Source organism: Massilia brevitalea, from assembly GCF_030711405.1.
GTDB lineage: Bacteria > Pseudomonadota > Gammaproteobacteria > Burkholderiales > Burkholderiaceae_D > Telluria > Telluria brevitalea.
This window is the reverse complement of the sequence record NZ_JAULSI010000002.1, coordinates 111,771-224,371: the sequence shown is the minus strand read 5'-3', so window position 1 is coordinate 224,371 and position 112,601 is coordinate 111,771. Positions and strand designations below refer to the sequence as shown.

The window sequence follows — 112,601 nt, the reverse complement described above, 5'->3', positions numbered from 1 at the left end:
GTGGCCCAGCCGATCACCGAGCGCGACCGCCAGATCGCCGAAGCCCTGGGCCCGGTGCTGGCCGAGCGTGGCCTGTTGCTGGTAGGATTAGATGTGATCGGAGATTTCCTGACTGAAGTAAATGTCACCAGCCCCACCTGCTTCCAGGAGATCACCGACCAGACTGGTTTCGACGTGGCCGCGATGTTCATCGACGCGGTCGAACAGCAGGTGACTGAAAGATAATCATGGTAGGGATTTTGCTCCTGACCCACGCACCATTGGGACAGGCATTCATCGCGGCGGTCGCGCATGTATTTCGCGGACCGACCGAGCGCTTCGAGGCCATCGACGTGGCGGCCGACGAAGACACGCGCGCCGTCAATTGCAAGGCGAAAGAGGCGATCGCACGCCTGGACGACGGCGACGGCGTCCTGGTGATCACCGACATCAAGGGAGGCACGCCGTCGAACTGCTGCAATTCGCTGCACGACGCGGGCCATGTGGAAATTATCGCCGGCATCAGCCTGCCGATGCTGCTGCGGGCGATCACCTACCGCCGCGACACGCTGGATGTGGTGGTGGAAATGGCGTTGGCGGGCGCCCAGAACGGCGCGGTGCGGGTGGATACCCGGATTCGTGTCGGTTCCTGATTGGCATAGAAGTAAACGAGGGCGCCAGGCGTCCTTCTGGCGTAACGCAGTTTGAGAACAAAAGATAAAACATGATTCAGCAAGAACTCGAAATCATCAACAAACTGGGCCTGCACGCCCGCGCATCCGCCAAATTCACCCAGCTGGCCGCGAAATACAAAAGCGACGTCTGGCTCACCCGCAACGGCCGCCGCATCAACGCCAAGTCCATCATGGGCGTGATGATGCTGGCCGCCGGCAAGGGCGCGAAAGTGACCCTCGAGGCCGATGGCCCGGACGAAGCCGATGCGGTCACGGCCCTGACTGGCCTGATCAACGACCGCTTCGGCGAAGGCGAATAAATGCCCGACGTCGGCCGCTACCGTTCGGGACCTTCGATGGCTTCGTTCACGCTCCATGGCATTCCGGTTTCGCGCGGCATTTCGATCGGCCGCGCGCACCTGCTCACGCCTGCCGCGCTCGACGTCAAGCATTACCTGGTTCCGCAAGAGCAGGTCGAAGCGGAAGTCAAACGCCTGCAGGATGCGATCGCCGCCGTGCACCGCAATTTGCAGGAGCTGTGGACCGATTTGCCGAAGGATGCGCCGACCGAACTGGGCGCCTTCATCGACGTGCATGCGCTGATCCTGTCCGACCCGCTGATCTCGGAAGCGCCGCTCGACATCATCCGCATGCGCCACTACAACGCCGAGTGGGCGCTGGTGACGCAGATCGACGAGCTCTCTGCCCAGTTCGACGAGATCGAGGACGAATACCTGCGCGAGCGCAAGCAGGACATCCAGCAGGTCGCCGAGCGCGTGCTGAAGGTCCTGATGGGCACGGCCCTGAGCGTGCCGCCGATTTTGGGCGGCGACGACGACTACCATCCGCAGATGATCGTGGTCGCCCACGACATCTCGCCGGCCGACATGCTGGCTTTCCGCGATCGCTCCTTCATCGGTTTTGTTACCGACGTCGGCGGCCAGAACTCGCACACGGCGATTGTCGCGCGTTCGCTCGACATTCCTGCAGCCGTCGGCATGAGCCAGGCCTCGCGCCTGGTCGAGCAGGACGACTGGATCATCGTCGACGGCGATGCCGGCGTGGTGATCTGCAATCCAAGCCAGCTGGTGCTGGAGCAGTACCGCGCGCGCCAGGCCGCGCTGGGCAAGGCCCGCAAGCGCCTGCTCAAGCTCAAGAAAACCCCGGCCGTGACCAAGGACGGCACCGCGATCCGCCTGCTGGCGAACATCGAGCTGCCCGACGACTGCCCGCACGCGCTGGAAGCGGGCGCGAACGGCGTCGGCCTGTTCCGCTCCGAATTCCTGTTCATGGCGCGCGGCGCCGACGGCCTGAAGATTCCGAGCGAGGACGAGCAGTTCGAGCAGTACCGGCGCGCCGTGGTGGCCATGAAGGGCCGTCCGGTGACGATCCGCACGCTGGATGTGGGCGCCGACAAGCCGCTCGACCCGACCGAGCACACGGCGCTGAACCCGGCCCTGGGCCTGCGCGCGATCCGCTACTGCCTGGCCGAGCCGCAGCTGTTCCTGACCCAGCTGCGCGCGATCCTGCGTGCCTCGGCTTTTGGGAAGGTGCGCATCCTGATCCCGATGCTGGCGCATGCTTTCGAAATCGACCAGACCCTGAACATGATCGAGCAGGCCAAGGCCCAGCTGCGCGAACAGAACATCAAGTACGACCCGGAAGTGGAAGTCGGCGCCATGATCGAGATCCCGGCCGCCGCACTGGCGCTGCCGATGTTCGTCAAGCGCATGGACTTCCTGTCGATCGGTACCAACGATTTGATCCAGTACACGCTGGCGATCGACCGCGTCGACTACGAAGTGGCCCACCTGTACAACCCGCTGCACCCGGCGGTGCTGCAGCTGATCGGCATGACCATCGCGGCCGGGCAAAAGGCCGGCATCGATGTCGCCGTGTGCGGCGAAATGGCGGGCGACATCAAGCTGACGCGCCTGCTGCTCGGCATGGGGCTGCGCGAATTCTCGATGCACCCGGCCCAGCTGCTGGCTGTGAAGCAGGAAATCCTCGGCGCCGACCTGGCCCGGATCGTCCCGCGAATGCGACGCATCATGCGCTCGATGGAACCGAACGAGATCGCCGAGGCGGTCGAACAGCTCCAACTCATTTAAGCCCTACCGGGCGGCCGCCAGCGCCGCCGAATACCAAACCAAGAAAGTCTCATGGGATCCTTAGGAACCGTCTCCCCCCAGGCGATGCATTTCGCCGAGCCGCTGCGCCTGCAAAGCGGCGCGCACCTCGGCGACTACACGCTGATGTATGAAACCTACGGCACGCTGAACGCCGAGCGTTCGAACGCCGTGCTGATCTGCCACGCGCTGAACGCCTCGCACCACGTGGCCGGCACCTATGCGGGCGAACCGAAAAGCGCCGGCTGGTGGGACAACATGGTGGGGCCGGGTAAACCTGTCGACACCGACCGCTTCTTCGTCATCGGCGTGAACAACCTCGGCTCCTGCTTCGGCTCGACCGGGCCGATGCACGCCAATCCGGCCACCGGCAAGCCCTACGGCGCAGCCTTTCCGCTGCTGACGGTGGAAGACTGGGTCGCGGCCCAGGCGCGCCTGGCCGACCGCCTCGGCATCGAGCAGTTCGCCGCCGTGATGGGAGGTTCGCTCGGCGGCATGCAGGCCCTCTCGTGGAGCATCCTGTTCCCCGCGCGCCTGCGCCACTGCATCGTGATCGCCTCCACGCCGAAGCTGTCGGCCCAGAACATCGCCTTCAACGACGTCGCGCGCCAGGCCATCCTCACCGACCCGGACTACCACGGCGGCGATTTTTATGAGCACGGCGTGGTGCCGAAGAATGGCCTGAAGGTGGCGCGCATGGTCGGCCACATCACGTATTTGTCGAACGACGACATGGCGGAAAAATTCGGCCGCAAACTGCGCAACGCCGCCGAGACCCCTGGCGCGGGCCGCAACGATTACCAGTTCGACTTCGGCATCGACTTCGAGATCGAATCCTATCTGCGCTACCAGGGCGACAAGTTCTCGGAATACTTCGACGCGAATACCTACCTCCTGATCACCAAGGCGCTCGACTATTTCGACCCGGCGCGCGAGCATGGCGGCGATTTGACGCGCGCGCTGGCGGCCACGAAGGCGCAGTTCCTGATCGCTTCCTTCACCACCGACTGGCGCTTCTCGCCCGAGCGCAGCCGCGAGATCGTCGAGGCGCTGATCTCGAACCGCCGCAAGGTGACCTACGCCGAAATCGACGCGCCGCACGGGCACGACGCCTTCCTGCTGGAAGACGCGCGCTACATGGGCGTGGTGCGGGCCTACTACGACCGCATCTGGGAAGAAGCCACGAAGGAGGGCGCATGAAATTCGAAGACCTGACGACCCTGCGTCCCGACCTGGCCTTCATCGCCGACTGGGTAGGCGAGGGTTCGCACGTGCTCGACGTGGGCTGCGGCGACGGCGCCATGTTGCGCTACCTGGAGACCGGCAAGCGCTGTACCGGCTACGGCATCGAGATCGCCGACGACAAGGTACTGGAAAGCACGCGGCGCGGCATCAGCGTCATCCAGCACGACATGGAGGAGGGACTGGACCTGTTCGGCGACAACGCCTTCGACACTGTGCTCTGCCTGTCTTCGCTGCAGATGATGCTGCACGTCGAAGCACGCCTGCGCGACATCGTGCGCGTCGGCGCCGAGGCGATCGTGTCGTTCCCGAACTTCGCCTACTGGCCGCACCGGGTGGCGCTGCTGAAGGGCCGCATGCCGGTATCGCGCACGCTGCCTTACCAGTGGTTCGACACGCCGAACGTACGCTACGCCACCATTGACGACTTCAAGGAACTGGCTGAGGAGTGCGGGCTGGAGGTGCTGGAGTACGTGGCGCTGGCCGAGGGCAAGCCGGTGAGCTTCCTGCCGAATTTGCGTGGGAGTTTGGCGGTGTTCCGGCTGAAGAAAAAGGCGAAGCGGGCATAAGGCGGGCTGCGGTTGCCGCCCGGCCTGCGGCCATGGTTGGATCTCAGCCGTCGCCTGGCCTGGGGCCTGCGTCTGGCCTGCGGCAATGACCGTACGGTGGGCACTCCGTGCCCACGCGAAAGCCAGCGTCACGTTGGCCCCGTTAGGGCCGCAAAATGATCTCTTCGTTAGCGCGTGCAATGATCGGCCAATCATGTCAAAACGGAGCCAACATGACGCATCGTTCCGCGTGGGCACGGGGTGCCCACCGTACGGTCGAGGCCGCCATCTTCGGCTACGCCGCGACATCCCAGCGATCGCATCAGCCATGATTTGCCGTTATCGTGCGTACCCCATCCGCGCATTTCTGCGACGATGCTGTTGACAAAAACAGCACGCCATTTAATTGCCATGAAAAAACTCAAACATATCGCCCTCTGCGCCGCCATGCTGGCCACGCTCGGCACGGCCCAGGCCCAGGAAAAAGTCGTCCAGGACGGCATCGCCGTCAAGCCGCTCTCGCGCGTGCGCGTGCTGGTTCCCGAAGAACAGATGAACGAGGCCGCCTCGCAGCAATACCGCGAGATGCTGTCCCAGGCCCAGCAGAAGGGCGCCCTGGTCGCGTCCAGCGACCCGCAGGTGAAACGCCTGCGCGCCGTGGCCCAGCGCATCATCCCGCACACGCCGCGCTGGAATCAGTCGGCCAAGAACTGGCAGTGGGAAGTCAACCTGTTCAACTCCTCGCAAGTGAACGCCTTCTGCATGCCGGGCGGGCGCATCGGCTTCTTCACAGGCATCATCGACCAGCTGAAACTGACCGACGACGAAATGGCCGCCATCATGGGCCACGAAATCGCCCACGCCCTGCGCGAGCACGGTCGCGAGCGCACGGCGAAATCCGGCATCACCTCGCTGGTGGCGCGCGGCGCCGGCGCGCTCGGCTCGGCCATCTTCGGCATCGACCCCAGCATCACGAATACCGTCACCGGCCTGGTGGGGCAGGGCGTGGTCTTGAAATTCTCGCGCGACGAAGAGCGCGAGGCGGATCTGGTCGGGCTCGACATCGCGGCCCGTGCCGGCTACGACCCGCGCGCCGGCATCGTCCTGTGGCGCAAGATGGCCATGCTGAACAAGGGCGCGCCGCCGGAATTCCTGTCGACCCACCCGGGCGGCGATACCCGCATCCACGACATGGAAAAGCACATGAACGTGCTGCTGCCGCTGTACGCGCGCGCCAAGGGCACGACGGTAAACAAGCTCCCGTCTTACCGGGCCAACGTCGCGCTGAAGTAATCCATGGGTCGCCAGGCAGAAGCCAATTCGTATGTCCCGCTGCCGGTCCGCAGCGGCGTCGCACCGAGCTACTTGTGGCTGACCGAAACGCGCACCGGCGGCATGCTGCGCTTCTTGGCCGAGCGCTTTCCGGACGTGTCGCTCCACTCCTGGGCGGCGCGGCTGGGGCGCGGCGAGGTCGTCGATGCGCAGGGCCAGCCGCTACAGGCGGACAGCCATGTCCGCCAGGGCATGCGCATCTGGTACTACCGCGAGCTGGACGAACCCGAGACGCCGATCCCGTTCAAGGAGCGCATCCTGTTCCAGGACGCGCATCTGCTGGTGGTCGACAAGCCGCACTTCCTGCCGATGATCCCGAGCGGGCGCTTCCTGCACGAGACCTTGCTGGTGCGCCTGAAGGCGCAGCTCGAACTGCCGCACCTGACTCCGATCCACCGCCTCGACCGCGAGACGGCCGGCGTGGTGATCTTCTCGCACAACCCGGACACGCGCGGCAAGTACCAGTCGATGTTCCAGAAGCGGGTAGTGAACAAGGTGTACGAGGCGCTGGCCGGCCCGATCGAAGGAAGGGAATTCCCCTTCACCTACCGCAGCCGCATGCAGGATGCCGAGCAGTTCTTTGTCAGCGAAGAAGTGCCGGGCGAGCCGAATTCGGAAACGCTGATAGAGGTAATTGAACGCCGCGGCGACGTGGTGCGCTACCGCCTGCATCCGCATACCGGGCGCAAGCACCAGCTGCGGCTGCACTTGTCTTCATTGGGCGCGCCGATCCTGAACGATGCCTTCTATCCGGTGGCGCTGCCCTGCAAGGGCGACGATTTCAGCGCGCCGCTGCAACTGCTGGCGCGCGCGATCAGCTTCGAGGACCCGCTGACGGGAACCCAGCGAACGTTCAATAGCGAACGCTCGCTGGACTGGCCAGCGTAATTCTTTTGGCCGATACGTTTGCAATGTAGGGTGGGCGCCCCGTGCCCACGCGTTAAGCATGCGTCATGCGAACGTCACGCGTGGGCACAGGGCGCCCACCCTACGTTATTGAAGCTAACTTACAACTTGTAGTCGATGATCAGCGGCGCGTGGTCCGAGAAGCGCTCGTCCTTGTACACCGACACCGCATGCGCCGTGGCTGCAATCCCCGGCGTCGCCACGTGGTAGTCGATACGCCAGCCCACGTTGTTGGCCCAGGCCTGGCCGCGGTTGCTCCACCACGTATAGTCGGCCGCTTCCGGCGCCACCACGCGGTGCACGTCCACCAGGCCCAGCTCGTCGAAGATGCGCGTCATCCAGGCGCGTTCTTCCGGCAGGAAGCCCGAGTTCTTCTGGTTGCTCTTCCAATTCTTGAGGTCGAGTTCCTTGTGCGCGATGTTCCAGTCGCCGCAGATGACCACCTCGCGCCCCTCGGCCTTCAATTCCTGCAGGTGTGGCAGGAAGGCTTCCATGAAGCGGAACTTGGCCAGCTGGCGTTCGGGCGAGGACGAGCCCGACGGCGCATACAGCGAAATCACGGTGAGATTGCCGAAGTCGCAGCGGGTGTAGCGGCCTTCGGCGTCGAATTCCGCGCAGCCGAAGCCGATGCGTTTATTATCCGGCGCGGTGCGGCTGTACACGCCGGTGCCCGAATACCCCTTCTTCTCGGCGTAGTGGAAATGGCCATGGTAGCCGTGCGGCTTGAACAGCTCCTCGGTCATGTCGGCTTCCTGGCATTTCAGTTCCTGTACGCAGATGAAATCGGCGTCCTGGGTGGCCAGCCAGTTGAAAAAACCCTTCTTGTGGGCGGAGCGGATACCGTTCAGGTTGGCGGAAATAATTCGTGGCATTGGTAGAGAAATAAGGAAAAGCGGGGAAGTGTGACCTGGCCGCAACGTGGGCGGGTCAATAGTGTAACCCGTTTTTCAAGGTCCGGAAATGCACAGCGGCAATCTGTTAAACTCGTATGTATGCGAAGTAATTTCCCTGCTTCACCGCTTTTCTCTCCCTTGCCAGTATCCCTGGAGTCCAATGTGTTGACCAGCCTCGACGACGCGCCGCAGGATGCCGCCGGTGAACCTGCGCCTGCCATTCACTTCTACGCCAGCGATGCCGCCCTGCTCGACGAGGCCGCCGATTTCATCGACGCGGCCTTGCGCGCCGGGGGCACCGGCATCCTGATCGCCACGCCCGAGCATGTGGCCGGGCTGCGCCGGCGCCTGGCCGGCTTTGGCAACGCGGACGGCGGCGCCAGCTGGTATCCGGGGCAACTGGTCGTGCTCGACGCCGAAGCGACGCTGGCCGCCTTCATGCTGGACGGCCAGCCGGATGCGGCGCGCTTCCGCGCGGCCGTCGGCACGGCGCTGGCGGCGGCAGGGGCGAACGGCGGCCCGGTGCACGCGTTTGCCGAAATGGTGGCGCTGCTGTCCGCGCGCGGCGAGTACGCCGCCGCCGTGCGCCTCGAGCGGCTCTGGAACGCGCTCGCCGGCGACCACCATTTTTCCCTGTTCCGCGGCAGCCCGTCGGCGCCGCTGGCAGCGGGCAGCGCATTCACCCACAAGCCCATGCGCCAGGAAGGCGCCGCCTGCGCGCAGCTGCAGAACCAGCAGCTCGAAGCCGAGATCGCGCGCCGCAAAGCCGCCGAGCAAACCCTGCGCCGGCGCGAAAAGGAATTCGCCGACTTCGTCGAGAACGCCGCCGAAGGCCTGCACCGCGTGGCCGGCGACGGCACCATCTTGTGGGCCAACCGCGCCGAACTGCAAATGCTCGGCTACAGCTGGGAAGAATATGTCGGCCACCACATCGCCGACTTCCACGTCGACGCCCCCGTGATCGAGCACATCCTGACGACCCTGGCCTCGGGCGGCACCCTGTACGACCAGCCGGCGCGCCTGCGCTGCAAGGACGGCTCGGTCAAGCACGTGGTGATCCACTCGAACGGCTACTTCGAGGACGGCCAGCTGCGCTACACGCGCTGCTTCACGCGCGACGCCACCGAACGCCACCAGCGCGATGCCGCCCTGGCCCAGCGCGACCGCATGCTGCTCAACGCGCCGGTCGCCACCGCCCTGCTCACCGGGCCGGACCTGCGCCTGCGCCTGGCCAACCGCCGCTTTCAAGAACTGGTCGGCCGCAGCGGCCTGGAAGGGCAGGCCTTCGGCGCCGCCTTCCCGCACTGGCAGGGCAGCGCGATCGCCGGCCTGCTCGAACAGGCGTATGCCAGTGCGCAGCCGGCTGCGGTCGAGGAACTGCGCGTCGAGCTGGCGCGCGCCGATGGCGGCTTCGAGGAGCGCTACCTGCAGCTCAGCCTCGAACCCCTGAACGACCGTCCCGATCATAGCGCCGGCGAAGAGCAGGGCGTGATCCTGGTCGCGGCCGACGTTACCGAGCAGGTGCGCAGCCGCATCAGCCTGGAGCGCGCCCATGCCGAGCGCGAGGGGCTGCTGGACGAACTCACGGCGGCCAACCGCACCAAGGACGAGTTCCTGGCCATGCTCGGCCACGAACTGCGCAACCCGCTGTCGCCGATCGTCACCGCGCTGCAGTTGATGCGCATGCGCGGCGAATCGGCGGCGCTGCGCGAGCGCGAGATCATCGAGCGCCAGGTCGAGCACCTGGTACGCCTGGTCGACGACTTGCTCGACGTGGCGCGCGCCACGCGCGGCCAGATCGAGCTGAAGATCGAGCAGGTGGACGTCGCCCTGCCGGTGACCAAGGCGGTCGAGATGGCCAGCCCGCTGCTGGCCCAGCGCGGCCATCGCCTCGCGGTCGAGATCGAGCCCGGCATGCTGTGGGAAGGCGACGCCATGCGCCTGGCCCAGGTGGTGTCGAACCTGCTGACGAATGCCGCGCGCTACACCGAGCCGGGCGGCGAAGTGAAGCTGCAGGCACGCCGCGGCAACCCAGGCTGGCTGCGCATCGGCGTGTCCGACAACGGCATCGGCCTGGCGCCGGAGATGCTGGAACAGGTGTTCGGCCTGTTCTTCCAGGGCAAACGCAGCGTCGACCGCATCGAGGGCGGCCTGGGCATCGGGCTGGCGCTGGTACGCAACATCGTCGAACTGCATGGCGGTTCGGTCGAGGCGCATAGCGGCGGGCTGGGGCAGGGCAGCGAGTTCGTCGTCTGCCTGCCGCTGGTGAGCAGCGGCGCTACTCTGGAAAATGCCGATACGTTTGAAACGCCGGCGCAGGCCGGCAAGCGCCAGCGCATCCTGGTCGTCGACGACAACGTCGATGCGGCCGACATGCTGGGCCAGCTGTTGACGGCGCACGGCCACCAGGTCGCGGTGTTCAACGATCCCTTCCTTGCGCTGGAAGCGGCAGGGCGCCTCAAGCCCGACCTCGCCGTGCTCGACATCGGCCTGCCCGGCCTGGATGGCTACGAACTGGCCACGCGCTTGCGCGCCGTGCTGGGGAACCACCCCTGCCGCCTGGTCGCCCTGTCTGGTTACGGCCAGGACGGAGACCGCCTGCGCAGCGAGGAAGCGGGCTTCGCGCAGCACCTGGTCAAGCCGATCGGGCCCGAGCAGGTGGCGCAACTGGCCGCGGCGCCGTAACAGGAGGGGCTGCGCAGATTACAATACCGCTTTTCGCATACAGGAGAATAGCGTGAGCAATCTGCGCCAGGAGTTTATTGCGTTTTCGGTCGAGACCGAAGTCCTTCGATTCGGTGAATTCACGACCAAGGCCGGGCGCCTCTCGCCTTATTTCTTCAACGCCGGCCTGTTCCACGACGGCGCCACCCTGGGCCGCCTGGCCCGCTTCTACGCCCAGACCCTGCTGGCGTCCGGCGTCGAATTCGACATGCTGTTCGGCCCGGCCTACAAGGGCATCACCCTGGCATCGGCCACCGCCGTGGCGCTCGCCGCCGAAGGCCGCAACACTTCGTTCGCCTACAACCGCAAGGAAGCCAAGGACCATGGCGAAGGCGGCACCATCGTCGGCGCCGGTCTGAAGGGCAAGGTCGTGATCGTCGACGACGTGATCTCGGCCGGCACCTCGGTGCGCGAATCGGTGCAGATGATCCGCGCCGCGGGCGCCGAACCGGCCGCCGTGCTGATCGCCCTCGACCGCATGGAACGCTCGGGCAAGGATGGCGCGCTGTCGGAACACTCGGCGGTGCAGCAGGTGGCGCAGGAGTTCGGCATTCCGGTGATCTCGATCGCCAACCTGGACGATCTGTTCAGCTACCTGTCGAACGAAGCGGCGGGAGCCGACCTGGGTGCGCACAAGGACGCCGTAGCGGCCTACCGCACCCGCTACGGGGTCTGAGGCGACGCGCGGCCCGATGCTGGCCGGCGATGCAGCCACGGCCGCGGCCTATGATGAGCGAGGCGAAAAAACCGCTCAATTGAAGGAGTTTTTACGGCGCAAAAACCGGGAATCGGACATCCGGTCGAAATGAAGGCCATGCCGTCCAGTGAATGCCGGTATGCATATGTTCATTGGCGGCGCGGATTTTATTCTATCGACAAATTATTATTCGAACCGCTGAAACAAAGTGTTGCTCCAAGAATATAATTGATTGTTGTCCTGTTATTAACCGCGACCACATCATGAACCGCCCGGCTACCGGGCTCCTATTCGAAAGATCAACATGCTTTCAGCAATGAAACGCCTTATCCCTCTGATTGCCATCGTCGGCGCCATGGTTCTCACCAGTGGCTGCGCCGTCAACCGCGCCAGTGCCAGCCTGTCGCCGGGCGCAGACCTGTCCGCAGTCAAGACCGCGTATGTGGTCAAGCACGACAAGGACAAGAACAACGTAAACGAACTCATCAAGACCAGGCTGGAGAAGCAGGGTTATGTCGTCACTACCGGACCGGAATTGCCGACACCGTATGCCACGGATATGTCGGTGACCTACGTCGATAAATGGATGTGGGATATCACGATGTACATGATCGAGCTGACGGTTAACTTCCGCGACCCGAAAACGAATTTCCCTATCGCCACCGGTAATTCGCTGCATACCTCGCTGACCCGTAAATCGCCGCCGGAAATGGTCGACGAAGTCCTGACGAATATCCAGTCGTCGCCAAAGAAATAAACCACCACCACCCCAGAGGACGAATATGAACAAGAATATGTTTGCCGCCGTACGCCGTGTTGTGTTGCTGCCGGCTGTGCTGGCAGTGGCTACCCTGACCGGTTGCGCCTCCCAGATGACGACCCAGGAACTGACGCCGCCGCCGGTCGCGGCCGCGAAGCAGCACACCGGCTCGGTCACCGTAACGGCCCTGCCGGCCGCGAACGCCGACCCGGCTGCTGCTGCGGCCGACGTCGCCGCGCTGCGCGCTGCGGTCAGCGACGCCATCACCGCGTCCAAAGCATTTGCCGAGGTCAAGGGCAGTGGCGGCGACTACCAGCTGACGGTGCAGGTCTTCAGCGTCAATTCGCCGTCGTTCGGCATCTCGATGACTTCGAAGATCGAGATGGGTTGGACCCTGAAGCGCGCCGATACCGGCGCCGTGGTGTGGCAGCAGTCGGTCCAGTCCGAGCACACCACCGGCGGCGGCGAAGCCTTTGTCGGCGCCGAACGCGCGAAGATGTCGATTGCCGGCGCCATCAGGAAGAATATCGCGATCGGTGTCGAGCGGATGGGCGCGGCGGCGTTCTGATCGGTTGGCAGGTTCACGCAAGACAAGCCAAGCAAAAAAAACCGGAGAAAGCTCCGGTTTTTTTTCGCCCTCTAATGTCCGGTCTGCGCGACGAGTCGATCGCCGGCAAAGAGATCAGGGCGCGAATGTCACGGTGTTTCCCCAGACGCGTCCTGTGCCGGCGTGGTGTCGAAACGGTGCGCCCGGAGCTGCTCCTTGGGGACGACCAGCAATGCCAGCCCGAGGCCGTCGAGGACTGCGAGGGCCTTGTCCAGGCGCACGCTGCCTTGTCCATTTTCCAGGCGCGACATGAGATCGACCGATACGCCGGGGAGGGCCGCCGCGTCATCGATGCGCAACTGCTGTGCGCGGCGGCGCTGGCGGACCACCGGGCCCAGGGCGCCGGGAGTGTCAGAAGGTCGGCTCAATATAGCGCTGTCATCGCTAAAATTTCTTAAATTCCGAAATTTACGCAATATGCATGAGTTTTTGCGTGTTTTTTCTGGTATTCCGAAACATTAGCGAAAAAGCATAGATTGCGTGCGTAATTTCTGAAACTCCGAAGCAGGCTTGTTGCTGGCGAAAAAAAACCGGAGCATGCCCCGGTTCTTTGTGCTTGCTACACTAACAAAATCAACCCGCCAGCTTCTGCTTCAAGAGCTCTGTCACCTGTGCCGGATTCGCCTTGCCCTTCGACGCCTTCATGGTCTGGCCGATCAGCGCGTTGATTGCCGCTTCCTTGCCGGCGCGGTACTGCTCGACCGACTTGGCGTTCGCCGCCAGCACTTCGTCGACGATGGCTTCCAGCGCGCCCGTGTCCGAGATCTGCTTCAGGCCTTTCTGCTCGATCACGGTGTCGGCCAGGTTCTCGTCGGTCGACTTGGCTTCCCACATCGCCGCGAACACTTCCTTGGCCGCCTTGTTCGAGATCGTGCCGTCGGCGATGCGCTTGACCAGCTGGGCCAGTTGCGAGGCTTCCACCGGCGAGGCGGTGATCTCGACGCCCTCGCGGTTCAGCGTGGAGGAGACGTCGCCCATCATCCAGTTGGCGATGACCTTGGCATTTTCTTTGCCGGCTTTCGCCACCACGGCTTCGTAGTAGCTGGCCATGCCCTGCGACGAGGTCAGGATCAGCGCGTCGTATTCCGGCAGGCCGTAGTCGCCGGTGAAGCGGGCGCGCATCGCGGCCGGCAGTTCCGGCATGCTGGCCTTGACGCGCTCGATCCACTCCTGCGAGATCGTCAGCGGCGGCAGGTCCGGGTCGGGGAAGTAGCGGTAATCCTGCGCGTCTTCCTTCGAACGCATGGCGCGGGTTTCCTTGCGGTCCGGGTCCCACAGGCGGGTGGCTTGCTGGACCTTGCCGCCGTCTTCGATCAGCTCGATCTGGCGCCGCACCTCGTAGTGGATCGCCTCTTCCATGAAGCGGAAGGAGTTCAGGTTCTTGATCTCGCAGCGGGTGCCGAATTCCTGCTGGCCCATCGGGCGCACCGAGACGTTGACGTCGCAGCGGAAGGAACCTTCCTGCATGTTGCCGTCGCAAACGCCGAGCCACATCACCAGGCCGTGCATGGCCTTGGCGTAGGCGACCGCTTCGGCGGCGCTGCGCATTTCCGGCTCCGACACGATTTCGAGCAGCGGCGTGCCGGCGCGGTTCAGGTCGATGCCGGTCATGCCGGCGTAGTCTTCGTGCAGCGATTTGCCGGCGTCTTCTTCCAGGTGGGCCCGGGTCAGGTTGACGGTCTTCGTCTCCAGCTTGCCGTCTTTTTCGAAGGCGAAGGTAAGGGTGCCGCCCTGGACCACCGGTTCCTCGAACTGGCTGATCTGGTAGCCCTTCGGCAGGTCGGGGTAGAAGTAGTTCTTGCGCGCGAAGACCGAGTGCGGCGCGATCTTTGCGCCCACTGCCAGGCCGAAGCGGATGGCGCGTTCGACGGCGCCCTTGTTCATCACGGGCAGCACGCCCGGCAGGGCCAGGTCCACCGGGCTCGCTTGCGTGTTCGGCTCGGCGCCGAACTGGATCGAGCTGCCGCTGAAGATTTTCGAGTTGGTCGTGAGCTGGACGTGGTTCTCAAGACCGATGACGACTTCCCATTGCATGGTGTTCTCTCTTTTCTGTTCGGTTCGCATTAAGGGCGCGGGCTGTTCGTTTGTGCCGCCGCAGGCCGTTCATGCGTCACGCGTGGGCACGGAGTGCCCACCCTACGGTGTTCGCCAATAATGCCGTTAGATGTTCTCTGGGGCGCGTTGGTGCCAGTCGGTCGCCAATTGGTATTGGTGGGCGACGTTCAGCAGCTTCGCTTCGCTGAAATAATTGCCGATGATTTGCAGGCCGACCGGGCGCTTGGCGTTTCGCATGTCTCCATCCTTGCCCTGGCCGAAGCCGCAGGGGATCGACATGCCGGGCAGGCCGGCCAGGCTGGTCGACAGGGTGTAGATGTCGGCCAGGTAGTTGGCGACCGGGTCGTTGGCCTTGTCGCCCAGGTCCCAGGCCACCGTTGGCGCCACCGGGCCCATGATCACGTCGCACTTGTCGGCGAACGCGGCCTGGAAGTCGTCGGCGATCAGGCGGCGGATCTTTTGCGCCTGCACGTAGTAGGCGTCGTAGTAGCCATGGCACAGCACGTAGGTGCCGACCATGATGCGGCGCTGGACTTCGCGGCCAAAGCCTTCGGCGCGCGTTTTCTTGTACATGTCCTGCAGATCCTTGTACTCGCTGGCGCGGTGGCCGTAGCGCACGCCGTCGAAGCGCGACAGGTTCGACGAGGCCTCGGCCGGGGCGATGATGTAGTAGGTCGGGATCGACAGCGCGGTCTTCGGCAGCGAGATGTCGACCAGGGTCGCGCCCAGCTTGACGAACTGCTCCAGGGCCGCGCGGACAGCTTGCTCCACATCCGCCGCCAGGCCTTCGCCGAAGTACTCGCTCGGCACGCCGATGCGCAGGCCGGTGAGCGGCTGGTTCAGTTCGCGCGTGAAGTCTTCCTGCAGGTTACCTTGCTCGGGCGTGAGGCTGGTCGAATCGCGCACGTCGTGGCCGACCATGTCGTTCAGCAGCAGGGCGCAGTCTTCGGCGGTCTGGGCGATCGGGCCGCCCTGGTCCAGCGACGAAGCGAAGGCGATCATGCCGAAGCGCGACACGCGGCCGTAGGTCGGCTTGATGCCGGTGACGCCGCAGAAAGCGGCCGGCTGGCGGATCGAGCCGCCGGTGTCGGTGGCGGTGGCGGCCGGGGCCAGGCGCGCGGCGATCGCGGCGGCCGAACCGCCCGAGGAGCCGCCCGGGACCGCTTTCGCATCCCAGGGATTGTGCACCGGGGCGAAGGCCGAGTTCTCGTTCGACGAGCCCATCGCGAATTCGTCGAGGTTCACCTTGCCGAGCGTGACCATGCCGGCGCTGTTGAAGCGCTCGACCACGGTGGCGTCGAAGGGGCTGACGTAGTTGGCCAGCATCTTCGAGCCGGCAGTCGTGCGCCAGCCGCGCGTGACGAAGATATCCTTGTGGGCGATCGGCACGCCGGTGAGGGGGCCCGCGGTGCCGTCGGCGAAGCGCGCGTCGGCGGCCGCGGCCTGGGCCAGCGACAGTTCCTGGTCGACGTGCAGGAAGGCGTTGTGCCCGCTGGCTTCGATGCGGCCCAGGTAGTGGCGGGTCAGCTCGGTGCTTGAGATCTGCTTCGCGTGCAGCAGCGCCGACAGCTCTTTGATAGTCTTGTTATGCATATGCGTAGTATGTTCGTAGAAGCGCTGTTCGTGGAAGCGTCAGGATTACTCGATCACCTTCGGCACCAGGTACAAGCCGTCCTGGGCCTTCGGGGCGGGCGCCTGGTAGGCGTCGCGGCGGTTGTCTTCCGTGACCACGTCGTCGCGCAGGCGCAGCGGCAGGGCCAGGATGGTGGCCAGCGGATGCGCCAGTGGCGCGACGCCGGTGGTATCGACCGCCTGCATCTGTTCGGCCAGGGCGAAAATGCCGTTCAGCTCGGACAGCGCGGTCTCGGCGTGGGCATCGTCCATATCGAGCTGGGCCAGGTTGGCGATCCGTTTTACGTCTGAAAGAGTCAGGGACATGGCAAAGGGCGCGGCCGGGGCCGCGTTCAAAGTGTGGTTGGGCGAATAACGAACTAGCGGCGCAGCTGTTGAACAGCGTGCATCGGTCGATAAAACCTTGCTAATACCGTCGATCTCGCTTCAGGAACTAGGGGGTAAAACCACCTGTTTTCAGCGTTTAATCGGTAAATTATAAGGTAGAATGGCGGGCTAATGCGTGGTCGGCGCCGAATGAGCGCGGCCAATCAGCTATACGAAGACCGCCGGGCGCAGGCAGGGCCGACGCGGCAAGAACACTCCCGATTAATTGTTAGGCGCGGCTAACGCGCATCAGGACATACATGTTTGGTTCTTTACGCAGCTACTTCTCGAACGACCTGGCCATCGACCTGGGTACCGCCAACACGCTGATCTATGTACGCGGCCAGGGCATCGTGCTGGACGAACCGTCGGTCGTGGCGATCCGCCAGCAGGGCGGCCCGAACGGCAAGAAAACGATCCAGGCAGTCGGCACCAAGGCCAAGCAGATGCTGGGCAAGGTGCCGGGCAACATCGAGGCGATCCGCCCGATGAAGGACGGCGTGATCGCCGACTTCACCGTCACCGAAGAAATGCTCAAGCAGTTCATCCGCATGGTGCACGACTCGAAGTTCTTCCGCCCGTCGCCGCGCATTATCATCTGCGTGCCTTGCGGTTCGACCCAGGTCGAGCGCCGCGCGATCCGCGAATCGGCGCTCGGCGCCGGCGCCTCGCAGGTGTTCCTGATCGAAGAGCCGATGGCTGCCGCGCTCGGCGCCGGCCTGCCGGTTTCGGACGCCACCGGCTCGATGGTGGTCGACATCGGCGGCGGCACCACCGAAGTCGGCATCATCTCGCTGGGCGGCATGGTCTATAAAGGCTCGGTGCGCGTGGGCGGCGACAAGTTCGACGAAGCCATCGTCAACTACATCCGCCGCAACTACGGCATGCTGATCGGCGAACAGACCGCGGAAGCGATCAAGAAGGCCATCGGTTCGGCCTTCCCGGGTTCGGAAGTCAAGGAAATGGAAGTCAAGGGCCGCAACCTGTCCGAAGGCATCCCGCGTGCCTTCACGATTTCGTCCAACGAGATCCTGGAAGCGCTGACCGACCCGCTGAACAACATCGTCTCGGCCGTCAAGAACGCGCTGGAACAGACCCCGCCGGAACTGGGCGCCGACATCGCCGAAAAGGGCATGATGCTGACCGGCGGCGGCGCACTGCTGCGCGACCTCGATCGCCTGCTGATGGAAGAGACCGGCCTGCCGGTGCTGGTGGCCGAAGACCCGCTGACCTGCGTGGTGCGCGGCTCGGGCATGGCGCTCGATCACAACGACAAGCTGGGCTCGATCTTCTCGTACGAGTAAAGCGCGGCGGTGGCCGGATCGGCCAGTGGGAAGAAGAATACGCGTGGGCAGGGGAGCGGCTTTGCCGTGCCCCTGCCCATTCGCCTATTCAATTAACGGGTCTGCCCGGTCTTAATCGAAAGTCATGGAATACAGTCCTCCGCCGCTTTTCAAACAGGGCGCCTCCGCGCGGGTGAAGGTGACGGTGTTCGCGCTGGTGTCGATCGTGCTGCTGGTGGTCGATGCGCGCATGCACCTGCTCGGCGCCGCGCGCCAGGTGGCCGCCACCGTGCTCTATCCGCTACAGATGGCCGCGCTGATGCCGCGCGACGCCGTGTACGGCATGGGCGATTATTTTTCCTCGATCGCCAGCCTGCAGAAGGAAGTGGTTGCGCTCAAGAACCAGCAGGTGACCCAGGCCCAGGCCATGCAGCAGGCCCAGCTCCAGATGGCCGAGAACGCCCACCTGCGGCGCCTGCTCGACGCCAGGGAACACCTGCCGGTGCAGTCCATGATGGGCGAGATCCTGTACGACACGCGCGACCCGTCGACGCGCCGCATCGTGCTCGACCGCGGCACGCGCAACGGCGTGCAGCTCGGTCTGCCCGTGATCGATAACCTCGGGGTGGTCGGCCAGATCACCCGCGTTTTCCCGTTCACCTCCGAAGTCACGCTCCTGACCGACAAGGACCAGGCCATTCCGGTGCAGGTGCTGCGCTCGGGCCTGCGCAGCGTGGCCTATGGCCGCGGGCACTCGGGCGTGCTCGACTTGCGCTTCGTGGCGCCGAACGCCGACATCCAGGTCGGCGACGTGTTGATCACCTCGGGCCTGGACGGCATCTATCCGGCCGGCCTGGCCGTGGCCAGGGTGGTACAGGTGGAAAGCGTAGCGGCCGGCGCCTTTGGCCGCGTGGTCTGCCAGCCGCTGGCCGGCATCGACCGCAACCGCCAGCTCCTGATCGTGATGTCGCAGGCGGCGCGCGAGCCGCGTCCAGCCGACGTGCCGCACGTGCCGGCCCAGTCCGGGGCGCGCCGCAACCTGCCGAAGATGGACCCGGTGCCGCTGCCGCCGCTGCCCGCCACGCCGCTGCCGGCCCAGGCGCCGGCGGCGAATCCGAACGGTACCGCGGGCGTGCCGGCAGTGCCGGGCGTGGCTACGCCGGGCGTCGCCGGCCAGCGTCCGCCTGCTGCTGCGCCCGCTACTGCCCCCGCTACTGCTCCAATTACCGCCCCTGTCACCGCGCCGGCCCAGCCGGCCACCCGCTAGGAGGGCACGACCATGCCCGCGAACCGTCCCCACTACATCCTGCTGCCGGTCAGCCCGCTGTTCATCGCGTTCAGCCTGACCTGCGCCTTCATGCTCAACCTGCTGCCCTGGGGCCGCTGGATCGGCGCGCCCGACTTCGTGGCGCTGGTGCTGGTCTTCTGGGGCATCCACCAGCCGCGCAAGGTCGGCATCGGCGTCGCCTTCTGCATGGGCCTCCTGATGGACGTGCACGACGCCACCCTGCTGGGCGAGAACGCGCTGGCCTATACGCTGCTGTCGTACGCGTCGATCATGATCCACCGACGCGTTCTGTGGTTCCCGGTGCTGACCCAGGCGCTGCACGTGTTCCCGCTGCTGCTGCTGGCCCAGGCGATCCAGTCGCTGGTGCACGTGTTCGCCACCGGGCGCTTCACCGGCTGGCTGCACTTCGTCGAAAGCGCCGTGGCCGTGGCCCTGTGGCCGGTGATTTCCTGGCTGCTGCTGGCGCCGCAGCGCCGCGCCGTCGACCGGGACCATACCCGTCCGATCTGAGTTCGTTTGAATGACTGAAATCAAAGACAGCGACCGCGAGATTCACCAGTTCCGCCTGCGCATGACCGCGCTGGCGGTGCTGGTGTTCGTCTGCTTCGGCATCCTCACGGCACGCCTGGTCTGGCTGCAGGTGATCCACCACGACCAGTACATGGCGCAGGCCGAAGACAACCGCATCGCGCTGGTGCCGATCGTGCCGAACCGCGGCCTGATCGTCGACCGCAACGGCGTGGTGCTGGCCCAGAACTATTCGGCCTACACGCTCGAGATCACGCCGTCGAAGCTGCAGGCCAACCTGGAATCGGTGATCGACGAGCTGGCCAAGATCGTCAGCATCGAGCCCAAGGACCGCAAGCGCTTCAAGCGCCTGATGGAAGAGTCGCGCAGCTTCGCCAGCGTGCCGCTGCGCACCCGCCTCACCGACGACGAGGTGGCGCGCTTCACCGCCCAGCGCTTCCGCTTCCCGGGCGTCGAGGTGCAGGCGCGCCTGTTCCGCCAGTATCCGCTGGGCGAAGTGGCCTCGCACGTGGTCGGCTACATCGGCCGCATCAACGCCAAGGAAGCGGCCGCGCTGGAAGAAAGCGACGACGCCGCCAACTACAACGGCACCGACCACATCGGCAAGGAAGGCCTGGAAAAGAAGTACGAGCGCTACCTGCACGGCACCACCGGCTACGAGGAAGTCGAGCGTTCGGCAGGCGGCCGCGCGATCCGCACGCTGTCGCGCCGCGCGCCGGTGCCGGGCTCGAACCTGATCCTGTCGATCGACATCGAGCTGCAGAAAGTGGTCGAGGAAGCCTTCGGCGACCAGCGCGGCGCATTCGTCGCCATCGAGCCCGAAACCGGCGACGTGCTGGCCTACGTGTCGCGCCCGGGCTTCGACCCCAACCTGTTCGTCGACGGCATCGACAGCCAGAGCTGGAACGAACTGAATACCTCGCTCGACCGGCCGCTGATGAACCGTCCGCTGTCGGGCACTTATCCGCCCGGCTCGACCTTCAAGCCCTTCATGTCGCTGGCCGCGCTGGAACTCGGCTTCCGCCGTCCCGAGCAGGGCATCCGCGACCCGGGCTTCTTCATGCTCGGCGGGCACCGCTTCAACGACGACAAGCCGGGCGGCCACGGTTACGTGGACATGTACCGCTCGATCGCCGAGTCCTGCGACACCTATTACTACCAGCTCGGCAACGAGATGGGCATCGATAACATCTCGCGCTTCCTGGCGCCGTTCGGCTTCGGCTCGCCCACCGGCATCGACCTCGAACACGAGAAGTCCGGCGTGCTGCCGTCGAAGGAGTGGAAGGCGAACCGCTTCAAGCGCAACCGCGCGGCCCAGAAGTGGGTCGGCGGCGACACCATCTCGATCTCGATCGGCCAGGGCTTCAACAACTACACCATGATCCAGCTGGCGCACGCGGTGGCCAACCTGGCGAATAACGGCGTGGTGATGAAGCCGCACCTGGTGAAGCTGATCGAGGACGGCGCCACGCGCGAGCGCACGCTGACCACGCCGAAGGAAAGCCGGCGCATCCCGCTGAAGCAGGAGAACATCGACTTCATCAAGCGCGCCATGGTCGGCGTGACCCAGGAAGCCTACGGCACCGGCCGGCGCGCCTTTGCGAATGCCGGCTACATCTCGGGCGGCAAGACCGGCACCGCGCAGGTGATCGGCCTGAAGGGCCAGAAGTACAACGCCCACGCCATCGACGAACGGCACCGCGACAACGCGCTGTACACGGCGTTCGCGCCGGCCGACAAGCCGAAGATCGCCATCGCCCTCGTGGTCGAGAACGCCGGCTTCGGCGCGGCCACGGCGGCGCCGATCGCGCGCAAGGCGCTCGACTATTACCTGCTCGGCAAGCGCCCGGCGCCGCCGGCCGCACCAACCGTGACAGCCGGCGCCAAGCCGGCGCCGGTGCGCGCCGCTGCCGCTGTGGCTGCGCCCGCCCCGGCCCCGTCCGCCGCCGCAGCCACGCCTCCCGGCGTGACCGCCACGGCGCCGGCCGCCACCACCAAGGAATAACGATGGCCTATTATCCCGAGCGGCGCTCGCTGAGCCGCCGCCTGAAACCGTATTTCACCGTGTTCGACTGGCCGCTGGCGATGGTGCTGTTCATGCTGCTGACCACCAGCGTGATCACGATGTCCTCGGCCGGCCACGAATTCCCGGGCCGGGTCGAGGCGCAGATGCGCAACTTCCTGCTGGCCTTCGTGGTCATGTGGATGGCCGCCCTGGTGCCGCCGCAGACACTGATGCGGCTGGCGGTGCCGGTGTACACCGTCGGGATCACGCTGCTGATTGCGGTGGCGGTGTTCGGCATCATCAAGAAGGGCTCGCGCCGCTGGCTGCACCTGGGCGTCGACATCCAGCCCTCGGAGATCATGAAGATCGCCACGCCGCTGATGATCGCCTGGTACTTCCAGCACAAGGCGCGGCTGGACGACTGGAAGTCCTTCGTGGTGGCGGCGGTCCTGCTGGTCATTCCGTTCACGCTGATTGCGCGCCAGCCCGACCTGGGCACGGCGCTGCTGGTGGGCGCCTCGGGGTTCTATGTGATCTTCCTGGCCGGCCTGTCCTGGAAAATGCTGATTGGCCTGGCCGTGGCCGGCGCGGCCAGCTTGCCGGTGGCCTGGTCGATGCTGCACGATTACCAGCGCGAACGGGTGATGACCCTGATCGACCCGACCTCGGACCCGCTCGGCAAGGGCTTCCACATCATCCAGTCGGTGATCGCCATCGGCTCGGGCGGCATGACCGGCAAGGGCTATCACCAGGGCACCCAAGGCCAGCTGGAATTCGTGCCGGAACAGACCACCGATTTCCTGTTTTCGGTCTATTCCGAAGAATTTGGACTTGTCGGCAACCTATTTCTTTTGGTAATTTACCTGCTGCTGATCGGCCGCGGCATGATGATTGCGGCCAACGCCCCGAATCTGTTCTCCCGGCTGCTGGCCGGCGCGATCACGATGATCTTCTTTACGTATGCCTTTGTGAACATGGGCATGGTGAGCGGGATCTTGCCCGTGGTCGGGGTTCCGCTGCCTTTCATGAGCTATGGCGGGACGGCGTTCATTACCCTGGGGCTCGGCGCTGGTATATTGATGAGCATACAAAGGCACCGCAAGCTGGTGCAGACCTGAGGAGCAAGAATGGCGCGCATGACCGCTAAGAGAACGCTCCCGGTGGTCATCGCGTTGGCGGCGTTGATGACCGGCTGCGGCACCACGGGCGACAACAAGAGCCTGGGTTCGCTGCCGTGGAAGCACAAGGCCGGCAAGCCGGGGGCGATCAATCCCAAGCTGCCGCCCGCCAATTCCGGCCGCGGCGGCTACTACAAGGACGACGGCCCCGGCACCGACATTCCGGAAGGACTGGAATTCACGCCCGACGCCGTGGTCCGGGCCGAGCCCTATGCCAAGTGGGCGAACCGGCCGTATTCCGTCTTCGGCCAGAGCTATACCCCGATCCTGCACGAAGAGCCTTTCGTCCAGAAGGGCGTGGCCAGCTGGTACGGCGTGAAGTTCCACGGCCAGAAGACCTCATCCGGCGAACCCTACGACATGTACAAGATGACGGCCGCGCATCCGACGCTGCCGATTCCTTCGTACGCGCGCATCACCCACGTGGCCACCGGGCGCTCGGTGGTGGTGCGCATCAACGACCGTGGCCCCTTCCACGCCAGCCGCGTGGTCGACGTGTCGTACACCGCCGCGCTGAAGCTCGGCCTGCTGGGCAAGGGCAGCCACGAAGTCGAGCTGGAGCGCCTGTTCCCGGGCGACGAAGTGCGCCTGGCTGCCGAGCGCCGCGCCGCCACCTCGGCGGCGCAGGCGGCGGCGCCGGTGCGGGCAGCGAAGGTACTCGATGCGCCGCCCGAGATCGCGGCCCTGATGCTGGAAGACCGCATGCAGTCCGACAGCGCCGCCGTGACCCAGGCGCTGCCCGCCGTGGCCGCGGCAACGGCTGCGGGCAAGGCGTCAGGCCAGTTCTACCTGCAGCTCGGGTCCTACAGCCGCGCCGACAAGGCGCAGGAGATGGGGCGTTTGCTGGCCGATGCCGGATTGTCGCTGGGCGAGATCGAGGTGGTGCCGAGCGGAGCGGTGAACCGTTTGTATGGCGGGCCGTTCGAGAGCCGCGCCGCGGCGCAGGAAGCGGCGCGCGGGTTACCGGCGGGGTTGGGGATCAAGCCGATTGTGGTGAAGCGGTAAGCGTTTTGGGGCGATATGCCGGTGCGTGTGGCGTACCGGTTGCCGTGGTGTTGTGCATAGGTACGACCGCGTGGGCACAAGTGCCCACCCTACGAAATCCGGGTTCTGTAGCGTGGGCACTTGTGCCCACGCTGTATGGGACTGATGCAAACCTACGACCCTACATCACTTGCAAATGTGCAAAATCGTCGCTTCCATCCCGCGCCCCGCCTCGAGGATGCGCGCCCGGGTCGGCCCATCGATATCGCGGAAGCGGTAGGCAAACCGGTTCGACTGCGGCCCGCGCGGCAGCACGCGCACGCCCTGTACGCCTTTTTTCGCCAGCTCGGCCGCCAGCGTGCGCGCCGAAGCTTCGGTCTTGAAGGCGCCCAGCGATACCGCCCAGCGCATCGGCGAATCGCCCTGCATGATGAAGTAATCGCTGATGCCGCGCTCGCGCAGCTCGGCCACGCGGCGCTCGGCGCCTTCCTTGCCGCCGTTCGGCGGCAGGTACACCAGGTGGCTGGTCACTTCCTGGAAGGGCACGGCCAGGCGCATCTGGCGCGCGCCGAGTTCCAGGCGCGCCAGGCGGTTCTCGAAGCGGCGCGCATCGGGCGGGGCAAAGGCTTCGGTCTCAAGGCAGGCGTAGGCCGGGGTCTCTGGTGCGGGCGGCGCCGGCGCCGGCGCTTCCTCCACCTCGGTTTCGGCTTCGGCTGCGCCGTCCTCGGCCTTGGCAGCCGCCGCCAGCGCCTGCGCCTGTTCGCCCGACAGCAGCACCAGCTTGTCGGCCGCCAGCTGTTTCGTCAGCCGCGCCGGTTCGCGCAGTTCGCCGTCGGCGCTGCCCAGCAGGCCGCGCCCGTAGGCGAACAGCAGCGCGTTCGCGGCCAGCAAAGCCCAGAATACGAATTTCACCACGCTTCAGCTCCCATCCATCGCTCCTCCATGCGTCGCCTGTGCACGCGCCACCGCGTGCAGGCCGACCAGCACGATATTATCGACCAGCTTGTGCGCCACCTCCAGCGCGGGCGCGATATACGGCGCCGCGCCGCCCGACAGGATGCACAGGGCGCCGCCGTGGCCCGCCACCGCACGCGCGATGGCGCCGGCCTGGGCCGACAGGCAGCCCGAGACGATGGCGTCGTTGGTATTGTCGGCAAACAGCGGCGGCGGCGCCATGCCCGGCGCGGCTTGCGGCAGCTGTGCCGTGTTGCGCGCCAGCGCGCCGGCCATCAGCGCCAGGCCGGGCAGGATCATCCCGCCCAGGAAGCGGCCGTCGCTTGTTACCGCATCGACCGTGGTCGCGGTGCCGCAGGTGGCCACCACCAGCGCCTGGCCCGGCGCCAGTGCACGCGCGCCGATGGCGGCGGCAAAGCGGTCGCAGCCCAGGCGTGCCGGTTCGCAGTAGCCGTTGACCAGGCCGGCGCGTTCGGCGCTTGAGGCAAACCACTCGACCTCGATGGCGCCGAGCAGGGCGGCCAACCTGTCGCGCAGCGCCTGGCCGGCGACGTTCGAGACAATGGTGCGCGTCACCTGCCGGGTGCGCCATTCGGCGCCCAGGGCATCCAAGCCGTCGTGCAGCGCTGCGCCGTGGGCGATCCACTCGCCCGGCTGCGCGTGTGCGCTGGCCAGCGCCCATTTCACGCGCGTATTCCCGGCGTCGATCAGCAGCAGCATGTCGTTCATCGTCAAGACGCACCCTTCACGCGCAGCGAGACGTCGCCGGCCAGCACCGTGATGCGGCCCTCGGCGGTATCGAGCAGCAGGCGGCCGGCATCGTCGACGCCGGCGGCGGCGCCTTCGTGCAGGATATTGCCGGCGTCGAGGATGACGACGGTTTCGCCCTGCCAGGCATGGCGCCGGTTCCAGCGTGCGGAGAATGCGCCGAAGCCGGCGCGGTCGAATTCGCGCAGCGCGCCGGCCAGGCCGTCGAGCAGGGCTGCCAGCAGTTCGTTGCGGTCCATGCGCGCCAGCCAGGGCAGGGAAGCGACGCTGCGGCCGATCTGCGCTTCGAGTTCGTCGGGCATCAGCAGGTTCAGGCCGATGCCGATCACGGTCCAGACCCCGCCGCCATTTGGAGCGTTCTGCGTTTCGATCAGGATGCCGGCCAGCTTGTCGCCGTCGCGCAGCACGTCGTTCGGCCACTTCAGGCCAACCTGCACACCGAGTGTATCGAGGGTCTCGGCCAGCGCCACGCCGATTGCCAGCGGCAGCCCGGCCAGGCGCTGCACGCCGCCGTCAAAGCGCCAGGCCAGCGAAAAGGTCAGCGAGCCTGCGCTGGAAGACAGCCAGCTGCGGCCGGCGCGGCCACGGCCGGCGGTCTGGTTGCGCGCCACCAGCAGCAGCGGCGCATCCAGCGACGCGGCGCGCGCCAGCAGGTCGGCATTCGTCGAGCCGGCCTCTTCGACCACTTCGACGGCCACGCCCGCCTGCGAGCGGGCGGCGATATCGGCGGCACGCATCAGTGCATTCGTCGGGACCGTCATGCCGCCCCCTTGCGGCGCTTTTGCGGCGCGCGCGAAAACATCGAATCGAACAGGGGATTCGGCAGCATGCGCATCAGTTTGGCGACAAAGCCCATCTGCCATGGCAGCACGCGGTAGCTGTCGCCGCGGGCGATGGCATCGACAGCTTTGGCGGCGAAGCGCGCGGCCGGCATCAGGAAAGGCATGGGAAACGGATTGTTGCGGGTCATGGGGGTATCGATATAGCCGGGCACGATGGTGACGACCCGGATGGCCGAGCGCTTCAGTTCCAGCCGCAGCGACTCGCAGTAGGCGTGCACGGCGGCTTTCGAGGCGCAATAGGCGCCGGCGCCGCGCATGCCGCGCACGCCGGCCACGCTGCCGACCGCCACCAGGCGGCAGGGCGTGCCCTGTACCTTCATCTGGAAAATGAAAGGGGCAAAGGTGGCGACGGTGGCGTTGACGTTGGTGACGAATACCGAGGCGAAGACCGGTAAATCTTCAGGCCGCTCGGTGAGCGTGCCGTGCGAGATGCCGGCGCTGGCGATGACGATGTCGGCGCCGCCGCAGGCCCCCATGAAGTCCTGGGCCGCCGCGTCCAGCGCGGCGTGGTCGAGCACGTCGAGCGCGTAGCTGCGGTGGCGTTCGGGGTGGGGCAGGGACGCAATCAGGTCCGCCAGCAGCTCGCCGCGGCGCGCCACCAGGCCCAGCGTGGCGCCGCGCGCGGCATACTCGCGCGCCAGTGCGGCGCCGATGCCGCTCGAGGCGCCGGTGATGAAGACGCGGGCTTCATGACCCGGCAGGGTCATTTCTTGTCCGCGCGGGCTTTCGCAACCAGTGCGTCCATCACCCCCAAGGCCACCTGCTGCTGCTCGGCTTCGGTCTGGGCATCGGAACCGCCCCCGTTCGCCATCGAGGGCGAGGTGACGAAGCGGCCGTCGATGGCAACGAAAGGCCAGTGGTCGACGCGGTAGGCTTCCATCATGGCGCTGGCGTGGCGCAGCTTGGCGCTCACGCCCATCGAGCGGTAGGTGTCGGCAAAGCGTGCGCGGTCGATGCCGGCCTTGGCCGCCCAGGCGATCACTTCGTCGTCGTCGGCAAAGCGCACGCGCTCCTGGTGGATCGCGGCAAACGCCTTCTGGTGGTACTGCTCCAGCAGGCCCATGGCTTCGAGCGTGTAGAACAGGCGCTGCTGCGGCACCACGCGCGGGCCGGCGGGCACGTGCACGCGCTTGAAGACGATGTTGTTGCCCTGCTTTTTCACCCACTCCGCCAGCTTCGGCTCGAAGGCGTCGCAGTGCGGGCAGTAGTAAGCGAAGAACTCGGTCACTTCGACCGCCTTGCCGGCCTGGGTGTCCTGTTTCTGCGGCAGCTCCTGGTATTGCACGCCCTCTTTCGGGGCGGCTTGCGGGCCCGGGGCGGCAAGCACGTTGCCGGCAAAGCCGAGGACGAGGGCGCTGCAGAGCAGGCGGCGAAGCATGTGCATCGGGTTCTCCTGGAACGGTTATTTCTGGTTGCGGACGATGGCGACGTCGATGCCGCTGTCGAGCAGCTTGGCGCGCGCCTTGTTGACGGTTTCTACCCCGTTGAACGGGCCCACGCGCACGCGGTGCAGCACGCCGCTGTCGCTGGTGCGGTCGCTGATTGCGGCCTCGAAGCCGAGCAGGGCCAGCTTGGCGCGGGTGTTCTCGGCGTCCGACATTTCGCGGAAGGCGCCGGCCTGCAGGAAGTATATGTAGCGGTCGTCGCCGCCCGCTGCGGCGGCTGCCGCATTCGGCGCGGCCGCGGCGGCGGCTGGCGCGGGAGCCGGCGCCGGTGCGGCCGCAGGCGTGGCCGGCTTGCGCTCGGCGGCCTGGCTCATGCCGGCGATGGCTTCGCCGAGCGGATCGGCTTCGGTCGCCGGGGCCGGGGCAGGCGCCGGGGCAGGCGCAGCGGCCTTGGCGGCCTCGCGCTCGGACAGCTGCTTGTTGGCCTGGCGCGCGGCGTCGCGGCTGCCGTACAGCGGCTTGTTCGGATCGTTGGCCTGGCTCGGGTCGAGATCGGCCGGGCGGCCCATCTTGTTCGAGCGGTCGGTGAAGGGCGAGGCGCCCTTGGTGATCATCAGCGCAACCGCCACCGCGATACCCAGGCCGATGATCAGGCCGATGATGATGCCGGTCAGGGTGCTGCCGCGCTGGCGGGAAGGGAAACGAAGGATGGCGGTCATGGTCGCTGTGCTTATGCTGGTTGGTCGGCTTGCGCGGCTGCGTCGTCGGCTGGCGCGCGTTCCATCTTGTTCGGCGCGGACACGCCGATCAGGGCCAGGCCGTTGCGCAGCACCTGGCGGGTGGCGGTGGCCAGGGCCAGGCGCGCCAGCTTGAGTGCTTCGTCGTCGTCGAGCAGCCACTTGTGGGCGAAGTAGTAGCTGTGCAGCTCGCCGGCCAGTTCGCGCAGGTAGAAGGCCACCTGGTGCGGGCCGAGTTCGGCCTGGGCGCGCTGCAGCATTTCCGGATAGGCGGCCAGCTTCGACAGCAGGCTCGCCTCGTGCGGCGTGGTCAGCAGCGACAGGTCGGCGTTCGCCAGCGACGCTTCGTCGCCGCCCCAGTTGGCGAGGGCCGAGCAGATGCGCGCGTGGGCGTACTGCACGTAATACACCGGGTTCTCGTCCGAGGTTTTCAGGGCGACGTCGACGTCGAACACGAATTCGGTATCGGCCTTGCGCGAGATGAGGAAGAAGCGCACGGCGTCGCGGCCGCGCGTGATGTCGCCGTTGCCCGACCATTCGATCAAATCGCGCACGGTCACGTAGGAACCGGCGCGCTTCGAGATCTTGACCTCTTCGCCGTTCTTCATGACGGTGACCATTTTGTGCAGCACATAGTCCGGGTAGCCCTGCGGGATGCCGATATTCACGGCCTGCAGGCCGGCGCGCACGCGGGCGATGGTGCCGTGGTGGTCGCTGCCCTGGATGTTGATGGCCTGGTCGAAGCCGCGGCGGAACTTTTGCATGTGGTAAGCGACATCGGGCACGAAGTAGGTGAAGCCGCCTTCGGACTTGCGCATCACGCGGTCCTTGTCGTCGCCATAGTCCGTGGTCTTCAGCCACAGGGCGCCGTCGAGTTCGTAGGTGACGCCGGCGTCCACGAGGGCCTGGACAGCTTCGTCCACTTTGCCGTCGGCGTACAGCGAGGACTCGAGGTAGTAATTGTCGAACTTGACGCCAAAGGCCTGCAGGTCGATGTCCTGCTCGTTGCGCAGGTAGGTCACGGCGAAGCGGCGGATCGATTCGATGTCCTCGACGTCGCCGCTGGCGGTGGCCGGCTCGCCGTCGCTGGCGGAGACCGTCTTCTTGTCCAGGAAGTCGTCGGCAATGTCCTGGATGTAGTCGCCGTTGTAGGCCGACTCGGGCCATTCGGCGTCGCCCGGCTTGAAGCCGCGTGCGCGCGCCTGGACCGAGGTGGCCAGGGTGGCGATCTGGACGCCGGCGTCGTTGTAGTAGAACTCGCGCGTCACCTGGTGGCCTTGCGCCTGGAACAGCGCCGACAGGGCGTCGCCCAGCGCGGCCTGGCGGCCGTGGCCCACGTGCAGCGGACCGGTCGGGTTGGCCGAGACGAATTCGATGATGGCGTGGTGGCCTTCACCGGCCGTGCCGCGGCCGAATGCCTGGCCCTGCTCGAGGATGCTGCGCACCACGGCCTGCTTGGCGCCGGCGGCCACGCGCAGGTTGATGAAGCCGGGGCCGGCGACTTCGGCCGCTTCGATCAGGCCGGCGGCCTGCGGGTCGGCCAGCAGGGCGGCGACCAGGCGCGTGGCCAGTTCGCGCGGGTTGGTTTTCAGTGGCTTGGCCAGCTGCATGGCGATGTTGCAGGCGACGTCGCCGTGCGAAGGATCGCGCGGGCGTTCCAGGACGACGTTCGGGGTAAGGTCGGTGCCGGCGACGATCGGCGCCAGGGCTGCCTGGAACAGGGCAACGATCGCTTGTTTTTGTTGGGCGAGCATAGTGTGGTGTGCGGTGAGTTCGAATGGAGCGGTGGCGCGCGGCCACGGCAATCAAGGTTCATTATACTGGTTTGCTGCAACGCCGAATACGCCCGGCGGCCGCGGCTGCAAGCCAGCTTTAAGCACAGCCAAAGGCTGTACCGTTACAATGACGCCTTTCTGTATTGACCCGTCACCATGACCGACAAGCGCCCTACGCTCAGCATCAAACCCAAGTCCGGCAGCGCCGCCAAGCCGGCGCCGCGCAAGCCGGCCAATCCCGCGGCCCAGTACGCCAAGCCCGCCGGCAAGCCGGCCGCGCAGGGCACGAAACCAGGTGCAGGGCAGGGCAGGGCGCCCGAGGTCAAGCGTGCCGCGCCGCCGCCGCGTCCGCCGCGCGAACAGCCGCAGGACAGGCTGAAACCCAGCTACGAAGTGAAGCAGCAGTTCCAGCCCGACTATGTGCCGGACCTGCCGCCGGATTCGCTGGCGCTGGCCCTGCTGGGCGCGTCGAACGCCATCGCCCAGGTGGGCGCCGGCACCGCGCTGCCGCAGGCCCTGGCCCACGTCTTCACGACGTTTGGCGTGACGCCCCAGGCGCGCGGCGCGATCCAGGACCTGGCCTACCGCAGCATGCGCCAGATGGGCCGCAGCGAGACAGTGCTCGACCTGATGACGACCAAGGCGCCGGACGCGCCGCAACTGGCCGGCCTGCTGTGCTGCGCCCTGGCCCTGCTCGACCCGGCGCAAGGCGAGGCGCCGTATGAAGCCTTTACCGTGGTCGACCAGGCCGTCACGGCCGCCGCCAGCCACCCGGACTTCGCCCATGCCAAGGCGATGGTGAACGCCGTGCTGCGCCGCTTCCTGCGCGAGCGCGAAGCCCTGGTGGAGCAGGCGCTGGCCGATCCGTTCGCGCAGTGGAACTACCCGCAGTGGTGGATCGACGCCACCCGCGCCGCCTATCCGCAGGACTGGGAAGCCATCCTCGCGGCCGGCAACACCCATCCGCCGCTGACCCTGCGCGTGAATACCCGCAAGACCTCGCTCGCCGACTACCTGCGCGGGCTCGAAGAAGCCGGCGTGGCGGCCGAACAAATCGGCCCGCAGGCGCTGCGCCTGGCGCAGGCCGTGAACGTGGCCCAGATTCCCGGCTTCCACGATGGCCTGGTGTCGGTGCAGGATGCCGGCGCCCAGCTGGCCGCGCCGCTGCTCGGCCTGCAGGACGGCATGCGCGTGCTCGATGCCTGCGCGGCGCCGGGCGGCAAGAGCGGCCACATCCTCGAGCTGGCGGACGTGGAGCTGACTTCGGTCGACGCCGACCCGCAGCGCTTGAGGCGGGTGGCCGACAACCTCGGCCGCCTGGGCCTGGAAGCCACGCTGGTAACCGCCCAAGCGCAGACCCGGGACTGGTGGGATGGCCGCCAGTACGACCGCATCCTGGCCGATGTGCCGTGCACCGCCTCGGGCATCGTGCGCCGCCACCCGGATATCCGCTGGCTGCGCCGCAAGACCGACACACGCCAACTTACAACACTTTCCGCGGAGATACTCGACAATCTTTGGCAGATGTTGCGGCCCGATGGTAAATTGCTGTTTGTGACATGTTCGCTCTGGCCCCAGGAATCGGAGGCGCAGGCGGCCGCGTTCGCGGCGCGCCACCACGACGCCACCCGCCTCGATGCGCCAGGCCAGCTGCTTCCCGTGAGCGGCGCCGGGCTCGATCATGACGGTCTGTTCTATGCGCTCTTCCACAAGAAGGGTAGTTAGGAACGCTCCCGCAGCAATGCTCGATTATCTGCTCGATTAATTTAGGTTCCGGCCACCTGTGACTTTACGATTTTTCCGCCTCCTCGCCTGCCAGCTGCTGCTGGTCTTCGCGTGCGCAACGGCGCAGGCGGCCGACGGGATCGACATCACGATGGCAAAAATCGAGGCCGGCGACGACGGCTACCGCCTGGCCGCCAACTATTCCTTCGACCTCAGCCGCGAGCTCGAAGACGCCCTGCAGCACGGCGTCAAGCTCTACTTCACGACCGAAATCGAACTGGTGCGCCCGCGCTGGTACTGGCGCGACGAGCGCGCCGTGTTCGCCAAGCGCACGGTCAGCATTTCCTACGACGTCCTGCTGCGCCAGTACTACGTAGCGGCAGTCGGCAGCGTCCAGCAAACCTTCCAGACCCTGGACGAAGCGATGTTCCAGATCCGCCGCCCGGGGCGCTGGTCGATCGCGCCCAAGGGCGCCCTGAAGCATGGCGAGACCTACGAGGTCAGCCTGCGCATGTTCATGGACCGCGACTACCTGCAAAAACCGCTGCAGGTGAGCGCCTTTTCGAATGCCGACTGGCGCCTCGCCTCGAACAGGAAGACCTTCAATTACCGTGCCGAGTAAAGGGAGGCAGGCGTGAACCAGGCCCTGCGCTATGCGCTGGTGGTCGGCGGGGCGATCGTTTCGATCCTGCTGTTCCTGCTCGCCTCGGCTTCCGACAACTCCGGTTTCTTCGACCGCTACTATTCCTGGCTGCTGGGGCTGAACGCCACCATCGCCTTCCTGCTGCTGATCCTGGTGGTGGTGGCCCTGGGGCGCCTGTATTCGCGCTATAAAGCCAAGCGCTTCGGCTCGCGCCTGATGGCGCGCCTGGTGCTGCTGTTCGCCGGCATCGGCATCCTGCCCGGCCTGGTGATCTTCATGGTGTCGGTACAGTTCGTCTCGCACTCGATCGAATCCTGGTTCGACGTCAAGATCGAGGCGGCGCTGTCCTCGGGCCTGAGCCTGGGCCGCGCCGCGCTCGACGAAGCCCAGGCCGACCTGGTGGCCAGCGCCCAGACCGTGTCGGCGACGCTGTCGGGGCAGAGCGACTTCGGCGCCCAGCTGGCGCTGTCGCAGGCGATCCACGGCATCGACGGCATGCAGAGCGCGATGCTGCTCGACGCCGACGGCAAACTGGTGGCCAGCGCCAGCGAAGACCGGCGCGCCGACCTTACCCCCGATGTGCCGAGCCCGCAGATGCTGCGCCAGGCCGCCATGCCGGGCGGTTATGCGCGGCCCGAGGGCGGCATCGAACTCGACTTCCGCGAAGCCGGCAACGACAGCCCGAATGCGCTCGACGCCGCCACCGGCCTGCGCCTGCGCGTGGTGCTGGCCGTGCCCGAGCCGCCCGGCATGGCGCCGCGCTACCTGCAGATGATGCAGGCGGTGCCGGTGAACCTGGCCACGAATGCCGAGGTGCTCAGGAGCGCGTTCAGCGAATACCGCCAGCGCTCGGTGGCGCGCGAAGGCCTGCAGCAGATGTACATCCGGACCCTGACCCTGACCCTGCTGCTGGCGATCTTCGGGGCCATCGGCAGCGCGGTGCTGATCGCCGGGAACCTGGCCCAGCCGCTGCTGGTCCTGGCCGAAGGCACGCAGGCGGTGGCCGAGGGCGACCTGTCGCCGCGCCCGATCGTCGAGACCAGCGACGAACTGGGCACGCTGACGCAATCCTTCAATGCCATGACCGGCCAGCTGTTCGAGGCGAGGAGCGCCGTCGAGCGCAACCGCTCGGCCCTGCAAAGCGCCAAGGCCCACCTGGAGTCGGTGCTGGCCAACATGTCGGCCGGCGTGCTGGTGCTCGACGCCGAAGGCACGGTGGTCAACTCGAACGACGCCGCCTGCCGCATCCTGCAGATGGAGCACTGCAACCTGGCCGGGCCGCTGCACAAGATCGGCGGCCTGGAAGTGTTCGCCAACTGCGTGACGCGCGCCTTCTCGGCGCAGAGCGCGCAGTCGGCCGCCGGCAACGCGCGCCAGCGCACCCACTGGCAGCAGCAGATCGAGATTCCGCGCCCCGGCGAAGACCACGACACCATCCTGCTGACGCGCGGCTCGCGCCTGCCGGTGGGGGCGGGCAGCGGCTTCATCGTGGTGTTCGACGATATCTCCGACATGATCTCGGCCCAGCGCTCGGTGGCCTGGGGCGAGGTGGCGCGCCGCCTGGCGCACGAGATCAAGAACCCGCTCACGCCGATCCAGCTGTCGGCCGAGCGCCTGCAGATGAAGCTGGAGGACAAGCTGGAGCCGAACGACGCCGCCCTGCTGGCGCGCGCCACGAGTACCATCGTGAACCAGGTCGACGCCATGAAGCGCATGGTCGACGACTTCCGCGACTATGCGCGCACGCCGCCGGCGGTGCTCGAGCCGCTCGATCTGAATGGCCTGATCGAGCAGATCCTGAATTTGTACCTGGCCGAGGACGCGTCCGACATCATCCACGCCACGCTGGCGCCGGACCTGCCGCAGGTGATGGGCGACGCCACCCAGTTGCGCCAGGTGATCCACAACCTGCTGCAGAATGCCCAGGATGCGCTGGTGGACCGCGATCCGGATGCGCCGGCGCCACGCATCGACGTCGCCACCGAGATCATCCACTACACCGGCGCCAACGGCACGGCCGGCACCGCGGTGCGCCTGGCGATCATGGACAACGGCCCCGGCTTCGCACCGAAAATCCTGGCGCGCGCCTTCGAACCGTATGTGACCTCGAAGGCGCGCGGCACCGGCCTGGGCCTGCCGATGGTGAAGAAGATAGTCGACGAACATGGCGGCCGCATCGATATCCAGAACCGTCCGGACGGAAGTGGCGCGTCGGTATTCATTTTGCTGTTAAAGTTAGCACAAGAGGCGAACTTGGCCGAAGTGTAAATCAGGCATAAAATCACGAACGTTAAAACGGGCGGAGACGGAAGGCAAAAGATGGCGAACATACTCGTAGTTGATGATGAAATGGGCATCCGCGAGCTGCTCTCGGAAATCCTGGGAGACGAAGGCCACGCAATCACGCTGGCGGAAAACGCGCAGCAGGCACGCGAAGCGCGCGCGGCCGGCGCACCCGACCTGGTCCTGCTCGATATCTGGATGCCCGATACCGACGGCGTCACCCTGCTCAAGGAGTGGCAGCGCGACGGCTTGCTGACCATGCCGGTCATCATGATGTCGGGCCACGCCACGATCGATACCGCGGTGGAGGCAACCCGCATCGGCGCCCTGAATTTCCTGGAAAAGCCGATTGCGCTGCAAAAGCTGCTGAAGGCCGTGCAGCAGGGCCTGACGCGCGCCCAGGAAGTGGCGCGCGTGCCGAGCCCGCCGCCGCGTCCGGTCATGCCGCCGCCGGTGATGGAAACGGCGATGCCGGTGGCCAGCAGCCCGATGTATGCACCGCCGCCGATGCCGGCGCCGATGAACGGCGCGCGCGTGGGCGTGGTCGGCCACGGCGAAACGCAAGGCTATACGCTGTCGTTCGACCTGCCGCTGCGCGAGGCGCGCGACGCCTTCGAGCGCATGTACTTCGAGCACCACCTGGGGCGCGAAGGCGGCAGCATGACGCGCGTGGCCGAAAAGACCGGCCTCGAGCGTACCCACCTGTACCGCAAGCTCAAGCAGCTCGGCGTCGAGCCGGGCAAGCTCGGCAAGCGCGGCGGGTGACGGCTGCCGGCGCCCGCGCCGGCGCTTCCGCAGGTGGCGCCATCCCCATCGCCACCACCATCGTCACCGGGCCCGGCGCGGGCCGGCGCGAGGCGGCGATTGCCGCTCTCATCGATCCGACCGAGGAGGGCGCAAGCGCCGTCATCCTCGAAGGCCTGCCCGACGGCACACTCCTCCTGGAACCATCCTCCACACTGCTGCTCGCACGCATCGCGCCCGGTTGCCTTTGCTGCGCGGGAAATCTGGTGATGCGTGTTACATTGAATCGTCTCTTGCGCCGGAAGCCGACACGCCTCTTCATCGGCCTGGCCAGCGGCGAACACCTGGGTCAGTTGCGATCATGGTTAAGCAGCGCACCATACGATCAATTGTTATCACTGACGCCGGACCGGCACACTTGAAATCGGTTCGCGCAGCCCCACCTCTTCACTGAAGTCGAAGCCAGCCGCCCGCCGCCGCGTGGCTGGTCCAACACGCTGATCGAGAGAAGGAGTCATCATGAACATGATCTACAACAGCGAACAGTACAGCGTGGTCGAATTTGGCGTCGATCGCGACCTCGAAGCCCTGCGCTTCGGTGGTTACGAAATCGTCGACAAAGCCGGCCGTCGCGAAGCGTTCATCGGCGGCAGACTGGCGCAGTCGTTCCGGCGCGACGTCAACAATTTGATCGCCAGCGAGCCCACCATGGAAGAAATCGACGATTTCCTCGGTTCCTACGATACCCTGATGAGCCAACCGGTCGTCCTGCACTGATAGCACCTCATAAGCTCGCGCCGGCTCGGCTTGCCGGCGCCGCTTCGCTCCCCATGCCATGGTAAGCTGCCTGCCATGTGCCAACTTCTTGCAATGAACTGCAATGTCCCAACCGACATTGTGTTCTCCTTCACCGGCTTCGCCCACCGTGGCGGCCGCACCGACACCCACCACGACGGCTGGGGCATCGCCTTTTTCGAAGGCGCCGGCGTACGCCATTTCGTCGACCACCAGGCCGCGATCGCCTCGCCGATTGCCGAACTCATCAAGCGTTACCCGATCAAGTCGACGAATGTCATCGCCCATATCCGCAAGGCCACGCAAGGCCAGGTGGCGCTGGAAAATTGCCATCCGTTCGTGCGCGAACTCTGGGGACGCTACTGGGTCTTCGCCCACAATGGCGACCTGAAGGAATTCGCACCAAGGCTCGACGGCGCTTTCCGCCCGGTCGGCAACACCGACAGCGAACTGGCCTTCTGCTATCTGCTGCAAGAGCTGCGGCGCCGCTTCGGCGACAGCCTGCCCGAGCGCGCCGCACTGCATGCGGCCCTGCAGGAACTCGTGCGCGAGATCGCCGCCTACGGCACCTTCAACATGATGCTGTCCGACGGCACGGCCCTGTTCGCACATTGCTCGACCAAGCTCTGCTACATCGTGCGTCAGTACCCGTTCACCGCCGCCTGCCTGTCCGACGAGGATTTATCCGTCGACTTTTCCCAGGTGACCACGCCGAAAGACCGGGTCGCCATCATCGTGACGGAACCGCTGACCAACAACGAAAGCTGGACCCACTTTGCTCCCGGCGAACTGAAACTCTTCGTCGACGGCGCCCCCCTGGACGTGTAAGTTTGGCATTACGGCATCTTTTTTTGCCGTATGGCGATGCCAAAAATCCACTAATTGCTGAGAATCGGGTAGAGTGGGCGGCTTGAACATCTCCCCGGGAACGCGATGACCGATACCGCCAGCCTCGACCAGGCATCCCAGCCTCTGCAACTACGCAATTTCTACCTGGCGCGCCAGCCGCTGCTCGACCGCAACCAGGCCTTGTTCGGCTATGAGCTGCTGTTCCGCAATCGTGCTGATGGCAATGCCGATATCGATTCGGGTCTCGCCGCCAGCGCCGGCGTGCTGGCCCATGCGGCCCAGCTCGGCCTACCGCGCGCGGTGGGCGATGCCTGCGCTTTCCTAAACGTCGACACCGACGTATTGATGAGCGATATCTTCGCCTTCCTGCCGCGCGAGCGCACCGTGCTCGAACTGACCGCGTCGGTGGACGCGACCGACGCCGTGCTGTGGCGCCTGGCCGAACTGGCCGGCCATGGGTTCCGCTTTGCCGCCGAGGTGTCCAGCCACGGCAAGCGCCTGGGCCGCCTGCTGCCCCTGCTCGACTTCGTGAAGGTCGACCTGCGCGCAACGCCGGTGGTGAACATGCTGGCCATCGTGCCGCGCCTGCGCGGGACCGGCAAACGCCTGATTGCGGAAAAGGTCGAGAGCCAGGCCGAATACCGGACCTGCCTCGATCTCGGTTTCGATTACTTCCAGGGCTATTACTTCGCCAAACCCTCGGTGCTGGCCGGGCGCAAGCTGTCGCCCTCGCAGCTGGCGCTGATGGAGCTGATGCACCTGGTGACCTCGGACGCCGACAACATCGAGATCGAACGCGCCATCAAGCGCGACGTCTCGCTGGCGGTGAACCTGCTGCGCATCGTGAACACCCCTGCGGCCGGCCTGCGCCAGCGCATCGATTCGCTGAGCCAGGCCCTGATCGTGCTGGGCCGGCGCCAGCTGCAGCGCTGGCTGCAGATCATGTTGTATGCCGAACCCGCCAACCGTGGCCATACGCAAACGCCGCTGCTGATGCTGGCCAGCACCCGCGCGCGCCTGATGGAGCTGCTGGCCCAGCGCCTGCGCCCGGGGCAGCGCCAGGTGGCCGATGTCGCTTTCACGGTCGGCATCATGTCGCTGATGGATGCGCTGTTCTCGGTGCCGATGGCCGACCTGGTCGAGCAGATCCCGGTGAGCGAGGAAGTGGCCGCCGCGCTGGTCAAGCGCAGCGGCTTCTTTGGCGAACTGCTGCGCCTGGCCGAGTCGCTCGAGCGCATGGAAGAGGGCGACGAGATGCTGCCGGTGCTGGGCGAACTGGCCGACAGCGGGGATGAACTGGTCGAACTCGAAATGGCCGCCTTCGAGTGGAGCGACAAGGTGGTGCGCTACGCGCTGTAGTGGCTGGTGTAGAGTTTGCGAGCGATACGTCACTGCTACTGACTGCGGAGACACACGTAACCGCGTGGGCACGGAGTGCCCACGCTACGGTTGAGGCCGCTTCAGAAGCCGCATCAGGAGCCGCATCAGGAGCCGCATCAGGAGCCGCATCAGGAGCCGCATCAGGAGCCGCATCAGGAGCCGCATCAGGAGCCGCATCAGGAGCCGCATCAGGAGCCGCATCAGGAGCCTAAGTACCGATCCACTGCTGGTGCAGGTCCGGATCGGTGCGCATTTCCCACAAGCCCAGCACGATGGTGGCCAGCCCGACGATGAGCATGCTGGCGCTCATGGTGCGGTCGGAAATGACATCCACTAGCCACGGCGACACCGCCACCCAGGCACCCACCACGATGTTGACGAGCACGGCCCAGACGTAGGTCTTGTAGAGATCGAAAGCGGCGAGGGCGACGATGATGGCGCCTGCGATAAAGGCGTTCACCGCCGGCAGCGAGTCGCTCGGGTAGCCCAGCACCCAGGGTGAAACGAACAGCCAGACGCCCAGCAGCAGGATTGCCTGATCCTGCCAGCGCCTGGTGGAAAGATGTATTGCCATGATGTTCTCCTTGCGGGACCAAGGTCCCTGGAGTTAGGCAATGCAGTAGCAAAAAAGTTCGCTGATGCTGGCGAGCGCAGGCTGTTACGACAGGTTCGGCGCCAGGTGGCGCTCCACTTCCAGCTTGTCCATGCCGCGGCGCTGCGCCATGTCCTCGACCTGGTCGTCATTGATCTTGCCGACCACGAAGTACTTCGATTCCGGGTGCGAGAAGTAGAAGCCCGACACCGCCGCGCCCGGATACATGGCGTAGGACTCGGTCAGCTGCATGCCGATCTCTTCGGCCTGCAGGGTCTCGAACAGCTCTTTCTTGACCGTGTGCTCCGGGCAAGCCGGGTAGCCTGGCGCCGGACGGATGCCGACATATTCCTCGGCGATGAGTTCCACGTTGTCCAGGTCTTCGCTGCTGGCATAGCCCCACAGATCGGTACGCACGCGCTCGTGCAGCCATTCGGCAAAGGCTTCGGCCAGGCGGTCGGCCAGGGCCTTCAGCATGATCGACGAGTAATCGTCGTGCGCATCCTCGAAACGCTGCTCGTGCTTCTCGATGCCGAGGCCGGCCGTCACCGCGAACATGCCGATGTAATCCGCCACGCCCGATTCCTTCGGCGCGATAAAGTCGGCCAGGCACTGGTTCGGGCGCTGCACGCCATCCACCACAGGCTTGACGCCCTGCTGGCGCAGGCCGTGCCAGGTGAAGGCCACCTGCGAGCGCGATTCGTCGCTGTAGATTTCGATGTCGTCGTCGCGCACCGTATTCGCCGGCAGCAGGGCAATCGCACCGTTCGCCGTCAGCCAGCGGCCTTCGATGATTTTCTTCAGCATGGCCTGGCCTTCGGCAAACACCCTGGTCGCCGCTTCGCCCACCACCTCGTCGGTGAGGATGGCAGGGTAGGGACCGGCCAGGTCCCAGGTCTGGAAGAACGGGCCCCAGTCGATGTAGCGCGCCAGCGTGCCGAGGTCGACATTCTTGAACAGGCGGCGCCCGATGAACTTCGGCTTGACCGGCGCGAATTCGAGCCTGGCCTTGTTGGCGCGCGCCTGCGCCAGCGTCACCGTCGGCAGCGCCTTCTTGCTGGCGTGCTGGACGCGGATGCGCTCGTAGTCGGCCTTGATCTCGGCCATGTACTGGGCACGCGTGTCTTCGGTCAGCAGCGACTGGCCGACCGACACCGAACGCGAGGCATCCGGCACGTACACCACCGGGCCATCGTAGTGCGGCGCAATCTTGACGGCCGTGTGGGCGCGGCTGGTGGTGGCGCCGCCGATCAGCAGCGGAATCTGACGCTCGCGGAACCAGGGGTCGCGCTGCATCTCGCGTGCTACGTGGGCCATTTCTTCCAGCGACGGCGTGATCAGGCCCGACAGGCCGACGATGTCGGCATTCTCTTCCTTGGCTTTGGCCAGGATGTCCGAGCAGGGCACCATCACGCCCATGTTCACGATTTCGAAGTTATTGCACTGCAGGACCACCGAAACGATGTTCTTGCCGATGTCGTGGACGTCGCCCTTCACGGTAGCGATCACGATCTTGCCCTTCGGCTTGGCGACGATGCCGGTGCGTGCTTCTTCGCGCGCTTTTTCTTCTTCGATGTACGGCACCAGGTGGGCCACGGCCTGTTTCATCACGCGTGCCGATTTCACCACCTGCGGCAGGAACATCTTGCCCTGGCCGAAGAGGTCGCCGACGATGTCCATGCCGGCCATCAACGGACCTTCGATGACATTGATCGGGCGGCCATTCGCGGCCAGCACGGCCTGGCGCGCTTCCTCGGTGTCTTCGACGATCCACTGCGTGATGCCATGCACCAGCGCATGCGCCAGGCGCTTTTCCACCGGTGCATTGCGCCATTCCAGGTTCTGCTCCTGCTTGCCGCCGCCGGCCTTCAGGGTGCCGGCGATGTCGATCATGCGCTCGGTCGCATCGTCGCGGCGGTTCAGCACCACGTCTTCCACGCGTTCGCGCAGTTCGGCCGGCAAGTCGTCGTAGACGCCGACCATGCCGGCGTTCACGATGCCCATGGTCATGCCGGCCTGGATGGCGTGGTACAGGAACACGGTGTGGATGGCTTCGCGCGCCGGGTCGTTGCCGCGGAACGAGAACGACACGTTCGACACGCCGCCCGACACCTTCGCGTGCGGCAGGTGGGTGCGAATCCAGCGCGTGGCGTTGATGAAGTCGTTGGCGTAATTGTTGTGCTCTTCGATGCCGGTGGCGATCGCAAAGATGTTCGGGTCGAAGATGATGTCTTCCGGCGGGAAGCCGACCTTCTGCGTCAACACCTCATAGGCGCGCTTGCAGATCTCGATCTTGCGTTCAAAAGTGTCGGCCTGGCCCATCTCGTCGAAGGCCATGACGATCACGGCGGCACCGTAGCGGCGGCACAGGACGGCCTGGCGCAGGAATTCTTCCTCGCCTTCTTTCATGGAAATCGAGTTGACGATGGCCTTGCCCTGCACGCACTTCAGGCCGGCCTCGATCACGCTCCACTTCGAGGAGTCGATCATGATCGGCACGCGCGAGATATCCGGTTCCGACGCGATCAAGTTCAGGAAGCGCGTCATGGCCGCCTGCGAATCGAGCATCGCCTCGTCCATGTTGATGTCGATGACCTGGGCGCCGTTTTCCACCTGCTGGCGCGCCACCGACAAGGCTTCGTCGAACTGCTCGTTCAGGATCATGCGCGCGAACGCCTTCGAGCCGGTAACGTTGGTGCGCTCGCCGACGTTCACGAACAGCGAGGACTCGTCCACGGTGAACGGCTCCAGGCCCGACAGGCGCATCGCCACCGGCACATCTGGAATCGCACGCGGCGCGGCGGTCGACAGCAGTTCGCCGATGGCCGCGATGTGTTCCGGCGTGGTGCCGCAGCAGCCGCCGGCGATGTTGATGAAACCGGCGTCGGCGAATTCGCGCAGCAGGGCCGAGGTATCGGCCGGCAGCTCGTCGAAGCCGGTATCGCTCATCGGATTGGGCAGGCCGGCGTTCGGGTAGATGCAGACAAAGGTGTCGGCGATGCGCGACAACTCCTCGGCATACGGACGCATCAGCGCTGCGCCGAGGGCGCAGTTCAGGCCCACCGTCAGCGGCCTGGCGTGGCGCACCGAATTCCAGAACGCTTCCACGGTCTGGCCCGACAGGATGCGGCCCGATGCATCGGTGACGGTGCCCGAGATCATGATCGGCTTGCGTGGCGTTTCAGGGTGCTCGTCGAAATACAAATCGATCGCGAACAGCGCGGCCTTGCAGTTCAGGGTGTCGAAGATGGTTTCGACCAGCAGCACGTCGACGCCGCCGTCGACCAGGCCGCGCACCTGCTCGTGGTAGCTCGTAACCAATTGATCGAAGGTGATGTTGCGCGCCGCCGGGTCGTTGACGTCGGGCGAGATCGAGGCCGTCTTCGGGGTCGGGCCAAGGGCGCCGGCGACGAAGCGTGGTTTGTCGGCACTGGTGTACTTGTCGCAGGCAGCACGTGCCAGCTTGGCGGCTTCGACGTTCATTTCATAGGCCAGGTGGCCCATGTGGTAGTCGTCCTGGGCCACTCTGGTGGCGCCGAACGTGTTCGTTTCCAGCAGATCGGCGCCGGCCGCGAGGTAGCGCTCGTGGATTTCCTGGATCACCTGCGGCTGGGTTAGCGTCAGCAATTCATTGTTGCCCTTGACGAAGAGCTCGCGGTTGCCCGCGCCTGCCGGTGCGGCGAAATCCGCGAAGCGGCCGCTTGGCCCGCCGCGGTAGGCGGCTTCGTCGAGCTTGTACTGCTGGATGATCGTGCCCATCGCGCCATCCAGGATCATGATGCGGCGCGACAGGATATCGCGCAGCTGGCGTTCGATCGGGGAGGGGGCGTATTTCGGGGCAGTCATGGTGGGCTTTCAATAGACGTGCGCAAGGGCGGCACGGTTCGGGCGGTCTGAAATTATACGTCATCGGCGACCCGGCTTCCCGCAGCCGGCCCTGGCGGCAGCAGATTGTATCGTTATGTGTTTATGCCGACGATTGTTACATGACGTTACAAAACCCGGGTGTTTAGCAATTTTACGGATACATACAGCGACGACAATAAATAAATTCCATAAGGAATGTGGCACGTTTTAAAGAGACGGGATGATTGCATGAACAAAGAGTACGAACCCGATTGGGATCAGCCAGTGGTGCAGAACCATGTTGCAGCACATGGATCAGCAAGCAAGCAGCCAGTGGGCGTGAAGCAGATCGTGACGATCCGCCTTGACGTCGACATGCTGGAATGGTTCAAGGCGGCTGGTCCAGGTTACCAGACCCGCATCAATCAAGTTTTGCGCGAGCACATGGATGCGCAGCGCGCTGCGCAGGCAGGCAATTAATTGTCATCGAACGCGCCCATGGGCGCGTTTTTCATTTGGTGGTAAGGATTTTCGGAAGGCGATCTGACGCAAGGTCAGTCGTTACCGGTACAGGTGACCGTACGGTGGGCACTCCGTGCCCACGCGGAAGGTGGCACTGTGTAAGCGGTGTTAAGACCCGTCAAGCCGCGTGGTGTTGGCAGCGTCCCGGGCATGTCGCGAACGCGTCTTCAGGAACGCAAACGTTTCCGCCGCGCTCATCGGCAAACACGACGCAAGGTTCCGCGTGGGCACAGCGTGCCCACCGTACGTCGATACGTCACCGCCGCGTGCGGATCAAGCGAACATCTGCCCTTCAAGCGAAAAGCTCTTCAGGAACTCCGCCGCCGGCAAGCGCTTGCCGCCCGGTTTTTGTAACTCCAGCAAGCGCAGCGCACCTTCGCCGCACGCCACCACAATGCCATCCTGCGCATTCGCCGCCAGCACCTTGCCCGCCGGTCCGGAACCTTCCGCCAGCTGCGCATTCCAGATCTTGACCACCGTCCCGTTCACCGTACCCTGGGCCGCAGGGAAGGGATTGAACGCCCGCACCTTGCGCCACAGCTCCAGCGCCGGCAGCGCGAAGTCGAGCTTCGCTTCTTCCTTGGCGATCTTGGCCGCATAGGTCGCGCCGTCTTCCGGCTGCGGCGTCGATGCCAGTTCGCCACGTTCGAAACGGCGCAGCGCCTCGACGATCATGCTGCCGCCCAGCGCCGCCAGCTTGTCGTGCAAACTGCCGGTGGTATCTGCATCCTCGATCGCCACGCGCTCGATCAGCATCATCGGCCCGGTATCGAGGCCTTCTTCCATGCCCATGATGGTCACGCCGGTCTCCAGGTCGCCGCTTTCGATCGCGCGGTGGATCGGCGCGGCGCCGCGCCAGCGTGGCAGCAGCGAACCGTGGATATTGATGCAAGGCGCGATGTCGAGCGTGCTGCGCGGCAGGATCAGGCCATAGGCCGCTACCACCATCACATCGTAGTCGAGCGACCGCAGGCGCTCGTGGGCCGCGGCGGCTTCGAGCGCGCGCTGTGGGTCCTTGCTGTCGGTGCGCAGCGACAGCGGCTGCGCTACTTCGATGCCATGCTCGAGCGCCACCTGCTTCACGCTGGACGCCTGCAGCTGCATGCCGCGCCCGGCCGGGCGGTCGGGCTGGGTCAGCACCAGGGGAATCTCGAAACCGGCGGCAAGCAGGGAACGCAGGGCGACAGCGGCAAACTCCGGCGTGCCGGCGAAGACGACTTTCATGCGCGGCGCCTTAATGGCGGCGGCCGGCGGCGCGCAGCGAGGCTTCGCGTTCCATGCCGCGCTCTTCCTTCTGCAGCTTGGCCTTGATGCGGTTGCGCTTCAGCGGCGACAGGTATTCCACGAAGACCTTGCCCATCAGGTGATCCATTTCGTGCTGGATGCAGACGGCCAGCAAGCCTTCGCATTCCATCTCGAAGACCTCGCCCTTGGCATCCTGGGCGCGCACTTTCACGCGCGCTGGACGCTCGACGCCGTCGTAGATGCCCGGCACCGACAGGCAGCCTTCGTCGTAGACCTGCTTTTCTTCGCTGGCCCAGGTGATTTCCGGGTTGACGAAGACCAGCAGCGCGTCGTGGGTTTCCGAGACGTCGATCACGACCACGCGCTCGTGCACGTCGACCTGGGTCGCGGCCAGGCCGACACCCGGCGCGTCGTACATGGTCTCGGCCATGTCGGCCACCAGCGTGGCAAGGCGCTCGCCGAATTCGCTCACCGGCTGGGCAATCTTATGCAGGCGTGGATCGGGATAGCGCAGGATAGTCAGGAGGGCCATAGAGGTTTCGGTAACAGTAGAATAAGGATTAAGGTGTGCGGGCGGCAAAGCACGACGCACCAGCAGAAAATAAGCGGCGCACGGGCAGGAATGCAACACGGTCCCCCGTAAGCAGGCCAGCACGGCACGCGGTTTATCTTGCTAGTTCAAGGATTTATGGGCAGAATTTGATTCAGTTCGGCAACTCTTCGCGATCCGCCTGGCGGTCAGCGCGGGTTCAGCCATGTTGTCTCTTGCGCCGCGGCTGCCCGGGTCGACGGGCGCAGCCAGTGTCAAATTCCGTCTCAATGCCGCACTTTACGGACGTCTTCAATGAAAAATTTTAGCACAGTCGTGACTCGCGCTGCAGCGGCGGTGCTCGTCGCGTGTGTCGTGGCGGGCCCCGTCCAGGCCGCCGAATGCGCCTTCAAGCCGAATGCCCCCGACCAGCATCGCGTCGTCAAGGGCGATACCCTGTGGGATATTTCCGGCACCTTCCTCGAGCACCCCTGGTGCTGGCCCCAGGTCTGGGGCATGAACCGCGACGAGATCCGCAATCCGCACTGGATCTATCCGGGCCAGATCGTCTACTTCGACCGCAAGACCGGGCGCCTGTCGCTGAACAAGCCGGGCACGGGCGACGGCCGCGGCGAGCCGCCGCTGCTGCGTCTGTCGCCGCAGGTGCGCAGCGCGGGCCTGGAAAACGATGCGATCGAGTCGATCCCGGCCGGGGTCATCGAGCCTTACCTGACCCAGCCCCTGATCATCGAGAAAAACCAGCTGGCAAGCGCACCGCGCATTGCGGCGTCCGAGGAAAACCGCGTCTACCTCGGCGCCGGCGACCGCCTCTACGTGCGCGGCGAGTTGAACGGCGCCACCAGTTTCCAGGTGTTCCGTCCTGGCGTCGCCCTGCGCGACCCGCAAACGCGCGCCGTGCTGGCGCACGAGGCCACCTACGTCGGCACCGTGTCGCTGGTCAAGGCGGCTGTGCCCGGCGTCGACGTGCACACCTTCACGGTGTCGAGCTCGGTCAGCGAAATGGGTGTCGGCGACCGCCTGGTGCCGGCGCCGCCGCCTGCCGTGCGCAACTACGTGCCGCATGCGCCGCAGCGCCCGGTCGATGCGCGCGTGATGTCGATTTATTCGGGCGTGACCCACGCTGGACAGAGCCAGGTCGTGACTGTCAATCGTGGTTCGATTGATGGACTCGACGTCGGCGCCGTTCTGCAGCTCTATCATTTCGGGAAGACGGTGCCGGACCCGGAAGGCCGCAAGGGCTTCCTCGGAATCGGCCGGTCGACGATCAAGCTTCCCGATGAGCAGTATGGCAGCCTGTTCATCTTCCGAGTGTTCGGGCGCGTTTCCTACGGCCTGATCATGCAAGTGACGGCGCCGGTGGAAGTCGGCGACGTGGCGAAATCACCGGAGTAATTTCACCGTGCAGGACACGGACCCCATCACCGCCGGCCGCATCGACAAACTCACCGACTGGCTGCGCCTCGAACAGGCGAACGGGGTAGGGGTCCGCGGCGCGCACATCCTGTTGCGCGCCTTCGGTTCGCCGCGCGCCATTCTCACGGCCGGCCATGCGGCACTGGCTGCGCATGTATCGGCTTCCGCTGCACGCGCCTTGTGCGAACCGCCATCCGCCGAGTTCATGCAGTTGCGCGATGCCACGCTTGCCTGGCTCGACCACCCCGCGCATGCGCTCATGATCCTGGGCGACCCGGACTACCCGCATGAACTTGCCCACATTCCCGATCCGCCCCTGCTCCTCTATATTAGAGGGCGCCGCGAATTGCTGACGCGGCCTGCGCTGGCGATTGTCGGCGCGCGCAACGCCACCAGCCAGGGCAAGGCCAACGCCAGCAGTTTCGCAGCAAGCCTGTCGCGCGCCGGCGTCTGCATCGTGTCGGGGCTGGCGCTGGGCATCGACGGCGCTGCGCACGAAGGCGCGCTGCAGGGCACCGGGTCCACGGTTGCCGTGGTCGGCACCGGCGCCGATCTGTTCTATCCCACGCGCCATCGCGCACTGGCGGAACGCATTGCGCGCGATGGCTGCATGGTCAGCGAATTCGCACTCGGCACGCCACCCAATGCGGGTAACTTCCCAAGACGCAATCGCATCATCAGCGGGCTGTCGGCCGGCGTGCTTGTGGTTGAAGCAGCAGAAAAATCCGGGTCCCTCATCACGGCACGCGTGGCCGGCGAACAGGGACGCGAGGTGTTTGCCTTGCCCGGTTCGATCCATGCGCCGCTGGCCAGGGGATGCCACAAGCTGATACGCGAAGGTGCGCGTTTGGTGGACTCGGCGAACGACATTCTCGAATCCTTGCGCATCTCGCCACTGGCGCCCGAGCTCCTTGCTCCCTTGCCGACCGAGACAAGCTGTCTCGGTCTGCTCGCCCACCTCGGCCACGGTCCGGTCGACATCGACACGCTGCTGCTACGTTCGGGCAGCACGGTCGGCGCCCTCAGTTTGGAACTGCTGGCGCTGGAAATGGCCGGTTTGCTCGAGCGCCTGCCGGGCGGAAAGGTGCAGCGCGTGGTGACGTGAATGCACGCTTGAACAGGCGCACCGGCATGTCAATGGGAACGCAAAATCGATAATTGGTCAGACAGCTATACGAACCGATAAGGCCGAAAAACGACGAATTTCATGTGCCGGATGTTCGGGCGCGCAGCAAGCTTGTGCCCTTGCGAGCTTAGCTGCTACAGTAGCGTCACTATGTTCGACATCCTGGTCTACCTCTACGAGACGTACTATCGTCCCGAAGCCTGCCCCGAGCCGGCTGCACTGGCACGCAAACTCTCCGCCGTCGGTTTCGACGACTTCGAGATCTGCGAGGCCATCGATTGGCTCACGGGTCTTAACGAAATGGCGGCCGAAGAACTGGCCGACGTGGTCGCCTCCACCGGCACCCGCTACTACGTGGACGAGGAATACCTCGAACTCGGCAGCGAAGCGATCGGCTTCATCCAGTTCCTCGAAAGCGCTCGTCTGATCAGCCCGGTGCAGCGCGAAATCATCATCGAGCGCGCACTCGCGGTCGACGAATCGCCGGTCACGCTGAGCAAGCTGAAGATCATCGTCCTGATGCTGATGTGGAGCCAGGGCAAGGAACCCGACGCATTGATGTTCGACGACTGGTTCGGTTCCGACGACGAACAGGCGCCGCGCCTGCTGCATTAAAGCAAGCGAACCACCGCGTCTCGACACGTCATCCTGAACGGCCTGCTTCCAGCAGGCCGTTTTCTTNTGTGGAGCCAGGGCAAGGAACCCGACGCATTGATGTTCGACGACTGGTTCGGTTCCGACGACGAACAGGCGCCGCGCCTGCTGCATTAAAGCAAGCGAACCACCGCGTCTCGACACGTCATCCTGAACGGCCTGCTTCCAGCAGGCCGTTTTCTTTTGGCGCTGTCACCGTTAGCTATGGATGAGGGTTGAACTGCTGAGCTCATTCGCGGTCCAAGTCGTATCGCCATCGATACGGGATGACCATGAAAGCACCTCGCTTCACGAAGTGGTTTGCCGCCTTGCCCGCATTGAACCAGCCCCAGCGGCTGCAGGTCCTCGACGCCCTGCGCCCGGCGGCCGGGTTGCACCAAGTGCTTGCCCTGATCGAACAATTCCAATCGCCGGGACGACGCTGTCCTCACTGCCAGTGCGAGCGCTGGCATCGGCATGGCCACGCGAATCACCTGCAGCGCTACCGCTGTTTCGCCTGCCGGCGCACCTTCAACGATTTGACTGGTACGCCATTGGCACGCCTGCGGCTGAAAGGGAAATGGCTCGATTACCTCGATGCGCTGCGTGCGTCGCGCCCGGTGCGCGCGGCGGCGGACGAGGTCAAGGTGCACCGCAATACCGCATTCCGCTGGCGCCATCGCTTCCTCGACCGGGTAAAGGAAGACCGGCCGGCGCGCCTGAACGGCATCGCCGAGGCCGACGAAATGTTCATCCTGGAATCCCAGAAGGGGTCGCGCAAGCTCGACCGGCCAGCGCGCAAACGGGGCGGCGTTGCCGGCAGACGCGGCATTTCACGCGAGCTCGACTGCATCCTGGTGGCCCGTGACCGCAGCAAACAGACGATCGATGCTGTCACTGGCCGCGGTCCTGTCAGCAAAATCCAGCTGGAGCGCCACCTGCTGCCCTTCCTGGACCGGAACGTCTTGCTCGTGACCGACGCAAACGCCGCCTACCGTGCTTTCGCCCGTGCACACGGCATTGCGCACCAGGCCGTCAATGTCGGTACCGGCGAACGCACGCGCATGGGCGCCTCCGGACTCATCCATGTGCAGAACGTGAACGCCTATCACGGGCGCTTGCGCGAATGGTTGTTGCCGTTTCACGGCGTCGCCTCGCGCTACCTGCCGAACTACCTGGGCTGGCGCCGCATGCTCGATGGCGGAAAAATTACATCTGCCGATCAATTGTTTCACTTAGCAATCGGGCCCATCCACAGCAAACGATGACAGCGCCTTTCTTTTCGGTGGCAGGATGTCCAGGGCAACGCCGGGTTTGCCGCGCGCCCAGCCGGAAGCGAGATGGTGTGTGTCACTTCGATACCGCCTGGCCTCACTTACCCTTTGCTTTTACCCTTGTCCTTGCCGTAGTCGGACGATGGCTGGTCCGGCTGTCCCCCGCCCTGCGATCCGCTCACGCCCGTTTGCTTCGAGGCTGCAGGCCCGCCGGCCGACTCCTGCGAGCCGGCAAGCTGGTCCTGCTCGAGCCCGCCTTGCCCGGACTGCTGCGACATGCCAAGCCGGTCTTCCTCGGCGCGCGCCTGCATGCGCTGGCCTTTCTGGCGTGCGCTCCAGTTGCCGCTCTGGGAGGCCACACCGCGTCCGCGGTCGGGGTTGCCGCCCGTCGTTTGTTGCTGGGCGCCGAGCGAACCCGATTGCGCATTGCCGGCTCCGCCTTGTTCCGAATTCGGTGTCCAGGATTGCGAATTCGGCGCCGAGGGCGCCACCGCGCCTGGCGCCTTGCCCTGCTGGCTGCCTTCGGCCACCGGCACGATTTTCTCGCGCGACACGCTGCGTCCGTGTTCGTTCGATCCCTTGTGTTTGTCGCTCATGATTGTTTCCTCCAACAAACGGCGTCTGTGCCAGCCCGCCAACAGGGCGATCATGCGCGCATGGCCATGCCGCTTCTATCGGAATGATGTCCGATCCTATGTAGGAAAGGACCCACTATCACTCGTGCAGGGAGCCCGTCTCGGCCCCTGCCGGTGCGCCCGGTTTCGGCGCGGCATCTGCTTGCGCTGCACAACAGAGGTGCAGAGTCCACTTGCGAACTGCGCGATAACGCGCTTATCATTGGCCGCTTATTCCAGACTGTTACCATCAAGACACTAGGTTCCGCTTTCGAGCATGTATGATGCGCAGGCCCGACCTCTAATATAAGTACGACGAGAAACCCTATGACCAAAACCCTCATCATCGCCGAGAAGCCCTCCGTCGCGAATGACATCGCCAAGACGCTGGGCGGCTTCACCAAGCACGATGAGTATTTCGAAAACGACGAATACGTCCTGTCGTCGGCCGTCGGCCACCTGCTGGAAATCGCGGTGCCGGAAGAATACGATGTCAAGCGCGGCAAATGGAGCTTCACCCACCTGCCGATGATTCCGCCGCACTTCGCGCTGAATCCCATTGCGAAGACCGAGTCGCGCCTGAAAGTGTTGAACAAGCTCATCAAGCGCAAGGACGTCACCACCCTCATCAACGCATGTGACGCGGGGCGCGAAGGGGAACTGATCTTCCGCCTGATCGCGCAGCATGCAAAAGCCAAGCAGCCGATCAAGCGCCTGTGGCTGCAGTCGATGACGGCGAACGCGATCCGCGAAGGCTTCAAGCAATTACGCAGCGACCAGGAAATGCTGCCGCTGGCCGACGCCGCGCGCTGCCGTTCCGAAGCCGACTGGCTGATCGGCATCAACGGCACCCGCGCCATGACCGCCTTCAACTCGAAGGAAGGCGGGTTCTACCTGACGACCGTGGGCCGCGTGCAGACGCCGACCCTGTCGATCGTGGTCGAGCGCGAAGAAAAGATCAAGAAGTTCGTCGCCCGCGATTACTGGGAAGTGCGCGCCGAGTTCGTGTGCGCCGCCGGCGTCTACGAAGGGCGTTGGCTCGACCAGAAATTCAAGAAGGACGAGAACGATCCGGAAAAGCGCGCCGAGCGCCTGTGGAGCAAGGCCGCCGCCGACTCCATCGCCGCCGCCTGCCGCGGCAAGCAGGGCACCGTCACCGAGGAATCGAAACCGACCACCTCGATGGCGCCGGCCCTGTTCGATTTGACCAGCCTGCAGCGCGAGGCCAACGGCCGCTTCGGCTTCTCGGCCAAGAACACCCTGGGCCTGGCCCAGGCGCTGTACGAAAAGCACAAGGTGCTGACCTACCCGCGTACCGATTCGCGCCACCTGCCGGAAGACTACGTGGCCACCGTCAAGTCGACGATGGAGTCGCTGGCAGAGAACAACAATTACCACCAGTTCGCCAAGCAGATCAGCAAGAACGGCTGGGTCAAGCCGAACAAGCGCATTTTCGACAACACCAAGATCTCGGACCACTTCGCCATCATCCCGACCGGCGTCGCCCCGAAGAACCTGAGCGAGCCGGAACAAAAGCTGTACGACCTGGTCACGCGCCGCTTCATGGCGGTGTTCTTCCCGCCGGCCGAGTTCCTGGTCACGACCCGCTTCACCGAAGTGTCGGGCCACCAGTTCAAGACCGAAGGCAAGGTCATGACGAACCCGGGCTGGCTTGCCATTTATGGCAAGGACACCACCGGCGACGACAAGGACGGCGCGACCCTGGTCCCGGTAGCCAAGGGCGAAAAGGTATTGGCCGACAAGATCAACGCGAATGGCCTGGTGACGAAACCGCCTGCACGCTATTCGGAAGCGACCCTGCTGTCGGCCATGGAAGGCGCCGGCAAGCTGGTCGACTCGGACGAGCTGCGCGACGCCATGGCCGGCAAGGGCCTGGGCACGCCGGCCACCCGCGCGGCCATCATCGAGGGCTTGCTGACCGAGAAATACCTGATCCGCGAAGGACGCGAGCTGATTCCGACGGCGAAAGCCTCGCAGCTGATGACGCTGCTGCGCGGCCTGGGCGTGAACGAACTCACGGCCCCGGAACTGACCGGCGAATGGGAATACAAGCTGTCGCAGATGGAGAAGGGCAAGATCTCGCGCGAAGAGTTTATGCGTGAAATCGCGCAAATGACCCAGATCATCGTCAAGCGCGCCAAGGAATACAACAACGACACGATTCCGGGCGAGTACGCGACCTTGACCACGCCGTGCCCAAACTGCGCCGGCGTGGTCAAGGAAAACTACCGCCGCTTTGCCTGTACCAAGTGCGACTTCTCGATGAGCAAGACGCCGGGCAGCCGCCAGTTCGAGATCAACGAGGTCGAGGAACTGCTGGCGAATCGCACCATCGGCCCGCTGCAAGGCTTCCGCTCGAAGATGGGCCGTCCGTTCGCGGCGATCCTGCGCATCGTGCGCGACGAGGACATCAACAACTTCAAGCTGGAGTTCGATTTCGGCCAGGACGCGGCCGATGGCGAAGAAGGCGAGGGCCTCGACTTCACCGGCCAGACCCCGCTTGGACCTTGCCCGAAGTGCGCCGCCGGCGTGTACGAAATGGGCCTGGCGTATGTGTGCCAGAACCAGGTCGCCAAGCCGAAGACCTGCGACTTCCGCAGCGGCCGCATCATCCTGCAGCAGGAAATCCTGCCCGAGCAGATGGCCAAGCTGCTGAACGATGGCAAGACGGATCTGCTGCCGGGCTTCGTCTCGCAGCGCACCCGCCGTCCGTTCAAGGCTTACCTGACCCGCGCCAAGGACGGCAAGATCAGCTTCGAGTTCGAGGAGCGCAAGGCCAAGCCGGCGGCCAAGGGCAAGGCGGCGAACGATGCCGCCGCGGAGGTGGATGGCGCGGCAGTCGAGACCAAGGTGACCAGGAAGCCGGCGGCCAAGGCGGCGGCGAAAACCGCTGCCGCGAAAAAGCCAGCGGCCAAGCGCGCCACCGCAGCGAAGAAATAAATTCCGGCTGGATGGCAAACCGTACGGTGGGCCGGGCCGCGCAAGGCACTCCGTGCCCACGCGGTTACGTGTTCATCCGGATTCTGCGGCCGATATGATTCGCTCCGCGGCGTCGATGATGGATGAAACGCTAGCGAGATGCTCTTCGATACGCCGGCGGCATGGTTTATTTTCGATGGAAAACCGTCGCCAATGATCATCGTTCCGCGTGGGCACGGGGTGCCCACCGTACGATTGGCGTTGCCGCCATATTCGACCGAATCATATTCTCGAGACGAAAAAAAACCGCGATGCTCACATCGCGGTTTTTTATTATCCAAGCATATCCAGCAGCGCTTATTCCTGCCAATCCTGCAGCGCCTTGATCGCCGCTTCGCCATTCCGGATCGCCTTTACGCGGCGCACCACTTCATTGCGCCAGGCTTCGTCGGCATCCTCGTCGGTGCCGTCGACGTCCTTCAATAGCACGCGCAACAGTTCGTTCTTTTCTTCAGCGCTCAGCAGTTGAATTTTTTCGCTAATTTCGGCGACCATGGGCGACATCATAACCTCACTGTGAATAGTGGCTGGGATGATATATCGAGAATCATTCGTTGTCGACAGGAACCATATTATCTGTCGGTTTCTTGTCGATGAGTTTATGGTCGGGATCGATGCCGGCCCGTCCCGGTTGCGCGTCGACGATAAAGGATAGCACCAGCGCACCCTCGCGCACCAGTCTCCTGTCGCGTACCAGCGGATTGCCGTCGCGGTCGTCCACGCCGAATTCGATGTAGTCGGCCAGCGGCAGCTGCTGTTCGAGCGCGCCCCCGGTGCGCAGCTTGGCTGCGCTGGCGTGCAGGGTCACCTCGTACTTGCCGTCCGCGCGGCGCCGCGTGCTGGCGCTGTCGGCGCGGTTCTCGTACAGCACCACCGCCTCGAACAGATCGTGCACCAGGTAGGCCTTGTCGGCCGGCGCCACTGCGCGCAGTGCCGCCACCAGGTCCGCCGCCGCGCCCGCGCCCGCCTCCGCAACATGGCGCGCCAGGAAATCGCGCAGCACCGCATTCACCTTGTCTTCGCCCAGCTGGTCCTGCAGCAGGTAGAGCGCCAGCCCGCCCTTGCGCTGCCCCAGCCAGGTATCCAGGCCGGCCTGCGCCAGCGGCACTTCGCGTCCGGTGGCGGTGGCGCGGCCCAGCAGGTAGGCTTGCAGGTCCTGGCGCAGGTAGCGCCGCATCGCGGTCGAGCCCAGGCTGCGGCGCAGCGTCATCAGGGCCGTGTACTCGGCCAGGCCATCGGTCAGCAGCGCGTTCGGCGACGTCAATTGCTGGCCCCACCACTGGCGCGCCGTGTTGTAGGCGCCCATGTAGAAGGGATAGTCGATCTCGCCGCGCTCGACGCTGTCGGCGCGCGCGATGAAGGCGCCGTTCTCGGGCAGGGCGATCATGCCGGGGAAGGCGCGCGCCGGGCCGGCGCTGCGCGGCGTTTCCACCAGGCGCAGGTCGTGCAGGCGGTAGGAGCCGAAGGCGCGTGTGCCGTAGTCGAGCGCCGCGCTGGCGCCGCGCACCAGGCGCTCGACGTTCGCTTCGTGACCGGGCTGGTAGAAGGCGTCGATCGCCACGTCCTGCCAGCGCTCGTGGCGCACCGTGTAGCGCGCCGAGGCGATCGCATAGCGGGCCAGGATGGGCTGTTCGGCGCGGTAGCGGAAGTGGCGGCGCTCGCCGGCGATCCACTCGCGCTCCAGCGCGCCGGGCGCCACCGCGATCTGGTCGACGCTGGTAGTCACCAGCGCCTCGAAGCGGATGCGCTGTCCGCCCGCCGCAGCGGCAGCCGTAGCTGCGGGCCGGGCGCGCGGGCCCAGGCCATGGCGGCGCCGGTCGCGCTCGTCGCTCAGTTCCACCGCTTCCTGGTAGCCGATGCGCGGCAGGTCTTCGTCGGTGAGCCAGCTGCCGTTGGCGGCCACCGGCGTGTCGGTGCCGAAGCCGAGCGGGCCGGCTGGCGCGGCGCTCAGCTGGAAGTCGTATGCCAGGCGCGCGCCCGGCGCCAGCGGCGTGTCCAGGCGGTAGCGATAGAAGCCGCGCGCGCGGTCGGCGTCGAGCAGGCGCGCCGGCTGCGACAGGCGCGCGACCAGGTCGGCGCCAGGGCGCTGATACACCACCAGTTCCGACAGCGGCGCGGCGCCGGCGTTTTCCAGCTGGTAGCTGCCGGCGACCGCCAGCATGCGCGTGCGCGGATGCAGGTCGACGCGCAGCGCCACCTCCATCAGGCGCGGTTGCAGCAGGGCGGCGAAGTGCCGGTAGCGCGTTTCGTATTCGGCGCGGCGCGCGTCCTGGGCGCGCGTGCTCGTGTAGTTCCCGGCCACGTCGAGTTCGTACCACAGCAGCGCGCCGCTGGCGCCGAACAGCAGCAGGCCGATGCCGAAGGCGGCCAGCACGCCGCGCCCCAGGTTCTGGCGCGCCAGGCGCAGGCGGCTGCCGAATTCGGGGTTCACGCCGCGCGGCCACAGCACCACGGCCAGCACCAGCAGCATCAGCGCCAGGCTGCCCCAGTACAGCTCTAACATTCGCTCGCGCTGCAGGAGGTGGCCGTAGCCGTTCATGCCCGACCACGGCAGCGGCGGCATGGCGCCCGACAGCAGCACGTGGTCCAGCCCCAGTCCCGCGGTCACCATGCCCGCTACGTGCAGGGCCACCAGCAGCGCGTAGCCGGCGTACTTGCGGCTGCACAGCGCCATCACCGTTACCGACAGCACCGCCAGCACCGCCCATTGCGGCAGCAGGATCGAGAAGGTGCGCAGGTAGAGGCCGAATTCGAGCGCGAAGTAGCCGCGCAGGACCTGGCACAGCATCGCGGCCAGCATCGCCAGCGCCAGCAGCAGGGCCTGCATGCCGACCAGGGCCAGGGTCTTCGAGAGCGGCGCCAGCCAGCCGGGCAGGGGCAGGGCGTCGAACAGCTGGGCGCTGCGGGCGTCGCGCTCGCGCCAGACCAGCTGCCCCGCATACAGGGTGGTGACGATCAGCAGGAACAGGGAAAAGCCGTCGCGCACCAGTTCCACCATCTGGGCGGTGACCGGATAGATGCTGGCGCCGTGCAGCGTGCCGATGCCGAAGCTGCCGGCCACCAGCATCGCCAGGCCGGCCAGTGTGATCAGCACGAAGGGCAGGGTGGCGACCGACTGGCGCAGCTGCAGCCAGGTCTGCCTGGCCAGCAGCAGCGCCAGGCTGCGCCGTGCGAAGTCGGGCCGCTCGCGCGTGGCTGCGGCCTGCGCCGGATGCGCTGCCAGGTCCGCGGCGGTTGCAGCGGCGCTGTCCGCGCGCGGCTCGCTGCGGCGGTTTTCCAGCGGGCCGGTGAGGTGCAGGCGCCAGTAGCCGAGCAGCAGCACCGCCAGCCCGAAGCCGCACCAGGCCAGGCGGTTCGCCAGGTACACGCCTTCCAGCAGCACCGGTTGGGCATTGCGTTCGGCGGTGGGCCAGTATTCGGTGAGGGTGATCAGGGCCGTGGTGCCGAAGGGGTCGATCAGGGAACCCAGCAGCTTGAAGTCGAAGTCGCGCGCCAGCGAGGGCGCCACCGTGTAGCCGACCAGCAGCACGATACTGGCCACGTAGACCGGCAGCATGCGCCGGGTCAGCGCCGCCAGCACGAAGAAGATCGCGCCGAAGATGAAGATGTTCGGCAGCAGCGTGAACAGCCAGGGCAGCAGGTAGGCCGCCAGGCTGGCGCCGCCCAGGCGGTCGGGGTCGATCCCGGGCAGCAGCCGGCCCAGCCAGGCGCCGAGCACGATGCCGCCGAAGACAAAGGCCAGCACTGCCCAGGCGCCGAGGAAGCGCCCGAACACATAGGCATGCTTGCCGATCGGCGCGCTGAAGAAGAAGTGGTGCATCTCGTGCTCGAAGTCCTGCTGCACCGCGCGTCCCATCACGGCGGCAATCACCACCACGCCGAGGCAGCCGAGGAAGGCGGTCGACAGCGCCACCTGGCGCGGCGCGTCGATCAGCACGCGCGCGCCGAATGCGACCACGGTCTCCTTGAAGGCGCCGCCGGCGGCGGCCGTCCACAGCATGGCCAGCGCCACGAAGACGCCGAAGTAGACCCAGGTCGGCAGCTGGCGCAGGCGCTGCCGGAATTCGAAGCGGGCGATCGCGAACAGCGCGGTCATGATTCAGCAGTTCCCGGCTGCGCCGTCGTAGCGGCCCGCGATGGTGGCGAAGTACACGTCTTCCAGGCTGGCGTGGGCCGGCTCGAAGCCCATGCCCGGATCGTTCTCGTCGTACACGTGGACCAGGGTGCGGCCGGCGCGCAGGCGCGTCGAGATCACCGCGTGCTGCTTCTGGAACAGCGGCAGGTCGGCCTTGTCGACGTAGCGCGACCAGATGCAGTCTTCGATGCCTGCGATCAGGCGCAGCGGCTCGCCGCACAGCAGCACGCGGCCCTTGTGGATGATGGCCATGTTGGCGCACAAATCGGCCACGTCGGACACGATGTGGGTCGAGAGCAGCACGGTCTTGTCGGCGCCGATGTCCGACAGCAGGTTGTGGAAGCGTACCCGTTCCTGCGGGTCGAGGCCGGCGGTGGGCTCGTCGACGATGATCAGTTGCGGGTCGCCGATCAGGGCTTGCGCCACGCCGAAGCGCTGGCGCATGCCGCCCGAGAAGGTGCCCAGCTTCTGGTGGCGCACCTCGAACAAATTGGTCTGCTGGAGCAGGCCGTCGACCACTTCGCGGCGGCGGTGTTTATGGGACAGGCCTTTCAGCTGGGCGAAGTGGTCCAGCAATTCGTAGGCGGTGACCTTCGGGTAGACGCCGAAGTCCTGCGGCAGGTAGCCGAGCATGCGCCGCACTTCGTCCTTTTCGTCGAGCACGTCGATATCGTCGAGGAAGACCGAGCCGGCATCGCACTCCTGCAGCGTGGCCAGGATGCGCATCAGGGTCGACTTGCCGGCGCCGTTCGGCCCCAGCAGGCCGAACATGCCTTGCGGGATGTTCAGCGTGACCTTGTCCAGGGCCACCACGCCATTGGCGTAGGTCTTGGACAGATTGCGGATGCGTAATTCCATGCGGACTCCAGGGGTGGGCTCTTGCGTGACGGCCCGTGTCCGCCAAGCCTTCTTGACGCCTGCATTGTAGTCAATAACGGTCGAGCCGGGCGGGCGATGCGACGCACGACGCGCTGGGCGGGCCAGATTGCAAAAACGCGGGACAGGGCGTACGGGCGTAGCAGGGAAAGAGCGGCGCGGCAGGGCTTGCCGTAGCGGGCATATAATGGCGGTTTCCCGCGACCCATTTGAAAAATACTATGTTAGCGAACCGTTTTCTTCCTCCCCTCGACCAGCTGATCGTCGGCTTCGACAAGGCGCTGCGCGTGGTCGGCGGCGTGGCCGCGTCGTCGCGCCCGAACCCGGCGGCGCATGCCGTCGATTGCGAACTCGACGAGCGCGAATCGCGCCACAGCGCCGGCCTGATGCGCGTGAACCATGTCGGCGAAGTCTGCGCCCAGGCGCTGTACGATTCGCAGGCGCGCCACGCCATGAGCCCGCAGATGCGCCAGCAGTTCGAGGAAGCGGGGCGCGAGGAAGAAGACCACCTGGCCTGGACCGCGCAGCGCCTGTCGGAACTGGGCTCGCAGCCGAGCGTGCTCAATCCCCTGTGGTATGCCGGCGCCTATGCGATGGGTACGGTGGCCGCCAAGCTGGGCGACGCCAACAGCCTCGGCTTCGTGGTCGAGACCGAGCGCCAGGTCGAAGCGCACCTGAACAGCCACCTCGACCAGCTGCCCGTGCAGGACGCCAAGTCGCGCGCCATCGTCGAACAGATGCGCGTCGATGAAATCGCCCACGGCGCCGCGGCGCAGGCGCTGGGCGCGGCCGAGATGCCGGTGCCGGTCAAGGTGGCGATGAAGGCATTTGCGAAGGTGATGACGACGACGGCGTATTACGTGTGATCATCGGCGTCCGGCGTAGCGACATGCGCCGGCGCGGGTTTTCGTAGGGTGGGCACCTGTGCCCACCCTACGAAGTCAACCGCAAAGTCCCGATAGTCAGGCGGCTTCCACGATCTCAAACGAATGCGTGATCGTGGCCGTCTTGGCCAGCATGATCGACGCCGAGCAGTACTTCTCGTGCGACAGCCTGACCGCGCGCTCCACCGCCGCCGGCTTCAAATTACGTCCGCTCACCGTGAAGTGGAAGTTAATCCGCGTGAACACCTTCGGGTCGACCTCCGCCCGTTCGGCCCGCAGCGTCACGTCGCAGCCCAGCACCTCTTCGCGGCTGCGCTTCAGGATCAGCACCACGTCGAAGGCGGTGCAGCCGCCGGTGCCGGCCAGCACCAGTTCCATCGGCCGCGCCGCCGTGTTGTGGCCGCCGGCTTCCGGCGCGCCATCCATCATGACGGTATGGCCCGACCCGGTCTCGGCGCGAAAACCCATTCCCGACGGGCCGTTCCAGCTGACTTTGACTTCCATGTGCGTTTCTCCGCTGTTTTGTCTGCCCACATTGTAGAACAGGCCACCGCGGCATGCCGGGGTGGCCTGGTGTTGCACGAGACGGCGGCCGCTCAGACCGACAGCACGTAGCGCTCGCTCTTCATGCGCCAGCTGGCAAAGGCCACCGCCAGCCCCGCCGCGATTGCCGACGACAGGAAGGTCATCGCCACCGGCCACAGGCCGACCTCGCCGCCCTTGGCCATTTCGCGCAGCAGCGTCTGGTTCGACAGCATCGGCACCATGTACATCCAGTCGGCGGTCTTCAGCTCCATCATCGAGATCACCACGCCCGGCACCAGCGGCACCAGCATCGCGATGCTCAGCAGGCTTTGCGCTTCCTTGAACGACTTGGCGTTCATCGCCAGCGCGATCTGCAGGCCGGCCGCGAACAGGCACAGCGGAATCGAGGCCACGCACACCAGCGCCAGGTCGGGCCAGGCCAGGGCCCAGGACATGCCGATTTCCTCGAGCGGCATCCAGGACAGGATGGCATGCGCCAGCGCCAGTTCCAGCGTGACGCCGAGGATCGCCAGCACGCCGGCCGTCAGCCACTTGCCGGTCACCAGTTCCCAGGCCCGCGCCGGCTGCGCCATCAGCACTTCCATCGAGCGCCGCTCGCGTTCGCCGGCGGTGATGTCGACCGCAGTCGACATCCCGCAGATAAAGGCCGGCAGGAACAGGATGCCCAGGATGCTGCCGATGAAGCCGGCCGAGCGCGAGGCGTTGGTGCCGGTGTCGAAGCGCTGCACCTGGATCGGCGCCAGCGTGGCTGGCGACACGCCGTGCGCCAGCAGGCGCGCGCTGGCCACGTTGGCGCCGTAGGCCTGCAGCACGTCCTCGACTTCGCGCCGCTGCGTGTAATTCTCGTCGGCCGAGTCGAACCACAGCTCCACGCGCGCCGGACGCATCGCCGTATAGTTCTCGGTGAACTTGTCGGACAGGCGCAGCACCACCGGATACTTTTTCGAGCGCAGCAGTTCGCCGATGCCTTCCTCGTCGAGCGCGCCGGTGTCGATGATGGTGACGTTGCGCTGCTTGAGCTGGGCCATCAGGGTCGGCGCCTTGGCGACGCCGATCACGGCCACCTCGATGCCGTCGCGCTCGGGCTTGGTCGCGCGGTCGATGGTCTTGTTCAGCAGGAAGCCCAGCATCAGCGGGTACATGAAGGTGAACAGGGCCAGCAGGCCCAGGGTGCGCTTGTCGCGCAAGGTCTCGCGCAACTCCTTGATCAGGACGACCAGAAACTTGGGCTTTACATTCGTCGGCTTCATGCGGCGATTCCTTCCTCGGTGCCGACCAGGCTGACGAACGCGTCTTCCAGGCTGGCGATGCCGGTGCGGCGGCACAGTTCCTGGGGCGAGCCCTGGGCCACGGTATGGCCCTTGGCGATGACGATCACGTCGTCGCACAGGTGGGTCACTTCCTGCATCACGTGGGTAGCCATGATCACGCAGCAGCCGTCCGCGCGCAGCGCGGTCAGCGCGTGGCGCAGCGCGCGCGTGGCCATCACGTCCAGGCCGCGGCTCGGTTCGTCGAGCAGCAGGTGGCGCGGGCGGTGCAGCAGGGTGCGCGCCAGCGCCACCTTGATGCGCTGGCCCTGCGAGAAGCCCTTGGCGCGGCGTTCGAGGATGTCGTCCATCCCCAGCAGCTCCGAGACTTCATCGATGCGGGTCTGCAGCGCGGCGCCGCCCATGCCGTTCAGCTCACCGAAATAGGCCAGGTATTCGCGCGTGGACAGGCGCTCGTAGAGTCCGAACTGGTCGGTCAGGAAGCCGATGTTGCGGCGTACCGCGAGCGGGTCCTGCTCCGGGTCGACGCCGTCGATGGCGATCGTGCCGTGGTCGCGTTTCAGGAGGCCGATCAGGGTGCGCAGCAGGGTGGTCTTGCCGGCGCCGTTGGGGCCGAGGAGGGCGGTGATCTGGCCGTCGCGCGCGGTAAAGCTCACGCCGCCGAGGGCCTTGACCTCGCCGAACTGTTTGCGTACGTCTTGTACTTCGATCATGGTGAGCTCGATTCAGGGTTGCGGCCCGGCGCTGCCGAGCTGGAAGGTCGGGGCCGGGATCTCGGCCAGGCACTTGGCGTTCAGGGTCTCGGTCGGCTTGTCGAGGAATTCGCGCAGCAGGCGCGGCGCGCAGCCGAGCTGCGACACGCCGTGGCCGGCATTCGCCACCACCAGGTGGCGCGCGTTGCTCATGAACTCGGCGGCGCGTTCGGCGCGGCGCGGCGGCGTGACCGGGTCGAGCGCGCCCGACAGCAGCAGGGCCGGCGCTGCGATCTTCGACGGCGCAGCGTAGGGCACGGCCGGCACCTTCATGTCCTTGCACAGGCTCGGGATGCGCTCGGCCAGCGGGCGCGTGAGCAGGGCGTTGTCTTCCGCGGCCAGTTCCGGCGTCATGCGCGGCACGTCCTCGGCGCAGACCACGGCCAGGTGCAGCAGCATGGCGCTGGACCCGTCGCTGGCGAAGTCGCCGGCGATGTTGTGGCGCGCAATGAAAGGCTCCCAGCGCCCGTTGTAGGCGCTGTGCAGCAGGAAGGGCAGGCGCCGCGCGTCGGCCGGCGCATACAGGATGTTGTGGACGGTGCCGAGGAAGCGCTGGCCGGTCATGGTGAAGGTGACCGGCGCGGCGGTGCGCGGGTCGGCGATCGAGAGCTTGATGCCGGCCTCGGTGCGCTTCACCAGGGCGTCGAACTCGGCGCGCAGGTTCGGGTAGGCGCCCTTGCAGGCGGCGTTCGCGGCGCACTGGGCAAACAGTTTGTCGAGCGCGGCGGTGCCGTCGCGCCCGCCTGCCGGGATCACCTGGTCGGGCGCGGCCACGCCGTCCAGCACCAGGGTGCGCACGCTGTCGGGGAAGGCGCGCGCATAGGCCTGGCCGAGGCGGGTGCCGTAGGAGCCGCCCCAGACGTTCACCTTGCCGTAGCCGAGCGCTTTGCGCACCTGCTCCAGGTCGCGTGCGGCCGCGGCGGTGGTGTAGGCGCCGAAGGGCGCGCGGCTGTTCGTGATGCAGGCGCGCACCTCGGCTTCGAGCTCGGCGTCGCTCATGGTCTCGTGTTCGGGCCGGCTTTCGCAATCGAGCTTGCCCGACAGGCCGGTGCCGCGCTGGTCGATGAAGACGATGTCGCGGGTGGCGCGCACGCGCCGGAAAGCGGCCGAGAGCAGGGGCAGGACTTCGCTGCCGGCCTGGCCGGGGCCGCCGGCGAGCACGAACAGCGGATCGTTGCGCGCGGCCTCGCGGAAGGCCGGCGCCACCGTCACGTGGATCTTGATGCCGGGGCCGCCAGGCCTGGCGTAATCGAGGGGAACCGGGACGGCCAGGCAGCGCAGCGTATCTTCGCTACCGGGCAGGTGGCAGTTGCGCGTGGCCGCCTTGGCAGCAGATGCGGCCGATGATGCTGGCGCAGCCTGGACGGCGCCCGACAGCAGCAACGCGCCCAGGGGAAGCAGGATGGATCGAATTTTCACGAAAACTCCTCTAACAATTGATCCATACTAATTTGGCATCAATTCTCAGGTCAACTCAAAAGTTTCACTAAGAACACTTTTTAGATACATATGTGTGGTTGAGTTTAGTTCTCATAGGGAACATGACTTTGCGCAAGCTCACCATGCACGAACATTGACAGGCGCGGATACGACAGTGGCACAAGGCCGCCTTGACGCTGCCGTGGAAAACGGGGTATGATCGTCGGCTTTCCATTTGCTCTGGAAAAGACAATAAGGCAGAGTCCGCAGTAACCCTTGCGGAACCACCATTTGAGCAATTTACCTATTTAGGAAGTCAACATGAAAACTTTTTCCGCTAAGGGCCATGAAGTCCAGCGCGACTGGTTCGTGATTGACGCGACGGACTTGGTCCTCGGACGTGTTGCCAGCGAAGTGGCACTCCGACTGCGCGGCAAACACAAACCAGAATTCACTCCGCACGTCGATACCGGTGACTACATTGTCGTCGTCAACGCAGGCAAACTGCGCGTGACCGGCACCAAGGCTACCGCCAAGACCTATTACCGTCACTCGGGCTACCCGGGCGGTATCTACGAAACCAACTTCCTGAAAATGCAACAGCGCTTCCCGGGCCGTGCCCTGGAAAAAGCTGTCAAAGGCATGCTGCCGAAGGGCCCACTGGGCTATGCAATGATCAAGAAGCTGAAAGTGTACGCGGAAGGCACCCACCCGCACGCAGCACAGCAACCACAAGCACTGACCCTCTAAGGAACTGACATGATCGGTAACTACAACTACGGCACCGGCCGTCGCAAGAGTGCAGTCGCTCGCGTGTTCATCAAAGCCGGCAGCGGCCTGATCGTCGTGAACGGCAAGCCTGCGAACGAATACTTCTCGCGCGAAACCGGCCTGATGGTCATCCGTCAACCGCTGGAACTGACCGGCAACGTCGAGCGTTTCGACATCAAGGTCAACGTCCATGGCGGCGGTGAGTCGGGCCAGGCTGGCGCCGTTCGTCACGGCATCACCCGCGCTCTGATCGACTACGATGCAGGCCTCAAGGCTGACCTGGCACGCGCCGGTTTCGTCACCCGTGACGCCCGTGAAGTCGAGCGTAAGAAAGTCGGCCTGCGTAAAGCACGTCGCGCCAAGCAGTTCTCGAAGCGTTAATCGCATCAAGCAGCCTTGTGCTGCATACTGCTGGACAAGAAAGCCACCTTCGGGTGGCTTTTTTATTGCCGCATGCTTTTCCGCATTCGGTTCTGTACCTGTTACGCACTGATATTGTGCACTGCAAAATTTTTACTAATGGTTCTTGCCGAATGTTCGGCAACGCACGGCCATGCGCATGCGTGCGGGGTAGGCTGAAACAGATAAATTTTGCAGGGGCATGATTGTGATGGATGGCGTAAAAAGAATCAGCCTGGGGATCCAGGGCGGCGGCGCATTTGGCGCCTTTGGGTGGGGTGTGCTGGACCGGCTGCTGCAGGAAGAGCGGATCGAGATCGGCGCCATCAGCGGCACCAGCGCCGGCGCCGTGAATGCGGCGGTATTGGCCGACGGCTATGCCCGCGGTGGCGGGCGCGCAGGCGCACGTGCGGCATTGCAGCGTTTCTGGCGTCGCCTGAGCGCCGCGGCCTCGGCCGTCAGCCCGGTGCGGCCATCGCCCTTCGATTGGGCCATGGGTGGCGGCACGCTCGCGACCTCGCCCGGCTACCAGCTGATGCAATTGCTGGCCGGCGTGCTGGCGCCGCCGGCCTCGCCGCTGTCGATGAACCCGATGCAGCCATTGCTGGCCACGCTGATCGATTTCGAGCGCGTGCGCGCCTGCGAAGAAATCGCACTGTTCATTCCGGCGACGAATATCCGCAGCGGCAAGGGCAAAGTTTTTCTGCGCGAGGAACTCGATGCGCGCATGGTCGCCGCCTCGGCCTGCCTGCCCTATGTGTTTGCGCCGGTCGTGATCGACGGCGAAGCCTACTGGGACGGCAGCTTCGTCGGCAATCCTTCGCTGTCTCCGCTGGTGGACAATGGCCCGGCCGACATCGTCATCATCCAGAACAATCCGATCGCGCGGCCGGGCTTGCCGATGACGATGAGCGACATCCAGGGCCGCACCAGCGAGATCGCCTTCAACATCGCCTTCGTGCGAGAGGTGAGCGCCATCCGTCACCTGGGCGGGGTGGTCGATGCCGAGGACAGCAATATCACGCATGCGTCCGGCGTGCGCCTGCATCTGATTAGTGGTAACGAACAACTCCAGCAGCTGGATTTGTCGAGCAAGTTCAATACCGAATGGCCCTTCTTGCTACGCCTGCATGCGCTGGGTGTGGCGACCGCCGAACGCTGGCTGGAAGAAAGCGTCGATGCCATCGGCAAGATGTCGACCCTCGATCCGGTGCCGGTGCACGAAGCGGAATGGCTGACGGGTACCTGAAACAGCCGCCATGCAATATTTGCAGGTATCGCTTCCTGTGCAAATATTCTTTGCATGGCCGTGCAAAGCGCCGAAGTCCCTGTGCGCCGCCCCAATGCCGGCAGGCTGTTAAAATTGCAGCCTCGGCCCGGCTGGGCACTTATTTTACGAAGGAAACAATATGATCAAAGTTGGCATCGTTGGCGGAACCGGATACACGGGCGTGGAATTGCTGCGGCTGCTGGCCGCGCATCCCGACGTGGAGCTGACCGCGATCACCTCGCGCAAGGAAGACGGCCTGCCGGTGGCCGACATGTTCCCCTCGCTGCGCGGCCGGGTGAACCTGGCGTTCTCGGCGCCGGACAAGGCCGACCTGACCGGATGCGACGTGGTCTTCTTCGCTACCCCGCATGGGGTGGCCATGGCGCAAGCCCCGGCCCTGCTGGCTGCCGGCGTGAAGGTCATCGACCTGGCCGCCGACTTCCGCCTGAAGGACCGCGCCGCCTTTGAAAAATGGTACAAGATCGAGCACACCGCGCCGGACCTGATCGAGGAAGCCGTGTATGGCCTGCCGGAGCTGAACCGCGACGACATCAAGAAGGCGCGCCTGATCGCCAACCCGGGCTGCTACCCGACCACGATGCAGCTCGGCTTCGTGCCGCTCTTGAGGGCCGGCCTGATCGAGGCCGACAGCCTGATCGCCGATGCCAAGTCGGGCGTCTCGGGCGCCGGCCGCAAGGCCGAGATCGGCACGCTGTTCTCGGAGTCCAGCGACAACTTCAAGGCCTACGGCGTGGCCGGCCACCGCCACACCCCGGAAACCTCGGCCCAGCTGCAGCGCTACACCGACCAGAAAATTGGCCTGATCTTCACCCCGCACCTGGTGCCGATGATCCGCGGCATGCACGCGACCCTGTATGCGCGCCTGACGAAGGACATCGACAATGCGTCCCTGCAGGCGCTGTTCGAGGAAGAATACAAGGATTCGGCGTTCGTCGACGTCATGCCGTTCGGCTCGCACCCGGAAACCCGCTCGACCCGCGGCTCGAACATGCTGCGCCTGGCGCTGCATCGTCCGGAAGGCACGAACACCGTCGTGATCCTGGTGGTCCAGGACAACCTGGTGAAAGGCGCGTCGGGCCAGGCAGTGCAGTGCATGAACCTGATGTTCGGCCTGGACGAGACGACCGGATTGCAACAGATCGCTTTGCTGCCGTAGGGTAGACACGTCATCGAGTCCCCCAGACTCGATGACTCCACGCTGTGATACGTGACGGTTGCGATGATGCATCCGCGATCGAAGCCGCCACCATTTGCTGTATGGATGTCAGGTGATTCCTACAGGCATTGCCTGACCAGAGCTAGATCAAGGTGGTAACTGTTGAGGGCGGTAAATTGGCCGGTGCGCTGGTTAATTTACGAGACGCAAATCCATCTATCTACAGGGGTGCCACCATGTTCGGTCGCAACGCGAAAAGCGAAATTGACAGCCTGATCGGCATAGCCGCCCGCATCGAAGGCGACCTCTGTTTCAGTGGCGGCCTGCGCATCGACGGTGAGGTGCATGGCAATGTGCTGGCCAGCGAGGGACCGGACAGCGTGCTGATCGTGTCGGAACACGCCCGCATCGAAGGCGAGGTGCGTTGCGCCAACCTGGTGGTAAACGGCTATATCGCCGGCTCCGTGCATTCCACCGAGCTACTTGAATTGCAGCCGAAAGGCCGCATACATGGAGATGTCCACTATAAACTGCTCGAAATGCACGGCGGCGCCCTGGTCACCGGCAAGCTGACGCACCAGCCGGCGGGCGAGCCGGTATTTCACCTGGCGGAAGCGGCAAGGGCCGAAGCATGACCGGCGCGAACCGTCTATAATGAGCATAAATCGAAATTAATCAGGAGTTTATCCCATGACAGCAGTGGCCGAAGTGCAAGACTTTGACACCATCCCGACCCCGATCGTCTTCACCGACAGCGCCGCTGACAAAGTGGCGCAACTGATTGAAGAAGAAGGCAACCCAGACCTGAAACTGCGCGTGTTCGTGCAGGGCGGCGGCTGCTCGGGCTTCCAGTACGGCTTTACCTTCGACGAAATCGTCAACGAAGACGACACCACGATGGAAAAGAACGGCGTGCAATTGTTGATCGACTCGATGAGCTACCAGTACCTGGTCGGCGCGGAAATCGACTACAAGGACGACCTTGAAGGCGCCCAGTTCGTCATCAAGAACCCGAACGCCACCAGCACCTGCGGCTGCGGTTCGTCGTTCTCGGCGTAAGTTGTTTGATGGCCCGGCGGTAGCGGGCGTCGTATCCAGATCCGGGCACTGCCCGGATTTGTTGTTTGTGGATCAGACGCGCAGCTGATCCGTAGAGGATGTGAAAAAATCGTCAGGGCAAGGCGCCGAGTCGAAGACAGTACGAGCGTACGGCGAGACGAGGCAACGCAGCCATGGCGATTTTTTCACATCCTCGTACGGTGGGCAGCCCGTGTGCGCGCGGAACGATGCACAATGTTTGCAGCCGATGCGGATGCAAAGCTGGCGTCGCGTTAGCGCTACCCAAGGCCTTGCAATAACGCATCCATCGGCCTGGGCTATTGGATGATCTTTGGGTGCTGTAACGAGTTGCAGCAACTGCGACCAGGAAACCGCCGCATCAGTGCATGCTTCCGCGTGGGCACGGGGTGCCCACCCTACGTAAGCTTGGTGCACACGTCCAGTTGGTGGGTTCGGAGAACCCACCCTACGCTATGCCGGGTATAGCGCGCCCAGCACGCGCGGTCCTGTTGCCCCGGTTACTGCCGTCATGTTCCCTGGTTCGCGCTCCATGAAGCGGTAACCCAGCCAGGCAAACGCCAGCGCCTCGACCCGGTTCGGCGCCACGCCCAGCGCCGTCGTCGATTCCACCGACACATTCCCGCCTAGTGCAGCCGCCAGCGCACGCAGCAGGGCGCCGTTGTAGGCGCCGCCGCCGCAGACGTAGACGGCATCCACCGCCGCACTTTCCTGCAAAATTGCCTGCGCAATCGAACGCGCCGTCAAGGCCACCAGCGTGGCCTGCACGTCGGCTGGCGCCAGGCCGGCAAATCCACTCAGGCGCGCGTCCAGCCATTCCATATGGAACAAATCGCGCCCGGTGCTCTTCGGCGCCGGCTGGTGGAAATAGGCTTCCTCCAGCAGCACGGCCAGCAGCCCATCGTCTACCCGACCGCTTGCGCCCCAGGCGCCGTCGGCGTCGTATTCCTTGCCCTGGTGCCGCGCAATCCACCCATCCAGCAAGACATTGCCCGGTCCGGTATCGAAACCGGTCACGCGCCCCTCCGCATGCAGCACGCTGATGTTGCCGATGCCGCCGATATTCACCACCACCCGCGCCGTGCCCGGCTGGCCGAAGGCAGCTGCATGAAAGGCCGGCACCAGCGGCGCGCCCTGGCCGCCGGCGGCGATATCCCGGCTGCGGAAGTCGGCAATCACGTCGATGCCGGTCAGCTCGGCCAGCAGGGCAGGGTTGTTGGTCTGGCGCGTGAAGCCCAGCTCGGGCCGGTGGCGCACGGTCTGCCCGTGCACCGCCACCGCCGCTATTGGCCCCGGAGCCGCCGGCAGGAGCTCCTGCACGCACGCCGCATAACAGCGCGCCAGGCCGTTGGCGGCAAGCGCTTCGCGTTCGATCTCGTTGTCGCCATGCGCCTGCAGCGCCATCAGCTCGGCACGCAAGGCGGACGGGAAGGGCACGAAGGCGGCATCGAGCGTGCGGATCGTGCCGCCGCCGAAATCCGCCAGCACGCCATCGACACCGTCCATGCTGGTGCCGGACATCAAGCCAATATAGAGAGTGGAGCCGGGAGTGGAAGTCGTCATCATTTGCCCATCATAAACGAAGCCCTGGAGCGCCTGTCCAAACAAAAACGCCTTCCGTGCAAGCAGCGGAAGGCGTTTTCAGGGGAGTGCCGACGTCTTAGCGTGCAGCCATGGCGTTGCCGCCAGGGGTCAGCAGCGAGAAGCGGTGGTTCATCTCGGCAGCGGCCATCTTGAAGCGGGTCAGCTCTGCAGCGGTGAGCGGCGCCTGGGTCAGGCCCTTCAGTGCGTTCGGATCGCGCGCGACATTTGCCACGCGGAATTCATAGTGCAGGTGGGCGCCGGTCGACCAACCCGTCGAGCCGACATAGCCGATCACCTGGCCCTGGCTGACCTTGGCGCCCTTGCGCATGCCGGTGCCGATACGGCTCATGTGGGCGTAGGCGGTGCTGTAGTTGTTCCAGTGCTTCAGGACGACCATGTTGCCGTAGCCATTGCCCACACCGGCGAAATCGACGGTACCGTCGCCGGCGGCGCGGATCGGGGTGCCGGTTGGCGCCGCGTAGTCGATGCCCTTGTGGGCTTTCCACTGGCCCGAGATCGGGTGCACGCGGTTCGAGAAGCCCGACGACACGCGCGAGAAGGCGATCGGCGACTTGAGGAAGGCTTTTTTCAGCGACTTGCCGTCCAGGCTGTAGTAGCCGCCCTGCTTGCTGACCGGGTCTTCGAACCAGACGGCCTGGAAGCTGGTGCCGCGGTTGATGAATTCGCCGGCCAGGATGCGGCCGGTTTTCACCATTTCGCCGTCGAGCCAGAAGGTTTCGTACACGACGTTGAAACGGTCGCCGCGCTTGATGTCGTTGCGGAAGTCGATATTGGTCGAGAACATCTGGACGATTTCGCCGACCACGGAATCCGGGATCGAGCCGCCGTCGACGTTCGCGTCGGTGGCCGAGTACAGCGAGGAGGACTGGATTTCGCGCGAACGCATTTCGACGCGGCGCTCGAGCTTGGCAGGCGCCTCGCTGGCAACGAAGCCTTCGCCCTTGCGTGCGATGGTCAGGATCGTGGGAGCGCTATCCTTGCCAGGAATGGTGGCGCGCAGCGACAGCAGCTGGCCGTTTTCGTCGGTCTCGGCTTGCAGGCGCTTGCCGTTTTTCAGCGACAGCACGCGGCGGGCGAGTTTGTCGGTGCGGATGAACTTTTGCGCTTCGGCGTCGTCAACGCCCATGCGGCTCAAGGTCGAACCGATCGAATCGCCGGAACGAACACTTTCCTGGTGGATGAATTGCTGCTCGTCTTCCTGCAGCGCGGCGATCTGGTCGGCCAGGTTCGGCAGGGCCAGGTTTTCAGCGACCGACTTGACTTCGACGTCGTCGGGTTCGGAGGCAACCGGGGCCACGGCGACTGCGCCGAAAGCGCAGAGTGCCAGGGCTGCCGCGCCGGCGCCGACAATGCGGGTCTTGCGACTCGTGTGAGTCAGGAGGGACCAGCCTTGTCGAGTGAGTTTTTGTATAGGGTTCATGCAATCAGTTAAAATTTGCCGCTTGAACTTCTCACCTATTTTATTCTTGTTATTCTGAAAAGTTTTCTGCAGGCAAGATTGATGGGATCGAGAATTATACCAAACTACGTGCTCCTACAACCGTTTTAGCCAAACTCCTACAAGATTTTTATGACTTCCTCCGCGACTTCAGGTAGTAGCAATTTTGCAAGTAAAGCCATCCTGCCCCTGTCGGACAAGGTGCAAGAGGCGCTTGCGATCACCAAGCGCGGTGTCGACGAACTGCTGATCGAAAGCGAATTTGCACAAAAGCTGGCCCGCTCCGAACAAAGCGGCGTACCACTGCGCATCAAACTCGGCGCCGACCCCACCGCGCCGGACCTGCACCTCGGCCACACCGTGGTGCTGAACAAGCTGCGCCAGCTGCAAGACCTCGGCCACAACGTTACCTTTTTGATCGGCGACTTCACCTCGATGATTGGCGACCCGTCGGGCCGCAACGCCACGCGCCCGCCGCTGACCCGCGAGCAGATCGAGGAAAACGCCCAGACTTACTTCCGCCAGGTGGGTCTGATCCTGGATGCCGAGCGCACCGAGATGCGCTACAACTCCGAGTGGTGCGACCCGCTGGGCGCGCGCGGCATGATCCAGCTGGCCTCGCGCTACACCGTGGCGCGCATGATGGAACGCGACGACTTCACCAAGCGCTACAAGAGTGGGACTCCGATTGCTGTTCATGAGTTCCTCTATCCTTTGATGCAGGGCTACGATTCGGTCGCTTTGAAATCAGACCTTGAGCTAGGTGGAACGGACCAGAAATTTAACCTGCTGGTCGGCCGCGAGCTCCAGAAGGATTACGGGCAAGAGCCGCAGTGCATCCTCACCATGCCGCTGCTCGAAGGACTGGACGGCGTCGACAAGATGTCCAAGTCCAAGAACAACTACATCGGCATCACCGAGGCGCCCAACATGATGTTCGGCAAGTTGATGAGTATTTCCGACACCATGATGTGGAAATATTTCGAGCTGCTGTCGTTCCGCCCGATGGACGAGATCGCCACGCTGAAGGCGGCCACCGAAGGCGGCGCCAATCCGCGCGACGCGAAAGTGGCCCTGGCCAAGGAAATCGTCATCCGTTTCCATTCGTCCCAGGCCGCCGACGACGCCCTGGCCGACTTCGTCAACCGCTCGAAGGGCGGCATTCCGGACGACGTGCCGGAAGTGAATGTGCCAGGCGCACCGCTGGGCGTGGCCCAGCTGCTGAAGGCGGCCGGCCTGTGCGCCTCGACCTCGGAAGCAATGCGCATGATCGACCAGGGCGGCGTGCGCATCGACGGCGCCGTGGTCAGCGACAAGGGCCTGCAAGTGGCGGCGGGCAACTTCGTGATGCAAGTCGGCAAGCGCAAGTTCGCCCGCGTGAACTTCACTGCTGCATGATCGGCCTGCTGCAACGCGTCAGCCACGCCAGCGTGGTGGTGGATGGCGCGACCGTGGGCGCGATCGAGGCCGGCCTGATGGTGCTGGTCTGCGCCGAAAAGGGCGATACCGAGCGCGAGGCCGACGCCTTGCTCACCAGGCTGCTCGGCTACCGCGTATTTTCCGACGAGGCCGGCAAGATGAACCGCAGCGTCACGGACACGGGCGGCGCCTTGCTGCTGGTGCCGCAGTTTACGCTCGCGGCCGACACCCGTTCCGGTACCCGTCCCTCGTTCTCGCCGGCCGCCAGCCCGGAAGACGGGCGGCGCCTGTTCGATTATTTCGTGCGCCAGGCATGCACACGGCATGGCAAAGTTGAAACCGGTCAATTTGGCGCCGACATGAAAGTCGCGCTGACCAACGACGGACCGGTAACGATCTGGCTGCGCGTTGATCCGGTCGACGTCAAGCGCTGAAACCCGTACCGCATTGCGGCGGAGTCCCACTAGGGAGATTGTGATGAAGATCTGGAGTGATTCATTTACCGAAGGCGGCCTGATTCCGCCGGAATGCGCTTTTGCCGTCATCGACCCGGCCACCCACGTGCGCCTGTCGAGCAACCGCAATCCCCATCTGGCCTGGGACGACGTGCCGGCCGGCACCCAGTCGCTGGTGCTGCTCTGTCACGACGGCGATGCGCCGACCGACGGCACGGACGTCAACAAGGAAGGCAAGACCGTTCCCGAAGACCTGAAGCGCGCCGATTTCTATCACTGGACCCTGGTCGACATTCCGCCCAGTCTGAAAAAACTGGAAGAGGGGCAGTTCTCCGATATGGTTACCCCGGGCGGCAAGCAAGGCCCGAACCTGCCTTTCCTGGTCAAGAACGGTACCGAGCACCAGCTGCGCCAGGGCACCAACGACTACACCGGCTGGTTCGCGGCCGATCCCGACATGGCCGGCGAGTACTTCGGCTACGACGGTCCCTGCCCGCCGTGGAACGACGAGCGCGTGCATACCTACGTGTTTACAATCTACGCGCTGGACATTGTCCATCTGCCGCTCGAAGGCACCTTCACCGGCCAGGAAGCGCGCCTCGCGATGCGCGGCCACATCCTCGACGAAGCCCAGATCTTCGGCGTGTACTCGCTCAATCCACAGATTGCGCCTACGCTCTCGAAGTAACCAACCGCCCCGGCCAGCCGGGGCTTTTCCTTTCTCCATGCAAAACGACACCCCCACCCGGATCGTCCTGATCCGCCACGGCGAAACCGCCTGGAACGCCGAACGTCGCCTGCAAGGCCACCTCGACATCGACCTGAACGCCGAAGGAGAGCGCCAGGCGCGCGCCCTGGCGGCCGCGCTGGCCAACGAGCACTTCGATGTGCTGGTCGCGAGCGACCTGGCGCGCGCCGCCCAGACCGCGAAGGCCCTGGGCGCATCGCGCGACCAGCCGCTGTATATCGACGGCCGCCTGCGCGAGCGCTGCTATGGCGGCTTCGAGGGCCTGCTGTATGCCGAGATCGAGGCCCGTTTTCCGGCGGAATTCGCCGCCTGGCAGGCGCGCGACATCGATGCCGAGCTGCCGCCAGGCCCCAACCGTGGCGAAACCTTTCGCCAGTTCTATGACCGCGTGGTGCCGGCGATCATTGGCTGGGCCGAAGACAATCCGGGCAAGTCGCTGGTCTTGGTGGCCCATGGCGGCGTGCTCGAATGCGCCTACCGCGCTGCGCTCGGCCTGCCGCTGGAAACCCCGCGTGACTTCAAGGTATTGAATGCGAGCATTAACCGCTTCATCGTAAGCGATGGCAAGCTGGAGCTGGTGAGCTGGGGCGAGGTGGGTCACCTGCGTCCGGCTGTAATGGATGAGCTGGCTTAGTTCGCATTGCACCGGCTGTAGCCAATTTTTTTCCTGCTGTCTACAACGGATTCTGCCGTTCGCGACAGTTCGCGACAAATTTTGCTGATAATTTGAGCAGCGGTTCGGGTAAAATAGCAGGTTCCCGCAAATTCTTTCCCCATTCCCGCTGTGCAAATCGGTCCGTATTTACTTCGTAATAATGTCTTTGTCGCACCCATGGCGGGTGTGACCGACCGTCCGTTCCGCCAGCTGTGCAAGCAGCTCGGCGCCGGCTATGCGGTATCGGAAATGGCGGCCTCGAACCCGCGCCTGTGGGCCAGCGAAAAGACCAGCCGCCGCACCGATCACGAAGGCGAAATGGAGCCGAAGGCGGTGCAGATCGCCGGCGCCGACCCGCAGGACCTGGCCGATTGCGCCCGCCACAACGTCGAGCGCGGCGCTCAGATCATCGACATCAACATGGGTTGCCCCGTGAAAAAGGTGTGCAACAGCTGGTGCGGTTCGGCCCTGCTGCAGCACGAAGACCTGGTCGAACGCATCCTGCACGCCGTGGTCGAGGCGGTAGACGTGCCGGTGACGCTGAAGTTCCGCACCGGTTGGGACCGCGAAAACAGGAACGCGCTGACCATCGCGCGCATGGCCGAGCAGGCCGGCATCCAGATGCTGACCCTGCATGGCCGCACCCGCGCCGACGGCTACAAGGGCGAGGCCGAGTACGACACCATCCGCGCCGTCAAGGCGGCGGTCGGGATTCCGGTAGTGGCGAATGGCGACATCACGACGCCGGAAAAGGCGAAATTCGTGCTCGACTACACGGGCGCCGATGCGGTGATGATCGGCCGCGCCGCCCAGGGCCGGCCCTGGATCTGCCGCGAAATCGACCATTACCTGCGCACCGGCGAATTGCTGCCGGCGCCGCTGGTGGAAGAGGTGCGCCACCTCATGAACGAGCATCTGCCGGCCCATTACGCCTTCTATGGCGAATATGTCGGCGTACGGACGGCGCGCAAGCACATCGGCTGGTATGTCGAGGATTTGCCTGGCGGCGAGGAATTCCGCCAGCGCATGAACCGGATGGAATCCACGAGCGAGCAGCTGGATGCGGTGGATAAATTCTTCCAATCTCAACTGGGGTTCGGGGAGCGGTTACAATACCGGCCCGCGCAGCCTGCCGTTGAGGCACAAGCAGCATAAAAATAGTCAGACAAAAAGAATAACAATGGGGACGTCGCCGTCGTGCGCGGCGAAGCAAACACTAACCAGGATGAAGCAGCAGACATGAGCAAAGAGAGTATCCAGGAAGTTGTCCAGAAGAGCCTCGAGGACTATTTCAATGACCTGGGCGAGCAGAAGCCGACGAACATCTACGACATGATGGTCATGACCGTCGAGAAGCCGATCCTCGAAGTGGTGATGACGCGCGCCGACGGCAACCAGTCGCACGCGGCCCAGATGCTGGGCATCAACCGCAATACCCTGCGCAAGAAACTGCAAGAGCACGGACTGCTCTAACGCTTGCCGGCACGAGTGGCCGTGCGCGGGCGCGGCCAGTATGGCGTGCCTCCAATCCGCACAGAATTTTCATCAACCGTGGCCACTCCCATGATCAAACAAGCTCTCATTTCCGTCTCCGACAAGACCGGCGTGCTCGATTTTGCGCGCGCGCTGTCTGCGCTCGGCGTGAACATCCTGTCGACCGGCGGCACCGCCAAACTGCTGCAGGACAATGGCGTGCCGGTGACTGAAGTTGCCGACTACACCGGCTTCCCGGAAATGCTCGATGGCCGCGTGAAGACCCTGCACCCGAAGGTCCACGGCGGCATCCTCGCGCGCCGCGATTTCCCCGAGCACGTGTCCAAGCTGGAAGAGCACGGCATTCCGCAGATCGACATGGTAGTGGTGAACCTGTATCCCTTCCAGCAGACAGTGGCCAAAGCCGAGTGCTCGCTGGAAGACGCGATCGAGAACATCGACATCGGTGGCCCGACCATGCTGCGTTCGGCGGCCAAGAACCACAAGGACGTGGTCGTGATCGTCGACCCGGCCGATTACGGCGTGGTGCTGGCGGAAATGAAAGGCACCGGTGCTGCCGCCGGCGCGGTCGGCTACGACACCAAGTTCCGCCTGGCCAAGAAAGTGTTTGCGCACACCGCGCAATACGACGGCGCCATCACCAACTACCTGACCAGCCTGGGCGAAGACAAGCAGCACGCCACCCGTTCCAGCTACCCGCAGACGATCAACATGTCGTTTGAAAAAATGCAGGACATGCGCTACGGCGAAAACCCGCACCAGGGCGCCGCGTTCTACCGCGACATCGTCAGCATCGACGGCGCGCTGGCCAACTACCGCCAGCTGCAGGGCAAGGAACTGTCGTACAACAACATCGCCGACGCCGATGCGGCCTGGGAATGCGTGAAGTCGCTGGGCGGCTCGCTGGGCAACACTGCGCAAGCAGCCGGTTGCGTGATCGTCAAGCATGCCAATCCCTGCGGCGTGGCAATCGGCGCCGATGCGCTGGACGCCTACTCGCGCGCGTTGCAGACCGATCCGACCTCGGCTTTCGGCGGCATCATCGCCTTCAATGTGGAAGTCGACGGCCGTGCGGCCGAGGCGCTGGCGAAACTGTTTGTCGAAGTGCTGATCGCACCGTCGTTCACCGCCGAGGCACGCCAGATCATGGCTGCCAAGCAGAACGTGCGCCTGCTGGAAATTCCATTGGGCCTGGGCCAGAACGCCTGGGACGTCAAGCGCGTCGGCGGCGGCCTGCTGGTGCAGTCGCCGGATGCGAAAAATGTGGGCCTGGACGAACTGCGCGTCGTGTCGAAAAAGCAGCCGACCCAGCAGCAGTTGCAGGATTTGATGTTCGCCTGGCGCGTGGCCAAGTTCGTCAAGTCAAATGCCATCGTGTTCTGCGGTAACGGCATGACCCTGGGCGTGGGGGCAGGGCAAATGAGCCGCATCGACTCGGCGCGCATCGCCTCGATCAAGGCGCAGAATGCAGGCCTGTCCTTGGCTGGTTCGGCGGTGGCGTCGGATGCCTTCTTCCCGTTCCGCGATGGCCTGGACGTGGTGGTCGATGCCGGCGCGACCTGCGTCATTCACCCGGGCGGCTCGATGCGCGACCAGGAAGTAATCGATGCGGCCGATGAGCGCGGTGTTGTCATGCTGTACACCGGGACGCGTCACTTCCGTCATTGATATTGTTTGCTCGGCCGGGTTGCATTGATATTGTTGGCTCGGCCGGGTTGGTAGGGTGGGCACTTGTGCCCACGCGGATGCTCTGCCTGTGAGACCGCGTGGGCACAAGTGCCCACCCTACGTTTCTACCGTCGGGCCAAAGCATAGCGCGCCACCCGCACACGGTTTTGTTGTAACGTATCCGGCAACAATCCGATGCAAACCTGTGTTTATACACAGTATTTTTCCCACGAACCTTGCTGGCCGGTATAACATTCGATAATGATTATTCTCGGCATCGACCCTGGCTTGCGCACGACCGGCTTTGGCGTCATTGAAAAGCACGGCAGCAAATTGCGCTACATCGCCTCGGGCACCATCAAGACCGGTCTGGAAGGGGCCTTGCCCCCACGCCTGAAGATCATCCTCGATGGCGTGCGCGAGATCGTCGCCACCTACCAGCCGGCCTGCGCGGCCATCGAAAAGGTGTTCGTCAACGTGAATCCGCAGTCCACGCTGCTGCTCGGCCAGGCGCGCGGCGCGGCGATTAGCGCACTGGTCGGCTTCGACCTCGACGTGGCGGAGTATTCGCCGACCCAGATCAAGCAGGCCGTGGTCGGCACCGGCAAGGCGGCCAAGCCGCAGGTGCAGGACATGGTCTCGCGCCTGCTCACGCTGCCCGGCCTGCCCGGTTCCGACGCGGCCGACGCCCTCGGCGTGGCGATCTGCCATGCGAACAACTACGACACGCTGGCCATGCTTGGCGCGCTCGGTCCGCAGATGACCGGCCTGCGCATGAAACGCGGCCGCCTGGTCTAAGCAACGCATCCATACAATATAAAAAGGCCCAACATGATTGGTCGCATCTCCGGAATCCTGCTCGAAAAAGTGCCGCCGCAATTGCTGGTCGACTGCAACGGCGTCGGCTATGAAGTCGACGTGCCGATGAGCACCTACTACAACCTGCCGCATACCGGCGAAAAGGTCGTGCTGTTCACGCACCAGGCAATCCGCGAGGATGCCCATTTGCTGTTCGGCTTCGGCACCGCCAGCGAGCGCGCCCTGTTCCGCCAGTTGATCAAGATTACCGGCGTCGGCGCGCGCACCGCGCTGGGCATCTTGTCCGGCATGTCGGTGGCCGACCTGGCCCAGGCCGTGACCCTGCAGGAAGCCGGGCGCCTGGTGAAAATTCCCGGCATCGGCAAGAAGACCGCCGAACGCCTGCTGCTGGAGCTGAAGGGCAAGCTGGGCGCCGACATCGGCATCGTCGGCGGCGGCGCGCCGCGCGACGACACGCAAGCCGACGTGATGAACGCCCTGATCGCTTTGGGGTATTCTGACAAGGAAGCGCTGCTCTCCACCAAGAACCTGCCCGAAGGCGCGAGCGTTTCCGACGGCATCAAGTTCGCCCTGAAGGCGCTGTCCAAAGGGTGAAGCAGGGGTTTCGTGCGGCATGCCGCACGCCTGCGGAACGGGTCTGCCTTGCAAGGCAGACCCTGGCAACTAATCAGATTTACGAAAATCAGTAATGAGCATCCAGACCGACAACTTCACCGAGCAGCGGGTCATCGACGCGGCGCCGGCCTCGCCCAACGAGGAAGCGATCGAACGCGCCTTGCGCCCGAAACAGCTCGACGAATACGTCGGCCAGGCCAAGATCCGCGACCAGCTCGAAATCTTCATCTCGGCCGCGCGCAAGCGCCGCGAAGCGCTGGACCACACGCTGCTGTTCGGCCCACCGGGCCTCGGTAAAACCACGCTGGCCCACATCATCGCGCGCGAGATGGGCGTGAATTTGCGCCAGACTTCCGGCCCGGTGCTGGAACGCCCGGGCGACCTGGCCGCCATCCTCACCAACCTCGAACCGAACGACGTGCTGTTCATCGACGAGATCCACCGCCTGTCGCCGGTGGTCGAGGAAATCCTGTACCCGGCGCTGGAAGACTACCAGATCGACATCCTGATCGGCGAGGGGCCTGCCGCGCGTTCGGTGAAGCTCGATTTGCAGCCGTTCACCCTGGTCGGCGCCACCACGCGCGCCGGCATGCTGACCAATCCGCTGCGCGACCGCTTCGGCATCGTCGCCCGCCTCGAGTTCTACAACGTCGAGGAACTGACCAAGATCGTGACGCGCAGCGCGCACTTGCTGGAAGCGCCGATCAACGAGGAAGGCGCACGCGAAGTGGCGATGCGCGCACGCGGCACGCCGCGCATCGCCAACCGCCTGCTGCGCCGCGTGCGCGACTACGCGGAAGTAAAAGGCAATGGCGACATCACCAAGAACATCGCCGACCTGGCCCTGAAGATGCTCGATGTCGACTCGGTCGGCTTCGACGTCATGGACCGGAAACTGCTGGAAGCGGTGCTGTTCAAGTTCAGCGGCGGGCCGGTGGGCATCGGCAACCTGGCGGCGGCGATCGGCGAAGCGGCCGACACCATCGAGGACGTACTCGAACCGTATCTGATCCAGCAGGGTTATTTGCAGCGCACGCCGCGCGGACGCATCGCCACCCCGGCGGCGTACCAGCACTTCGGCGTGGCCGCGCCGCGCATCAGCCCGACCGGCGACCTCTGGGACAACCTGCAGTGATGCAGATCTGGGTCGACGCCGACGCCTGCCCCGGCGTGATCAAGGACATCCTGTACCGGGTGGCCGAGCGCACGCAGATCCAGGTGACGCTGGTGGCGAACCAGCTGATGCGCGTGCCGGGTTCGAAGTTCATCCGCGCGCTGCAGGTGCCGAGCGGGGCCGATGTGGCCGACGCCGAGATCGTCGAACGCCTGGCTGCGGGCGACCTGGTCGTCACCGGCGACATTCCGCTGGCGGCGCAGGTGCTGGAGAAGGGCGGCTACGCACTCAATCCGCGCGGCGACTTCTACACGAAAGACACCATCGCCCAGCAGCTGACCATGCGCGCCTTCATGGAAGAACTGCGCAGCGGCGGCGTCGACACCGGCGGGCCGCCGGCCTTCAGCCAGGCCGACCGGCAAAACTTTGCCAACGCCCTCGACCGCCACCTGGCGCGCCAGCGGCCACGCACCTGACATTTGTCACCCCAAAGTGGTGGCGCTTGCTTCTGCCGCCGCCGCCGCGGCATCCGCATAATCGGCTCATACCAACTACCGGGAGAGACCGATGAAACCTGCCACCCTGAAGTACCTGCTGCTGTGCACCGGCCTGGCCGCCGGCAGCCAGGCGCTGGCCGCCGCCACCCTGGTCCAGAACGTCCGCGTCTTCGACGGCGAGGCCGTGCACGAGCGCCGCTCGGTGCTGTTCGACGGCGCCACCATCAAGAGCGCGGACTACCGCGGCGCGGCGCCGCAAGGCGCGCGCATCGTCGACGGCGCCGGCCGCACCCTGCTGCCGGGCCTGATCGATTCGCACGTGCACGCCTTCCGCTATCTCGACCTGCCGCTGCTGTTCGGCGTGACCACCCAGGTCGACATGTTCACCGGCGTGCAGGTGATGCAGGACATGCGCGCGGCGATGGCGGCCGGGAAGAACACGCAGCGCGCCGACATGTTCTCGGCCGGCACCCTGGCCACGGCCAAGGGCGGCCACGGCACCCAGTTCGGCATGGCGATCCCGACGCTCGCCACGCCGGCCGAGGCGCAAGGCTTTGTCGACGCCCGCATCGCCGAAGGCTCGCACTTCATCAAGATCGTGCTCGAGAGCGGGCATGGCGCGCAGCGCATGGCCACTCTCGACCTGCCGACCGTGAAAGCCCTGATCGAGGCGGCGCACCGGCGCGGCAAGCTGGCCGTGGTCCATGTCAGCACGCCGGAGAACGCGCGCGCCGCGCTGGACGCCGGCGCCGACGGCCTGGTGCACCTGTTCGTCGGCAGCACGATCAGCGCGGGCGACGCCGCGGCGCTGGCAAAGCTGGCCGGCGCCAGGCGGGCCTTCGTGGTGCCGACCTTCTCGGCGCTCGAGAGCATGGCCGGCGTCAAGCCGGACGAGCTGCTGGCCGATCCCGCCCTGGCCAGCCTGCTCGACAAGGAACAGGCGCTGCCCCTGAAGGCGAGCTACGGCCAGTCGCCGATGCCGGCCCTGCTGACGGCGCCAAAGGCGGTGACGGCGGCGCTGCGCCGCGCCGGCGTGCCGGTGCTGGCCGGGACCGATGCCGGCAACCCGGGCACCCAGTACGGCGTCAGCATGCACCACGAACTGGCGGCGCTGGTCGCGGCCGGCCTCACGCCGGGCGAAGCGCTGGCCGCCGCCACCAGCGCGCCGGCGCGTCTGTTCCGCCTTGGCCAGCGCGGACACATCGCCGACGGCTACAAGGCCGACCTGCTGCTGGTGGAGGGCAATCCGCTGGCGGACATCGCGGCCACGCGCCGCATCGTCGAGGTGTGGAAGGATGGCGAGAGCGCCGCGCCGCTGCGCGAACGCCAGCGCGCGCGGGTGGCGCAGGAAAACACCGTGCCCGGCCTGGCCCCGGTGCGCCTGCCGCCCGACGGCCGCATCAGCCTGTTCGGCAAGGACAAGCTGGCCAGCCCCTTCGGCAAGGGATGGGGCGCTTCCTACGACAGCATGATGGGCGGGAAGTCGAGCGCGACGCTGCAGGTCGTGCCGGGCGAGGGCGGCCAGGAAGCGGTGGCAGTGACGGCGAAGATCGTGCCGGGCTTTCCATATCCCTGGGCCGGCCTGTACTTCGCACCCGGCGCGCAGCAGATGCAGCCGGCCAACCTGAGCGCCGCCAAGGAACTGCGCTTTCGCGTACGCGGCGATGGCGGACGCTATACGGTCAGCATGCTGTCGCAAGGTGTGACGATCCCCGCGACCGTGCCGTTCACGGCCCGCGCGCAGTGGCAGGAAGTGGTCGTGCCGCTGACCCGCTTCGCCGGCGTCGATCCGGCCCTGGTGACCATGATCGGCTTCAACGCCGGCCCGGAACCCGGCGACTACCGATTCGAGATCGCCGACGTGCGCCTGCTCGAAGGCGCAGGCCAGGCCGCCGGAAGTGCACCATGAAGCGGATCATCCCGGTAACCCTGCTGCTGTGCGCCGGCCTGGCCACCAGCTCGTACGCACTCGCCGCCGCCACCCTGGTGCAGGACGTGCGCGTCTTCGACGGCAAGGCCGTGCACGAGCGCCGCTCGGTGCTGTTCGACGGCGCCACCATCCTCGATGCGAATTTTCGCGGCGCGGCGCCGCAAGGGGCGCGCATCGTGAGCGGCGCCGGCCGCACCCTGCTGCCGGGCCTGATCGACGCCCACACCCATGCCTTCCGCTGGCAGGAGCTGCCGGTGCTGTTCGGCGTGACCACCCAGGTCGACATGTTCACCGACATCGAGCTGATGAAGGCGGCCAAACAGGAGATGGCGCAGGGCAGCCGCCACGACCATGCAGACCTGTTCTCGGCCGGCACCCTGGTCACCGCGCCGAACGGCCACGGCACGCAGTTCGGCCTGCTCATCCCGACGATCACCGGACCGGAACAGGCCCAGGCCTTTGTCGACGCCCGCATCGCCGAAGGCTCGGACTTCATCAAGATCGTGATGGGTGGCGGCTACGGCATGCAGTCGATCAGCCTGGCCACGGCGAAGGCGGTGATCGATGCGGCCCACCTGCGCGGCAAGCTGGCCGTGGTCCACATCGGCAACGAGCAGGATGCGCGCGCCATGCTGGAAGCCGGCGCCGACGGCCTGGTGCACCTGTTCCCGGCCGCGTCGAGCGATGCGGCGGGACTGGCGCGGCTGGCGCGCAGGGAGGGCGCCTTCGTGATCCCGACCTTCGCGGTCCTGGAAAGCATGGCCGGCTGGCGCGGCGACGATTTGCTGGCCGACCCGGGCCTGGCAGGCCTGCTCGACAAGGATGCCCAGGCGCCCCTGAAGACCCACTACGGCAACAAGGAACGCGCCGAGCTGCTGGCTGCACCGAAAGCCGTGACCGCGGCATTGATACAAGCCGGCGTACCGGTGCTGGCCGGGACCGACGCCGGCAATCCCGGCACCCAGTATGGCGTGAGCATGCACCGCGAGCTGAAGGCGCTGGTCGACGCCGGCCTGACGCCGGCGCAGGCGCTGGCGGCGGCCACCAGCGTGCCGGCCCAGGTCTTCAGGCTGGGCAAGCGCGGGCGCATCGCACAGGGCTACAAGGCCGACCTGCTGCTGGTGGAGGGCAATCCGGCGGCCGACATCCTGGCCACGCGCCGCATCGTCGAGGTGTGGAAGGACGGCGCCAGCGCCAACGGCCTGCGCGAGCGCCAGCGCCAGCAGGTGGCCAAGGCGGCGCAGGCGCCCCAGCGGGGGGCAGGCAAGGGCCTGGCATTGCCGCCGGATGGCCGCATCAGCCAGTTCAGCGCGCAGCGCCTGGCCAGCCCGATCGGCATGGGCTGGAGCGCCTCGACCGACAGTTTTGCAGGCGCCAAATCGACCGTGGTCCTGACCCCGGGCCAGGCGCTGGCGGATGGCCAGGTGCCGCTGGCGGTCGACGCGACAGTGGCGCCGGGCCTGCCTTTCGCCTGGGCCGGCCTGGCCTTCATGCCGGGGGCGCAGCCGATGGCGCCTGCCGACTTCAGCGCCGTGAAAACGGTGCGCTTCAAGGTGCGCGGCGACGGCAGGACCTACCAGATGATCGCCATGTCGCAGGGCGTGCCGACCCCGGGCGCGCAATCGTTCACGACAGGCCCGGAATGGGCCGAAGTCAGCGTAGCCTTGCGCGAGCTGAAAGGCATCGATCCGGCCACCGTGACCATGTTAGGATTTAACGCCGGTCCGCAACCGGGCGACTATCGCTTCGAGATCGTCGACGTGCGCCTGCTGACGCAATAACCATAAGAGGACCACAGCGATGAACACGATACGTCAAGCCATGGCAAGGTTGCGGGCCAGGCCCTGGATTCCGGCGGAGTACGGCAAGACGCCTTACCTCTGGCTGCTCAGCCTCGGCTACCTGTTCTGGAAGTATGCCTATGTGCCGCCGACGCCGGTGGAAGCAGCCCTGCTGGCGCTGACGGTCGTGTTCTTCGTCTGGCTGTACTGCGCCAGCTACTGGGCGCGCGGCTGGCAGGTGGCGGGCTGCATCGCGGCCGGCTGCCTGCTCGGCGCGGCCTGGGTGCGCTGGAACATCGGCGCCGCCACCTTCTTCATCTTCGCCTGCGCCATGGCGGCGCGCTACCCCGACATCCGGCGCGCCGTGCTGGCGATCGGCGCCGTGTTCGTGGCCGCTTTCCTGGCCTCGCTGCTGGCCGAGTCGGCGCAGACGCGCTTCCTGTTCCTGTTGCCCCTGCTTACCGCCGGCCTGCCGGTGAGCATGGGCTCGATCATGGATGCGCGCCTGCGCCGCTCGCGCCAGGAACTGCTGCGCAAGCAGGAAGAAGTCGAGCACATGGCCACCATCGCCGAGCGCGAACGCATCTCGCGCGACCTGCACGACCTGCTCGGCCATTCGCTGTCGCTGATTGCGCTGAAGGCGGAACTGTCCGGCAAGCTGGCCGACCGCAACCCGGAGGCATGCAAGCGCGAGATCGCCGACATCGAAGCGACCGCGCGCCAGGCGCTGGGCGAAGTGCGCAGCGCCGTCAGCGGCTACCGCGAAAGTGGCTTGGTCCATGCATTGGCAAGCGCACGCGCCAGCCTGGCCGCTGCCGACGTCGAGCTCGACGAACAAGTCGAGCGTGTAAAACTGGCGCCGGCCGCCGAACATGTGGTGGCGCTGGCCCTGCGCGAGGCCGTGACCAACGTCGTACGCCATGCCGGCGCGCGCCGCTGCACCCTGTCGCTGGTGCTGGAGCAGGGCAGCGCCGTGCTGCGCGTGAAGGATGACGGTGCACGCCTGCGCAACGTGCACGACCTGCACGGCCTGCGCCAGGGGAATGGCCTGAGCGGCATGCAGGAGCGGGCCGCGGCAATCGGCGGCAAGCTCGCGCTGGCGGTGGCTGCAACGAGCGGCCTGGCGCTGGAGTTGCGCGTGCCGGCCGGAGAAACCGCATGATCCGCATCCTGATCGCCGAAGACCAGGCCATGGTGCGCGGCGCCCTGGCTGCGCTGCTCGGTCTGGAGCCTGACATCGAGGTGGTCGCCACCGCCGCCGACGGCGCCGAGGCGCTGGCCCTGTGCGGTCAGCACGCGCCCGACATCGTGCTGACCGATATCGAGATGCCGCGCATGACAGGGCTGGAATTGGCGGCCCAGCTGGCGGCGCGCCAGGACGCGCGCATGGCGCCCTGCCGCGTGATGATCGTCACCACGTTCGGGCGCAGCGGCTACCTGCGGCGCGCGCTGTCCGCAGGCGTGCGCGGTTTTCTCCTGAAAGACGCGCCGGCCGATGCGCTGGCCGCGGCGATCCGCACCGTGCACGCCGGTGGCCGCGCGATCGCGCCCGAGCTGGCGCTGGAAAGCTGGAGCGGCGCCCAGGACCCGCTCACCGAGCGCGAACGCCAGGTGCTGCGCCTGGCCGGCGAGGGCGCCAGCGGCGCCGACATCGCGCGCCAGATCCACCTGTCCGAAGGCACCGTGCGCAACTACCTGTCGGAGGCGATCAGCAAGCTCGGCGCCGGCAACCGGGTCGAGGCCTACCGGCTGGCGCGCGATGCGGGCTGGCTGTAGTGCGCGGCTGGATGTAATGCGCTAAACCGTTTGCCGGACTGGTGCCCAGCCATGCGCCATGCATCCGGCTGGGCTGGCATCATCTCCCTTCGATAGCGGGGGAGGGAAGGCATGGCGTGGTACGAGCAAGTCTGGCTGACGATACAGGCAGAGTTTTCCGATCTGGGCGACGTGGACGACATCACGCGCATCGTGCTGCGCCTGACGGTGGCGGTCGTGCTGGGCGGCCTGCTTGGCTATGAACGCGAATCCGCCGGCGCCTCGGCCGGCCTGCGCACCCACATGCTGGTGTCGCTCGGCTCGGCCCTGTTCGTGCTGATTCCGCTGCAGGCGGGAATGAAGATCGAGGATGTGTCGCGCGTACTGCAGGGCGTTACCGCCGGCATCGGCTTCCTTGGCGCCGGCGCCATCCTCAAGCAAAAGGACCAGAACGACATCAGGGGCCTGACCACGGCCGCCAGCGTCTGGCTGACCTCGGCCGTGGGCATCGCGGCCGGCATGGGGAGCGAAGCCAGCGCCGTGCTCAGCGCCCTGTTTGCGCTGGTGATCCTGGCGGTCGTACGCTCGCCCAGGCGCTGACCTTGTAGCGGCCCCAACAGGAATGATAGGTAGGGAGCGGCCCCGTTGGCCGCCAGGTTTGCTAGGATGATCGGCTCGTGGAAACGATGTGGGGGCTCGCATGTCAGAGTGCAAACGAGCGGATCCACGGGCCAACACGCGCATTGCGGCCCGGGTCGAGGAGGCTTTGCGTATCCTGCAGAGCGACGGCGCCTATCCGGCCTTCGTCTTCATGCAGCTGGCCGGCGTGCCGCGCCACGTGGCGATGCGGCTGCTGTGTTCGCCCGACCGGCATCGCCGGGCAGACCGGCGCATCAGGCCTCGCTCCAGCGGCCAGCCGGGCTGCGCCGCCATTCGAACCTTCCATTCATGCAAAAAGCCCGCCAATTGGCGGGCTCTTCGGTATTGCATCGGGCGCCCATGCTATCTGCATGGTGCGCGCCATTCTTCGCTGCGTGATCAGATCGCGCAGATATTCCCGGCTTTTTCGCCTTTTGGACCAGTCGAGCGCACAAACGATACGCGCTGGTTTTCAGCGAGGCTTTTGAAACCCTGCGATTGAATATCCTGGAAATGCGCGAACAAATCGCCGCCGCCTGCGTCAGGGGTAATGAAGCCGAAGCCTTTTGAATCGTTGAACCATTTTACGGTGCCGGTTTGGGTAGTCATGATTGCATCCTTTTTAAATTTGCATGGGCAAGCGCCCGAATTGCACATTCGACCAAGAGAGGGTGTAACGGAGGGAATCAGACGGGACCGCCAAACGGCGAGACAGGAAAGAAAGGCCAACAATAACAACGACTTGATGTAGTGCGAGATGGAAGATACAGGGATTTCCGGGATTTACCTAATTATTTCGGATTTATTTTCTCCCGCGTGCATTTATTCTCATTTCGAGCGTTTCCGGAAATGGCTGTTATTATGGGGTAACCCATTTTCGTTGAATCTCAGCGGATTGGGGCATATAAAGGTTTCAACATGCCAGCGCACCGATTAAGTGGCTTTATCCATAATAACATGGAGCCGATTCTGCAAGCCTGGGAAGATTTTGCGCGTACCATCGAACCACCTGCACTGACCATGGACGACACCGAACTGCGCGACCATGCGCGCCAGATGCTGCATGCGATCAGCACCGACCTGGCTGTGCCGCAATCCGAGCAGGAGCGCTGCGCGAAGTCGCGTGGCCTTGGCAAGCGCGGGGTGGACGACACGGCCGCCGAAACCCATGCCGAGGCGCGCCTGTTGTCCGGCTATACCGTTGTCCAGCTGGTCTCCGAATACCGCGCCCTGCGTTCGAGCGTGCTGACCCTGTGGGTGGCCGCCCTTGCCGGCGAAGCCCCATCGACCCACATGGAAGACGTCACGCGTTTCAACGAAGCCATCGACCAAGCCCTGGCCGAGTCGGTTGCGCGCTACGAGCTCATGGTCAAGCAGACCCAGAACATGTTCCTGGCCATCCTCGGCCACGATCTGCGCAACCCGCTCGGCACGGTGGTGACCGGATCGAGCTTCCTGATGCAGGCGCTCGACATTCCACCAAAATACGTTCTGGTGGCGACACGCATGTTCAACAGTGCCAGGCGCATGAGTAAGCTGATCAATGACCTGCTCGACTTCACGCGGACCCACCTGGGGCCGGGTATTCCAATCCGGGTCAGGCAGGGCAGCCTGGTCGCTGTCTGCGAAGAAGTCGTCAACGAGTTGCGTACTTCGCATCCTGAGCAGTTGATCGAGCTGACGACGGCGCCGCAGCTGGATGCGATCTTTGACGAAGGCCGGATTGCCCAGGTCTTGTCCAACCTGATCGGCAATGCCATCCAGTATGGCAGCCTGGAGACGCCGGTAAGGGTGAACATGCGCGCCAGCGGGGCCGATGTGATTATCGACGTTAACAATCACGGCACACCTGTCGCGCCCGAGAAGCTGGCGGCCGTGTTCGATCCGATGGTGCGCATCGCCGCCGATGCGCATGCCGCTGACGGCGATCCGGCTGTTTCCAGCAGCAACTACATCGAGCGAACCAGCCTGGGCATCGGCCTCTACATCTCGCGCCAGATCGTCCAGGCGCATGGCGGCACGATTTCCCTCGTCTCCACCGAGGCCGAGGGCACCACCTTTACCGTGACAATGCCGCGCCTGCCCAAGGGGTTTGGCGATGCTGGCATAGCTGCCTCCCAACAATGAAAGCCGCCATGCACACGTCCATGGATTACCGGCAGTGCGCTGCCGGTCCCCGCTTTCCGCCCCCTGGATCGTCCGCACTGCCCGACGGCGGCAAGGTGCCGTCATCCGCTTCCACGCCACGCAAGGTCCTGGTGGTCGACGACGAACCCGACCTGGCCGAACTGGCAGGAGCACTGTTTTGCGGACATGGGCTCGATGCCAGGATCGCCCATTCGGCGCAGGAGGCGCTCGCGATCCTCGGAACCGACCCCGAGATCGATGCCGTTTTTTCCGATGTGATGATGCCGGGGATGAACGGCTTGCAGCTGGCGGAAACGGTCCGGCACCTGTATCCGAAGGTGCATATCGTGCTGACCACAGGCTTCATCTCGCCTGTGCTGGCAGAAACGCACAGCCAGCACTACCCTTGCGTCGCCAAGCCTTATCGCATCGAAACAGTGCTCGCGCTGTTCAGGTCGCGGTTCCGCGGCCAGGCAGACAGCTGACGCCATTCGATGGCCGGGTCGGCTGCGCCTTCCGCGTCCTGCGCAGCGACGTGTGGTTGACGCCTCGCCGGACGCACGTTTCGCGACTGACTCCAGCACGCCGGAATAATTCAGTGCTCCCCTGGCAACGGTCGCTTCCTTATCTCGGTGTCGTCTGGCGATACTACATGACCATCGGCGGCCATGGGCGCCATGGCGCGCAGGGGCTTTCCTGTCCGCTTGTCCACCAGTTCGGAATGGCGCTCGCCGTCCGCGTACAAATGCCGTTCGCCCCACTGGCGCAGCGCCACGACAACCGGGAACAGGGACTTGCCCTGTTCGGTCAACACGTATTCCTGATAGGCGCTGTTGTCCGACGCGGGCCGGGTTGCCAGGATGCCCGCATCCACCAGCCGGCGCAGGCGGTCGGACAGGATATTGCGCGCCACTCCCAGGCTGCGCTGGAAGTCGGTGAACCGGCGCACGCCGTCGAATGCATCGCGCACGACAAGCAGGCTCCAGCGGTCGCCGACAACATCGACCGAGCGCGCAACCGGGCAGGGCTGCCCTTCCATGTTCTTGCGGCTGTTCATCTTCGAATACGGGTCTCCACAAAAATTGGTTGCATTTTAAAACCAATCTGGCTACGCTCCAACTGGTTTTAATTTGAAACCAGTTTGAGGAGGAACCTTATGCAAGCCCATGCCATCACATCCGCTGTCCAGGTGAGCCTGCCGCCGACGCTGTCGCGTGGCGCCGTCCTGCTGTTTGCCTGCGCGAGCGGACTCAGTGTCGCCAACGTGTATTACGCGCAGCCCCTCCTCGACGCCCTGGCCAGCGATTTCTCCATCCCGCATGCCGCGATCGGTACAGTGGTCGGCGCCACGCAAGTGGGATGTGCGCTGGCGCTGGTGCTGCTCGTTCCCCTCGGCGACCTGCTCGACCGGCGGCGGCTGATGCTGGCGCAGGCCCTGATGCTGTCGGCCGTGCTGGCCTTCGTGGGACTGGCATGGTCGCCTGCGATGCTGTTGCTGGCCATGCTGCTGACCGGAGCGCTCGGCACCGCCATGACCCAGGGCCTCATCGCCTATGCCGCCAGTGCCGCATCGGAGAATGAACGGGGGAGGGTGGTGGGCGCCGCCCAGGGCGGTGTCTTTCTCGGCTTGCTGCTGGCGCGCATGCTCGCCGGCGGCATCAGCGATATCGGCGGCTGGCGCAGCGTGTATCTGTGTGCGGCGGGGGCCATGCTGGTACTGGCGCTGTTGCTGGGTTCGAGGCTGCCGCGCCTTGGGCCTGCGCCGCATCGCATGCATTACCTCCGCCTGATCGGCTCGACCTTCCTGCTGCTCCGGCAAGACCGTGTCCTGCAGGTCCGCGGCATGCTGGCACTCCTGATGTTCGCCGCTTTCAACATCTTCTGGAGCGCCATCGTCTTGCCGCTCAGCGCAGCACCGTATTCCTTCTCGCACACGGCAATCGGCGCTTTCGGCTTGGTGGGCGCCGCCGGTGCGCTGGCCGCCGCACGCGCCGGACGCTGGGCCGACCAGGGCTTCGAACAAGCCACCACGTTCGGCGCACTGGTGCTGCTGCTTGCTGCGTGGATACCCTTGTTCATGCTGGACATGTCGCTCTGGGCGCTCGTCATCGGCATCGTGCTGCTCGATCTGGGCGGGCAGGCGATCCACGTGACGAACCAGAGCATGATCTTCCGTTCGCATGCGGATGGGCATAGCCGCCTGGTCGCGGCCTACATGCTGTTTTATGCGGCCGGCAGTGGCTTGGGCGCGTTGGCGACAACGGCCGTCTACGCAGCCGCTGGCTGGCAGGGAGTGTGCCTGCTCGGCGCCGGCGTGAGCGGGCTGGCGCTGGTTTTCTGGGCAGCGAGCTTGTGGCTGGTTCTGCCTGGACAGGCGATCAGTGCCCCACGCTCTTCGAAAACAGGTTAATCACCAGCACACCCGCAATGATCAGCCCCAGCCCGATCAGCGCAGGCAGGTCCAGGCTCTGCTTGTAGACCACCCAGCTGACGATCGAAATCAGGACGATCCCTACGCCCGACCAGATCGCATACGCAATCCCGGTCGGCAGCACCTTCAGGCTGAAGGTCAGCAGGTAGAACGAGGCGGCGTAGCACACGATGGTCAGCATGCTCGGCCACAGCCGGGTAAAGTTATCGGTGGCTTTCAGGGCCGTGGTGCCGATCACCTCGACCACGATGGCGAGGGCGAGGAAGAGGTAGCTTTGGGTGAGGGTCATCGTGTTCCGTTCATAAAAAAAGCGGCCCGCAGGCCGCTTCGAATGAAAACAATACCAGCTTACTGTTCGCGCTGCCAAACCTGGGAGCGGCCGAACATCGGTGCGCCGATGTAGCCGCGCACTTCCAGCTGCTTGCCGCCTTCGCGCAGCGTGGCCTTGCTCTTGTAGATCTTGCCTTTTTTCGGGTCGAGAATTTCGCCGCCGGTGTACTCGTTGCCGTCTTTTTTCAGGCCCGAGACGATGGTCATGCCGACGATCGGCTGGTTCTTGCGCGAGTCTTCGCAGGCCACGCATTTCGGGTTCTGGTCGACGTTCGCTTCCAGGAACAGCTTTTCGATCTTGCCTTGCAGGGCGCCGTTTTCCTCGGTGATGCGCACCAGGGCTTTCGGCTTGCCGGTTTCGTCGTCGATGGTCTTCCACAGACCGACCGGCGAGGCTGTTTGGGCCCAGGCGGCCGAAGTGCACAGCATGGCGGCCAGCAGGCCGGCTTTGATCAGGGTACGCATAGGTGAGTCTCCGTTATTGGTTTGCTTGCGGGCAGTGTAGCAAACTGTGTGCGGGAGATGGCAGCAAAAGCGTTGCTGGATGTTTCAGAGGTTCAGCGCGCACTTTGAAACACATCAATATACGTGCACCGCTCATCCATATGCTGGAAGCTGAAACATGAATTGTTGCGTCTTCTCAACCCAGCATTGAGGACATCCCATGAACATATTCAACTTTCTGAGACGGCTGGCCCTGGCGGCTGCCTTCATGTTCGGCGCCGGCGCCGCCTCGGCCGCCATCGTCGTCATCGACTTCGACGAGATCGACGGCATCTACATCGATTCGTACACCGAATCCGGCTACAGCTTCACCTCGCTCGAAACCGGCATTGGCGGCGGCCACCTGCATCCCGGCAGCGGCAGTCTGTGGCTGCACAGCCAGTTCGGTTCCTCGCCCTACCAGATCCGGCGCGAGGACGGTCTGAACTTCGACCTGTTCGGCTTCGAATACCTGGGCGGCACATCCACCTTCATTGCCGATACCGGCGCCACCTACAACATCGTGGGCGAAGTGCCGCTGACCTTTGTCGAGCTGCCGGCCAGCTTCCAGAACGTGAACTACGTCAACTGGTATATGACCACGCCCGATCCGGACGATATCTACGGTGAAGACTGGGCACGCATCGACAATGTCGTGACGCGGGTGCCGCCGGTGCCGGAACCTGCGCATGCGGGAATGCTGGGGCTGGGATTGGCCGCGCTGCTGGCGGCGCGGCGCGCAGCCGGACGTAGAGTTTAAAAGCGAGGGGCGAAAAAAAAGCGGTATGGCGCTTGCACGCCATACCGCTCCCTCATTCAGGCTCTCAGGCTGCCTGCAGCTTGGCCAGCTGTTCTTCCATCTTGGCGAGCGTGGCCGAGAAGTTCGCCAGGCGTTCCTGCTCCTGCGCCACCACGGCTGCCGGTGCGCGGGCAACGAAGCTTTCGCTCGACAGCTTGCCGCCAGCCTTGGCGATTTCGCCCTTTAAACGCGCGATCTCCTTGGACAGGCGCTCGCGCTCGGCGGCAACGTCGATCTCGACCTTCAGCATCAGCTTGGTGGTGCCGACAATCGACACGGCCGCCGGCGATTCCGGCAGGGCGTCGACGATCTGCACTTCGGCCAGCTTGCCGAGCGACCCGATAAAGGGCGCAAAGCCGGCCATGTTGGCACGGTCGGCGTCGTTGCCCGGCTCGACGATCAGCGGCACGCGCACCGACGGCGACAGCTTCATTTCGCCGCGCAGGTTACGCGTCGCATTCGTCAGGTCTTTCAGCTGGGCCATCCAGGCTTCGGCCGATTCGCTGATCAGGGCTTCGTTGGCGATCGGGTAGGGCTGCAGCATGATGCTGTCCCCCGTTTTGCCGGCCAGCGGTGCAATCGCCTGCCACAGCGCTTCGGTCACGAACGGGATCACCGGATGCGCCAGGCGCAGGATCACTTCCAGCACGCGCAAGAGCGTGTGGCGGGTGGCGCGCTGCTGCGCTTCCGTGCCTTGCTGGACCGTGACCTTGGCCACTTCCAGGTACCAGTCGCAGTACTCGTCCCAGACGAACTTGTAGATGGCCGATGCGATGTTGTCGAAGCGGTAGTCCTCGAAGCCCTTCGCCACTTCCAGTTCGGCGCGGTTCATCAGCGAGACGATCCACTTGTCGGCCTGCGACAGGTCTGCCGGATCGGGCACGCCGCAGTCCTTGCCTTCGGTGTTCATCATCACGAAGCGCGTCGCATTCCACAGCTTGTTGCAGAAGTTGCGGTAGCCTTCGGCGCGGCCGAGGTCGAAGTTGATGTTGCGGCCCAGGGACGCGTAGCTGGCCATGGTGAAGCGCACGGCGTCGGTGCCGAACGATGGAATCCCGGTCGGGAATTCCTTGCGCGTGGCCTTGGCGATTTTCTCGGCGGCGCGCGGGTCCATCAGGCCGGCAGTGCGCTTGGCCACCAGCGACTCGACGTCGATGCCGTCGATCAGGTCGATCGGGTCGAGGGTATTGCCCTTCGACTTGGACATTTTCTGGCCCTGCGAATCGCGCACCAGGCCGTGCACGTACACGGTCTCGAACGGCACCTTGCCGGTGAAGTGCGCAGTCATCATGACCATGCGCGCCACCCAGAAGAAGATGATGTCGAAGCCGGTGACCAGCACCGACGACGGCAGGAACATCTTCATGTCCGGCGTTTCTTCCGGCCAACCCATGGTCGAGAAGGGGACGAGCGCAGACGAGAACCAGGTGTCGAGCACGTCTTCGTCACGGCGCAGTTCGCCCGTAATGCCCTGTGCGGCGGCCTTGGCCTTCGCTTCTTCCTCGTCGCGCGCGACGACGATGTTGCCCGCCTCGTCGAACCAGGCCGGAATGCGGTGGCCCCACCACAGCTGGCGCGAGATGCACCAGTCCTGGATGTTGCCCAGCCACTGGTTGTAGGTCGTGGACCAGTTCTCAGGGACGAACTTGATCTCGCCATTCGCGACCTTTTCCAGCGCCACTTCGGTGATCGACTTGCCCGGATTGAAGGTGCCTTCCGGGGCCGGCTTGGTCATGGCGACGAACCACTGGTCGGTGAGCATCGGCTCGATGACCACGCCGGTACGGTCGCCGCGCGGCACCATCAGCTTGTGCGGCTTCACTTGTTCCAGCAGGCCGAGCGCTTCGAGGTCGGCGACGATCTGCTTGCGCGCCTTGAAGCGGTCCAGGCCCTGGTACTGGGCAGGGGCGTTCTCGTTGATCCTGGCGTCGAGCGTCATGATCGTGATCGGCGCCAGGCCCGCGCGCTGGCCGACGGCGTAGTCGTTGAAGTCGTGCGCCGGCGTGATCTTCACGCAGCCGGTGCCGAATTCCTTGTCGACGTACGAGTCGGCGATGATCGGGATTTCGCGGTCCGTCAGCGGCAGTTTCAGCATCTTGCCGTGCAGGTGAGCATAGCGCTCATCAAGCGGGTCGACCGCCACGGCGACGTCGCCGAGCATGGTTTCAGGACGGGTGGTGGCCACCGTCAGCGTGCCCGAGCCGTCGGCCAGCGGGTACTGGATGTACCACATCGAGCCGTCTTCCTCGACCGAGTCGACTTCCAGGTCGGAGACGGCGGTGCCGAGCACCGGGTCCCAGTTGACCAGGCGCTTGCCGCGGTAGATCAGGCCTTGCTCGTACAGGCGCACGAAGACTTCGGACACGGTCTTCGAGCGCGTCTCGTCCATCGTGAAGTATTCGCGCTTCCAGTCCGGCGAGGCGCCCAGGCGGCGCATCTGGCCGGTAATGGTATTGCCCGACTTTTCCTTCCACTCCCAGACCTTCTTGATGAATTCATCGCGGCCGAGGTCGTGGCGCGAGATCTTCTGGGCGTCGAGCTGGCGCTCGACCACGATCTGCGTGGCGATGCCGGCGTGGTCGGTACCCGGGATCCAGGCGGTATTAAAGCCGCGCATGCGGTAGTAGCGCGTCAGGCCATCCATCACGGTCTGGTTGAACGCATGGCCCATGTGCAGCGTGCCCGTCACGTTCGGCGGCGGCAGCTGGATGCTGAACGATGGTTTGTCGGCGTCGAGGGTGGCGGCGAAGTACCCGCGCTGTTCCCACTCGGCGCGCCAGTATTGCTCGATGTCGGCGGGCTCGAAAGACTTGGCTAATTCCATGATGTGATGGCGTTTGAAAGTGCGAAAGGACCATTATAGGTTACCTTGAATCGCCAGCATATCTCCAAGGCATCGCGGAAAGACTGCGAACCGGACAGCCCGCCTGCTCAGGTGGCGCCGCCCGCTGCCGGCGGGAGGCGGCTGCCGCGGGCCATGTTGTCGATACTGCCAGGCGCATGTTCCCAGCCGGGTTCCACGACCTGGCCGGCATAGACCTGCCGTTCGCAAAAATCGCCACCAGCCATGACGTAGCGTATGGCGCTGGGCACCCTGCCGTTGTCCTCGGCCTGTCCAACAACCCGGGTCTCGATGTCCCACCCGACCAGCACGCCGGTGTCCACGATGCGGACCTTTATGCGCAGGGCGCCGCCTTTGGTGCGGAGATAGTCGATAACCTCGGCGGGAATGCGCTCGGCCACCGCAGCAGTATGGTCGCCGAGGGGTGTGCCGCCGATTCCCGTGTAGGCGCCGCCGGGAGTGCGTTGGCAGGTGCTCCAGGTTGCACGGATCGACGCCGGCAAACCGCGCTCGCCGCCAGGGAAACTGTACTTTTTCGCGGTACGCAGGTTGAGGAGCGATGCGCCGCCAATCTCATGTCCCATCTCGTTATGAATCTTCACGCCGCACGTGTTGTCGCGCGCATCCAGGTATAGCGTGCCGAGAGGAACTTTGCGGTCGCGGGACGGATTGCCAGCGCCGCCGCGATCGCCGGCGAACGACGTACCGCCGCGCGCGCAAGCCATCAGCACGGGAATCAGGGCAGCGAACCATAGCAGGCTGCGTCTGGCCGGCTGCATCGTGAGCGACAAGCGCCGTAATTGTCCGTGCGTCAGCCTTGTACCGTTATCGCCGGCGACCTTTTTCGGCATCAGGAATTTTCTTTCCGGATCATGTTATTGATGCTTGTTGGCGGATGTTCCCAGCCGGGTTCCACGACCTGGCCGGCATAGACCTGTCTTTCGCAAAAATCGCCGCCGGCCAGGACGTAACGTATTGCACTAGGCACCTTGCCGTTTGCCTGTGCTTGCCCAACGATCCGGGTCTCGATGTCCCACCCGATCAACACGCCCGTATCGACGAGCCGGATCTTCAAACGCAGGCTGCCGCCCTTGGTGCGAAGATAGTCAATTACCTCGGCAGGAATGCGCTCGGCTACAGGGGCGGTATGATCGCCAACGATTGTGCCGCCTGTCCAGCGGCCGTTGGAGTCGGACGAAAACGGACCTTTGAGCCAGGAGGCCCGAATCGACCTGGGCAAGCCGAGCTCGCCACCTGGAAAACTCGACATCTTGGCGACTTTCAGGTTAAGGAAAGAAGAACCGGCGATCCGGTAACCCTTGTCGTCATAGATCGTCACGCCTTCCTTGTCGGTCTTGGCATCGAGGTAAAGTGTACCGACCGGGATGTTGCCGCCGCGGTGAAGACGGGCGTCATCACGCATTCCGGCAGACGCCGTGCTGCTGCGCGCACAAGCAACAAGCGCAGGAATGATGACTGCGATCCACATCAGGCTGCGTCGCACTGGCCGCATGTTGCGTGGCGAGCGTCGGGAGGTTGTTTTCATTGGCCTTGCACCGTCAAATTAAGATCGTATCCATTGTTGCGCAACCAGGCCAGGTAGCCTGCCATATCCACCGTTCCGGTTCCAGCGCCCGGCACGGTCGTCCGCACCAGGTTCCCGTTTTCGTCTTCAACGCTTGGCCTGTAGGTGATGAACTGCTCCGTATCCGAAAATTTCAAGCCAGGCAAAACCATTTGCCGCTGCTTGACAACGCGCCCATCGCGATAGTGCACGTCCCGATCTTCCCCGGTTGGCCTGCCGTTCAGCTGATTCTGGTTATTGCTCTTGTCATGCACAATCGGGTTGGCAATGATGGTACGTGGTGCGTCATCAATTGCCACGCCCGCTGTCACGGCCTGCTTGATCATCCATTCGAGTGCGACCTGCGCCAGCTGGTTTTCAGTGGCGCCGTAGCCACCACCGATGTCGGAGTGGGAGCCCAGAAACCCGCGCTCGATGCGTACCTTGCCCTCTGTGGCGGGGCCACCCTCGATCGATTCCAGCGGAAAGGCGCCGAGCCAGCTGCCCGACACCCAGCGCCCGGTCTGCCCCCTGAATTCATTGAGTGCAACGGCATGGGCAACATGGGCAAACTGCTCAGGGATGCCCAGGTTGTAAGCGGGCCCATTGTTCGTACTGAGTACGGTATCCCAGAGGCCGAGGAAACGGAAGTTCACCTTTTGGCATCTGGTCACATTGGCGCCCCCATTCGGGCCTGGCACGGTATATTGGTACCAGCCGTCCGGCGTGGTACGCGCGGCGATGCGGTTGGCGAATTCCCGCGCCTGTGCGGCACCACGGCTAAAACCGATGATATCGATATTCATTACCTCCTCGTCATTTTCGAGGAAGTCCGCATCGGCATTGAAATACTCCTCCATGCGTTCGATGCGGGCAACGCCGGAATAGTTGAATGCCATATCAGCTTTCACAGGTGCGATCCGACCCAGGAGAGGCACATAATCGCGGGGACGAATTGGCCGAGTCTGGTCGCTGACGTCTTCCGTACCCACTCCGGAAACGTAGCGCGATCGTTCACGATAACGCTCGAAAAACAGGGCAACGTTCGAAAGTGAGCTGCCTTCGCTTTCCAGCCAGTTCGTATTCATGCTGTTACCCGTGCCATCGAACGCAAACAGCACCAGCCCTTCCGGATCCACATACCGCAGCGGATTGTTGCTGACGTAGGCATAGCCGTTGATATCGGCTTGCAGGCCGAGCGGATCGGGGCTGAGGTAGCGGCCGGCGCGTGGATCGTAGTAGCGGTGGTCGTTGTAGTACAGTCCGGTCTCGCTGTCCTCGTACTGGCCCGGCAGGCGCAGCGGCTGGACAAACCCGTCCCCCTTGTGGCTGACGGCGACCATGCCGAAGCCGCTGTAGCGGGCCAGCCAGACCGGTTTGGCCTGGGCATCGGTTGCCGCCTCGGGCGCGCCGAGGTGGTTCAGATGCAGGTAGGCCAGCGTTTCGCGTGCATTGCCGAACCAGGCCTTGAAGACGAGGCCGATGTCGTGCCAGGCCTGTCCCGTTGCCGAGCGTTCCTCGGCGTCGGGGAGCACGCTGTCGGCATGGTCGATGATGGCGAACGGCTTGCCTCCCAGGTACAGGTACTGGCGCGTCACCTGGCCGCGCGCGTCGATTTCGGCCGCTACCTTGCGTCCGGTGTACAGGAAGTGGCGCGTCCCGGCGCCGGCGGTCTTGGCCACGCGCTCGCCGCGGTGGTTGTAGCGGTAGGCGGCCAGCGGCTTGCCGTCCTGGCGCACGGCGGTCAGCTTGCCCAGCGCATCCCATTCGAAGCTGCGCCTGCCGATCGACAGCGGCAGGCCGCTGGTGTCATAGCGGATCGGCTCGGCCAGGGCGCTGTCGGCCAGCTTGCGGTTCGCACCCGCCACGTAGGCGGTGCGCACGGTCGGGCCCAGGACGCTGCCCGCAGCGCCGGCGCTGTCCGCAAGATTCGCCTCTTGCTGGCCGAGCACGCGGTTGCCGCTGGCGTCGTAGAAATAGCGCGCCGCGGTGGACGCCGCGTCGAACGCGACCTGGCGTGCGCCCGGTCCCGCCCCGGTGCGCGCCTCGACCACCAGGCGGTCCCGGGCGTCGTAGGCAAAGTCGCGCGCGTCGCCGTTGCCGCGGATCGCCAGCAGGTTGCCCTGCACATCCCACAGGTAGCGGTGGTCGAGCAGGCTGTTGGTCTCACGCGGCAGTGCCAGCGCCTGCACCGGCTCTTTTGCCGCCGCGCTTGCTGCGGCCGCGTTGGCGGGCGCCACACCGGGCAGCAGGTCGGCCGCAGCGTGGGCAAGCACCTTGCCGGACGCGCGTTCCTGCGGCAGGCGGTAGACGATGCGCGCCAGCGTGCCTTCGGGGCTGCGCTGGAAGCGCACCTGCACGCCATTGCCGTAGTCAAAGGCGCTCACGTCCACCCGGTCGCGCTCGATGTTCGAGGCCAGGGTCTGCGACGGCAGCAGCCAGCGCAGCCAGGATGTGCGCACGCGGTGGCGTTCGAGTGCCACCAGCGCGTGCTGGGCATTGCGCTTGTATTCGATGATGCTGCCGTCGGCCAGCGTGATGCTGCGCGGCTGGCCGTCTGGGTGGTAGTCGTAGCTGGTGCGGCTGACGACCGGCGCCGCGCCGGCGCGGTGCAGGATCACCGTCTTCGACAGCAGCCGGTGCTGCGCGTCATAGCGATAGCGTTCGCTCTGGGCCGGATGCTCGATTGCCAGCAGGTCCTTGCCGCGCCATTCCCAGGTGGTGACCACCGGCTTGGCGCTGCCGGCGCCGGCGATGCTCTGGCGCACGATGCGGCCAGCGGCGTCGTACGCGTAGCTGGCGCGGTTGCCGTGGCTGTCGGTGCTGGCGACGACCCGGTCGGCCAGGTCGTAGCTGCGGGTGACCGTGCCGCTGTCGGGGCTGGCAATGACGAGGGTGCGGCCGAAGTCGTCGTTGACGTAGCGCGTCAGGGCGCCATTCGGCGCCGCGATCCGGTCCGTCAGGCCGAGCACGTCGCGCCCGACCGTCATGGCGCCCGCGAACGGTGTACCGGCCGCGTCGGTCACTTCCACCATCTGGCCATCGGCGTCGTAGCGGTAGCGCTGTTCGCGGCCGAGGGCGTCCACGCGCGCGGCCACCTGTCCCAGCGTGTTCCAGATGATCCGGCGCGTGGTGCCCGGCCCGTCGGATACGCTCACCAGGCGGTTGGCCTCGTCGTAGCCGAACAGCCGTACCTGGCGTGCGTGGCCGGCCTGCATGCTCGTCTCGCGCACGCGTCCTTCGGTATCGGACAACTGGCGCGCCAGTACGCCGTCGCTCGACACGCTCCAGCTGCTGCGCCCGGTCAGGTCGGCGCCGCGCTTGCTCAGCGCCGTATAGGCGCCGTTGCGCGTGAAGCCGGTCTCGCTGATCCGGTCCAGGGCGTCGAAGCGCGTGTGGTAGACCACGCCGTCGGCGCTCACCTCGGTGCGCCGGTTGCGCGCGTCGTAGCGGAAGCGTGTCGAGGCGCCGCTGCCGTTGGTGACCGCCACGACGCGCCACAAGGCATCGTAGGCCAGCGTGCTGCGCACGTTGCCGGCACCGGTGACCGCGACGATCGCATTGCCTCCCTTGTCCCACTCCAGGCGGGTGATGTCGGAATCGACCGGGGACGCCGAAGGACCGTTGGGGAGGGGGCCATCGATGCTGACCAGCAGGCTGCGCCCATTGACCTGCCGGTACCCGTAGCGCGTGCTGCGGCTGATCGCCACCGCTTCGCCGCCGCTGCCCGGGGCCCAACCGCTTTCGCTCACTTCCAGCGGCTGGCCGGCAGCGTTGTAGGTCGTCGTGGTCAGCACTTCCTTGCCCGGCACCACGCTCGGGCGTGCAACCTGGGACGGCAGGCCGGCTGCGCGGTACACGTAGCGCATGCTGGCGCCGCCGGCCTGGGGCTTGCCGCCGGCATACACCACCTGGCTGATGTTGGCCGGACGGCCGAGCGCATCGAATTCGGTACGCAGCGCGCGCAGCGGCCGGCCGGCGTCGTCGAGCTTGATGGTGTCGGTCAGGCGGGCATACGCGTCGTATCGATAGCGGATATTGGTTTCGCCACAGGTGGCGCAGCCGGGACCGCGCACTTCCAGCAGGCGGTAGGCGCCGCCGATGATGGCATGGCGGTATTCGGTCTTCTGGCCCAGGCTGTTGGTGAGCAGCGTGCGGCCGGGACCGAATTCCAGCACGACCTTGTTGGTGTTGCCGGCCTGCGCGGACAGTACCGCCTTGCCGTCCGCCTGGTAGCCGTAGGTGGACAGGCGCTGGCTGCCCGCCTGCGTGTCGACGCTGATCCCCGTCAGCAGGGTGGGGTGCCTGGCATCCTCGTAATGGTAGCTGCGCCCCATCCCGGCCTGGGGATAGGCAACCCGCACCAGGCTGGCGAGCAAGGTACCGGCGCCTACAGTGGCGCCGGCCGGCGCCTTGCTGCCATAGCCGTAGGTGTAGCGGCCCAGCGGGCTGTCGATGCCCTGCACGCCGCGGAAGGCATCGCCGGCCTTGGCACTGGCCTTGTCCGGGTAATGCAGCCGCAGTTCCCGCCCCTGCGGATCGGTCACGCCGACCAGCAAGCCCCGGCTGTCGTGCCGCATGCTGACGAATTCCCCGGTCGGCGCCAGGATCTGCACCAGCTTGCCGCCGCTGTTGAAGCTGAGCTGGCGGCCATCGGCCATGCGCCACACGAACTCTTCGCCGCCCCGTCCGCGGCGCACGGTGACCGTGCCGTCGCCGGGGTTGTCGCTGGCGCAGAGCGAGGGGTCGGCCGGATCGCGGCTGAAGATGAGACGTGCGCCATCGGCCTGGACGATCTGGACCGTTTTGCCGACAACGTACAGGTCGGTTTCGTAGGACAGTTTCCAGCCGCGTCCCATCAGGTTGGTCGACGCGTTCGGGCCGCTCAGCGTACTGTTGTAGTGACGAACGATTTCCAGGCCCAGCACCCCAGGCAGGGGCGCCATGTCCACTTCGCGCTGGTATTTGTTGCCGTTGATGAGATTGATCGGGTTGCCGGCGCCGACGTTGATGCTGTTGGTGCTGCCGGTGGTGGCCGGTCCCGCCTGCCCGCAGGGATTGCCGCTGGGAGCAGGCCCGCACGAAGGCGGTACCGGCGGGGCTGGCGGAATGAGGGGCGGCGTACCGGGTGCGCAACTGCTGTTCGGCGGGCAGGGTTGTGGACCGACTGGAAGCTGTGGCAATTGCGCCGTGGCGGGCAAGGCGGCGCCGAGTGCCAGGGCGAACAGGAGGGAGCGCAGCCGCGACGGCTGGAAGCAGTGATCGGTCATGGTGTGATAACGAGACAATAGGGCGGCAAGTGGCGAATGCGATGGTGTATCGGTATTTCGCCCGGCAGGAATATGCACATGCCATATTTCCCGAATCCGCATTCATTAACGTGAGCAATATATTAATTTATTGTCGAGCAGGAAATAGCGGATTTAATAGTTGTGTTGCAATCCCGATACGCAATGCATAGTCGACATGCGGGGCGTTTCGCCATGAAACGCCAATGTGCGCACGTTTTATTCGGCCTGCATAAAAGGCGCCATTTCTGGAAAATACGGCGTTGCAGGTGAAATGCCGGAATGGCCGCATGCCGATAACGGCAGCATGAATATATTCACGGAATATGCACACGCCATGTCGTGGTGCGTTGATATTCCGAAATGAGCGCTATCCAGCTGAAGAATGCGATTGATTGCAAAAGGCGCGTCGTCCGCTTCGGCAGCGGCGTGACGAAACTGCAAAATAGTGTTTTTGCGAATCGATCCTGACAGGCTATAATCCGCCCGCTGCCACAAGGCAGCAACCGCTAGGGGTCCTGCACGTCGATGACGCGTGGGTGAGAAATACCCTCTGAACCTGATCTGGATAATGCCAGCGAAGGGAAGCTTCCGAGATACCGGTCGTGCGCCTGCACGCGCCTGCTCATCTTCGGCCTCCTTTGCTGGCTCCTCACGCAAAGGAGCCACATGAACGCCCGCCTGCAATTCGACGCCGCCACCGCCCAGGTAGACAGCGCCGCCATCGCCCCCTTCCCGAATTCGACCAAGGTCTTCATCGAAGGCAGCCGCCCCGACATCCGCGTACCGATGCGCGCGGTCAGCCAGGCCGATACGCCCGCCAGCTTCGGCGGCGAACCGAATCCGCCGGTGTATATCTACGACACCTCCGGCCCCTACAGCGATCCGGCCGCCCAGATCGACATCCGCCGCGGCCTGCCCGCACTGCGCCGCAGCTGGATCGCGGAACGCGCCGACACCGAGGAACTTCCCGGCCCAACGTCAACGTATGGCCAGCAACGCATGGCCGACAAGGACCTCGACGCCCTGCGCTTCGAGCTCACCCGCAAGCCGCGCCGCGCGAAAGACGGCGCGAATGTCACCCAGATGCACTACGCGCGCAAAGGCATCGTCACCCCCGAAATGGAATTCATCGCCCTGCGCGAAAACCTGCGCCGCAAGGAGTACCTGGCTGCGCTGCAAGCCAGCGGCCCGATGGGGGAGCGCACCGCCGGACTGCTGGGCCGCCAGCATCCCGGCCAGTCCTTCGGCGCCGCCATCCCGGATGACATCACGCCCGAATTCGTGCGCGAAGAAGTCGCCCGCGGCCGCGCCATCATCCCCTGCAACATCAACCACCCGGAAAGCGAACCGATGATCATCGGCCGCAACTTCCTGGTGAAGATCAACGCGAATATCGGCAACTCCGCCGTGACCTCGTCGATCGGCGAGGAAGTGGAAAAAATGACCTGGGCCATCCGCTGGGGCGCCGACAACGTGATGGACCTCTCGACCGGCAAGCACATCCACGAAACGCGCGAATGGATCATCCGCAACAGCCCGGTCCCGATCGGCACCGTGCCCCTGTACCAGGCGCTGGAAAAGGTGAACGGCAAGGCCGAAGACCTGACCTGGGAGATCTACCGCGACACCCTGGTCGAACAGGCCGAGCAGGGCGTCGACTACTTCACCATCCACGCCGGCGTGCGCCTGGCCTATGTGCCGATGACGGCCAAGCGCCTGACCGGCATTGTCTCGCGCGGCGGCTCGATCATGGCCAAGTGGTGCCTGGCGCACCACCAGGAGTCCTTCCTGTACACGCACTTCGAGGACATCTGCGCCATCATGAAACAGTACGACGTCGCCTTCAGCCTGGGCGACGGCCTGCGCCCCGGCTCGATCTACGACGCCAACGACGAAGCCCAGCTGGCCGAACTCAAGACCCTGGGCGAACTCACGCATACCGCCTGGAAACACGACGTGCAGGTGATGATCGAGGGGCCCGGCCACGTGCCGCTGCACCTGATCCGCGAGAACATGACGCTGCAGCTGGAGCAATGCGACGAAGCGCCGTTCTACACCCTCGGGCCGCTGACCACCGACATCGCGCCCGGCTACGACCACATCACCTCCGGCATCGGCGCCGCCCACATCGGCTGGTACGGCACCGCCATGCTGTGCTACGTCACGCCGAAAGAGCACCTCGGCCTGCCCGACAAGAACGACGTCAAGGACGGGATCATCACGTACAAGATCGCCGCCCACGCCGCCGACCTGGCCAAGGGCCATCCCGGCGCCCAGATCCGCGACAACGCGCTGTCGAAGGCGCGCTTCGAATTCCGCTGGGAAGACCAGTTCAATCTCGGCCTCGATCCCGATAAAGCGCGTTCCTTCCACGACGAGACCCTGCCCAAGGACTCGGCCAAGGTCGCCCACTTCTGCTCGATGTGCGGCCCGCATTTCTGCTCGATGAAGATCACGCAGGAGGTGCGCGAATACGCGGCCAACAATGGGCTCAACGAAGACAGGGCGCTGGCCCAGGGCATGCAGGAAAAGGCGATCGAGTTCGTGCGCGGCGGCGCGAAGCTGTACCGCGAGGTATGAGCATGCTCGACATCGAACTGAACGGCGAAGTTTATCGCCTGCCATCGGGCCAGACGCTGGCCGACCTGGTGCTGGCGCTCGGCGTCGGCAAGCAGGCCGTGGCGCTGGCCGTGAACCGGCAAGTGGTGCCGCGCCAGCAGTGGAACGAACGCCTGCTCGTGCAGCAGGACCGGGTAGACATCGTGCGCGCCATCGGTGGCGGCTGAAAGGACAAGCAATGAACGACTTCCTCACCATCGCGGGCAAGCAGTACCGCTCGCGCCTGCTGGTTGGCAGCGGCAAGTACCGCGACTTGAACGAGACGCGCGACGCCACGCTGGCCGCCGAAGCCGAGATCGTGACCGTGGCGATCCGCCGCGTGAACATCGGCCAGGACCCGAACGCACCCAGCCTGCTCGACGTGCTGCCGACTAAGGACTTCACCCTCCTGCCGAATACGGCCGGCTGCTACAACGCGCAGGATGCCGTCTACACGCTGCAAATGGCGCGTGAGCTACTGGACGGGCACAAGCTGGTGAAACTCGAAGTGCTGGGCGACGAACAGACCCTGTTCCCGCACATGCCGGAGACCTTGAAGGCGGCCGAGACCCTGGTGCGCGACGGCTTCGATGTGATGGTCTATTGCAGCGACGATCCGGTGCAGGCGAAGCTGTTGCAGGAGATCGGCTGCGTGGCGGTGATGCCGCTGGCCTCGCTGATCGGCTCCGGCATGGGCATCGTCAATCCCTGGAACCTGTCGCTCATCATCGAGCAGGCGACGGTCCCGGTGCTGGTCGATGCCGGCGTCGGCACGGCCTCGGATGCGGCGATTGCCATGGAACTCGGCTGCGACGGCGTGCTGATGAACACGGCGATTGCGGCGGCGCGCGAGCCGGTGCGCATGGCGCGCGCGATGAAGCTGGCGGTGCAGGCCGGGCGCGAAGCGTATCTGGCCGGGCGCATGCCGAAGCGCTTCGTTGCCGCGCCGTCCTCGCCGCGCGAAGGGCGCATGACGTGAGCGTCGGAAGCGTGCCGGCGGTGCTGGTCTTCGCCGGGCTCGATCCCAGCGGCGGCGCCGGCCTGGCGGCCGACGTGCTGGCGATTGCCGCGCAGGGCGCACACGCGCTGCCGGTGGCCACTGCGCTCACCGTGCAGGACAACGAGCGTGTGCACGCCGTGCAGGCGATCGACGCCGCCTTCGTGCTGGCCCAGGCGCAGGCCTTGGCCGACACCGCCGACATCCGCGCGGTGAAGATCGGCATTCCGGGCAGCCGCGCGAATGCCCGGGCGATTGCCGGCCTGCTGCGCGCGTTGCGAGAGCGCGATCCGCAACTGCCGATCGTGCTCGACCCGGTGCTGGCCAGCGGCCACGGCGATGCGCTGGCCGAGGACGATCCGGTCGACACCGTGGGCGAGCTGCTGCCGCTGGCGACGGTTGCGCTGCCGAACGAACCGGAAGCCTGCGCTATCGCAGGCTTCCCCTGCGCCATCGGCGACTTCCCTTGCGCGCACGTGCTGCTCACCGGCGGCCACGGCGAAGGAAACGTCGTCGAGAACCGCTGGTACACCCACGGCCAGCTGGTGCGGCGCTGGCGCTGGGCGCGCCTGCCCGGCGCCTTCCACGGCAGCGGCTGCACGCTGGCGGCCAGCCTGGCCGGCCGCCTGGCGCATGGCGAAACCATGGCGGCAGCCCTCGGCGCGGCCCAGGCCTATTGCCACGACACGCTGGCGCGCGCGTTCGCCATCGCGCCGGGCCAGCGCATCCCGCGCCGTTTTCTTCTCCCCATCGTCTAAAGGATAGCCACATGCGAGGCCTGTATCTCGTTACCCCCAACTGGAACGACACCGAGCGCCTGCTGGCCGCCACCGAAGCGGCTTTGCGCGGCGGCGCGGCGCTGGTGCAGTACCGGCACAAGGACGCCGACGCGGTGCTGCGGATCGAACAGGCGGCGGCGCTGCTGGCGCTGTGCCGCCGCCATGGCGCGCCGCTGGTCATCAACGACCATATCGACCTGTGCATGCACCTCGACGCCGACGGCGTGCACGTGGGCGGCGCCGACATCGCGGTCGACCACGCGCGGCGCCTGCTCGGCCCAGGCAAGATCGTCGGCGCCTCCTGCTACGGCGAGCTGGCGCTGGCGCACGCGGCGCAGGCGGCCGGCGCCAGTTATGCGGCGTTCGGCGGCTTCTATCCGTCGCCGGTAAAGAAGTACGCGTTCGTCACCGAACCCGCGCTCCTGGGCCAGGCACGCGCGGAACTGGCATTGCCGATCGTCGTCATCGGCGGCATGACGCCGGAGAATGCGGCGCCGCTGGTGGCGCGCGGGGCGGACATGGTGGCGGCCATCACCAGCGTGTATGCCGCCGCCGATCCGCAAGATGCGGCGCGGCGTTTCGGGAGCCTGTTCGCAGGCAGGACGGAATAAGCGGATTGTCGGGGCGACTGAACATCTATACTTGCGTCATCCAGGTGTGAAGAGGGCCTGGATGTTCAGGAAACGGTCCGTCATGTCGCGGTGCACGCGAGGAAGGAATGCCTCAGATGCAATGGTCACAATTGAGAAAGCAACTCGGAGAGCGCCTCGCCCCTGGTCTGAGTAACAGGCTCGACCTGAACCAGACGCGTTACCGCCATGCCCACGACCAGGAAGGCGAGTTCTGGATGAGCTTTGACAAGGAACGCATCTTCAGCGCAGGTTCCCTGACCTATTTGTCCATGCTGACGACAACAGTGCGTGCGGCGAGCGATCGCGGCGCAAGCTGGGGCGAGGCATACGGCCAGGCCTGGCCGATCATGGAAGCGAGCGGCCACATGCTCCTCGAGAAAATCAACAAGGACTTGCTGGCCAGCCTCAGCCTGGCAGTCGAGGACATGCTCGTGCACGCCAACCCGGTGATTCGGGCATTGGCCCTGGCCGACAAGCGATTTGGCAAGCGCCGCCTGGCTGTCTTCGATGCGGCCGGCGAGCATCCCCTGGTCCTGCGCGTCTTCCAACTGCGTTGCCAGGCCGAAGGAGTAAAGCCTGCCATCCCCGCATCAGACGAAGCGGGAAAGGAAGCACGCGTATCGAGGGCATCAAACGTGATAGTCCCCGACGTATCGCATTGAGCCACGGTCATTGACATTCAGGCCACTGTTAGTTGCAGCGGCGAGACAGCAAACCAGCCAGCCGCGCATTCGTTGTTTATTGCTGCAAAGCAAAAATATATAATGCCCCAGACTTTTTTTACTTTTCTGGACCGCAAATGGACAATACCTTGATGAACGATGGCGTGCTCGAGGCCCTGGCTTTCAAACTTGGCAACGAAGAATACGGCATCAAGATCCTGAAAGTGCAGGAGATCCGCGGCTATGAATCGGTGACGCGCATTGCCAGCGCGCCCGAGCACGTGAAGGGCGTGGTCAACCTGCGCGGCACCATCGTGCCGATCGTCGACATGCGCATCAAGTTCAAGCTCGGCACGCCGACCTATGACCAGTTCACCGTCGTCATCATCCTGAACATCCAGGACCGCGTGGTCGGCATGGTGGTCGATTCGGTGTCGGACGTGATTTCGCTCACCGCCGACCAGATCAAGCCGGCCCCGGACATGGGCGGCGCGCTGAACACCGACTACCTGATCGGCCTGGGCACCGTCGACGAGCGCATGATCATCCTGGTCGACATCGACCGCCTGATGTCGTCCGAGGAAATGGGCGTCATCGATAGCATCGCGTCCTGACGCGGCGCCGGAGCAGACGATGAAACAGATGAAGGTGGGAACCCGCCTGGCGCTCGGCTTTGCGCTGGTGCTGGCCATGCTGGCGGCCGTGATCGTCCTCGGCATCAGCAAGCTCGGCGCGTTGAACGAGGGCACCCGGCTGATGGCACTTGATGCCTACCCGAAGGTGGTGCTGGCGCAGAGCCTGGCCGACCGCATCAACCGCACCGCGCGCACCGTACGCGACGTGCTGCTGGTGAACGACGCGCAAGCGAACAAGAAGAACTTTACCGCGCTGGCCACGGCGCGCAAGGAATCGGAAGAGATGTTCGGCAAGCTGGGCACGCTGATCAAATCGGAGAAGGGCGTCCAGAACCTGCAGATCTACAAGGCTGCCTATGTGGAATACATCGCCGCGATGGACGAGGTATTGAAGCTGCACGCCGGCGGCGACCGCGACGCCGCTGCCGCCTACCTGATGGGGCCTGCGCGCAAGCTGCAGAGCGCGGTCTTCATCGCCTCGAACGAGGTGATCGAGCACCAGGGCGGCACCATGCAGACCACCTATGACGCAGCCGAGGAAACCTATGCCGTCGGCCGCAATGCCATGCTGGTCCTGGGCGCGCTGGCGCTGCTGGCCGGCATCGCGGCGGCCACCGTGATCACGCGCCGCCTCCTGAAGCAGCTCGGCGGCGAGCCGGCCTACGCGGCCGAGGTGGCCAGCCAGATCGCGGCCGGCAACCTTGCCGCCGAGATCCACACCCATGCCAGGGACCGCAGCAGCCTGCTGTTCGCGATGAAGACCATGCGCGACAGCCTGGCCGGCATCGTCAGCCAGGTGCGCAGCAGCACCGAGACGATTGCCACCGCCTCGGCCCAGATCAACGCCGGCAACCAGGACCTGTCCAGCCGCACCGAGCAGCAGGCGTCTTCGCTCGAGGAAACCGCGTCGTCGATGGAAGAGCTGACCTCGACCGTGCGCCAGAACGCCGACAACGCACGCCAGGCAAACGGCCTGAGCGCCGCCGCATCCAGCTTGGCCGTGCGCGGCGGCGACGTCGTGGCGCAGGTGGTCGAGACCATGGGCGCGATCAACGCGTCCTCGCGCAAGGTGGTCGACATCATCGGCGTGATCGACAGCATCGCCTTCCAGACCAACATCCTGGCCCTGAACGCGGCGGTGGAAGCGGCGCGTGCCGGCGAGCAGGGGCGCGGCTTCGCGGTCGTGGCCTCGGAAGTGCGCAACCTGGCCCAGCGTTCGGCCGGCGCCGCCAAGGAGATCAAGGAACTGATCGGCAATTCGGTGGAACGGGTCGATGCCGGCAGCGCGCTGGTGGCCCAGGCCGGGTCGACGATGCAGGAAGTGGTCGAGAGCGTGCGCCGCGTGAGCGACGTGGTGTCCGAGATCAGCGCGGCCACGGCCGAGCAGAGCCAGGGCATCGAGCAGGTGAACGGCGCGATCGCCCAGATGGACGAGGTGACCCAGCAGAATTCGGCGCTGGTCGAGGAAGCGGCGGCTGCCGCCGAATCGATGCAGGACCAGGCGGCAAGGCTGGCCGAGCTGGTGGCCGTGTTCCGCCTGGCCGACGGGCAGGACGTGGCCGCCGCGCCGGTGCGCCCGGCGGTATCGAAGCTGCCGGCCCCGGTGCTAGTCAAACGCCCACCCGCCGCCCGGCCGCAAGCGGCTTCGCGCAAGGAGCCGGTAGTAAGCGGCAGCGACTGGGAAGAGTTCTGACGGCGCACCGACTTTGGGCCGAGTGCATTGGCCCTCATTCGTTGAGGTCATCCTGGTAATCGGCATTCGGGTAAAGCGGCTGCTTGCGCGGGCGCTCGGGCATCGGGTAGCCGTGTTTCGTGGTCCAGGCCTTGATGTCCGGGATCACGCCGGGCTTTTCGCCGGCCGGACATTCGTGCAGGCAGAGCCAGGTCTTGCCATGCCGCCCGATGACTGGTTTCGGCGGGTCCTCGAAGCGTGACCAGCCGACCAGTTCGCCGATAAAAGTGCCGTGGGAAGCATAGGAAGTGACGTCGATGTAGGGCTGGTCGCGCGCGTAGAGCTGGGCGGTCCATTCGCGGCAGCCGAAACTGCCGGTGTAGCTGTCGCGGTCCCAACCGGCTTCGTAGCGGCGTCTGTCGTCCGAGCTGCACACTGAGGGTGAGAAGGTAACGTCGCCTGGAATGCCTTGGAACCAGTCGGCGAAATAGTAGGGATTCACTCCAGGACTAACGACGTGGATCAGGGCAAGGTCACCGAGCACGCTCCTTTTTGCCTCCATATTGCGCAGAGCGCCCTGTTGATTGAGGACGCGGCCAGCGCGGTCGAACGCGAGCAGGACGACAGCAATTTGCCCCTCGTCAGGAACGGGAAGCGTCGCCGTGGGCTCAAACAGCGCCGCGGCGCTTAGGTGGATTCTCGCTTTCCCGGATGCTCTCTGTTCCACATTGAACTCCCGTGACGCCGTGTTTTTGGATTGCCAGCTTTGTGCTTCTTCTGCGAAAAGGACGTAGCGGATTTCCCACGGCCGATCTAGCCATCTCTGCGATGCGGGGACGGCCTCCGCGGCAGGCACGGATGGAGCAGACAGGGCCAGCGCAGCGGAAGCCATAAACCGTATATAAAATCTCATAGTATTTTCGGCTCCAGGACAGTGATGTGGAGATGGTTGTTGTGGGTTCGTTCGTTCGAATTCGCTTGTCGCTGTTCGTTGGGGACCGGGGGAATGTTGTCCGCTGTGTTGGCATCCATGTACCACGGATCGAACAGCTGCTTCACGGACTCGTTTCGGCCCAGCCGGTCGCGTAGCTTGTGGATGAGTTCGGGTTCGTTGCGGTCGCGTTCATTGTTCCAGTCCCTGAGCGCCGCACTCTCTCGGTCGCGCAATGAATTCAAGTGTTTATTGGCATCAGCCACTTCTCGTGCCAATTGGGCCGTCTCCTCGGGATCGCGGTTTTTATCCAGCCGCTTTTTCGCCGCATCGCGCTCCTTTTCCCCGGTAGCCACCACCTTCTTCACCTCCTGATAATCCTTCCACAACGTCTTCTCGCGCTCGCTGACATTGCCGTTGCGCGGCGCCCCGGCCTTGATCAGGAACGCGCGGTTCAGGAAAGCCCGCTTCTCACCGCCTTCGAGATAAGTGATGTCCAGCCCGAGCCCGGCACGGTGGGCGATCGAGCCGAAGCTGGGACGCCAGGCCGAGGTGACGGCGACCGAGCTGACGCCGGCGGCATGCGCTTCGGTCAGCAGCGCGGCGAAGGCGCACGGATGGGTGCGGGGCAGGATGCCGGTCAGCCAGGGGCAATGCGTGGTGTTGAGCCGCACGTTGTCCTGCATTTCCGCGCGAAATTCCACCCTGAGCGTCAGTTTCGGCGCCGCATCGCTCGCCGGGAAGTTCACGATCAGTTCCGGACGCGCCAGGCCGGCATGGATGCTGCGCACGGCGGCCCGGACGGTCGGGGTGGTGTCGGCCGGCAGCAGCGCATCGGCTTTGGGCCGGATACTTTGGACCTCATTCGTTGAGGTCATCCTGGTAATCGGCATTCGGATAAAGCGGCTGCTTGCGCGGGCGTTCAGGCATCGGGTAGCCGTGTTTCGCGGTCCAGGCCTTGATGTTCGGAATGACCCCTGGTTTCTCGCCGGCCGGACATTCGTGCAGGCAGAGCCAGGTCTTGCCATGCCGCCCGATTACCGGTTTCGGTGGGTCCTCGAAGCGTGACCAACCGACCGACTCGCCGATATGCGTCCCGCGTGGCGAATAGGAAGTG

The 112,601-nt window shown here is 65.1% G+C and carries 104 protein-coding genes and 1 riboswitch (2 of these 105 cut by a window edge); of the genes, 67 read left to right on the top strand and 37 right to left on the bottom strand.

Annotated elements, in window-relative coordinates:
• From gshB to QWL29_RS01940, 8 genes are all read left to right on the top strand, one after another.
• On the top strand, positions 1–225 hold the 3' end of the coding sequence (gene gshB / locus QWL29_RS01975; RefSeq protein ID WP_305821206.1) for a glutathione synthase. 723 nt of this gene lie to the left of the window's left edge; only the last 225 of its 948 coding nucleotides appear in the window; the start codon falls outside the window, past its left edge; it ends in the stop codon at positions 223–225.
• 2 nt (positions 226–227) lie between these two features.
• The gene (locus QWL29_RS01970; protein WP_305821205.1) at positions 228–632 is read left to right on the top strand and encodes a PTS sugar transporter subunit IIA; all 405 of its coding nucleotides are present in this window, start codon (positions 228–230) and stop codon (positions 630–632) included.
• Between the two features lie 71 nt (positions 633–703).
• Entirely contained in the window at positions 704–973 is a 270-nt protein-coding gene (locus QWL29_RS01965) for an HPr family phosphocarrier protein (RefSeq protein ID WP_229438213.1), read from the top strand.
• 36 nt (positions 974–1,009) lie between these two features.
• Positions 1,010–2,764, top strand: coding sequence for a phosphoenolpyruvate--protein phosphotransferase (ptsP, locus tag QWL29_RS01960; protein ID WP_305821214.1), 1,755 nt, complete (start codon positions 1,010–1,012; stop codon positions 2,762–2,764).
• 51 nt (positions 2,765–2,815) lie between these two features.
• Positions 2,816–3,982 (top strand): homoserine O-succinyltransferase MetX, encoded by a 1,167-nt coding sequence (gene metX, locus QWL29_RS01955; RefSeq protein WP_305821204.1) that lies wholly within the window; start codon positions 2,816–2,818, stop codon positions 3,980–3,982.
• Positions 3,979–4,593, top strand: a complete 615-nt coding sequence (metW, locus tag QWL29_RS01950) for a methionine biosynthesis protein MetW (protein ID WP_305821203.1) — start codon at positions 3,979–3,981, stop codon at positions 4,591–4,593. The genes metX and metW overlap by 4 nt, the downstream gene beginning before the upstream one ends.
• Positions 4,594–4,983: 390 nt before the next feature.
• On the top strand, positions 4,984–5,865 hold the full coding sequence (locus tag QWL29_RS01945; protein ID WP_305821202.1) for a M48 family metallopeptidase: 882 nt from the start codon (positions 4,984–4,986) through the stop codon (positions 5,863–5,865).
• Positions 5,866–5,868: 3 nt separating this feature from the next.
• Positions 5,869–6,792 (top strand): pseudouridine synthase, encoded by a 924-nt coding sequence (locus QWL29_RS01940; RefSeq protein ID WP_305821201.1) that lies wholly within the window; start codon positions 5,869–5,871, stop codon positions 6,790–6,792.
• 119 nt (positions 6,793–6,911) lie between these two features.
• Here the strand turns inward: QWL29_RS01940 and QWL29_RS01935 are convergent, their stop codons facing one another.
• Positions 6,912–7,682, bottom strand: a complete 771-nt coding sequence (locus QWL29_RS01935) for an exodeoxyribonuclease III (protein WP_305821200.1) — start codon at positions 7,680–7,682, stop codon at positions 6,912–6,914.
• A 183-nt stretch (positions 7,683–7,865) separates the two neighbouring features.
• On the opposite strand from QWL29_RS01935, the gene QWL29_RS01930 reads away from it, so the two are divergent.
• From QWL29_RS01930 to QWL29_RS01915, 4 genes are all read left to right on the top strand, one after another.
• Positions 7,866–10,388 (top strand): hybrid sensor histidine kinase/response regulator, encoded by a 2,523-nt coding sequence (locus tag QWL29_RS01930; RefSeq protein WP_305821199.1) that lies wholly within the window; start codon positions 7,866–7,868, stop codon positions 10,386–10,388.
• A 52-nt stretch (positions 10,389–10,440) separates the two neighbouring features.
• Positions 10,441–11,103, top strand: coding sequence for an orotate phosphoribosyltransferase (gene pyrE / locus QWL29_RS01925; RefSeq protein ID WP_305821198.1), 663 nt, complete (start codon positions 10,441–10,443; stop codon positions 11,101–11,103).
• A gap of 337 nt (positions 11,104–11,440) precedes the next feature.
• Entirely contained in the window at positions 11,441–11,881 is a 441-nt protein-coding gene (locus QWL29_RS01920) for a hypothetical protein (RefSeq protein ID WP_305821197.1), read from the top strand.
• 25 nt (positions 11,882–11,906) lie between these two features.
• Positions 11,907–12,452 (top strand): hypothetical protein, encoded by a 546-nt coding sequence (locus QWL29_RS01915; protein ID WP_305821196.1) that lies wholly within the window; start codon positions 11,907–11,909, stop codon positions 12,450–12,452.
• A 128-nt stretch (positions 12,453–12,580) separates the two neighbouring features.
• Here QWL29_RS01915 and QWL29_RS01910 read toward each other — a convergent pair whose 3' ends face one another.
• The 4 genes from QWL29_RS01910 to gatC form a co-directional block, all read right to left on the bottom strand.
• Positions 12,581–12,859 carry a helix-turn-helix domain-containing protein gene (locus tag QWL29_RS01910; protein ID WP_305821195.1) on the bottom strand — a complete coding sequence of 93 codons (279 nt, stop codon included), beginning with the start codon at positions 12,857–12,859 and terminating at the stop codon, positions 12,581–12,583.
• 205 nt (positions 12,860–13,064) lie between these two features.
• Entirely contained in the window at positions 13,065–14,525 is a 1,461-nt protein-coding gene (gatB, locus tag QWL29_RS01905; protein WP_305821194.1) for an Asp-tRNA(Asn)/Glu-tRNA(Gln) amidotransferase subunit GatB, read from the bottom strand.
• Between the two features lie 126 nt (positions 14,526–14,651).
• Positions 14,652–16,139: an Asp-tRNA(Asn)/Glu-tRNA(Gln) amidotransferase subunit GatA gene (gene gatA / locus QWL29_RS01900; RefSeq protein ID WP_305821193.1), complete on the bottom strand. Its 1,488-nt coding sequence runs from the start codon at positions 16,137–16,139 to the stop codon at positions 14,652–14,654.
• A gap of 45 nt (positions 16,140–16,184) precedes the next feature.
• Positions 16,185–16,484, bottom strand: a complete 300-nt coding sequence (gene gatC, locus QWL29_RS01895; RefSeq protein ID WP_305821192.1) for an Asp-tRNA(Asn)/Glu-tRNA(Gln) amidotransferase subunit GatC — start codon at positions 16,482–16,484, stop codon at positions 16,185–16,187.
• Between the two features lie 320 nt (positions 16,485–16,804).
• Between gatC and QWL29_RS01890 the strand changes: the two genes are divergently transcribed.
• The 6 genes from QWL29_RS01890 to QWL29_RS01865 all read left to right on the top strand — a co-directional run bounded on the left by QWL29_RS01890 (position 16,805) and on the right by QWL29_RS01865 (position 23,831).
• Entirely contained in the window at positions 16,805–17,848 is a 1,044-nt protein-coding gene (locus tag QWL29_RS01890) for a rod shape-determining protein (protein WP_305821191.1), read from the top strand.
• A gap of 124 nt (positions 17,849–17,972) precedes the next feature.
• Complete coding sequence (gene mreC, locus QWL29_RS01885) at positions 17,973–19,094, top strand: rod shape-determining protein MreC (RefSeq protein ID WP_305821190.1); 1,122 nt, start codon at positions 17,973–17,975, stop codon at positions 19,092–19,094.
• 12 nt (positions 19,095–19,106) lie between these two features.
• On the top strand, positions 19,107–19,625 hold the full coding sequence (mreD, locus tag QWL29_RS01880) for a rod shape-determining protein MreD (RefSeq protein ID WP_305821189.1): 519 nt from the start codon (positions 19,107–19,109) through the stop codon (positions 19,623–19,625).
• 10 nt (positions 19,626–19,635) lie between these two features.
• Positions 19,636–21,648 carry a penicillin-binding protein 2 gene (gene mrdA / locus QWL29_RS01875; protein ID WP_305821188.1) on the top strand — a complete coding sequence of 671 codons (2,013 nt, stop codon included), beginning with the start codon at positions 19,636–19,638 and terminating at the stop codon, positions 21,646–21,648.
• A 2-nt stretch (positions 21,649–21,650) separates the two neighbouring features.
• Entirely contained in the window at positions 21,651–22,766 is a 1,116-nt protein-coding gene (gene rodA / locus QWL29_RS01870; protein ID WP_305821187.1) for a rod shape-determining protein RodA, read from the top strand.
• An 18-nt stretch (positions 22,767–22,784) separates the two neighbouring features.
• Positions 22,785–23,831 carry a septal ring lytic transglycosylase RlpA family protein gene (locus QWL29_RS01865; RefSeq protein ID WP_305821186.1) on the top strand — a complete coding sequence of 349 codons (1,047 nt, stop codon included), beginning with the start codon at positions 22,785–22,787 and terminating at the stop codon, positions 23,829–23,831.
• A 165-nt stretch (positions 23,832–23,996) separates the two neighbouring features.
• Here the strand turns inward: QWL29_RS01865 and QWL29_RS01860 are convergent, their stop codons facing one another.
• Genes QWL29_RS01860 through argS form a run of 7 tightly spaced genes read right to left on the bottom strand, consistent with a single transcriptional unit; the run spans position 23,997 to position 30,250 of the window.
• Positions 23,997–24,725 carry an SPOR domain-containing protein gene (locus QWL29_RS01860; protein WP_305821185.1) on the bottom strand — a complete coding sequence of 243 codons (729 nt, stop codon included), beginning with the start codon at positions 24,723–24,725 and terminating at the stop codon, positions 23,997–23,999.
• A 3-nt stretch (positions 24,726–24,728) separates the two neighbouring features.
• A complete protein-coding gene (locus QWL29_RS01855; RefSeq protein ID WP_305821213.1) occupies positions 24,729–25,484 on the bottom strand; it encodes a type III pantothenate kinase in 756 nt (251 codons plus the stop codon).
• Between the two features lie 11 nt (positions 25,485–25,495).
• A complete protein-coding gene (locus QWL29_RS01850; protein WP_305821184.1) occupies positions 25,496–26,293 on the bottom strand; it encodes a biotin--[acetyl-CoA-carboxylase] ligase in 798 nt (265 codons plus the stop codon).
• Entirely contained in the window at positions 26,290–27,081 is a 792-nt protein-coding gene (locus QWL29_RS01845) for an SDR family oxidoreductase (RefSeq protein WP_305821183.1), read from the bottom strand. Before QWL29_RS01845 ends, QWL29_RS01850 begins: the two co-directional genes overlap by 4 nt.
• Complete coding sequence (locus QWL29_RS01840; protein ID WP_305821182.1) at positions 27,078–27,758, bottom strand: thiol:disulfide interchange protein DsbA/DsbL; 681 nt, start codon at positions 27,756–27,758, stop codon at positions 27,078–27,080. Before QWL29_RS01840 ends, QWL29_RS01845 begins: the two co-directional genes overlap by 4 nt.
• Before the next feature lie 18 nt (positions 27,759–27,776).
• Positions 27,777–28,478, bottom strand: a complete 702-nt coding sequence (locus QWL29_RS01835) for an SPOR domain-containing protein (RefSeq protein ID WP_305821181.1) — start codon at positions 28,476–28,478, stop codon at positions 27,777–27,779.
• Between the two features lie 11 nt (positions 28,479–28,489).
• Positions 28,490–30,250, bottom strand: coding sequence for an arginine--tRNA ligase (argS, locus tag QWL29_RS01830; RefSeq protein ID WP_305821180.1), 1,761 nt, complete (start codon positions 30,248–30,250; stop codon positions 28,490–28,492).
• A gap of 177 nt (positions 30,251–30,427) precedes the next feature.
• On the opposite strand from argS, the gene rsmB reads away from it, so the two are divergent.
• The 8 genes from rsmB (at position 30,428) to QWL29_RS01790 (ending at position 38,669) form a co-directional block, all read left to right on the top strand.
• Positions 30,428–31,996, top strand: coding sequence for a 16S rRNA (cytosine(967)-C(5))-methyltransferase RsmB (rsmB, locus tag QWL29_RS01825; RefSeq protein ID WP_305821179.1), 1,569 nt, complete (start codon positions 30,428–30,430; stop codon positions 31,994–31,996).
• A gap of 58 nt (positions 31,997–32,054) precedes the next feature.
• Positions 32,055–32,618 (top strand): DUF4390 domain-containing protein, encoded by a 564-nt coding sequence (locus QWL29_RS01820; RefSeq protein WP_229438187.1) that lies wholly within the window; start codon positions 32,055–32,057, stop codon positions 32,616–32,618.
• Between the two features lie 12 nt (positions 32,619–32,630).
• The gene (locus tag QWL29_RS01815) at positions 32,631–34,907 is read left to right on the top strand and encodes a sensor histidine kinase (protein WP_305821178.1); all 2,277 of its coding nucleotides are present in this window, start codon (positions 32,631–32,633) and stop codon (positions 34,905–34,907) included.
• A 51-nt stretch (positions 34,908–34,958) separates the two neighbouring features.
• The gene (locus QWL29_RS01810) at positions 34,959–35,687 is read left to right on the top strand and encodes a response regulator (protein WP_305821177.1); all 729 of its coding nucleotides are present in this window, start codon (positions 34,959–34,961) and stop codon (positions 35,685–35,687) included.
• The gene (locus tag QWL29_RS01805) at positions 35,684–36,088 is read left to right on the top strand and encodes a P-loop NTPase family protein (protein WP_305821176.1); all 405 of its coding nucleotides are present in this window, start codon (positions 35,684–35,686) and stop codon (positions 36,086–36,088) included. The genes QWL29_RS01810 and QWL29_RS01805 overlap by 4 nt, the downstream gene beginning before the upstream one ends.
• A 97-nt stretch (positions 36,089–36,185) precedes the next feature.
• Positions 36,186–36,443, top strand: coding sequence for a BTH_I0359 family protein (locus QWL29_RS01800; protein ID WP_305821175.1), 258 nt, complete (start codon positions 36,186–36,188; stop codon positions 36,441–36,443).
• Between the two features lie 75 nt (positions 36,444–36,518).
• Complete coding sequence (locus tag QWL29_RS01795) at positions 36,519–37,289, top strand: class II glutamine amidotransferase (RefSeq protein WP_305821174.1); 771 nt, start codon at positions 36,519–36,521, stop codon at positions 37,287–37,289.
• A 105-nt stretch (positions 37,290–37,394) separates the two neighbouring features.
• Positions 37,395–38,669 (top strand): EAL and HDOD domain-containing protein, encoded by a 1,275-nt coding sequence (locus tag QWL29_RS01790; protein WP_305821173.1) that lies wholly within the window; start codon positions 37,395–37,397, stop codon positions 38,667–38,669.
• Between the two features lie 229 nt (positions 38,670–38,898).
• Here the strand turns inward: QWL29_RS01790 and QWL29_RS01785 are convergent, their stop codons facing one another.
• Positions 38,899–39,264: an SPW repeat protein gene (locus QWL29_RS01785; RefSeq protein WP_305821172.1), complete on the bottom strand. Its 366-nt coding sequence runs from the start codon at positions 39,262–39,264 to the stop codon at positions 38,899–38,901.
• An 84-nt stretch (positions 39,265–39,348) separates the two neighbouring features.
• Positions 39,349–43,128, bottom strand: a complete 3,780-nt coding sequence (metH, locus tag QWL29_RS01780) for a methionine synthase (RefSeq protein ID WP_305821171.1) — start codon at positions 43,126–43,128, stop codon at positions 39,349–39,351.
• Positions 43,129–43,377: 249 nt separating this feature from the next.
• Between metH and QWL29_RS01775 the strand changes: the two genes are divergently transcribed.
• Positions 43,378–43,608 (top strand): BrnA antitoxin family protein, encoded by a 231-nt coding sequence (locus QWL29_RS01775; protein ID WP_305821170.1) that lies wholly within the window; start codon positions 43,378–43,380, stop codon positions 43,606–43,608.
• A gap of 315 nt (positions 43,609–43,923) precedes the next feature.
• Here the strand turns inward: QWL29_RS01775 and fmt are convergent, their stop codons facing one another.
• Both fmt and def read right to left on the bottom strand, forming a co-directional pair.
• Entirely contained in the window at positions 43,924–44,874 is a 951-nt protein-coding gene (fmt, locus tag QWL29_RS01770) for a methionyl-tRNA formyltransferase (RefSeq protein WP_305821169.1), read from the bottom strand.
• A gap of 10 nt (positions 44,875–44,884) precedes the next feature.
• Positions 44,885–45,427, bottom strand: coding sequence for a peptide deformylase (gene def / locus QWL29_RS01765; protein ID WP_305821168.1), 543 nt, complete (start codon positions 45,425–45,427; stop codon positions 44,885–44,887).
• Positions 45,428–45,739: 312 nt separating this feature from the next.
• Between def and QWL29_RS01760 the strand changes: the two genes are divergently transcribed.
• From QWL29_RS01760 to QWL29_RS01745, 4 genes are all read left to right on the top strand, one after another.
• Entirely contained in the window at positions 45,740–46,837 is a 1,098-nt protein-coding gene (locus QWL29_RS01760; RefSeq protein WP_305821167.1) for a LysM peptidoglycan-binding domain-containing protein, read from the top strand.
• A 7-nt stretch (positions 46,838–46,844) separates the two neighbouring features.
• Complete coding sequence (dprA, locus tag QWL29_RS01755; protein ID WP_305821166.1) at positions 46,845–47,963, top strand: DNA-processing protein DprA; 1,119 nt, start codon at positions 46,845–46,847, stop codon at positions 47,961–47,963.
• 171 nt (positions 47,964–48,134) lie between these two features.
• The gene (locus QWL29_RS01750) at positions 48,135–48,599 is read left to right on the top strand and encodes a Smg family protein (RefSeq protein WP_229438174.1); all 465 of its coding nucleotides are present in this window, start codon (positions 48,135–48,137) and stop codon (positions 48,597–48,599) included.
• A 311-nt stretch (positions 48,600–48,910) separates the two neighbouring features.
• Positions 48,911–49,885 carry an IS1595 family transposase gene (locus QWL29_RS01745; RefSeq protein ID WP_305821165.1) on the top strand — a complete coding sequence of 325 codons (975 nt, stop codon included), beginning with the start codon at positions 48,911–48,913 and terminating at the stop codon, positions 49,883–49,885.
• 107 nt (positions 49,886–49,992) lie between these two features.
• Here the strand turns inward: QWL29_RS01745 and QWL29_RS01740 are convergent, their stop codons facing one another.
• A complete protein-coding gene (locus tag QWL29_RS01740; protein WP_305821164.1) occupies positions 49,993–50,487 on the bottom strand; it encodes a hypothetical protein in 495 nt (164 codons plus the stop codon).
• Between the two features lie 345 nt (positions 50,488–50,832).
• Here QWL29_RS01740 and QWL29_RS01735 point away from each other — a divergent pair, with 345 nt between their 5' ends.
• Entirely contained in the window at positions 50,833–53,466 is a 2,634-nt protein-coding gene (locus tag QWL29_RS01735; RefSeq protein WP_305821163.1) for a DNA topoisomerase III, read from the top strand.
• Positions 53,467–53,802: 336 nt separating this feature from the next.
• Here the strand turns inward: QWL29_RS01735 and QWL29_RS01730 are convergent, their stop codons facing one another.
• From QWL29_RS01730 to QWL29_RS01720, 3 genes are read right to left on the bottom strand one after another with little or no spacing between them, the layout of a single operon-like run.
• Positions 53,803–54,000 (bottom strand): addiction module protein, encoded by a 198-nt coding sequence (locus tag QWL29_RS01730; RefSeq protein ID WP_305821162.1) that lies wholly within the window; start codon positions 53,998–54,000, stop codon positions 53,803–53,805.
• Positions 54,001–54,052: 52 nt separating this feature from the next.
• Positions 54,053–57,601 (bottom strand): ABC transporter permease/M1 family aminopeptidase, encoded by a 3,549-nt coding sequence (locus QWL29_RS01725; protein WP_305821161.1) that lies wholly within the window; start codon positions 57,599–57,601, stop codon positions 54,053–54,055.
• A 3-nt stretch (positions 57,602–57,604) separates the two neighbouring features.
• Positions 57,605–58,498 carry an ABC transporter ATP-binding protein gene (locus QWL29_RS01720; protein WP_305821160.1) on the bottom strand — a complete coding sequence of 298 codons (894 nt, stop codon included), beginning with the start codon at positions 58,496–58,498 and terminating at the stop codon, positions 57,605–57,607.
• 239 nt (positions 58,499–58,737) lie between these two features.
• On the opposite strand from QWL29_RS01720, the gene coq7 reads away from it, so the two are divergent.
• Positions 58,738–59,382, top strand: a complete 645-nt coding sequence (gene coq7 / locus QWL29_RS01715; protein WP_305821159.1) for a 2-polyprenyl-3-methyl-6-methoxy-1,4-benzoquinone monooxygenase — start codon at positions 58,738–58,740, stop codon at positions 59,380–59,382.
• 96 nt (positions 59,383–59,478) lie between these two features.
• On the opposite strand, the gene QWL29_RS01710 is transcribed toward coq7, so the two are convergent.
• From QWL29_RS01710 to QWL29_RS01695, 4 genes are all read right to left on the bottom strand, one after another.
• Positions 59,479–59,904, bottom strand: coding sequence for an OsmC family protein (locus QWL29_RS01710; protein WP_305821158.1), 426 nt, complete (start codon positions 59,902–59,904; stop codon positions 59,479–59,481).
• A gap of 92 nt (positions 59,905–59,996) precedes the next feature.
• Positions 59,997–61,196 (bottom strand): ABC transporter permease, encoded by a 1,200-nt coding sequence (locus QWL29_RS01705; protein ID WP_305821157.1) that lies wholly within the window; start codon positions 61,194–61,196, stop codon positions 59,997–59,999.
• On the bottom strand, positions 61,193–61,927 hold the full coding sequence (locus QWL29_RS01700) for an ABC transporter ATP-binding protein (protein ID WP_305821156.1): 735 nt from the start codon (positions 61,925–61,927) through the stop codon (positions 61,193–61,195). Before QWL29_RS01700 ends, QWL29_RS01705 begins: the two co-directional genes overlap by 4 nt.
• A gap of 12 nt (positions 61,928–61,939) precedes the next feature.
• Positions 61,940–63,385 (bottom strand): alpha/beta hydrolase, encoded by a 1,446-nt coding sequence (locus QWL29_RS01695; RefSeq protein WP_305821155.1) that lies wholly within the window; start codon positions 63,383–63,385, stop codon positions 61,940–61,942.
• A 321-nt stretch (positions 63,386–63,706) separates the two neighbouring features.
• Between QWL29_RS01695 and rplM the strand changes: the two genes are divergently transcribed.
• The 6 genes from rplM (at position 63,707) to erpA (ending at position 68,061) form a co-directional block, all read left to right on the top strand.
• Positions 63,707–64,135 carry a 50S ribosomal protein L13 gene (gene rplM, locus QWL29_RS01690; protein ID WP_229438160.1) on the top strand — a complete coding sequence of 143 codons (429 nt, stop codon included), beginning with the start codon at positions 63,707–63,709 and terminating at the stop codon, positions 64,133–64,135.
• Between the two features lie 9 nt (positions 64,136–64,144).
• A complete protein-coding gene (rpsI, locus tag QWL29_RS01685; RefSeq protein ID WP_305821154.1) occupies positions 64,145–64,537 on the top strand; it encodes a 30S ribosomal protein S9 in 393 nt (130 codons plus the stop codon).
• Positions 64,538–64,757: 220 nt separating this feature from the next.
• Positions 64,758–65,804 carry a patatin-like phospholipase family protein gene (locus tag QWL29_RS01680; protein WP_305821153.1) on the top strand — a complete coding sequence of 349 codons (1,047 nt, stop codon included), beginning with the start codon at positions 64,758–64,760 and terminating at the stop codon, positions 65,802–65,804.
• Between the two features lie 160 nt (positions 65,805–65,964).
• Positions 65,965–67,002, top strand: a complete 1,038-nt coding sequence (gene argC, locus QWL29_RS01675) for an N-acetyl-gamma-glutamyl-phosphate reductase (RefSeq protein ID WP_305821152.1) — start codon at positions 65,965–65,967, stop codon at positions 67,000–67,002.
• Positions 67,003–67,238: 236 nt separating this feature from the next.
• Positions 67,239–67,637: a bactofilin family protein gene (locus tag QWL29_RS01670; RefSeq protein ID WP_229438157.1), complete on the top strand. Its 399-nt coding sequence runs from the start codon at positions 67,239–67,241 to the stop codon at positions 67,635–67,637.
• A gap of 55 nt (positions 67,638–67,692) precedes the next feature.
• Positions 67,693–68,061 carry an iron-sulfur cluster insertion protein ErpA gene (erpA, locus tag QWL29_RS01665; protein ID WP_229438156.1) on the top strand — a complete coding sequence of 123 codons (369 nt, stop codon included), beginning with the start codon at positions 67,693–67,695 and terminating at the stop codon, positions 68,059–68,061.
• Positions 68,062–68,532: 471 nt separating this feature from the next.
• Here the strand turns inward: erpA and QWL29_RS01660 are convergent, their stop codons facing one another.
• Together QWL29_RS01660 and QWL29_RS01655 are read right to left on the bottom strand one after the other, a co-directional pair.
• Positions 68,533–69,645 (bottom strand): anhydro-N-acetylmuramic acid kinase, encoded by a 1,113-nt coding sequence (locus tag QWL29_RS01660; protein WP_370663654.1) that lies wholly within the window; start codon positions 69,643–69,645, stop codon positions 68,533–68,535.
• Positions 69,646–69,739: 94 nt separating this feature from the next.
• Positions 69,740–71,104: a M23 family metallopeptidase gene (locus tag QWL29_RS01655; RefSeq protein ID WP_305821151.1), complete on the bottom strand. Its 1,365-nt coding sequence runs from the start codon at positions 71,102–71,104 to the stop codon at positions 69,740–69,742.
• A gap of 150 nt (positions 71,105–71,254) precedes the next feature.
• Here QWL29_RS01655 and tyrS point away from each other — a divergent pair, with 150 nt between their 5' ends.
• From tyrS to QWL29_RS01575, 16 genes are all read left to right on the top strand, one after another.
• Positions 71,255–72,520 carry a tyrosine--tRNA ligase gene (gene tyrS / locus QWL29_RS01650; RefSeq protein ID WP_305821150.1) on the top strand — a complete coding sequence of 422 codons (1,266 nt, stop codon included), beginning with the start codon at positions 71,255–71,257 and terminating at the stop codon, positions 72,518–72,520.
• Positions 72,517–72,975, top strand: a complete 459-nt coding sequence (gene dtd, locus QWL29_RS01645) for a D-aminoacyl-tRNA deacylase (protein ID WP_305821149.1) — start codon at positions 72,517–72,519, stop codon at positions 72,973–72,975. The genes tyrS and dtd overlap by 4 nt, the downstream gene beginning before the upstream one ends.
• Positions 72,976–73,018: 43 nt before the next feature.
• Positions 73,019–73,684 (top strand): YbhB/YbcL family Raf kinase inhibitor-like protein, encoded by a 666-nt coding sequence (locus QWL29_RS01640; RefSeq protein ID WP_305821148.1) that lies wholly within the window; start codon positions 73,019–73,021, stop codon positions 73,682–73,684.
• 37 nt (positions 73,685–73,721) lie between these two features.
• Positions 73,722–74,378 (top strand): histidine phosphatase family protein, encoded by a 657-nt coding sequence (locus tag QWL29_RS01635; protein ID WP_305821147.1) that lies wholly within the window; start codon positions 73,722–73,724, stop codon positions 74,376–74,378.
• A gap of 150 nt (positions 74,379–74,528) precedes the next feature.
• Positions 74,529–75,554, top strand: coding sequence for a tRNA dihydrouridine synthase DusB (dusB, locus tag QWL29_RS01630; RefSeq protein ID WP_305821146.1), 1,026 nt, complete (start codon positions 74,529–74,531; stop codon positions 75,552–75,554).
• Positions 75,555–75,638: 84 nt separating this feature from the next.
• Positions 75,639–75,872 (top strand): helix-turn-helix domain-containing protein, encoded by a 234-nt coding sequence (locus QWL29_RS01625; protein ID WP_056338842.1) that lies wholly within the window; start codon positions 75,639–75,641, stop codon positions 75,870–75,872.
• Positions 75,873–75,962: 90 nt separating this feature from the next.
• Positions 75,963–77,561 (top strand): bifunctional phosphoribosylaminoimidazolecarboxamide formyltransferase/IMP cyclohydrolase, encoded by a 1,599-nt coding sequence (gene purH / locus QWL29_RS01620; RefSeq protein WP_305821145.1) that lies wholly within the window; start codon positions 75,963–75,965, stop codon positions 77,559–77,561.
• A gap of 261 nt (positions 77,562–77,822) precedes the next feature.
• The gene (ruvC, locus tag QWL29_RS01615; RefSeq protein WP_305821144.1) at positions 77,823–78,359 is read left to right on the top strand and encodes a crossover junction endodeoxyribonuclease RuvC; all 537 of its coding nucleotides are present in this window, start codon (positions 77,823–77,825) and stop codon (positions 78,357–78,359) included.
• Positions 78,360–78,392: 33 nt separating this feature from the next.
• On the top strand, positions 78,393–78,974 hold the full coding sequence (gene ruvA, locus QWL29_RS01610; RefSeq protein WP_305821143.1) for a Holliday junction branch migration protein RuvA: 582 nt from the start codon (positions 78,393–78,395) through the stop codon (positions 78,972–78,974).
• A 94-nt stretch (positions 78,975–79,068) separates the two neighbouring features.
• A complete protein-coding gene (gene ruvB / locus QWL29_RS01605) occupies positions 79,069–80,130 on the top strand; it encodes a Holliday junction branch migration DNA helicase RuvB (RefSeq protein ID WP_305821142.1) in 1,062 nt (353 codons plus the stop codon).
• A complete protein-coding gene (locus QWL29_RS01600; protein ID WP_305821211.1) occupies positions 80,130–80,585 on the top strand; it encodes a YaiI/YqxD family protein in 456 nt (151 codons plus the stop codon). The genes ruvB and QWL29_RS01600 overlap by 1 nt, the downstream gene beginning before the upstream one ends.
• Before the next feature lie 91 nt (positions 80,586–80,676).
• Positions 80,677–82,515, top strand: a complete 1,839-nt coding sequence (locus tag QWL29_RS01595) for a CIA30 family protein (RefSeq protein WP_305821141.1) — start codon at positions 80,677–80,679, stop codon at positions 82,513–82,515.
• Positions 82,512–84,317: an amidohydrolase family protein gene (locus tag QWL29_RS01590; RefSeq protein WP_305821140.1), complete on the top strand. Its 1,806-nt coding sequence runs from the start codon at positions 82,512–82,514 to the stop codon at positions 84,315–84,317. Before QWL29_RS01595 ends, QWL29_RS01590 begins: the two co-directional genes overlap by 4 nt.
• Positions 84,318–84,336: 19 nt before the next feature.
• The gene (locus tag QWL29_RS01585) at positions 84,337–85,479 is read left to right on the top strand and encodes a sensor histidine kinase (protein WP_305821139.1); all 1,143 of its coding nucleotides are present in this window, start codon (positions 84,337–84,339) and stop codon (positions 85,477–85,479) included.
• On the top strand, positions 85,476–86,093 hold the full coding sequence (locus QWL29_RS01580; RefSeq protein ID WP_305821138.1) for a response regulator transcription factor: 618 nt from the start codon (positions 85,476–85,478) through the stop codon (positions 86,091–86,093). The genes QWL29_RS01585 and QWL29_RS01580 overlap by 4 nt, the downstream gene beginning before the upstream one ends.
• 111 nt (positions 86,094–86,204) lie before the next feature.
• Entirely contained in the window at positions 86,205–86,672 is a 468-nt protein-coding gene (locus QWL29_RS01575) for an MgtC/SapB family protein (RefSeq protein ID WP_305821137.1), read from the top strand.
• Positions 86,673–87,110: 438 nt separating this feature from the next.
• Here the strand turns inward: QWL29_RS01575 and QWL29_RS01570 are convergent, their stop codons facing one another.
• On the bottom strand, positions 87,111–87,320 hold the full coding sequence (locus tag QWL29_RS01570) for a cold-shock protein (RefSeq protein WP_305821136.1): 210 nt from the start codon (positions 87,318–87,320) through the stop codon (positions 87,111–87,113).
• A 348-nt stretch (positions 87,321–87,668) separates the two neighbouring features.
• Between QWL29_RS01570 and QWL29_RS01565 the strand changes: the two genes are divergently transcribed.
• Positions 87,669–88,838, top strand: a complete 1,170-nt coding sequence (locus QWL29_RS01565) for an ATP-binding protein (RefSeq protein WP_370663653.1) — start codon at positions 87,669–87,671, stop codon at positions 88,836–88,838.
• 8 nt (positions 88,839–88,846) lie between these two features.
• Complete coding sequence (locus QWL29_RS01560; RefSeq protein ID WP_305821134.1) at positions 88,847–89,323, top strand: response regulator; 477 nt, start codon at positions 88,847–88,849, stop codon at positions 89,321–89,323.
• Between the two features lie 110 nt (positions 89,324–89,433).
• Here the strand turns inward: QWL29_RS01560 and QWL29_RS01555 are convergent, their stop codons facing one another.
• The gene (locus QWL29_RS01555) at positions 89,434–89,895 is read right to left on the bottom strand and encodes a winged helix-turn-helix transcriptional regulator (RefSeq protein WP_305821133.1); all 462 of its coding nucleotides are present in this window, start codon (positions 89,893–89,895) and stop codon (positions 89,434–89,436) included.
• Between the two features lie 99 nt (positions 89,896–89,994).
• Here QWL29_RS01555 and QWL29_RS01550 point away from each other — a divergent pair, with 99 nt between their 5' ends.
• The gene (locus QWL29_RS01550) at positions 89,995–91,248 is read left to right on the top strand and encodes an MFS transporter (protein ID WP_305821132.1); all 1,254 of its coding nucleotides are present in this window, start codon (positions 89,995–89,997) and stop codon (positions 91,246–91,248) included.
• Here the strand turns inward: QWL29_RS01550 and QWL29_RS01545 are convergent.
• Positions 91,217–91,558 carry an SMR family transporter gene (locus QWL29_RS01545; RefSeq protein ID WP_229438135.1) on the bottom strand — a complete coding sequence of 114 codons (342 nt, stop codon included), beginning with the start codon at positions 91,556–91,558 and terminating at the stop codon, positions 91,217–91,219. The genes QWL29_RS01550 and QWL29_RS01545 overlap by 32 nt on opposite strands.
• 59 nt (positions 91,559–91,617) lie before the next feature.
• The gene (locus QWL29_RS01540; protein ID WP_305821131.1) at positions 91,618–92,064 is read right to left on the bottom strand and encodes a DUF2147 domain-containing protein; all 447 of its coding nucleotides are present in this window, start codon (positions 92,062–92,064) and stop codon (positions 91,618–91,620) included.
• Positions 92,065–92,263: 199 nt separating this feature from the next.
• Between QWL29_RS01540 and QWL29_RS01535 the strand changes: the two genes are divergently transcribed.
• Complete coding sequence (locus QWL29_RS01535) at positions 92,264–92,842, top strand: PEP-CTERM sorting domain-containing protein (protein ID WP_305821130.1); 579 nt, start codon at positions 92,264–92,266, stop codon at positions 92,840–92,842.
• A 64-nt stretch (positions 92,843–92,906) separates the two neighbouring features.
• Here the strand turns inward: QWL29_RS01535 and QWL29_RS01530 are convergent, their stop codons facing one another.
• The 4 genes from QWL29_RS01530 to QWL29_RS01515 form a co-directional block, all read right to left on the bottom strand.
• Positions 92,907–95,705, bottom strand: coding sequence for a valine--tRNA ligase (locus QWL29_RS01530; protein ID WP_305821129.1), 2,799 nt, complete (start codon positions 95,703–95,705; stop codon positions 92,907–92,909).
• 107 nt (positions 95,706–95,812) lie between these two features.
• On the bottom strand, positions 95,813–96,574 hold the full coding sequence (locus QWL29_RS01525; RefSeq protein WP_305821128.1) for a hypothetical protein: 762 nt from the start codon (positions 96,572–96,574) through the stop codon (positions 95,813–95,815).
• On the bottom strand, positions 96,574–97,212 hold the full coding sequence (locus QWL29_RS01520; RefSeq protein WP_305821127.1) for a hypothetical protein: 639 nt from the start codon (positions 97,210–97,212) through the stop codon (positions 96,574–96,576). The genes QWL29_RS01525 and QWL29_RS01520 overlap by 1 nt, the downstream gene beginning before the upstream one ends.
• A gap of 53 nt (positions 97,213–97,265) precedes the next feature.
• Positions 97,266–102,557, bottom strand: a complete 5,292-nt coding sequence (locus QWL29_RS01515; RefSeq protein WP_305821126.1) for an RHS repeat-associated core domain-containing protein — start codon at positions 102,555–102,557, stop codon at positions 97,266–97,268.
• A 519-nt stretch (positions 102,558–103,076) separates the two neighbouring features.
• A riboswitch (TPP riboswitch) is annotated at positions 103,077–103,178 on the top strand.
• A 66-nt stretch (positions 103,179–103,244) separates the two neighbouring features.
• Here QWL29_RS01515 and thiC point away from each other — a divergent pair.
• From thiC to QWL29_RS01475, 8 genes are all read left to right on the top strand, one after another.
• Positions 103,245–105,158: a phosphomethylpyrimidine synthase ThiC gene (thiC, locus tag QWL29_RS01510; protein ID WP_305821125.1), complete on the top strand. Its 1,914-nt coding sequence runs from the start codon at positions 103,245–103,247 to the stop codon at positions 105,156–105,158.
• Between the two features lie 2 nt (positions 105,159–105,160).
• Positions 105,161–105,364 carry a sulfur carrier protein ThiS gene (gene thiS / locus QWL29_RS01505; protein WP_305821124.1) on the top strand — a complete coding sequence of 68 codons (204 nt, stop codon included), beginning with the start codon at positions 105,161–105,163 and terminating at the stop codon, positions 105,362–105,364.
• An 11-nt stretch (positions 105,365–105,375) separates the two neighbouring features.
• Entirely contained in the window at positions 105,376–106,155 is a 780-nt protein-coding gene (locus QWL29_RS01500) for a thiazole synthase (protein WP_305821123.1), read from the top strand.
• Positions 106,152–106,931: a bifunctional hydroxymethylpyrimidine kinase/phosphomethylpyrimidine kinase gene (gene thiD, locus QWL29_RS01495; RefSeq protein ID WP_305821122.1), complete on the top strand. Its 780-nt coding sequence runs from the start codon at positions 106,152–106,154 to the stop codon at positions 106,929–106,931. The genes QWL29_RS01500 and thiD overlap by 4 nt, the downstream gene beginning before the upstream one ends.
• A gap of 11 nt (positions 106,932–106,942) precedes the next feature.
• Entirely contained in the window at positions 106,943–107,563 is a 621-nt protein-coding gene (gene thiE, locus QWL29_RS01490) for a thiamine phosphate synthase (RefSeq protein ID WP_305821121.1), read from the top strand.
• A gap of 116 nt (positions 107,564–107,679) precedes the next feature.
• Positions 107,680–108,246, top strand: coding sequence for an SF0329 family protein (locus QWL29_RS01485; RefSeq protein WP_305821120.1), 567 nt, complete (start codon positions 107,680–107,682; stop codon positions 108,244–108,246).
• Between the two features lie 137 nt (positions 108,247–108,383).
• Entirely contained in the window at positions 108,384–108,860 is a 477-nt protein-coding gene (locus QWL29_RS01480) for a chemotaxis protein CheW (RefSeq protein ID WP_305821119.1), read from the top strand.
• A 19-nt stretch (positions 108,861–108,879) separates the two neighbouring features.
• Positions 108,880–110,574 (top strand): methyl-accepting chemotaxis protein, encoded by a 1,695-nt coding sequence (locus tag QWL29_RS01475; protein ID WP_305821118.1) that lies wholly within the window; start codon positions 108,880–108,882, stop codon positions 110,572–110,574.
• Positions 110,575–110,608: 34 nt separating this feature from the next.
• Here the strand turns inward: QWL29_RS01475 and QWL29_RS01470 are convergent, their stop codons facing one another.
• The 3 genes in view from QWL29_RS01470 to QWL29_RS01460 are tightly spaced (at most 17 nt apart) and all read right to left on the bottom strand, a layout consistent with a single transcriptional unit that may run on beyond the window.
• Positions 110,609–111,445, bottom strand: a complete 837-nt coding sequence (locus QWL29_RS01470) for a hypothetical protein (RefSeq protein WP_305821117.1) — start codon at positions 111,443–111,445, stop codon at positions 110,609–110,611.
• A 17-nt stretch (positions 111,446–111,462) separates the two neighbouring features.
• Positions 111,463–112,362, bottom strand: coding sequence for a hypothetical protein (locus tag QWL29_RS01465; protein ID WP_305821116.1), 900 nt, complete (start codon positions 112,360–112,362; stop codon positions 111,463–111,465).
• Positions 112,346–112,601, bottom strand: the 3' portion of a protein-coding gene (locus QWL29_RS01460) for a hypothetical protein (protein WP_305821115.1). Its footprint extends 602 nt past the window's final position; the window shows 256 of its 858 coding nt (coding positions 603–858); its start codon lies beyond the right edge, outside the window; it ends in the stop codon at positions 112,346–112,348. Before QWL29_RS01460 ends, QWL29_RS01465 begins: the two co-directional genes overlap by 17 nt.

What these genes read in the sequence shown, in the direction of transcription:
- QWL29_RS01970 (WP_305821205.1), top strand. Translation starts at nt 228, where the DNA reads ATGGTAGGGATTTTGCTCCTGACCCACGCACCATTGGGACAGGCATTC.
- QWL29_RS01965 (WP_229438213.1), top strand. Translation starts at nt 704, where the DNA reads ATGATTCAGCAAGAACTCGAAATCATCAACAAACTGGGCCTGCACGCC.
- ptsP (WP_305821214.1), top strand. Translation starts at nt 1,010, where the DNA reads ATGGCTTCGTTCACGCTCCATGGCATTCCGGTTTCGCGCGGCATTTCG.
- metX (WP_305821204.1), top strand. Translation starts at nt 2,816, where the DNA reads ATGGGATCCTTAGGAACCGTCTCCCCCCAGGCGATGCATTTCGCCGAG.
- metW (WP_305821203.1), top strand. Translation starts at nt 3,979, where the DNA reads ATGAAATTCGAAGACCTGACGACCCTGCGTCCCGACCTGGCCTTCATC.
- QWL29_RS01945 (WP_305821202.1), top strand. Translation starts at nt 4,984, where the DNA reads ATGAAAAAACTCAAACATATCGCCCTCTGCGCCGCCATGCTGGCCACG.
- QWL29_RS01940 (WP_305821201.1), top strand. Translation starts at nt 5,869, where the DNA reads ATGGGTCGCCAGGCAGAAGCCAATTCGTATGTCCCGCTGCCGGTCCGC.
- QWL29_RS01935 (WP_305821200.1), bottom strand. Translation starts at nt 7,682, where the DNA reads ATGCCACGAATTATTTCCGCCAACCTGAACGGTATCCGCTCCGCCCAC.
- QWL29_RS01920 (WP_305821197.1), top strand. Translation starts at nt 11,441, where the DNA reads ATGAAACGCCTTATCCCTCTGATTGCCATCGTCGGCGCCATGGTTCTC.
- QWL29_RS01915 (WP_305821196.1), top strand. Translation starts at nt 11,907, where the DNA reads ATGAACAAGAATATGTTTGCCGCCGTACGCCGTGTTGTGTTGCTGCCG.
- gatB (WP_305821194.1), bottom strand. Translation starts at nt 14,525, where the DNA reads ATGCAATGGGAAGTCGTCATCGGTCTTGAGAACCACGTCCAGCTCACG.
- gatA (WP_305821193.1), bottom strand. Translation starts at nt 16,139, where the DNA reads ATGCATAACAAGACTATCAAAGAGCTGTCGGCGCTGCTGCACGCGAAG.
- gatC (WP_305821192.1), bottom strand. Translation starts at nt 16,484, where the DNA reads ATGTCCCTGACTCTTTCAGACGTAAAACGGATCGCCAACCTGGCCCAG.
- QWL29_RS01890 (WP_305821191.1), top strand. Translation starts at nt 16,805, where the DNA reads ATGTTTGGTTCTTTACGCAGCTACTTCTCGAACGACCTGGCCATCGAC.
- mreC (WP_305821190.1), top strand. Translation starts at nt 17,973, where the DNA reads ATGGAATACAGTCCTCCGCCGCTTTTCAAACAGGGCGCCTCCGCGCGG.
- mreD (WP_305821189.1), top strand. Translation starts at nt 19,107, where the DNA reads ATGCCCGCGAACCGTCCCCACTACATCCTGCTGCCGGTCAGCCCGCTG.
- mrdA (WP_305821188.1), top strand. Translation starts at nt 19,636, where the DNA reads ATGACTGAAATCAAAGACAGCGACCGCGAGATTCACCAGTTCCGCCTG.
- rodA (WP_305821187.1), top strand. Translation starts at nt 21,651, where the DNA reads ATGGCCTATTATCCCGAGCGGCGCTCGCTGAGCCGCCGCCTGAAACCG.
- QWL29_RS01865 (WP_305821186.1), top strand. Translation starts at nt 22,785, where the DNA reads ATGACCGCTAAGAGAACGCTCCCGGTGGTCATCGCGTTGGCGGCGTTG.
- QWL29_RS01855 (WP_305821213.1), bottom strand. Translation starts at nt 25,484, where the DNA reads ATGCTGCTGCTGATCGACGCCGGGAATACGCGCGTGAAATGGGCGCTG.
- QWL29_RS01850 (WP_305821184.1), bottom strand. Translation starts at nt 26,293, where the DNA reads ATGACGGTCCCGACGAATGCACTGATGCGTGCCGCCGATATCGCCGCC.
- QWL29_RS01845 (WP_305821183.1), bottom strand. Translation starts at nt 27,081, where the DNA reads ATGACCCTGCCGGGTCATGAAGCCCGCGTCTTCATCACCGGCGCCTCG.
- QWL29_RS01840 (WP_305821182.1), bottom strand. Translation starts at nt 27,758, where the DNA reads ATGCACATGCTTCGCCGCCTGCTCTGCAGCGCCCTCGTCCTCGGCTTT.
- QWL29_RS01835 (WP_305821181.1), bottom strand. Translation starts at nt 28,478, where the DNA reads ATGACCGCCATCCTTCGTTTCCCTTCCCGCCAGCGCGGCAGCACCCTG.
- argS (WP_305821180.1), bottom strand. Translation starts at nt 30,250, where the DNA reads ATGCTCGCCCAACAAAAACAAGCGATCGTTGCCCTGTTCCAGGCAGCC.
- rsmB (WP_305821179.1), top strand. Translation starts at nt 30,428, where the DNA reads ATGACCGACAAGCGCCCTACGCTCAGCATCAAACCCAAGTCCGGCAGC.
- QWL29_RS01810 (WP_305821177.1), top strand. Translation starts at nt 34,959, where the DNA reads ATGGCGAACATACTCGTAGTTGATGATGAAATGGGCATCCGCGAGCTG.
- QWL29_RS01800 (WP_305821175.1), top strand. Translation starts at nt 36,186, where the DNA reads ATGAACATGATCTACAACAGCGAACAGTACAGCGTGGTCGAATTTGGC.
- QWL29_RS01795 (WP_305821174.1), top strand. Translation starts at nt 36,519, where the DNA reads ATGTGCCAACTTCTTGCAATGAACTGCAATGTCCCAACCGACATTGTG.
- QWL29_RS01790 (WP_305821173.1), top strand. Translation starts at nt 37,395, where the DNA reads ATGACCGATACCGCCAGCCTCGACCAGGCATCCCAGCCTCTGCAACTA.
- QWL29_RS01785 (WP_305821172.1), bottom strand. Translation starts at nt 39,264, where the DNA reads ATGGCAATACATCTTTCCACCAGGCGCTGGCAGGATCAGGCAATCCTG.
- metH (WP_305821171.1), bottom strand. Translation starts at nt 43,128, where the DNA reads ATGACTGCCCCGAAATACGCCCCCTCCCCGATCGAACGCCAGCTGCGC.
- QWL29_RS01775 (WP_305821170.1), top strand. Translation starts at nt 43,378, where the DNA reads ATGAACAAAGAGTACGAACCCGATTGGGATCAGCCAGTGGTGCAGAAC.
- fmt (WP_305821169.1), bottom strand. Translation starts at nt 44,874, where the DNA reads ATGAAAGTCGTCTTCGCCGGCACGCCGGAGTTTGCCGCTGTCGCCCTG.
- def (WP_305821168.1), bottom strand. Translation starts at nt 45,427, where the DNA reads ATGGCCCTCCTGACTATCCTGCGCTATCCCGATCCACGCCTGCATAAG.
- QWL29_RS01760 (WP_305821167.1), top strand. Translation starts at nt 45,740, where the DNA reads ATGAAAAATTTTAGCACAGTCGTGACTCGCGCTGCAGCGGCGGTGCTC.
- QWL29_RS01750 (WP_229438174.1), top strand. Translation starts at nt 48,135, where the DNA reads ATGTTCGACATCCTGGTCTACCTCTACGAGACGTACTATCGTCCCGAA.
- QWL29_RS01745 (WP_305821165.1), top strand. Translation starts at nt 48,911, where the DNA reads ATGAAAGCACCTCGCTTCACGAAGTGGTTTGCCGCCTTGCCCGCATTG.
- QWL29_RS01740 (WP_305821164.1), bottom strand. Translation starts at nt 50,487, where the DNA reads ATGAGCGACAAACACAAGGGATCGAACGAACACGGACGCAGCGTGTCG.
- QWL29_RS01735 (WP_305821163.1), top strand. Translation starts at nt 50,833, where the DNA reads ATGACCAAAACCCTCATCATCGCCGAGAAGCCCTCCGTCGCGAATGAC.
- QWL29_RS01730 (WP_305821162.1), bottom strand. Translation starts at nt 54,000, where the DNA reads ATGGTCGCCGAAATTAGCGAAAAAATTCAACTGCTGAGCGCTGAAGAA.
- QWL29_RS01725 (WP_305821161.1), bottom strand. Translation starts at nt 57,601, where the DNA reads ATGACCGCGCTGTTCGCGATCGCCCGCTTCGAATTCCGGCAGCGCCTG.
- QWL29_RS01720 (WP_305821160.1), bottom strand. Translation starts at nt 58,498, where the DNA reads ATGGAATTACGCATCCGCAATCTGTCCAAGACCTACGCCAATGGCGTG.
- coq7 (WP_305821159.1), top strand. Translation starts at nt 58,738, where the DNA reads ATGTTAGCGAACCGTTTTCTTCCTCCCCTCGACCAGCTGATCGTCGGC.
- QWL29_RS01710 (WP_305821158.1), bottom strand. Translation starts at nt 59,904, where the DNA reads ATGGAAGTCAAAGTCAGCTGGAACGGCCCGTCGGGAATGGGTTTTCGC.
- QWL29_RS01705 (WP_305821157.1), bottom strand. Translation starts at nt 61,196, where the DNA reads ATGAAGCCGACGAATGTAAAGCCCAAGTTTCTGGTCGTCCTGATCAAG.
- QWL29_RS01700 (WP_305821156.1), bottom strand. Translation starts at nt 61,927, where the DNA reads ATGATCGAAGTACAAGACGTACGCAAACAGTTCGGCGAGGTCAAGGCC.
- rplM (WP_229438160.1), top strand. Translation starts at nt 63,707, where the DNA reads ATGAAAACTTTTTCCGCTAAGGGCCATGAAGTCCAGCGCGACTGGTTC.
- rpsI (WP_305821154.1), top strand. Translation starts at nt 64,145, where the DNA reads ATGATCGGTAACTACAACTACGGCACCGGCCGTCGCAAGAGTGCAGTC.
- QWL29_RS01680 (WP_305821153.1), top strand. Translation starts at nt 64,758, where the DNA reads ATGATTGTGATGGATGGCGTAAAAAGAATCAGCCTGGGGATCCAGGGC.
- argC (WP_305821152.1), top strand. Translation starts at nt 65,965, where the DNA reads ATGATCAAAGTTGGCATCGTTGGCGGAACCGGATACACGGGCGTGGAA.
- QWL29_RS01670 (WP_229438157.1), top strand. Translation starts at nt 67,239, where the DNA reads ATGTTCGGTCGCAACGCGAAAAGCGAAATTGACAGCCTGATCGGCATA.
- erpA (WP_229438156.1), top strand. Translation starts at nt 67,693, where the DNA reads ATGACAGCAGTGGCCGAAGTGCAAGACTTTGACACCATCCCGACCCCG.
- QWL29_RS01660 (WP_370663654.1), bottom strand. Translation starts at nt 69,645, where the DNA reads ATGATGACGACTTCCACTCCCGGCTCCACTCTCTATATTGGCTTGATG.
- QWL29_RS01655 (WP_305821151.1), bottom strand. Translation starts at nt 71,104, where the DNA reads ATGAACCCTATACAAAAACTCACTCGACAAGGCTGGTCCCTCCTGACT.
- tyrS (WP_305821150.1), top strand. Translation starts at nt 71,255, where the DNA reads ATGACTTCCTCCGCGACTTCAGGTAGTAGCAATTTTGCAAGTAAAGCC.
- dtd (WP_305821149.1), top strand. Translation starts at nt 72,517, where the DNA reads ATGATCGGCCTGCTGCAACGCGTCAGCCACGCCAGCGTGGTGGTGGAT.
- QWL29_RS01640 (WP_305821148.1), top strand. Translation starts at nt 73,019, where the DNA reads ATGAAGATCTGGAGTGATTCATTTACCGAAGGCGGCCTGATTCCGCCG.
- QWL29_RS01635 (WP_305821147.1), top strand. Translation starts at nt 73,722, where the DNA reads ATGCAAAACGACACCCCCACCCGGATCGTCCTGATCCGCCACGGCGAA.
- QWL29_RS01625 (WP_056338842.1), top strand. Translation starts at nt 75,639, where the DNA reads ATGAGCAAAGAGAGTATCCAGGAAGTTGTCCAGAAGAGCCTCGAGGAC.
- purH (WP_305821145.1), top strand. Translation starts at nt 75,963, where the DNA reads ATGATCAAACAAGCTCTCATTTCCGTCTCCGACAAGACCGGCGTGCTC.
- ruvC (WP_305821144.1), top strand. Translation starts at nt 77,823, where the DNA reads ATGATTATTCTCGGCATCGACCCTGGCTTGCGCACGACCGGCTTTGGC.
- ruvA (WP_305821143.1), top strand. Translation starts at nt 78,393, where the DNA reads ATGATTGGTCGCATCTCCGGAATCCTGCTCGAAAAAGTGCCGCCGCAA.
- ruvB (WP_305821142.1), top strand. Translation starts at nt 79,069, where the DNA reads ATGAGCATCCAGACCGACAACTTCACCGAGCAGCGGGTCATCGACGCG.
- QWL29_RS01600 (WP_305821211.1), top strand. Translation starts at nt 80,130, where the DNA reads ATGCAGATCTGGGTCGACGCCGACGCCTGCCCCGGCGTGATCAAGGAC.
- QWL29_RS01595 (WP_305821141.1), top strand. Translation starts at nt 80,677, where the DNA reads ATGAAACCTGCCACCCTGAAGTACCTGCTGCTGTGCACCGGCCTGGCC.
- QWL29_RS01590 (WP_305821140.1), top strand. Translation starts at nt 82,512, where the DNA reads ATGAAGCGGATCATCCCGGTAACCCTGCTGCTGTGCGCCGGCCTGGCC.
- QWL29_RS01585 (WP_305821139.1), top strand. Translation starts at nt 84,337, where the DNA reads ATGAACACGATACGTCAAGCCATGGCAAGGTTGCGGGCCAGGCCCTGG.
- QWL29_RS01580 (WP_305821138.1), top strand. Translation starts at nt 85,476, where the DNA reads ATGATCCGCATCCTGATCGCCGAAGACCAGGCCATGGTGCGCGGCGCC.
- QWL29_RS01575 (WP_305821137.1), top strand. Translation starts at nt 86,205, where the DNA reads ATGGCGTGGTACGAGCAAGTCTGGCTGACGATACAGGCAGAGTTTTCC.
- QWL29_RS01570 (WP_305821136.1), bottom strand. Translation starts at nt 87,320, where the DNA reads ATGACTACCCAAACCGGCACCGTAAAATGGTTCAACGATTCAAAAGGC.
- QWL29_RS01565 (WP_370663653.1), top strand. Translation starts at nt 87,669, where the DNA reads ATGGAGCCGATTCTGCAAGCCTGGGAAGATTTTGCGCGTACCATCGAA.
- QWL29_RS01560 (WP_305821134.1), top strand. Translation starts at nt 88,847, where the DNA reads ATGCACACGTCCATGGATTACCGGCAGTGCGCTGCCGGTCCCCGCTTT.
- QWL29_RS01555 (WP_305821133.1), bottom strand. Translation starts at nt 89,895, where the DNA reads ATGAACAGCCGCAAGAACATGGAAGGGCAGCCCTGCCCGGTTGCGCGC.
- QWL29_RS01550 (WP_305821132.1), top strand. Translation starts at nt 89,995, where the DNA reads ATGCAAGCCCATGCCATCACATCCGCTGTCCAGGTGAGCCTGCCGCCG.
- QWL29_RS01545 (WP_229438135.1), bottom strand. Translation starts at nt 91,558, where the DNA reads ATGACCCTCACCCAAAGCTACCTCTTCCTCGCCCTCGCCATCGTGGTC.
- QWL29_RS01540 (WP_305821131.1), bottom strand. Translation starts at nt 92,064, where the DNA reads ATGCGTACCCTGATCAAAGCCGGCCTGCTGGCCGCCATGCTGTGCACT.
- QWL29_RS01535 (WP_305821130.1), top strand. Translation starts at nt 92,264, where the DNA reads ATGAACATATTCAACTTTCTGAGACGGCTGGCCCTGGCGGCTGCCTTC.
- QWL29_RS01530 (WP_305821129.1), bottom strand. Translation starts at nt 95,705, where the DNA reads ATGGAATTAGCCAAGTCTTTCGAGCCCGCCGACATCGAGCAATACTGG.
- QWL29_RS01525 (WP_305821128.1), bottom strand. Translation starts at nt 96,574, where the DNA reads ATGCCGAAAAAGGTCGCCGGCGATAACGGTACAAGGCTGACGCACGGA.
- QWL29_RS01520 (WP_305821127.1), bottom strand. Translation starts at nt 97,212, where the DNA reads ATGTGGATCGCAGTCATCATTCCTGCGCTTGTTGCTTGTGCGCGCAGC.
- QWL29_RS01515 (WP_305821126.1), bottom strand. Translation starts at nt 102,557, where the DNA reads ATGACCGATCACTGCTTCCAGCCGTCGCGGCTGCGCTCCCTCCTGTTC.
- thiC (WP_305821125.1), top strand. Translation starts at nt 103,245, where the DNA reads ATGAACGCCCGCCTGCAATTCGACGCCGCCACCGCCCAGGTAGACAGC.
- thiS (WP_305821124.1), top strand. Translation starts at nt 105,161, where the DNA reads ATGCTCGACATCGAACTGAACGGCGAAGTTTATCGCCTGCCATCGGGC.
- QWL29_RS01500 (WP_305821123.1), top strand. Translation starts at nt 105,376, where the DNA reads ATGAACGACTTCCTCACCATCGCGGGCAAGCAGTACCGCTCGCGCCTG.
- thiE (WP_305821121.1), top strand. Translation starts at nt 106,943, where the DNA reads ATGCGAGGCCTGTATCTCGTTACCCCCAACTGGAACGACACCGAGCGC.
- QWL29_RS01485 (WP_305821120.1), top strand. Translation starts at nt 107,680, where the DNA reads ATGCAATGGTCACAATTGAGAAAGCAACTCGGAGAGCGCCTCGCCCCT.
- QWL29_RS01480 (WP_305821119.1), top strand. Translation starts at nt 108,384, where the DNA reads ATGGACAATACCTTGATGAACGATGGCGTGCTCGAGGCCCTGGCTTTC.
- QWL29_RS01475 (WP_305821118.1), top strand. Translation starts at nt 108,880, where the DNA reads ATGAAACAGATGAAGGTGGGAACCCGCCTGGCGCTCGGCTTTGCGCTG.
- QWL29_RS01470 (WP_305821117.1), bottom strand. Translation starts at nt 111,445, where the DNA reads ATGGCTTCCGCTGCGCTGGCCCTGTCTGCTCCATCCGTGCCTGCCGCG.
- QWL29_RS01465 (WP_305821116.1), bottom strand. Translation starts at nt 112,362, where the DNA reads ATGACCTCAACGAATGAGGTCCAAAGTATCCGGCCCAAAGCCGATGCG.